The organism is Hymenobacter terricola (assembly GCF_017921975.2).
In the GTDB taxonomy this organism is placed as follows: domain Bacteria; phylum Bacteroidota; class Bacteroidia; order Cytophagales; family Hymenobacteraceae; genus Hymenobacter; species Hymenobacter terricola.
This window is the reverse complement of the sequence record NZ_JAGEMO020000001.1, coordinates 57,672-173,014: the sequence shown is the minus strand read 5'-3', so window position 1 is coordinate 173,014 and position 115,343 is coordinate 57,672. Positions and strand designations below refer to the sequence as shown.

At 63.2% G+C, this 115,343-nt stretch carries 77 protein-coding genes, 1 pseudogene and 1 riboswitch (2 of these 79 cut by a window edge); of the genes and pseudogenes, 37 read left to right on the top strand and 41 right to left on the bottom strand.

The window, feature by feature from the left end:
* A protein-coding gene (locus tag J4G38_RS00560; RefSeq protein WP_226163033.1) for a hypothetical protein crosses the window boundary here: on the top strand, positions 1–74 show its 3' end. It extends 487 nt beyond the left edge of the window; 74 of the gene's 561 nt are visible here — the last part of the coding sequence; its start codon lies beyond the left edge, outside the window; it ends in the stop codon at positions 72–74.
* A 39-nt stretch (positions 75–113) separates the two neighbouring features.
* Positions 114–2,312: an ATP-binding protein gene (locus J4G38_RS00555; protein WP_210514186.1), complete on the top strand. Its 2,199-nt coding sequence runs from the start codon at positions 114–116 to the stop codon at positions 2,310–2,312.
* Positions 2,313–2,350: 38 nt separating this feature from the next.
* Here J4G38_RS00555 and J4G38_RS00550 read toward each other — a convergent pair whose 3' ends face one another.
* Entirely contained in the window at positions 2,351–3,985 is a 1,635-nt protein-coding gene (locus J4G38_RS00550; protein WP_210514184.1) for an NADP-dependent glyceraldehyde-3-phosphate dehydrogenase, read from the bottom strand.
* Positions 3,986–4,148: 163 nt separating this feature from the next.
* Between J4G38_RS00550 and J4G38_RS00545 the strand changes: the two genes are divergently transcribed.
* Positions 4,149–4,577 carry a hypothetical protein gene (locus J4G38_RS00545; RefSeq protein ID WP_210514183.1) on the top strand — a complete coding sequence of 143 codons (429 nt, stop codon included), beginning with the start codon at positions 4,149–4,151 and terminating at the stop codon, positions 4,575–4,577.
* 62 nt (positions 4,578–4,639) lie between these two features.
* Here J4G38_RS00545 and J4G38_RS00540 read toward each other — a convergent pair whose 3' ends face one another.
* From J4G38_RS00540 to J4G38_RS00520, 5 genes are all read right to left on the bottom strand, one after another.
* The gene (locus J4G38_RS00540; RefSeq protein ID WP_210514182.1) at positions 4,640–6,361 is read right to left on the bottom strand and encodes a M28 family metallopeptidase; all 1,722 of its coding nucleotides are present in this window, start codon (positions 6,359–6,361) and stop codon (positions 4,640–4,642) included.
* Between the two features lie 38 nt (positions 6,362–6,399).
* Entirely contained in the window at positions 6,400–7,014 is a 615-nt protein-coding gene (locus J4G38_RS00535) for a TetR/AcrR family transcriptional regulator (protein WP_210514180.1), read from the bottom strand.
* A gap of 99 nt (positions 7,015–7,113) precedes the next feature.
* The gene (locus tag J4G38_RS00530; protein WP_210514179.1) at positions 7,114–7,794 is read right to left on the bottom strand and encodes a carotenoid biosynthesis protein; all 681 of its coding nucleotides are present in this window, start codon (positions 7,792–7,794) and stop codon (positions 7,114–7,116) included.
* Positions 7,795–7,864: 70 nt separating this feature from the next.
* Positions 7,865–9,349, bottom strand: coding sequence for a 1-hydroxycarotenoid 3,4-desaturase CrtD (crtD, locus tag J4G38_RS00525; protein ID WP_226163032.1), 1,485 nt, complete (start codon positions 9,347–9,349; stop codon positions 7,865–7,867).
* A gap of 166 nt (positions 9,350–9,515) precedes the next feature.
* On the bottom strand, positions 9,516–10,715 hold the full coding sequence (locus J4G38_RS00520; protein WP_210514176.1) for a class I SAM-dependent rRNA methyltransferase: 1,200 nt from the start codon (positions 10,713–10,715) through the stop codon (positions 9,516–9,518).
* A gap of 79 nt (positions 10,716–10,794) precedes the next feature.
* Here J4G38_RS00520 and J4G38_RS00515 point away from each other — a divergent pair, with 79 nt between their 5' ends.
* Positions 10,795–11,271 (top strand): GNAT family N-acetyltransferase, encoded by a 477-nt coding sequence (locus J4G38_RS00515; protein ID WP_210514174.1) that lies wholly within the window; start codon positions 10,795–10,797, stop codon positions 11,269–11,271.
* Here the strand turns inward: J4G38_RS00515 and J4G38_RS00510 are convergent, their stop codons facing one another.
* The 7 genes from J4G38_RS00510 to J4G38_RS00480 all read right to left on the bottom strand — a co-directional run bounded on the left by J4G38_RS00510 (position 11,272) and on the right by J4G38_RS00480 (position 20,168).
* Entirely contained in the window at positions 11,272–11,718 is a 447-nt protein-coding gene (locus J4G38_RS00510) for an SRPBCC family protein (protein ID WP_210514173.1), read from the bottom strand.
* 137 nt (positions 11,719–11,855) lie between these two features.
* Positions 11,856–13,835 carry an OmpA family protein gene (locus tag J4G38_RS00505; RefSeq protein WP_210514172.1) on the bottom strand — a complete coding sequence of 660 codons (1,980 nt, stop codon included), beginning with the start codon at positions 13,833–13,835 and terminating at the stop codon, positions 11,856–11,858.
* Between the two features lie 193 nt (positions 13,836–14,028).
* Positions 14,029–17,007, bottom strand: coding sequence for a DEAD/DEAH box helicase (locus J4G38_RS00500; protein ID WP_210514170.1), 2,979 nt, complete (start codon positions 17,005–17,007; stop codon positions 14,029–14,031).
* A gap of 119 nt (positions 17,008–17,126) precedes the next feature.
* On the bottom strand, positions 17,127–18,359 hold the full coding sequence (locus J4G38_RS00495; RefSeq protein ID WP_210514169.1) for an ABC transporter permease: 1,233 nt from the start codon (positions 18,357–18,359) through the stop codon (positions 17,127–17,129).
* Positions 18,360–18,389: 30 nt separating this feature from the next.
* Positions 18,390–18,770 (bottom strand): hypothetical protein, encoded by a 381-nt coding sequence (locus tag J4G38_RS00490; protein WP_210514167.1) that lies wholly within the window; start codon positions 18,768–18,770, stop codon positions 18,390–18,392.
* A gap of 111 nt (positions 18,771–18,881) precedes the next feature.
* Complete coding sequence (locus tag J4G38_RS00485; RefSeq protein ID WP_210514166.1) at positions 18,882–19,691, bottom strand: class I SAM-dependent methyltransferase; 810 nt, start codon at positions 19,689–19,691, stop codon at positions 18,882–18,884.
* Positions 19,692–19,739: 48 nt separating this feature from the next.
* Positions 19,740–20,168 (bottom strand): ribosome-binding factor A, encoded by a 429-nt coding sequence (locus J4G38_RS00480; RefSeq protein ID WP_210514165.1) that lies wholly within the window; start codon positions 20,166–20,168, stop codon positions 19,740–19,742.
* Between the two features lie 156 nt (positions 20,169–20,324).
* On the opposite strand from J4G38_RS00480, the gene J4G38_RS00475 reads away from it, so the two are divergent.
* Positions 20,325–21,734, top strand: coding sequence for a hypothetical protein (locus tag J4G38_RS00475; protein WP_210514164.1), 1,410 nt, complete (start codon positions 20,325–20,327; stop codon positions 21,732–21,734).
* Between the two features lie 23 nt (positions 21,735–21,757).
* Here J4G38_RS00475 and J4G38_RS00470 read toward each other — a convergent pair whose 3' ends face one another.
* From J4G38_RS00470 to J4G38_RS00460, 3 genes are all read right to left on the bottom strand, one after another.
* Positions 21,758–22,351 (bottom strand): hypothetical protein, encoded by a 594-nt coding sequence (locus tag J4G38_RS00470; RefSeq protein WP_210514162.1) that lies wholly within the window; start codon positions 22,349–22,351, stop codon positions 21,758–21,760.
* Between the two features lie 21 nt (positions 22,352–22,372).
* Positions 22,373–23,410 (bottom strand): selenide, water dikinase SelD, encoded by a 1,038-nt coding sequence (gene selD, locus J4G38_RS00465; protein ID WP_210514161.1) that lies wholly within the window; start codon positions 23,408–23,410, stop codon positions 22,373–22,375.
* An 85-nt stretch (positions 23,411–23,495) separates the two neighbouring features.
* Positions 23,496–24,068, bottom strand: coding sequence for a DUF2911 domain-containing protein (locus J4G38_RS00460; protein ID WP_317198162.1), 573 nt, complete (start codon positions 24,066–24,068; stop codon positions 23,496–23,498).
* Between the two features lie 302 nt (positions 24,069–24,370).
* On the opposite strand from J4G38_RS00460, the gene J4G38_RS00455 reads away from it, so the two are divergent.
* From J4G38_RS00455 to infB, 3 genes and pseudogenes are all read left to right on the top strand, one after another.
* Positions 24,371–24,841, top strand: a complete 471-nt coding sequence (locus J4G38_RS00455; RefSeq protein ID WP_226163031.1) for a ribosome maturation factor RimP — start codon at positions 24,371–24,373, stop codon at positions 24,839–24,841.
* Positions 24,842–24,936: 95 nt separating this feature from the next.
* Positions 24,937–26,169, top strand: a pseudogene (gene nusA, locus J4G38_RS00450) (transcription termination factor NusA); the annotation flags it as partial.
* Between the two features lie 358 nt (positions 26,170–26,527).
* Positions 26,528–29,674, top strand: a complete 3,147-nt coding sequence (gene infB, locus J4G38_RS00445) for a translation initiation factor IF-2 (protein WP_210514159.1) — start codon at positions 26,528–26,530, stop codon at positions 29,672–29,674.
* Between the two features lie 217 nt (positions 29,675–29,891).
* Here the strand turns inward: infB and J4G38_RS00440 are convergent, their stop codons facing one another.
* Together J4G38_RS00440 and mscL are read right to left on the bottom strand one after the other, a co-directional pair.
* Entirely contained in the window at positions 29,892–30,338 is a 447-nt protein-coding gene (locus J4G38_RS00440; protein ID WP_210514157.1) for a hypothetical protein, read from the bottom strand.
* Between the two features lie 240 nt (positions 30,339–30,578).
* A complete protein-coding gene (gene mscL, locus J4G38_RS00435; protein ID WP_210514155.1) occupies positions 30,579–31,007 on the bottom strand; it encodes a large conductance mechanosensitive channel protein MscL in 429 nt (142 codons plus the stop codon).
* 237 nt (positions 31,008–31,244) lie between these two features.
* Here mscL and J4G38_RS00430 point away from each other — a divergent pair, with 237 nt between their 5' ends.
* The 3 genes from J4G38_RS00430 to J4G38_RS00420 all read left to right on the top strand — a co-directional run bounded on the left by J4G38_RS00430 (position 31,245) and on the right by J4G38_RS00420 (position 34,723).
* Positions 31,245–32,036, top strand: a complete 792-nt coding sequence (locus J4G38_RS00430) for an enoyl-CoA hydratase/isomerase family protein (protein WP_210514153.1) — start codon at positions 31,245–31,247, stop codon at positions 32,034–32,036.
* A gap of 101 nt (positions 32,037–32,137) precedes the next feature.
* Positions 32,138–33,637: a lipopolysaccharide biosynthesis protein gene (locus J4G38_RS00425; protein WP_210514151.1), complete on the top strand. Its 1,500-nt coding sequence runs from the start codon at positions 32,138–32,140 to the stop codon at positions 33,635–33,637.
* Positions 33,638–33,769: 132 nt separating this feature from the next.
* Positions 33,770–34,723 (top strand): glycosyltransferase family 2 protein, encoded by a 954-nt coding sequence (locus J4G38_RS00420; RefSeq protein WP_226163030.1) that lies wholly within the window; start codon positions 33,770–33,772, stop codon positions 34,721–34,723.
* A gap of 10 nt (positions 34,724–34,733) precedes the next feature.
* Here the strand turns inward: J4G38_RS00420 and J4G38_RS00415 are convergent, their stop codons facing one another.
* Complete coding sequence (locus J4G38_RS00415; protein WP_210514149.1) at positions 34,734–36,251, bottom strand: ArnT family glycosyltransferase; 1,518 nt, start codon at positions 36,249–36,251, stop codon at positions 34,734–34,736.
* 168 nt (positions 36,252–36,419) lie between these two features.
* Here J4G38_RS00415 and dut point away from each other — a divergent pair, with 168 nt between their 5' ends.
* The 5 genes from dut (at position 36,420) to J4G38_RS00390 (ending at position 42,282) form a co-directional block, all read left to right on the top strand.
* Positions 36,420–36,854: a dUTP diphosphatase gene (dut, locus tag J4G38_RS00410; RefSeq protein ID WP_210514147.1), complete on the top strand. Its 435-nt coding sequence runs from the start codon at positions 36,420–36,422 to the stop codon at positions 36,852–36,854.
* Positions 36,855–36,980: 126 nt separating this feature from the next.
* A complete protein-coding gene (locus tag J4G38_RS00405) occupies positions 36,981–37,991 on the top strand; it encodes a sugar phosphate nucleotidyltransferase (protein WP_210514145.1) in 1,011 nt (336 codons plus the stop codon).
* Positions 37,992–38,105: 114 nt separating this feature from the next.
* Entirely contained in the window at positions 38,106–39,926 is a 1,821-nt protein-coding gene (locus tag J4G38_RS00400) for a tetratricopeptide repeat protein (protein WP_210514143.1), read from the top strand.
* Positions 39,919–40,695, top strand: coding sequence for a DUF4292 domain-containing protein (locus J4G38_RS00395; protein WP_210514141.1), 777 nt, complete (start codon positions 39,919–39,921; stop codon positions 40,693–40,695). The genes J4G38_RS00400 and J4G38_RS00395 overlap by 8 nt, the downstream gene beginning before the upstream one ends.
* Positions 40,696–42,282, top strand: coding sequence for a murein hydrolase activator EnvC family protein (locus tag J4G38_RS00390; RefSeq protein WP_226163029.1), 1,587 nt, complete (start codon positions 40,696–40,698; stop codon positions 42,280–42,282).
* A gap of 313 nt (positions 42,283–42,595) precedes the next feature.
* Here the strand turns inward: J4G38_RS00390 and J4G38_RS00385 are convergent, their stop codons facing one another.
* A complete protein-coding gene (locus tag J4G38_RS00385) occupies positions 42,596–43,540 on the bottom strand; it encodes a GAF domain-containing DNA-binding protein (RefSeq protein ID WP_210514139.1) in 945 nt (314 codons plus the stop codon).
* Positions 43,541–43,825: 285 nt separating this feature from the next.
* On the opposite strand from J4G38_RS00385, the gene J4G38_RS28840 reads away from it, so the two are divergent.
* The 9 genes from J4G38_RS28840 (at position 43,826) to J4G38_RS00340 (ending at position 61,685) form a co-directional block, all read left to right on the top strand.
* Positions 43,826–44,203 (top strand): Sec-independent protein translocase subunit TatA/TatB, encoded by a 378-nt coding sequence (locus J4G38_RS28840; RefSeq protein ID WP_210514137.1) that lies wholly within the window; start codon positions 43,826–43,828, stop codon positions 44,201–44,203.
* A 15-nt stretch (positions 44,204–44,218) separates the two neighbouring features.
* Positions 44,219–44,686: a Sec-independent protein translocase subunit TatA/TatB gene (locus tag J4G38_RS28835; RefSeq protein ID WP_210514135.1), complete on the top strand. Its 468-nt coding sequence runs from the start codon at positions 44,219–44,221 to the stop codon at positions 44,684–44,686.
* 29 nt (positions 44,687–44,715) lie between these two features.
* A complete protein-coding gene (gene gatA, locus J4G38_RS00370; protein ID WP_210514133.1) occupies positions 44,716–46,143 on the top strand; it encodes an Asp-tRNA(Asn)/Glu-tRNA(Gln) amidotransferase subunit GatA in 1,428 nt (475 codons plus the stop codon).
* 189 nt (positions 46,144–46,332) lie between these two features.
* Positions 46,333–48,543: a LysM peptidoglycan-binding domain-containing protein gene (locus J4G38_RS00365; protein ID WP_210514131.1), complete on the top strand. Its 2,211-nt coding sequence runs from the start codon at positions 46,333–46,335 to the stop codon at positions 48,541–48,543.
* Positions 48,544–48,660: 117 nt separating this feature from the next.
* Positions 48,661–50,931 carry an NADP-dependent malic enzyme gene (locus tag J4G38_RS00360; protein ID WP_210514129.1) on the top strand — a complete coding sequence of 757 codons (2,271 nt, stop codon included), beginning with the start codon at positions 48,661–48,663 and terminating at the stop codon, positions 50,929–50,931.
* 193 nt (positions 50,932–51,124) lie between these two features.
* On the top strand, positions 51,125–51,730 hold the full coding sequence (gene ruvA / locus J4G38_RS00355) for a Holliday junction branch migration protein RuvA (RefSeq protein ID WP_210514127.1): 606 nt from the start codon (positions 51,125–51,127) through the stop codon (positions 51,728–51,730).
* A gap of 122 nt (positions 51,731–51,852) precedes the next feature.
* Positions 51,853–59,397, top strand: coding sequence for a T9SS outer membrane translocon Sov/SprA (gene sov / locus J4G38_RS00350; protein ID WP_226163028.1), 7,545 nt, complete (start codon positions 51,853–51,855; stop codon positions 59,395–59,397).
* A gap of 46 nt (positions 59,398–59,443) precedes the next feature.
* Positions 59,444–59,824 carry a glycine cleavage system protein GcvH gene (gene gcvH, locus J4G38_RS00345; protein WP_210514125.1) on the top strand — a complete coding sequence of 127 codons (381 nt, stop codon included), beginning with the start codon at positions 59,444–59,446 and terminating at the stop codon, positions 59,822–59,824.
* Positions 59,825–59,888: 64 nt separating this feature from the next.
* Positions 59,889–61,685 carry a VanZ family protein gene (locus J4G38_RS00340; RefSeq protein WP_210514123.1) on the top strand — a complete coding sequence of 599 codons (1,797 nt, stop codon included), beginning with the start codon at positions 59,889–59,891 and terminating at the stop codon, positions 61,683–61,685.
* Positions 61,686–61,702: 17 nt separating this feature from the next.
* On the opposite strand, the gene J4G38_RS00335 is transcribed toward J4G38_RS00340, so the two are convergent.
* From J4G38_RS00335 to J4G38_RS00325, 3 genes are all read right to left on the bottom strand, one after another.
* Complete coding sequence (locus tag J4G38_RS00335) at positions 61,703–62,197, bottom strand: hypothetical protein (protein WP_210514121.1); 495 nt, start codon at positions 62,195–62,197, stop codon at positions 61,703–61,705.
* A gap of 383 nt (positions 62,198–62,580) precedes the next feature.
* On the bottom strand, positions 62,581–63,480 hold the full coding sequence (locus J4G38_RS00330) for a YicC/YloC family endoribonuclease (protein ID WP_210514119.1): 900 nt from the start codon (positions 63,478–63,480) through the stop codon (positions 62,581–62,583).
* 43 nt (positions 63,481–63,523) lie between these two features.
* On the bottom strand, positions 63,524–63,679 hold the full coding sequence (locus tag J4G38_RS00325; protein ID WP_210514117.1) for a hypothetical protein: 156 nt from the start codon (positions 63,677–63,679) through the stop codon (positions 63,524–63,526).
* Between the two features lie 133 nt (positions 63,680–63,812).
* Here J4G38_RS00325 and J4G38_RS00320 point away from each other — a divergent pair, with 133 nt between their 5' ends.
* The 5 genes from J4G38_RS00320 to J4G38_RS00300 all read left to right on the top strand — a co-directional run bounded on the left by J4G38_RS00320 (position 63,813) and on the right by J4G38_RS00300 (position 74,901).
* Positions 63,813–66,638, top strand: a complete 2,826-nt coding sequence (locus tag J4G38_RS00320) for a TonB-dependent receptor (RefSeq protein WP_210514115.1) — start codon at positions 63,813–63,815, stop codon at positions 66,636–66,638.
* Between the two features lie 190 nt (positions 66,639–66,828).
* Positions 66,829–68,514 (top strand): T9SS type A sorting domain-containing protein, encoded by a 1,686-nt coding sequence (locus J4G38_RS00315; protein ID WP_210514114.1) that lies wholly within the window; start codon positions 66,829–66,831, stop codon positions 68,512–68,514.
* Positions 68,515–68,736: 222 nt separating this feature from the next.
* Positions 68,737–72,150, top strand: a complete 3,414-nt coding sequence (locus tag J4G38_RS00310; protein WP_226163027.1) for a TonB-dependent receptor — start codon at positions 68,737–68,739, stop codon at positions 72,148–72,150.
* A gap of 155 nt (positions 72,151–72,305) precedes the next feature.
* Complete coding sequence (locus tag J4G38_RS00305; RefSeq protein WP_210514112.1) at positions 72,306–73,571, top strand: glycosyltransferase; 1,266 nt, start codon at positions 72,306–72,308, stop codon at positions 73,569–73,571.
* Between the two features lie 61 nt (positions 73,572–73,632).
* Positions 73,633–74,901 carry a lipopolysaccharide biosynthesis protein gene (locus J4G38_RS00300; RefSeq protein WP_210514110.1) on the top strand — a complete coding sequence of 423 codons (1,269 nt, stop codon included), beginning with the start codon at positions 73,633–73,635 and terminating at the stop codon, positions 74,899–74,901.
* Positions 74,902–74,980: 79 nt separating this feature from the next.
* On the opposite strand, the gene J4G38_RS00295 is transcribed toward J4G38_RS00300, so the two are convergent.
* Both J4G38_RS00295 and J4G38_RS00290 read right to left on the bottom strand, forming a co-directional pair.
* Positions 74,981–79,042 (bottom strand): DUF7948 domain-containing protein, encoded by a 4,062-nt coding sequence (locus J4G38_RS00295; RefSeq protein ID WP_210514108.1) that lies wholly within the window; start codon positions 79,040–79,042, stop codon positions 74,981–74,983.
* A 264-nt stretch (positions 79,043–79,306) separates the two neighbouring features.
* A complete protein-coding gene (locus tag J4G38_RS00290; RefSeq protein ID WP_210514106.1) occupies positions 79,307–82,843 on the bottom strand; it encodes a DUF7948 domain-containing protein in 3,537 nt (1,178 codons plus the stop codon).
* A 207-nt stretch (positions 82,844–83,050) separates the two neighbouring features.
* On the opposite strand from J4G38_RS00290, the gene J4G38_RS00285 reads away from it, so the two are divergent.
* The 4 genes from J4G38_RS00285 to J4G38_RS00270 all read left to right on the top strand — a co-directional run bounded on the left by J4G38_RS00285 (position 83,051) and on the right by J4G38_RS00270 (position 87,472).
* Positions 83,051–84,244 carry an endonuclease/exonuclease/phosphatase family protein gene (locus J4G38_RS00285; RefSeq protein ID WP_210514104.1) on the top strand — a complete coding sequence of 398 codons (1,194 nt, stop codon included), beginning with the start codon at positions 83,051–83,053 and terminating at the stop codon, positions 84,242–84,244.
* An 80-nt stretch (positions 84,245–84,324) separates the two neighbouring features.
* On the top strand, positions 84,325–84,684 hold the full coding sequence (locus J4G38_RS00280; RefSeq protein WP_210514824.1) for a four helix bundle protein: 360 nt from the start codon (positions 84,325–84,327) through the stop codon (positions 84,682–84,684).
* 103 nt (positions 84,685–84,787) lie between these two features.
* Entirely contained in the window at positions 84,788–86,332 is a 1,545-nt protein-coding gene (gene cysS / locus J4G38_RS00275) for a cysteine--tRNA ligase (RefSeq protein WP_210514103.1), read from the top strand.
* 108 nt (positions 86,333–86,440) lie between these two features.
* Positions 86,441–87,472 carry a M28 family peptidase gene (locus tag J4G38_RS00270; RefSeq protein ID WP_210514101.1) on the top strand — a complete coding sequence of 344 codons (1,032 nt, stop codon included), beginning with the start codon at positions 86,441–86,443 and terminating at the stop codon, positions 87,470–87,472.
* A gap of 42 nt (positions 87,473–87,514) precedes the next feature.
* Here J4G38_RS00270 and J4G38_RS00265 read toward each other — a convergent pair whose 3' ends face one another.
* From J4G38_RS00265 to J4G38_RS00240, 6 genes are all read right to left on the bottom strand, one after another.
* Positions 87,515–88,135 (bottom strand): response regulator, encoded by a 621-nt coding sequence (locus J4G38_RS00265; protein ID WP_210514099.1) that lies wholly within the window; start codon positions 88,133–88,135, stop codon positions 87,515–87,517.
* A 65-nt stretch (positions 88,136–88,200) separates the two neighbouring features.
* A complete protein-coding gene (locus tag J4G38_RS00260; protein ID WP_210514097.1) occupies positions 88,201–90,147 on the bottom strand; it encodes a histidine kinase in 1,947 nt (648 codons plus the stop codon).
* A gap of 216 nt (positions 90,148–90,363) precedes the next feature.
* Positions 90,364–95,775: a beta strand repeat-containing protein gene (locus J4G38_RS00255; RefSeq protein ID WP_262905867.1), complete on the bottom strand. Its 5,412-nt coding sequence runs from the start codon at positions 95,773–95,775 to the stop codon at positions 90,364–90,366.
* Between the two features lie 196 nt (positions 95,776–95,971).
* On the bottom strand, positions 95,972–96,352 hold the full coding sequence (locus tag J4G38_RS00250; RefSeq protein WP_210520072.1) for a hypothetical protein: 381 nt from the start codon (positions 96,350–96,352) through the stop codon (positions 95,972–95,974).
* A gap of 120 nt (positions 96,353–96,472) precedes the next feature.
* Positions 96,473–96,736: a hypothetical protein gene (locus J4G38_RS00245; protein WP_210520070.1), complete on the bottom strand. Its 264-nt coding sequence runs from the start codon at positions 96,734–96,736 to the stop codon at positions 96,473–96,475.
* A gap of 114 nt (positions 96,737–96,850) precedes the next feature.
* Entirely contained in the window at positions 96,851–97,756 is a 906-nt protein-coding gene (locus tag J4G38_RS00240) for a S66 peptidase family protein (protein WP_210520068.1), read from the bottom strand.
* Positions 97,757–97,889: 133 nt separating this feature from the next.
* Between J4G38_RS00240 and J4G38_RS00235 the strand changes: the two genes are divergently transcribed.
* Both J4G38_RS00235 and J4G38_RS00230 read left to right on the top strand, forming a co-directional pair.
* Positions 97,890–100,832 carry a carboxylesterase family protein gene (locus J4G38_RS00235; protein WP_210520067.1) on the top strand — a complete coding sequence of 981 codons (2,943 nt, stop codon included), beginning with the start codon at positions 97,890–97,892 and terminating at the stop codon, positions 100,830–100,832.
* Positions 100,833–100,925: 93 nt separating this feature from the next.
* Positions 100,926–102,167 (top strand): carboxylesterase family protein, encoded by a 1,242-nt coding sequence (locus J4G38_RS00230; RefSeq protein WP_210520065.1) that lies wholly within the window; start codon positions 100,926–100,928, stop codon positions 102,165–102,167.
* Positions 102,168–102,418: 251 nt separating this feature from the next.
* On the opposite strand, the gene J4G38_RS00225 is transcribed toward J4G38_RS00230, so the two are convergent.
* From J4G38_RS00225 to J4G38_RS00190, 8 genes are all read right to left on the bottom strand, one after another.
* A complete protein-coding gene (locus J4G38_RS00225) occupies positions 102,419–103,678 on the bottom strand; it encodes a homoserine dehydrogenase (protein ID WP_210520063.1) in 1,260 nt (419 codons plus the stop codon).
* An 84-nt stretch (positions 103,679–103,762) separates the two neighbouring features.
* Complete coding sequence (locus J4G38_RS00220; protein WP_210520061.1) at positions 103,763–104,503, bottom strand: ABC transporter ATP-binding protein; 741 nt, start codon at positions 104,501–104,503, stop codon at positions 103,763–103,765.
* Positions 104,504–104,648: 145 nt separating this feature from the next.
* Positions 104,649–105,530: an ABC transporter permease gene (locus J4G38_RS00215; RefSeq protein ID WP_210520059.1), complete on the bottom strand. Its 882-nt coding sequence runs from the start codon at positions 105,528–105,530 to the stop codon at positions 104,649–104,651.
* Between the two features lie 42 nt (positions 105,531–105,572).
* The gene (locus J4G38_RS00210) at positions 105,573–106,676 is read right to left on the bottom strand and encodes an aliphatic sulfonate ABC transporter substrate-binding protein (protein WP_210520057.1); all 1,104 of its coding nucleotides are present in this window, start codon (positions 106,674–106,676) and stop codon (positions 105,573–105,575) included.
* Positions 106,677–106,685: 9 nt separating this feature from the next.
* Positions 106,686–107,711: a homoserine O-acetyltransferase family protein gene (locus J4G38_RS00205; RefSeq protein WP_210520055.1), complete on the bottom strand. Its 1,026-nt coding sequence runs from the start codon at positions 107,709–107,711 to the stop codon at positions 106,686–106,688.
* A gap of 80 nt (positions 107,712–107,791) precedes the next feature.
* Positions 107,792–109,171 carry an O-acetylhomoserine aminocarboxypropyltransferase/cysteine synthase family protein gene (locus J4G38_RS00200; RefSeq protein ID WP_210520053.1) on the bottom strand — a complete coding sequence of 460 codons (1,380 nt, stop codon included), beginning with the start codon at positions 109,169–109,171 and terminating at the stop codon, positions 107,792–107,794.
* A 39-nt stretch (positions 109,172–109,210) separates the two neighbouring features.
* Positions 109,211–109,876 carry a peroxiredoxin-like family protein gene (locus J4G38_RS00195; protein ID WP_210520051.1) on the bottom strand — a complete coding sequence of 222 codons (666 nt, stop codon included), beginning with the start codon at positions 109,874–109,876 and terminating at the stop codon, positions 109,211–109,213.
* A 391-nt stretch (positions 109,877–110,267) separates the two neighbouring features.
* Positions 110,268–110,384, bottom strand: a riboswitch (SAM riboswitch).
* 250 nt (positions 110,385–110,634) lie between these two features.
* Entirely contained in the window at positions 110,635–110,925 is a 291-nt protein-coding gene (locus J4G38_RS00190) for a LysM peptidoglycan-binding domain-containing protein (protein ID WP_210520049.1), read from the bottom strand.
* A gap of 188 nt (positions 110,926–111,113) precedes the next feature.
* On the opposite strand from J4G38_RS00190, the gene J4G38_RS00185 reads away from it, so the two are divergent.
* Entirely contained in the window at positions 111,114–111,533 is a 420-nt protein-coding gene (locus tag J4G38_RS00185) for a hypothetical protein (protein ID WP_210520047.1), read from the top strand.
* 88 nt (positions 111,534–111,621) lie between these two features.
* On the opposite strand, the gene J4G38_RS00180 is transcribed toward J4G38_RS00185, so the two are convergent.
* Positions 111,622–112,701, bottom strand: a complete 1,080-nt coding sequence (locus J4G38_RS00180; protein WP_210520045.1) for a lysylphosphatidylglycerol synthase transmembrane domain-containing protein — start codon at positions 112,699–112,701, stop codon at positions 111,622–111,624.
* A gap of 233 nt (positions 112,702–112,934) precedes the next feature.
* Positions 112,935–115,343, bottom strand: the 3' portion of a protein-coding gene (locus J4G38_RS00175) for a TonB-dependent receptor domain-containing protein (RefSeq protein WP_210520042.1). It continues 567 nt past the right edge of the window; 2,409 of the gene's 2,976 nt are visible here — the last part of the coding sequence; its start codon lies beyond the right edge, outside the window; the stop codon is at positions 112,935–112,937.

Genomic DNA, 115,343 nt, shown 5'->3' with positions numbered 1-115,343 from the left:
TGGAAATGCTAGCCGCACTGGCGGTGGGCGCGGCCCTGGCCTCGGTAATCCGTGCACTACGCCGGCGCGATTAGCCAATGGATTTACCAATTGGCAAGGTCACCTGACCGCATATGAAACGCTGGCTTTTTCTGATACTGATGGCAGGGCTCTGGCACGCTGGACCGGCCAAAGCGCAAATACATGTAGCTGATAGCCTACAAGCGCTGCTACAGGCCGAGCCTCGGGCCGATACCACCCGCGTACGGCGGCTGCAAGCCCTCAGCTCGGCCCTGATGCTGGCCGCCCCCTTGCAGTCGGCCACGGTGCTGAAGCAGGCCTTGAAGCTGAGCCGCCGCCTCCATGACGCCGTAGGCGAGGGCCAGGCCTTGGTACGGCTGGGTACGCTCTGCCGGCGCCAAGCCGATTACGAGCAGGCCCGGCGCTACACGCAGCAGGCGCAAAACCTGTTCATGCAGCGGCACGATTCGGTGGGGCTGGCCAAAATATTCTTGCAATGGAGCCTGATTGAGGCGGAGCAGGAAAATCCGGCGGCTTCGCTGCGGGCAGCTTTGCAGGGCTTGCCCTACGCCGAGCGAACGGGCAACCGGGTAGATGCCGCCCGCTTGCAGGTAGCAATAGGCAGCGTGTACGTGCAGCTCGGCAACTACCAAGATGCGGTTAAGGTATTGCTGCCGGCGTTGCGTAGCGCCGAAGCGTCGGGCGATAAGCATGCACTGGCAACGGCCTTAAACCTGCTGGGCAATGCCTACCAGCAATTGCACGACCGGCCACGGGCGGTGGGCTACTTCAACCGGTCGATGCGCCTGAACCGCCAGTTGAACGACGTCATTAGCGCATTAATTGACGAAATCAATCTCTCGATTCTGTACGTGGAAGAAGGCCGCCTGCGCGAGGCGCTATTCCACGCCAGCCGTGCGCGCGCCGAAGCCATTTCCAATAAAGATGCGTACAACCTGCCTCCAGCCGAACTGGCTATGGCGCGCGTGTACCTGCTGCAGGGCCGCACCGACAGCGCAATGGCCTTGGCGCGTCACGCCTTTGCGCTAAGTCAGTCGTCACGCAGCAACGAAAGCTTGCGCAATGGCAGCGACATCCTGGCCCAGGCCTTCGCCCAACGGGGCGATTTTGCCAATGCCTACCACTACCAGCGGCTGTGGGTGGCCTATAAGGATTCGGTGACTGGCGAAGAGACGCAGAAGAAAACCAGCGCCCTCCGCTACGGCTACGAGCTGGATAAAAAGCAGAGCCAGATTATCCTGCTTAAGCAGCGCCAACAGCTGCAAGCCCAGCAGGCGGCCCGGCAGCACCAAAAAATGCTGGGCTTGCTGGCGGGCGTACTGGGCCTGGTGCTGCTGGCGGCGCTGCTGGCCCGCAACGTTTTCCTCAAGCAACGGGCCAACCGGACGCTGAACGTGAAGAATGCCCAGATTGCCCACCACCGCGACCAACTGGACAGCACTCTGACCAAGCTGAAAGCCACCCAGAGTCAGCTGGTGCAGAGCGAGAAGATGGTGGCCCTGGCGGCCCTCACGGCGGGCGTGGCCCACGAGATTCAGAACCCGCTCAATTTTGTTAATAATTTCTCCGAAGTGAGCTTGGAGCTGGTGACTGAGCTGGAGGAGGAGCGCCAGCAACCCGCTCGCGATGAAAAGCTGGAAAATGAGCTGTTTGGCGACTTGAAGAAGAACCTGCACAAAATTCACCAGCACGGCAGCCGGGCCGGCGACATTGTGAAAGGCATGCTGGAGCACGCGCACGCCGATACCGGCCAGCGCCAGCCCGTGGACCTCAATGCCATGGCCCAGGACTACCTGCGCCTGGCTTACCACGGCCTGCAAAGCAAGCACCAGAACGTCAGCGTTGCGCGCACCTTCAAGCTGGACCCCGACCTGGGGCCGCTCCAGCTGGTGCCGCAGGAAATCGGGCGGGTGCTGCTCAACCTGTTCACCAATGCTTTTTATGCCGTCCAGCACAAAATGGCCGCACTGGGCCCTGCTTACGCGCCCGAAGTGCAGGTGAGCACCCGGCGGCAGGGCGGGGACGTGGAGCTGCGCGTGCGCGACAATGGCACCGGCATCCCGGCCATGGTAGTTGACAAAATATTCGAGCCCTTTTTCACCACCAAGCCCACGGGCGAGGGTACCGGACTGGGCCTCTGGCTCAGCTACGACATCATCACCAAAGGCTACGGGGGCAAGCTCAGCGTGCACACCCAAGAGGGCGAATACACCGAATTCGTGGTGCGAATTCCTTGCGATATTAAAGCCAAAGTGCCCGCCGAAGACTACAAAAAAGTGGCGCAGGACTGAGGTCCTGCGCCACTTGCGGGCAACGTTGGAAATGGGTTCTACAGAATAAACCGGGTGCTCAGAAAGCTGCTTTCCTGGCCGTCCACAATCTCGTTGAAGAGGTGCTTGTTGGCCTCCGTTTGCTTGGTGGCCACCACCGTGCGGATGCTGAACGAGCGCAGGGCATCGTAGACCGAAAGCGTGCCCTCGGCCGAGTCTTTGCGGCCGGTGAAGGGGAACGTATCCGGCCCGCGCTGGCACTGGGCATTGATGTTCACGCGGCTCACCTGGTTCACGAGCTGGTCAATCAGGTCGGCCACTTCCTGCGATTCGGAGCCGAAAATGCTCACCTGCTGGCCGTGGTCCGAGTCGATGATGTACTGAATGGCCTCGTCGACTTTCGCGAAAGAAGCCACCGGCACCACCGGCCCAAACTGCTCTTCGCGCCACACTTTCATGCCGTCCTTCACGGGGTAGAGCAGGGCGGGGTACATGAGCGGGCCGGCGCTGGTGCCGCCGCCTTCGTTCACTATGCGGGCGCCTTTGGCCTGGGCATCGGCAATAACTTCTTCGAGGTAGCCGGGCTTTTGGGGCTCGGGCAGGGGCGTGATGTTCACGCCCGCGTCCCAGGGCATGCCGGGTTTCAGCTGGTTGATTTCGAGGGCGAAGCGCTGCACAAAGTCCTCGGCAATGCTCTCGTGCACCATAAACAGCTTGAGCGCGGTGCAGCGCTGGCCGTTGAAGCTCAGCGCGCCCAGCACGGCTTCCCGCACGGCCACGTCCAAATCGGCATCGGGCATGATGATGGCCACGTTCTTGGCATCGAGCCCGAGGATGGCGCGGAGGCGGTTGGATTTGGGGTGCAGCTTCTTGAGCGAGTCGGCCACGCGGCTGCTGCCGATGAGGCCCAGCGCGTCAATCTTGCCCGAGGCCATGAGGGCCGGCACCACGGCGTTGCCGCGCCCGTACACCGTGTTCACCACGCCCTTGGGGAAGGCTTCGGTGAAGGCCTGGAGGAGCGGGAAGTGCAGCAGGGTGCCGTGTTTCGGGGGTTTGAATAGCACGGTGTTGCCCATAATCAGGGCCGGAATCAACATGCAGAACGTCTCGTTCAGCGGGTAGTTGAAGGGACCCATGCAGAGCACCACGCCCAGCGGCGAGCGCCGAATCTGGCCAATAATGCCTTCGGTGATGGTGAAGCGCGACGAGTCGCGGTCCATGTCCTTGAGCGAGTCAATGGTGTTGCGGATGTAGTCGACGGTGCGGTCGAATTCCTTCTCCGAATCGGCGGCCGACTTGCCGATTTCCCACAGCAGCAGCTTCACGATTTCGGCCTTGCGGGCCACGATGAGGCGGGTGAATTTCTCCACCGCCGCAATGCGGTTGGCCACGCTCATGGCGGGCCACTCGCCCCGGCCGTGGTCGTAGGCGCGCACGGCGGCATCGAGGGCTTTGAGGCTTTCGGCCTCATCCAGCAACGGATAGGAGCCGATGACGCGGGGCTTGAGCGAGCCATCGGGCTGGCGCTCGGCCATGGGCGAAATGACTTCCTGCGTGGGGCCGGCCCACTCGCGCAGCTCGCCGTCGAGCAGGTACTGGCGCTGGTGCAGTGGCTCAGTCAGCCGCCATGCTTCGGGAATGCCCGCTTCGTTGGGCGGGAAGAGTTGCGTTAGACTTTCTGTGGTTACAGACATGGGTCAGATGGGGAAACAGTGTGCGGTGCGAACCTACACAAAAGCCAATGGCAATCGGAATTGTTGGTTCCTGGCGGCCCTTAGGCCGGAATTTACGGGAACGTTTGCGGGGCATACCCGAAGAGATAGGCCGTATGTTCGGGCAAAAAATATTTTTCGCCCCATGCCACTCCGACTCCTGCTTCTGCTCAATTTCGCCGCGGCCGCCTACCTCACCGGCCTCATCTGGACAGTGCAGGTCGTGCATTACCCCAGCTTTGGCAAGGTGCCGAAGGAGGCCTGGGCAGCCTTTCACGCGGCCCACACCCGCCGCATGAGCTACGTGGTGCTGGCCCCGATGGTGCTGGAACTTGGCCTGGCCATCTGGCTGGCCTGGGCCGGCCGCGCCGCGCTGCCCGGTGGCGCGGGCTGGTGGAGCCTGGCTTTGGTTCTCCTGATTTGGGCGGCCACGTTTTTTATTTCGGTGCCGTTTCACAATCGCCTTGAACAAGGCTACGATTACATCGCCATCGACGGCCTCACGCGCACCAACTGGCTGCGGACGCTGGCCTGGACGGCACGGGCCCTGCTGCTGGGCTGGCTGCTGGTATAATAAAATAAAAACCCCTCGCCGGACGTGCCAACGAAGGGGTTGATAAAAATCGCAGGGAGACGTTAGTTGCCGAGCAGACTTTTCTCGCGCGTGGCCTTAAACTCCGAGCCTTCCTTCCACTTCGGAAAGGTCGTTTCGCTGGCTAGCTTTTGGCCGATACGGAACAGCAGGCGGGCATCCTGGGCAGCGCCGCGCAGGTCCCATTTGGGGTCGAACTGGTCGGAGGGCTGGTGGTAATTCTTTTCTTCAAAGTCTTTGCGCTCCTTCTCGGCGAAGGCTTTGCCGTGCAGGCGGCTCTCGAACTCGCCGCTGGCGTACAGGGCCGGGATGCCGACTTTGGCGAAGCTGAAATGGTCGGAGCGGTAGAAGCTGCCGGTTTCGGGGTGCTGGTAGGGGATGACGTAGCGGTTCTGCTCCTTGGCAGCGGCGCGGGCGTAGTCGTCCAGCTCCGATTGGCCGTAGCCGGTGATGGTCAGGTCGCGCATCGGCCCGAAGGCCAGCAGCTCGTCCATGTTGATGTCGGCCACGGTGTTGGCCACCGGGAACAACGGGTGCTGGGCGTAGTAGTCGGAGCCCAGCAGGCCCTGCTCCTCGCCGGTCACGGCCAGGAATACGATGCTGCGGCCCGGCGTTGAGTTGGCCTGCACGAAGCCGGTGGCAATGGCCAGCAGGCCGGCGCAGCCGCTGGCGTTGTCGAGGGCGCCGTTATAAATCGAGTCGCCCGCCACGGCCTTGCCCACGCCCAGGTGGTCCCAGTGCGCCGAGTAGATGATGTATTCCTTGGGCCGCGTGGTGCCGGGCAGCACGGCCACCACGTTTTTCGAGGCTTTGAGCGTGATTTTATTGTGCAGCGTGGTACTGATGCTCAGCCCGAAGGCCTTGCCGTGGAAGCCCGGTTTGTTGGCGGCGGTGTAGGCTTCGTCGTAGTTCTGGCCGGCCGCCGTGAAGAGGCGCTTGGCGGCGTCCAGCGTTATCCAGCCTTCCACGGCCAGCTTACTGGCGCCGTGGTCGGGCGTTTGGGGGTGCAGCTTGGCGCCACCGTTGCTGCTTTGCACCACCGTCCAGGGGTAGGAGGCGGGCTTGGTGTCGTGGATGATGAGCAGGCCGGTGGCGCCGTGCCGGATGGCCTCCTCGTACTTGTAGCCCCAGCGGCCGTAATACGTCATGGCCTTGCCCTTGAACAGGATGGTGTCGTTGCCCGCGTTGCCGGGGTCGTTTATCAGCACCACCACGGTCTTGCCTTTCACGTCGAGGCCGGCGTAGTCGTCCCACTTATACTCGGGCGCCGTCACGCCGTAGCCGGCAAACACCAGCGGCGAATTCTTGATTACAACCGTGGGCTGCTCCCGCTCGGTGAGGAACATGTAGTCGGCCCGGTACTTCAGGGTCAGGCTTTTGCCGTTGCCGCCGATGGTCGCGGTCGAGTCGGGCGTGCCGGCTATTTCCACCAGCGGCACCGCCTGGAAGTAGCTGCCGTTGGGGCCGGGTTGCAAGCCCAGCTTTTTAAATTCCGAAGCCAGGTAAGCCGTGGCTTTTTCCTCGCCGGCCGTGAAGGGCCGCCGGCCCTGGTACTCATCCGACGCCAGCACCTTGATGTGCCGGGCGATGAGGGCAGGCGTGATGCCATCGGCCGGCGCGGGCACGCTGGCCGTGTCGGTGGGTTCGGCTTCGGTTGGGGCAGTAGTAGTTGCCGTTTCCGACGACGAGGTTTTGCCCTGGCAGCTCGCCAGCAGCAGGCCCGCCGCCGCCGGCACCAGCCAGCCGCGAAATGTGGATAAATGCATCAGTACAAGTCGTTACGCCCGGACTGAGCCCGGACTGCCTACAACCGGGCAAAATGCTCGGCCGCAATCCGCGCGCCTTCATCGGTGCAGATGCCGCGAATGTAGTACAGGAAGATGCTGCGAAACACTTCGCCCGGGCTGAACCGGTCGGGCGGGAAAATCCGGGGGTTGAGCAGGAGGTTGAGCTGCTCAATCAATATCTTGGTTACCAGCTGAATATTAATGTCGGAACGAAACAGACGGTTGCGGATGCCATCGTTCAGCAGCTGCTGCAGCTGCGGGGCCGAGTAGCTGGCGAAATGCTCCGTTACCACATCCCAGACCCGAGGAAAATCGGTCTGCAAATCGCCGTAGAAATGGCTGGGCACCAAGGCCAAATCGCGCAACCCGAGCTGCAACAGGCCATACAGCCGTTCCACCGCCGACGAATACTGGGCGTAGAGGGCGCTGTGCTCGCGTTTCTGCCGCTCAATATCGGCCAGCAGGGCGTGGTGCACCAACGTGGCGCGGTCGGCAAACTGGGCCGTGAGGTCGGGCACGGTGGTGCGCAGGGCCGTGGCCAGCTGCGCATCGGTAGCGGTGTGCAGGCCGTGTTGGTAAAAGACGGGCATGGCCGCCTCCAAAGAAGCCGCCGAAGGAGTAAAATCGGGCATAAGTGGGAAACAAAGGAATGCGTCTAACGGAGGAGCCGCCCCGCAAGTTGGGCGGCCCGGCAGGCCCCGAAATCAACGGCGGTGGTGGGCCGATAAATCTTACTGGATTGCGCCCAAAAGGAAGAAAAACAGCAGCTGCGTGAGGTAGACCAGCGGCACCAGCGGGTTGAATTTAACGAAGCGCGCCCGATTGAACAGCATCTGCAGAATGCAGGCGATGATGAACCAGTCGCGGAAATTTTGGAGCGGAATGATATTTGCCGTCCAGTGCCAGAAATCGTAGTGGCCGGCCACCGGCTCCAGGCAGGCATCGAAACCCACCATGAGCAGGGCGGCGAGGATGGTGCGGGGCAGCTCGGGCAGGGGCAGGTAGCGGGCCAGGGTGCCGCACACATACGTTAGCACCAGCCAGTTGAGGCCAATGAGGGGCGGCACGCCCACGAACGGCGGCATATCCAGCAGCTTTGGGCCCAGGGTGCTGCCGTAGGTGTAGTGCCCGAACACCTTGCCGGTGTTCACGCCCACAAACTCGGCCAGCACGCCCAGCAGCACCACCGAGAAGCAGAACCCCCAAAAACCGGCCCCGCGCCCCGGCTGAAACGCCACCAGCAGCCCGGCGGTGAGCACCAGCGTGAGGGGCGTGAACTTGAGGTAGAAATCGGGATTCTTCGAAAAAGCCAGCCCCACGAAGCCCGTGATGTGGAACAGCAGCACCAGGCCTTGGGCCACGCGCAGTCGGCCGGTAGTTGCGGCCGGTAGCGGCTCGGTGTAATCAACCATGTTTTAAGGAACGAGGAATAAAGCCGGGGCGTGAAGAATGAACAGCTGACCATTCCTCCCTCCTCCGGCTTCATTCCTCATTGATAAGGGACGAAACGATTTTGGCAGATAGCAGGCACAGCGGAATGCCGCCGCCCGGATGCACGGAGCCGCCGCAAAAGTACAGCCCTTCGAGCCGCCCCGAAAAATTGGGGTGCCGCAAAAACGCCGCCAGCGCGTTGTTGGAGGAGCTGCCGTAGAGCGCGCCGCCAAACGACGACGTGTCGGCCGCGATGCCGGGCGGCGTCCAGGTTTTCTCGACGGCAATCAGCGGCTCGATGTCGGTGCCCAGTGCCCGGCTTAGCTTCCGGAGCACGCTGGCGCGGGTTTTCTGCGTCAGGGCGGCCCAGTCCTGGCCCTGGTCGTGGGGCACGTTCACCATCACAAACCAGTTTTCGTGGCCGGCCGGGGCGTCGGTGGGCGTTTTTTTGGAGGTCACGTTCACGTACACCGTCACGTCATTGGCCACGGTTTTATCCTGAAAAATGGCCTGAAACTCGCGCTGATAATCAGCCGAAAAAAAGATGTTGTGCAACTCCAGCTCAGCAAATTCTTGGGTGATGCCCCAATAAAAAATGAGCGCCGAGGAGGAGCGGGGCTGGGCCAGCGTGCGCTCCGGCGCGGGCTGGCCCGGCAGCAGGCGCCGGTAGGTGGGCACCACGTCCATGTTGCTCACCACCCGGCCGAAGTCGTACACCTCCAGCACGGTGCGCACGCCGGTCACGCGGTTTTCGGCCGTCACGATTTCCTCCACCGGCTCATTGTAGCGGAATTTCACCCCGAACTCCGTGGCCAGTTTCACCAGGCTTTCGGCGATGGCGTAGATGCCGCCTTCGGGATAGAAAGCACCGATTCCGTGCTCCAGGTGCGGAATCATGCTCAGCGTGGCCGGGGCCTGGTAGGGGTCCGAGCCGTTGTAGGTGGCGTAGCGGTCGAAGAGCTGCACGAGGCGCGGGTCGTTGCCAAAGGCTTTTTCGTGGCGCTGGTGCATGGTGCCCAACAGGCCCAGCCGCGGTAGGGCGGCCACCGCTTTCAGGGTTTCGGGGCTGAAATAGGTGCCGGCTTTGTGCAGCGACTTGTGCAAAAAGGTGCCCGCCGTAGCGTCATACGCCTTACCGGCGTGCGTCAGAAACTCGGTAACTGCCGCCGCTGGCGTGCCCAGCTTTTCCTCCACTTCGGCCGCGAATTTCCCCGCTTCAGCCCAGGCCGTGAGCCGCGTACCATCCGCAAAAAAGTAGTTGGTGATGGGGTCCAGCCGTTCATACCGGAAGTAGTCGGCCGGCTCGCGGCCCGCCAGCCGGAAAATATCATCCACCAGCTGCGGCAGCGTGAAGAGCGACGGCCCGGCATCGAACCGATACCCGCCCGGCAGCGCGAACTGCTGCATCTTGCCCCCAAACGTGGGCCCGGCCTCAAACACCGTAACGGCATGCCCCGCCACCGCCAGCCGCACCGCCGCGGCAATGCCCGCGATGCCCGCCCCGATGACGGCGACGGGCTGCCGGGAGGGCGACACTTTTTTTGCTTTTGTAAACACAGAACTGCTAACCAACGCAACCGGGGAAGATGTTTGGCTGATGCCGACGGGCATAGCACATTGTAGCGCAGACTTTGAGCGTCTGCGCGTGCACGACACCCGCTCGACCGACCCACGCGGACTCCCAAAGTCCGCGCTGCATTGCTTACTCCACGGCCAGCACCAGCCCTTTCAAATACGCGCCTTCCGGGTGGAACAGGCTCACGGGGTGGTCGGCGGGCTGGGTGAGGCGGTGCAGGATGCGGGCCGGCCGGCCGGCTTCGATGGCGGCGGCCAGCACCGCGCCTTCGAATAATTCGGGGCTCACGACCTGGGAGCAGCTGAACGTGAACAGCAGCCCGCCCGGCGCGAGGTGGGCGATGCCGGCCGCATTCAGGCGCTTGTAGCCCATGAGGGCGGCGTGGCGGGCGCCCATGTGCTTGGCATAGGCGGGCGGGTCGAGGACCAGCAAATCGTACTGGGCCGAGTGGTTTTTGAGGAAGCCGAGCACGTCGTCGGGGTAGGCGGCGTGGCGGTCGGCGTGGCGGGAAAGCTCGGCGTTGCGCTCGGTGAGGGCAATGGCTTTCTTGCTGGAGTCGACGGAATGCACCAGCTCGGCGCCGGCTTCGAGGGCGTAGACGGAGAAGCCGCCGGTGTAGCAAAACGTGTTGAGCACGCGGCGGCCGGGCGAATAGCGGGCCAGCAGGGCGCGGTTGTCGCGCTGGTCAATAAAGAAACCGGTTTTCTGGCCGGTTTCCCAGTCCACGGCAAACTGGTGGCCATTTTCGGTCACGAGGTGCTCGGTGCCGGTGCTTTCGCCGAAGAGGTAGCCGTTCTGGGCATCGGGCACGGCGTTGCCGGGCACGGTTTCGGCGCTCTTGTCGTAGATGGCGCGCAGCTTATCGCCGAACACTACTTGCAGGGCGGCTGCGATTTCGGGGCGGGCGCGATACATGCCCACGCTGTGGGCCTGCACCACGGCCACGTCGCCGTACACGTCGATGATGAGGCCCGGCAGGCCGTCGCCCTCGGCGTGAATGAGGCGAAAAACGTCGGTATCGGCCGCGCCGGTCAGGCGCAGGCGCTGCCGCAGCTGGTAGGCATTGCCCAGCTTGGCCTGCCAGAATTCGGCGGTGGGCAGCACGGCGTTCTGGCCAAAATCCAGCATGCGCACGGCAATGGAGCCGCCGCCCGAAAAGTGGCCCACGCCCAGCAATTCGCCATCAATGGCTTCGACGAGCACGGCGTCGCCCTCGTGGGTGTCGCCCTTCACGCGGGCAATGGCGCCGGAGAATACCCAGGGGTGGCGGCGGCGTAGGGAGTGGTCTTTTCCGTTTTTGAGGACGATGGTGGCGGGATTTAGCATAGGACGGCAAAGGTACGGCCCGCTATGTGCGAACTTTGCGGTCCCGTTTCCGTCCTTCCCCTTTCTCCAATTCCCACCCATGCCCGCCCGCCTTGCCATTATCGACTTTGAGCCTGCGCATCAGGTCGCTTTTCGGATGCTGAATTACGAAGTGAACTACGAGTGGATTTCCCGCTATTTCAACTCCGAACGCCCCGACGACCAGTCTCTCGATTACCCCCAACGACGCATTCTGGATACCGGCGGCCACATTCTGATGGCCGTGTGCGACGGCGAGATTGCGGGCACCTGCGCCCTCGTCAAAGAACCCGACGGCGTGTATGAGCTCGCCAAAATGGCTGTTGCTGCCCGCATGCAGCGGCACGGCATCGGCTGGGCGCTGGGGCAAAGCATTCTGTGCAAAGCCCGGCAGCTGGGCGCCCGCCGCGTGGAAGTGATGCTGGACGCCGACATGCGGCCGGCCCTGGCGCTCTACGACAAGCTGGGCTTTCGGCCCGTGCCCCTGCGGCCGCTGCCCTACAACCGGGGCGATACGCGCATGGTACTCGATTTTTAATTATTTCCGGCCAAACCAGCGCCGGTAAATGGGGCGCCGCCAGGCAAACTGGGCCCACATGGCGGGGTAAATCAGCACGTCGAGCAGGCGGGAAGCGGTGCGGTATTCCAGGTTATCGACGATGAGGCAGCCGCCGTTGGGGCCGGGTTCCAGCAGGTGGCGGTGCTGCCAGTAGCGCAACGGCGGCGGCAGAATCCGGCCTTCGTCCACGAAAAAGTGGGTGCCGTCAGGCAGCACGCCGTCATCGGTGATGAGCGAAGTCCAGGAGAGCTTTTTGACCAAGGTGTCCAGCTCGATTTCGACCACATCACCAGTGCGGCAGCCGTCGAAGCGGCGCAGCTTCAGCTTTGGAAAAGGCGGGGCCAGGGCCAGAAACAGTTCGCGGGTGAAGCCGGCCATTACCTGGGCGGGCGTTTGGGGCACGGCAGTGCGGAGGAGAACGCGCATAAGGTCAGTTATAGGTCAGTTAACAGTGAACAGTGAGCACAAGAACGTCATGCAGAGCGCAGCGAAGCATCTCGCTCGGGGTACTAACTCAATCGATTGGTTTACTGCTGCACGCGAGATGCTTCACTGCTCGCTGCTCACTGCAATCCGGTTACCCGAAACTCGACGCGGCGGTTGAGGCGGCGGGTGATTTCCTGGGCGTTGCTGGCCACGGGCTGGGCACCGCCGTAGCCGATGCCGCTGATGCGGCCCTCGGCCACGCCGTGGCCCACGAGGTAGGCTTTCACGGCCGCCACGCGCTGCTCGCTGAGGACGACGTTCTTTTCGGGCGGCCCCACGTTGTCGGTGTGGCCGCGCAGCTCAATGGTGAGGCGGGGGTTATCGGTCATAAGGCGCACCAGCTGGTCGAGGGCGGGCGCGGAGGTGGGCAGCAGCACGGCCTGGCCCTGCTCGAACTGCACGTTATCGAGCGGCAGCGTGGTGCCCACGGCGAAGGGGCGGAGCAGAATGTCGCGCCGGACGGTGCCGGGCCCCGCCGTCCACAGGGTGTCAATGGCAAGGTAGCCGGCTAGCTGGGCGTGGGCGGCGTAGGGCTGGCCGGGGACGGCCGCATAAGCAAAATTGCCCTGGGCTGTGATGGGCACACTCATTTCGTCGCCTTCGGGCCCGAAGCGTAGCTGCGCTTCGGGCAGGGGCTGCGAGGTGATGGCATTCAGCACCCGCCCCCGCCAAAGCACAACCGTGGGCAGGGGCGCCGCCGGAGCCGTGCGGGGCACGATGCGAAACACGTTGCAGCCGGCCAAATCGGTGTAGGTGCCCTGGCGGACGCGGGTGGCCTTTTGCCGGGCCAGGTCGACCTTGTACAAGGCCCGGGGGCCGGCCAGGTAGAGGCGGCGGCGCCCGGCTTCGTCGTTCTGCATCAGCAGGTCGCTGTAGCCGCCGCGCTCGGGCAGGCCCTCAAGGGGCATCAGGTCGGGGAAGGGTTTCAGGGTGTTGAGGTCAACTTTCAGCAGGGAGCCGTCGGTGCTGTACACGAGGTACATGGTGTGGGCATCGTCGAGGCAGAAGTTGCCGTGGGTGCCCGCGCCCGGGAAGCCGATGGCGCGGTAGAACGGGGCTTTTTGCAGCGGGTCGGTTTTCCAGACCACGGTCACGGCGCCGGCGGTGGGGTCCACTTTCACGAGTTGGTTGGCGTCGGAAGTCAGGAAATACAGGTCGCCCTTGTCGTCGGTAGCGGCCGAAATCCAGCTGACATCGGGGCCCTGCGCCGGCAGCCGCCAGGTGGTGTAGCGGCCCTGGCGTGCGGCGGGGTCGTAGCGGTACACCAGCTCGGGCGCATCGGTAGGGGCCTTGGTTACCGAGTACAGGCAGTTATCAAACCCCTTGGCTAGCGCGTAGGACTGAAACGGCAACGCCTGCCGGTGAATGATGGGCTGGTTGGTAAGGTCTTCGGTTGCAAACTCGTGGATGGTGCGGCAGTCGTCCAGCAGCTGGCCGTCGACGCGGTGGCTGGCCGCGATGCCGTACATCTTGTTGTCGCACTGCTGGTCGGCGTAGCGGCGGCTGGGCAGCCCCTTGGCCGTGAAGGCGAAGGATTCGACCAGCTGCTGTCCCTGGGCCAGGTAGCGGCCGTCCTGGCTGGTTTCGGCCCGGTACTCGGTGCGCAGCTCGTAGCCGCCGCGCCACACCTGCCGGCCCACCACGTGGGTGCGGGTGAGGGCGGTGGCGGCGTAGGTATAGTCGTAGCGCACCTCGTCGTAGGGGCCGTTGTCGCGCTGCTCAATGCGCAGCACCTGGGCCTGGGGCAACCGCAGCACGCGCCGCCATGTCGAATCCTGCCCGCCGGCCGCCGTTAGCTTAAGCTCTTTTTCCGCATCGGGCAGCTCCCGCACGGTGAGGGTAGCCACGGCCGGGACCGGCCGGCCCGTGGCGGGCGCGTAGAAGGCGGCCTCGGCCCCGGCCACGTCTTTGCGCAGCTGCCAGGTGCCGGGGTAGGCCACCTGGTAGCGCGCCTGGGCATCGGTGTAGGTGGCCAGGGGCGGTGCCGGCTGGGCGCGCAGCGTCCCTGACAGGGCCAGCAGCAGCAATGGAAACAATCCGCGGGGCGTCAGATACATCTAAAAAGTCCAGAGCCGTCCTACTTCGGCAAGCTCAGCAGGTTTTCTGTTATTCGGTTGATAGTTGAAAACAGACCACTGCCAAGGTAGGGTTGAATAAACAAAAGAGCCCGTTTCTCAGCAAGAAACGGGCTCTGCGTTTGATTGATGCACGTTCAGGCCTCGCTTTTCATGGCAATACCCCCCTTATGATTTACCCCAGCAGCTCCTCGATATCGGCCCGCGTAAGGTGCTTGATTACGGCCTCGTCGGTGGCAATCAGCTCGCTCACCAGCGCCAGCTTGCGGCGCTGCAAGGCCAGGATTTTCTCTTCCACCGTGCCCTGGGTGATGAACTTGTAGGTGAACACCGGCCGCAGCTGGCCGATGCGGTGGGCGCGGTCCACGGCCTGGGCTTCCACGGCGGGGTTCCACCACGGGTCGAGGATGAAGACGTAGTCGGCGGCGGTGAGGTTGAGGCCCACGCCGCCGGCTTTCAGGCTGATGAGGAAGATTTTGAGGCTTTCGTCCTCCTGGAAACGGGCCACTTCGGCGGGCCGGTCGCGGGTGGTGCCATCGAGGTAGGCGTAAGCCAGCTGCCGCTCATCGAGCGCGGCGCGCACCAAACTCAGGTGCTGCACAAATTGACTAAACACCAGCACCTTGTGCCCCTCGGCCACCACGTTGCGAATCATGCGCAGCACCTCGCGCAGCTTGCCCGATTCGTGCGCGTAATGCTCGTCGGCCAGGCGCGGGTGGTTGGCAATCTGGCGCAGGCGGGTGAGGCCCTGCAGCAGCAGAAACTGCGTGCTGGCCGGGCCGTGCTCGTCCAGGTTGCGCAGGATTTTGTTGCGGTAGAAGCTCTTGGTTTCCTCGTAGGCGTGGGCCTGCTCCTCCGTCATCTGGCAGTAGCTCAGCTGCTCCGTTTTCTCGGGCAGCTCCTTGGCCACCTGGGCCTTGTGCCGCCGCAGAATGAAGGGCTTGATGAGGGCGTGCAGCCGCCGGGTGCGCCCTTCGTCCTGGTTCTTCTCGATGGGCTTGAGGAATTCCTTGCGGAAAAATGCCTGCGTGCCCAGCAAGCCCGGGTTGATGAACGACATCTGCGACCACAGGTCCATCGTGCTGTTTTCCACCGGCGTGCCGGTCAGAATCAGGCGGTGCTTGGAGCGCAGCTGCCGCACGGCTTGCGAGGTGGTGCTCGACGGATTTTTGATGGCCTGCGACTCGTCCAGAATCACGTAGTCGAACTTGTAGCTGGCCAGCAGCTCCGTGTCGAGGCGCACGATGCCGTAGCTGGTCAGCACCACGTCGTAGTCGGCAAACCGGTCGGGGTTTTTGTCGCGATAAGTGCCCGTGTAGGCCAGAATGCGCAGGTCGGGCGTGAATTTCTGGGCCTCATTCAGCCAGTTGAACACCAGCGAAGTGGGCAGCACCAGCAGCGAGGCCGCGCCCTGCGCCTCCCCGCTTTCGCGGCGGTGCTGCAGCATGGCCAGCGTCTGAATGGTTTTGCCCAAACCCATATCGTCGGCCAGGCAGCCGCCGAAATGATAGTCCTGCACGAAGCGCAGCCAGTTGTAGCCGGCCTTTTGGTAGGGCCGCAGGATGCCCACGAAGCCAGTGGGCAGCGGGTGGTCCTCCACTTCGGCAAAATCGCGCAGCTTGGCCAGCTTGCGGCCCATGCGCACGGTGGCCAGCTCGCTGCTCTGCAGGTCGGCCACCAGGGCCAGGTGGTGGCGGCGCAGGTTCAGACCGTCGGCCGTCTCTTCGCCGAAGGCAAACAGCTCCATATAGTCCGTAAACCACTCTTCGGGGATGATAGCAATCTGGCCGTTGGGCAGTTTAAACTCGCGGCGGCGCTGCAAAATGTGGCCCCGCAGCCGGATAAACGGAATTTCAATGTCGCCAAAATGCACCGTGCCGCGCACGTCAAACCAGTCGCCGGCTTCCTGAATGCCCACCTGAATACGGGTAGGGCCAATGAAGTAGCTTTTGGTGGCCGTGGCGGCGGCCTCCACGGTGTAGCCCAGTTCGGCCAGCGCAGGCGTGTTGTCGTGCAGCCACTTAAAGGCCTCGCTTTTGGGCAGCGTGGCGTGCCCATTCTCTACCGTGAGCCGGCGGGCGTGCAGCTCTTCCACGGTGGCCTGCTCCTGCTCAGGGTTGCGCAGCAGACGGTGGAATACGTAGCTGTCGGGCGTTTTTTCCAGGCGCACGCTCACCGGCTTGTCGGTGCCCAGGGGCATGAGGTGCGGGCCGTAGCGGAAGCTCAGCTCGAAGTGAATCTGCTCGGTTTCGGCCCCGCTTAGCAGGGGCGCAATGGGCTTGGGCATGGGAATGCGGCCCCGGCGCGGCGGCCCGGGCGGGCGCACGGGCGCTTCGGGCGCGGCCGGGGCCGGCAGCGAATCGCTGAACGTGAGCCGGGGCCGGGCCACGTAGCGCTCCGACCGAATGTCGAAGCCGCGGGCGTGCACCTCAAACGCCTCCATGAGCGGAGCCACAAACTTCTGGAAGTAGCTTTCTTCCACCTGCCGGGGCACCACAATAAATTTCTTCTTCAAGAACGGCAGCAGCTTGCGCCCGTCCACATCGGTGCGGAAAGAATACAGCAGGTCGTTCAGCAGCAGCCAGGCCGGTTGCACGCACACCAGTACGGCATCTTTGTGCTGAAAGTCAAGCCGCTGGCCCTGGTACTGGATGGTGGGGAAGTAGTGCGTGCCTTCCTCGTTGCGCCGGAAATGGAACAGGATGGACGCCTTGGCCGGGGCCATGCCGATTTCTTTCCACGTAGGCTCGCCGTCGCGGCCCATGATGAACACGCGCTTGCCCGCCAGCCGGGCCAGCAGGCCGCCCATGCGCGTTTGCACGTGCCGGGCAATGGCCTCCTGCATCGGCTTGTCGCCTTTGTCGGGGTTGTAGGTTTTGAGAAAGAACTCGGCCGTGGCGATTTTGCGGGGCCAGAATTCCTTCACCACCGCTTCCTGCTGAATCTGGTCGCAGAACTCCACCAGCTCGAAGTCGGTGGCGTCGAGGCCGTCGGCGAATTCGTGCGCGTTTTTCCCCGAAACGGTCTGGTGCTGAAGCGTAAGCTGGCCTCGCGGGCCCAACTGCACCACGTAGGCCGCGAACAAATGTCCGAGGAACTCGTGCTCGAAGAGCGAGTAGATAATTTGAAACGGTTCTGCGGTAGATACTTTCATAGCCGGGCACGCGGAAAGCGCAAGGTAGGGCCGAAAGTGGAAATAGGAACAGTGGAGCTTGTTTTTTGGTCGATAAAATTCGGGCCTACCCACCCAAAACCCATCCCCTGAGACCGGCCTTACAGGTTGTCGCGCAAATCCAAATTACTCGCGTTCAACGCCGGGCGAATGCTGACGGCAAGGGTGATGAAAATGATGGACAGGCAGGTAAAGGCTAGGTCCGAAACCTGCATTTTCACCGGGTAGGCGTCCACCACGCTCGTGGCCATGCCCATGCTCACAAAGCCGAAATGCTGTTGCAGCCAGCAAAGCGTGACGCCCACAATCAGGCCCACGGCCGCGCCCACCAGCGCCACAATGGCGCCCACCAGCAGGAAAGTCCGCCGCACGGCTTGCTGGCTGGCTCCCATGGCCAGCAGCACCGAAATGTCCTTTTTCTTGTCGATAACCAGCATCGACAGGGAAAAAAAGATGTTGAGCGAGGCGATGAGCAGAATGAGGGTGAAGGTGATGAACACGAACAGTTTCTCCACCTTAATGGCTTTGAACAGGCTCACGTGCTGCTCGTCCGAATCCTGCACCCGAAAGCCGGGCCCGAGCTGCCTGCGCAGCTGCGCTTTCACCTTCTCAATCTCAAAACTGGCGCCCACTTTCACGTAAAGCGCGGTGCGGCGGGTGCCGTAGCCCAGCAGGCGCTGGGCAAAGGTGAGCGGCACGAAAATGTAGCTGTCGTCGATGTGCTGCTCAATGAGGAACACGCCGCCCGCAATCAAATCCTGCTCGTTGAAGGCCTTGTCGGGGTCCATTTGCAGCAGCTTTTTGCCGGGCGTGTTGCGCGGGTACAGCAGGCGCATGGGCGCCAGGCGGTTGTTGAGCGTGATGCTGAGCTCGTGCTGCACGCCGGCGCCCACCAGGGCCAGCTCCAGGCTATCGCGGCGCAGGCGGTGGTCGCCCTCGCGGATGTTGGCGTCAATCTGGCTCTGGCCGAAGTAGTTGTCCGAGAGGCCGCGCATTTTCACCACCATCTGGCGGTCGTGGTATTGCAGCAGGGCATTGTCTTCGATGACCTGGGTGAGCAGGGCCACGCCGGGCGTGTTTTCCAGCTGCATCAGGAAGGTGCGGTCCACGTCGAAAGCCTTGCCCTTGGTGGCCGAAATGACCAGGTTGGGGTCCGATTTGCCGTAGAGCGTGCGCACCAAATCCTCCAGCCCGTTGAACACCGACAGCACAATAATGAGCGCGGCCGTGCCCACCGCCACCCCAATCATCGAAATGTTGGAAATGATGGTGATGATGTTGCGCTTGTTCTTGGAACGGAAATAGCGCCGGGCAATGAGGAAGGGGACGTTCACAGAGAGGCGTTAGCGAGCAAAAAGCGCAGGTTAGCCGGCTTTACGGAGAAAGCCGTCCATGAAGTCTTCCAGGCGCTTCAGCCGTCCTTCGTGCTGTTTCAGCACCACCTCGGTCAATTCCTTGATGTCTTTTTTCATGCCCCGGATTTCATCCAGGAAAATGATGTTGAACTGGTCTTGGCGGTCATTGAATTTTTCCTGTCGGTCATTGAATTTTTCCTGCCGGTCATTGAATGCTTCCTGGCGGTCAGTCCAATCGAGTAAGCGTTGGTTGAACAAGCTTTGCTGCTGTTGGAATTGCTGGCCATCCTGACGCAAGCTGCGCACTTCACCAACCAAGTCAAGCAGGGCTTGGTTGGCGACGGTTGCCTGGGCTTCCTGCCGCTCCATCCGATTGAGCAGGGCTTCCATGAAAGTCTGAAAATTGTTGGAGTCCATCGGCCGGGGTAAGGCAAAAAAGAGGGGCAGAACGCGGAAACAAGGTACGGGCTTTTGTCCAGCAACAGCGAAAGCAGCTTAGGTCTACTTCCAGGCCTTCACAATCAGGCCCGTGCCCGAGTCGTGTTTCGTGCGGGCATCGAGCCAGTTCAGCAGCAGGCAGAACGGGAACGTGACCAGGTAATAGAACGGCAAAAACAGGAACCACAGCCGGGACTTGCCCAGCATCAGGATGGGGTATTTCATGCTGAGGCGCCACGAAATCTGGCCCGGCTCGCCGTAGGCGTAGCGGGCTTCGATGCGCTCGAAACCGGCCGTGCTGAGCTTCTGCTGGATTTCGCGGATGTTGTAGCCGTCGCGCACGTGCTCTTCGATGAAGCTGGTTTCGCCGTCGTCGTGCACGTCGGAGCCGCCCTGGTCGCTGGGGGTCGAAATAAGCAGCATGCCGCCGTCCTTCAGCGAGGCGTGGATGTTGCGAAACACTTCCACGTCTTCCAGAATGTGCTCCATCACGTCCACCGATAGGGCCAAATCGAAGGAGTTCGGCTCCTGGTACAGCACCAAATCCTGCACGGCAAACTGCACGTTCTTGCGCCCAATCTGCCGGAAAAACCGGTTGGAGTCGGCCACCTGGTCCTCCTTCACGTCCACGGCCAGGATGTTCCACTTGGGGCTCAGGCCGCTCATCCAGTACGAGTACTGGCCGTAGCCGGAGCCGGCGTCAAGGATGTTCAGGGGTTCCTGGGTGCGGCCTTTGGCCCAGCGGCGCAGCTCGCGGTGCACGTGCCAGGTGCGGAGCAGCAGCAGGTCGAGCAGGTGATAAAACAGCCGGCGCAGCCACGGCGTGCGGTTGAATACCTGGCCGAGCGTCTTCTTAATCGGGTCGTAATACAAGGGAAGTTATGAATTCTGAATTATGAGTTATGAATTCAGCGGGCGGACTTATTGGTCGTCTTTGGGGTTGAAAAGGCGCGGCCGGGCTGGTTTTTCGTTCTCATCGGCGTCGTCTTTGGGCGCGGCCGGGATGTCGAGCGCGCCGAGAATCTGGTCCATGTGGGCGGCGTAAGCGGCGCTGTCGTCGTGAAAAAACACCAGTTCGGGCACCACGCGGGCCGTTTGGCGGATGCGCTTGGCCAGGGCGTGGCGAATTTCCTTGGCGTTGTCCTGGATGATGTCGAGGCGGTCGGTGGCGTTGTTGCCCAGCAGCAGGCTAAGGTACACGCGGGCCTGGCCCAGGTCGGGCGTCACCTTCACCATGCTGATGCTCGGGGCCAGCCCGCCGCTGAAGAGGTGCGGCAGGTCGCGCTGCAACACGGCGGCCAGCTCCTGTTGGAGCAGGCTGGCCATTTTTTGTTGTCGTTTGCTTTCCATATGACTGGCAAAGGTACGGGAGGTTTTATAGGGTGAGGAGGGTAGGAGGGAAGAGGGGGGAGGGGACGAGGGTGAAAACGAAAGCTGAGGCTGTGCCCGTGCAATACCTTTACTGCGGACTCTCTCCTTCTTCCTCACTCACCTCCTCCCCTACAGGTGCTTCGCTTTTTCAAAAGCTCCCTGCCGGCTCAGCTCGTGGCCTTGCTGCTGCTGCTGCTGGCCCTGCGCCTGCCGCTGCTGTGGCTGGGCCTGCCCGTGACGGCTGCCGAGCTGCGGGCCCTGCTGGTGGGCGAGCGGCTGCACGGCGGCGCCATGCCCTACCGCGACCTCTACGACGGCACGGCTCCGCTGGCCGCGGCTTTTTTTGCCGGGCTCGATGCCGTGCTCTCGCGGCCGGTGTGGCTCTACCGGGTGGTGGCGCTGCTGCTGCTGCTCATCCAGGCCCTGCGCCTGAACCTGGTGCTGAACCGCTACGACGTGCATCCCGAGCGCGGCTTTGTGGCGGCGCTCACCTACCTGCTGGTGGGCAGCGTGAGTACCGATTTGGATGCCCTCTCGCCGCTGCTGCTGGGCCAAACGTTCATCATATTTTCCCTGAGCGCGCTGCTGCCCACCTCCCGCGAGGGCTACGACAACCGCCGCCTGTTTCGGGCCGGATTTCTGATTGGCCTGGGGGCGCTGTGCTACCTGCCGCTGGCGTTGTTTCTGGTGGTGGGCTTGTTTGCGGTGGTCATTTTTGCGCCTAATTCCTTTCGGAGCTCGCTGCTGCTGCTGTGCGGTTTTTTCTTTCCGTATGCCTTGGTAATCACGCTTTTTCTGTATACGGGGGCTCTGCCCGGATTCGCGCAGTTCCACCTGCAGCCGGGCCTGACGGACCTCATTGCCAGCGGCCTGCCAGCGGGCCTGCAGCTACGCCTGCTGATAGTGCCCGGCGTGGTGCTCACGTTGGCCCTGTTGCGGTCATTGGGCACGTCGCTGGGCCTGGTGTTCCAGGTGAAATTTCGCCAGCTGATGCTGGTGTGGCTGGTGGTGGCCATTGCCACAGCTGCTGTGGAACGCGGCGCCGCGCCCGGCGTATTGGTGCTGCTGTTGCCGCCACTGGCCTATTTCAGCCTGTTCCTCTGGCAGCGCAATAGCCAAGCCTGGCTGCTGGAGCTGCTGTTGCTGCTCCTCCTCAACGCGGCGGTGGTGCTGCGCTACCGGGCCCAGGTGCCGCGCCTCGAAGCCCTGCTGCACATGCCCGCCGAAAGCCGCTTCGGCTTGCAGCCCGACCCCCGCTACGCCACCCTGCAAGGCCAAACGCTGCTCATTCTTGGGCCCGACGACCGGGCGTATTTTAACAACCATCCCGCCACGCCATACCTGGACTGGGCCCTGTCTCAGGCCGATTTTGGGCACCTTAACGAATACGCTGCCGTGGTGCGGGTAGCCCAAAAAATGGGCCCGGTACCGCCCGATTATTTGCTCGACCAAGTGAACGAAGTGGCCCGACTCAAGCTCCTGCTGCCCGGCATTTTCGGCTCGTATGAGGCCACCGGTACCCCCGGCCTGTATCGCCGGAAGTAGGGGCGCGGGCAAGCCCCGCGCCCCTACACCCAGCACCAGGCCCTGGCGCCTCGCTCGGTGGGCACGCTCCGCAGGAAAACGGCCAGCGGCTCCAGCTCCGTGAGCAGCGAAGTGAGGGTGATGACGCGGCCATCCCGGAGGTGCAGGCGCAGGTAATCGTACCGCGCCCAAAAGGTGCGCCGCGCCCGGCACGTCACCCGTTCAACCTTGGCCAAATCGCGCCGCTCAAAGGGCTGTCGCTGGCCGGCCTCGTACACTTCAAATCCGTTCTCGGCCGCCTGAAAAACCAGCGTGGTTTCGCGGTTCAGCGTCCAGTAGCGCAGGTGCAGCAGCAACGCCGGCCCGCTCAACCCCAGGGTAAAGAGGAAAAAGCCCACCGTCAGCCCCCATTCAAACGTGCTGACTTCCGTGCCGCCCATGGCCACGGCCGGCACCACGCTCAGCCCCGCGCCCAGCGCCAGCAGCGGCCAGAACAGCAGCCGCATTTGCCGCGCCGCCGTGGTCTGGTACACGTGGGTGCGCTTCGAAAAAAGCCCCGTTACCCAGCGTGCTGCGCCCAGCACCACAAACAGCACCACGGCTGCTTCGAGCAGCGGGCGAAGAAACGAGGATTTCATCGGCCGGGAAAGAGCGCCGCGCTATGCATTCACCTGCACCCAGGCTTCGTCGGCCGCGTGCGCCCGCAGCTGCCCGAAGCTTTCCAGCGCCAGCCCGTGCTTGGCAAACACGGCCAGCACGGCATCGCGCCCGGCCGGCTCCACGCACACCAGCAGGCCGCCCGAAGTCTGCGGGTCGCACAGCCAGCTCCGCTGCTCATCCGTAATCGGCCCTACTTTATGGCCATAGCTGGCCCAGTTGCGGCTGGTGCCGCCGGGCACGCTGCCCTGCTTCAAATACGCCTCGGCTGCCGCGATGCGCGGAAGTTTGCCGAAGTCAATTTCCGCCGTCAGGCCGCTGCCTTCGCACACTTCGGCCAAGTGGCCCAGCAGGCCGAAGCCCGTCACGTCCGTCAGGGCCGTCACGGCCGGCAGCTTGCTCAACTCGGCTCCAATCTTATTCAGCTGCATCATTTGGGCGGGCGCGATGTTGGCGTCCTCATCCCGCAAAATGCCCTTTTTCTGGGCCGTGGTGAGAATGCCCACGCCCAGCGGCTTGGTCAAATACAGCTCCGAGCCGGCCGTCGCGGTATCGTTCCGTTTCAAATCCACGATGTCGACCATGCCCGTCACGGCCAACCCAAAAATGGGCTCCGGCGAGTCGATGCTGTGGCCGCCGGCCAGCGGAATCCCCGCCTCGGCGCAGATGCTGCGGGCGCCTTCCAGTACGCGGCGCGCCACGTCGGCGGGCAATTTATCCACGGGCCAGCCCAGCACGGCAATGGCCAGCAGCGGCCGCCCGCCCATGGCGTACACATCCGAAATGGCATTGGCCGAGGCAATGCGCCCGAAATCGTAGGCGTCGTCCACGATGGGCATGAAGAAGTCGGTGGTCGAAATCACCGCCTGCCCCCCGCCAATGTCGTACACGGCCGCGTCGTCGCGGCTGGCATTGCCCACCAGCAGCTTGTCGTGCTGCGGTTGCGCAATGCTGGTGTGCAGCATCTGGTCGAGCACGGCCGGCGCAATTTTGCAGCCGCAGCCCGCGCCGTGGCTGTATTGGGTGAGCTTATATTCCATGGTTATTCAAAAATCGGGGAAGGCACAAAAGTAAGCGGGCGACCCACAATGGGCCGCCCGCGTCGGGTTTCGGCAATGGAACGGCCTACTTAATGCTCACCGGAATCTCCAGCTTGTCCCAGCGCATCACCAGGCCCGTTGGCGTCACCACGTACACCAGCCGCTCGTTCATGTCTGCTTTGCGGGGCATCACCGTCACGCGCAGCGCGTCCTGCTTCTCATCGTACTTGAAAGCGCCCCACTGGTTCGGCACCTTGTTGAAAATCACCGTCCATTCCTTCTCCGTCGGAACCAGGAAGAAGCCGTATTTGCCGGCCGGCAGCGCCTTGCCTTCCACTTTTACGTCTTTGCTGAATTCTACCGTGGTGGCTTCGTTGGCGCCGGCGCGCCACACTTTGCCATAGGGCTCCAGCCCACCCCAGATGGTGCGGCCCTTCACGGCCGGGCTGCTGTAATTCACCGTCACATCGACCGCGCCTATTTTGCCGGTAGCCGTGGCAGCCGGGCTGGGCTTGGGCTCCATAAGCGCCCGCGATTGCGGGTTAGGAGGAAGCATACGCTCCTGCGGGGCCGGAGTGGCTTGGGCATATGCGGCGCCAGTGGTGAGCGTGGCCGCCAGCCCGAAGGCCGCGTGGCGAAGCAATTGCAAGGTTTTCATCAGAGGTATGGTGTTAAAAATGAGCGGGAATTTGCTGGCAATGTTACGGCGCCGCGCCCAGAAATCCGGCGCACTTGGTCAGGGTTTTAAAGGGGGCGAACCTGGCGGAAGGTTGCTTGTCGAATTTTGCCCGCGTCGTACGATTTTTCGAAGGCATTCGGCCTCGGCCGCCAGCCGCACCGCTGGGGTCGCCTTGCATTCCGTTGCCTATTGTCGTACCTTTGCCCCCGAAGTTGGTATTCGCTTTAGCAAAGAGGGGACGCGCAGTCCCCTCTTTTTTTTACCCGCTGGTTTCAATAACTATGTCTTTTGACCGTACCCTGCTGCTGGAAATGCTCCGCGACGCCATCGGCGACCAGGAGTTGTTCATCGTGGGCCTCACCGTTTCCGATTCGGTGATGCCGAAGGTGACCGTCACCCTCGACGGCCCCGAGGGCCTGGCCATCCAGGCCTGCGCCACCATCAGCCGCCGCCTGGCCCGCCGCATCGACGAGCACTACGGCGAGGATTCGGCCTATTCCCTGGAAGTCACCAGCCCCGGTGCCGACCAGCCCCTCACCGACCCGCGCCAGTACCCGCGCCACATCGGCCGCTCGCTGGCCCTGAAACTGGCCGACGGCACCGAAAAAACCGGCACCCTCCTCGCCGCCACACCCGAGGGCGTGGAAATCGAAGAAGTCATCAAACAAAAAACCAAGAAAACCACCTTGCCCGCTGCTTTTTATCCTTTTGGGGACATTCAGGAAGCCAAGGTTGTTATCTCTTTCAAGTAAGCTTTCCCGTTGTTCATTATTTGTTGTCAATTGTTAGTCTCGGGGCTAAAAACTGAACAACCCAATAACGGACAACGAACAATTGACCACTAACAATGAACAGTCACGAACTCATTGAATCCTTCGGCGAATTTGCCCGGAGCAAGAACATTGACCGGCCCACGATGATGAGCATCCTGGACGACGTGTTTCGCACCATGATTCGCAAGAAGTTTGACCAGGACGAAAATTTTGACGTTATCATCAACCCCGATAACGGCGATTTGGAAATTTGGCGCAACCGCGAAATCGTGGACGACAACTCCGAAGACATCTGGGACCACGACAAAATTACCCTTACCGACGCGCAAAAAATCGAGCCCGATTTCGAGGTTGGTGAATCCGTAGCCGAAGGCGTAAAGCTGGAGGATTTCGGCCGCCGCGCCGTGCTCATGGCCCGCCAAACGCTGATTCAGCGCGTGAAAGACCTGGAGCGCGACAACCTCTACCAGAAATACAAAGACCAGGTTGGCGAAATCGTGACCGGCGAAGTCTACCAGGTGTGGAGCCGCGAGGCCCTCATCATGGACAAGGACGACAACGAATTGGTGATGCCGAAAGGCGAGCAAATCCCCAAGGACCGGTTCCGCAAGGGCGACACCGTGCGCGCCGTCGTACACCGCGTGGAAGTGATTAACGGCACGCCGAAAATCATCCTCTCCCGCGCCGCGCCGGCTTTCCTCGAGCGGTTGTTTGAGCTGGAAGTACCCGAGATTTACGACGGCCTCATCGTCATCAAGAACGTGGTGCGCGAGCCCGGCGAACGTGCCAAAGTGGCCGTAGAAAGCTACGACGAGCGAATTGACCCCGTGGGCGCCTGCGTCGGCATGAAGGGCAGTCGCATCCATCCGGTAGTGCGGGAGCTCGAAAACGAGAACATCGACATTATTAATTACACGGATAACTTAGAACTCTATATTGCGCGGGCACTATCGCCGGCCAAAGTGGGTTCTATGAAGATAAATCAGGAGAATGGACGGGTTTCGGTATTCATGAAGCCCGACCAGGTGAGCCTGGCCATCGGCCGCGGCGGTGCCAACATTAAATTGGCCAGCCGGTTGGTGGGAATGGAAATCGACGTATTCCGCGAAGCTATTGACTACGAAGAAGATATTTCGCTGGACGAGTTCCAGGACGAAATCGAGCCGTGGGTATTAGCCGAGCTGAAGAAAATCGGTTTGGATACCGGCCGTGCGGTACTGGCCGTGAAAAAGGACGACATCGTGCGCCGCACGGAGTTGGAAGAGGAGATGGTGGATGATGTGTATCGTATTATCCGCCAGGAATTTGCTGACGACGAAGACCTCGACGACAGCACCCTAGACGCAGCCAAAAGCCGCGTAGCTGCCGGCAAAACGGCCGAAGCGAAAGCTGACGCCACCGGCGAAGAAGCAGCGGTTACGCACGCTTCCGCTACCGAAATTGCCCCTGAACACACTGCGTTGGTGGCCACCGCCACCGACGAAAACGAAGCGACGACTGAGGACGCGGGCGCCAGCTCTCCCGCCGAGCCAGCCCAATGACGGCCGCGCGGCCGGTACGGCAAGGGTAATAAATCGGGCCAGTAGGCACGGTTTGCGCCCTGCTGGCAAGATTTAATGTAATACCTTTGCACTTAGAAGCGTATCGTACGCGAGAAAAGATAGAATGGCGGAAGCAACCCCGAAACGGCTACAACAGGCGGCCAAAGACCTGAATATTGGAATGGACAGGGTGGTCGAGGCCCTGGCCAAGAAAGGTATACAAGTAGAAAACAAGCCCACCACGAAGCTCACGGGTGAGCAAGTGGCGTCGCTTGAGAAAGAATTTGCGGCCTCTGCCCACGACCGGCAGGAAGCTCAGAAAGTCATTCAGGCCAAGCGCCAGAGTGACCTCGACGCGGCTCCGAAGCCTGCGGCGCCCGTGCACCGTCCCGTGCAGGCAACTGCTCCGGCGCCCAAGCCCGCAGAGCCTGTGGCCCCCGTGCCCGTGGCGGCTGCTCCGGTGGTGGCTCCCGTAGCGCCAGTTGTTGCGGTGCCAGCCCCAGCCCCGACGCCAGTTTCCGAAGCGCCGAGCGCTCCCGGACTGAAAGTGTTGGGTAAAATTGAGCTGGACAGCCGAGGCCGCGTAGTGCCTCCGCGCCCCGCGCCAACGGCAACGCCGGCTCCGGTTGCGGCAACTCCCGTAGCTGCGCCTGCTCCCACTCCCGTTGCGCCAAAGGTGGAGGCGCCCGCCGTGTCCGCTCCGAAAGTGGAAGCGCCGGCTGCTGCGACTACGGTTGCTGCGCCTACCCCGGCTCCGGTTGTTGCGCCTACCCCGGCTCCAATAGCTCAGCCCGTTGCCAAGGTTGAAGCAGCTCCGGTAGTTACGGCTCCCCCGGTAGCTCTGGCACCTGCTGCAATAGCCCCAGTGGCGGCGCCTGCTGCTCCGGCCGTTGCACCACCGGTAGCTGCCCCTGCGGCTGCTCCAGTAGCAGCGGCGGCGGCTACCCCGGCCGGAGTAACTGCTCCTGAAGACACCAGCACTATCGTAGCCAAGTCGGACACGCTGAAAGGCCTGACCGTATTGGGTAAGATTGATTTGTCGTCTATCAACAATGACCGGCGTGGCCCGGGCGGCCGTGGCCCCCGTCCCATTGCATCGTCAGATGTGAGCAAACGCGGTCTGCCTGCCGGCCCCGGTCAGAAAAAGCGCACGCGCCTGCCTGGCCCTCCCGGCAGCACCACTAGCCCACCCAGCCCCGGCTACCAAGGCAACCGCCCGGCTGGCGGTCCCGGCCAGGGCGGCGGCTACCAGGGCAACCGGCCTAATACCGGGCCTGGCGGCCCGCGCCCCGGTGGTCCTGGCCAGCGGCCCGGCCAAACGGCGGCTCCCAAGCCGAATGCCCCCGCGCTCACTCCCGAGCAGGCTGAAAAGCAGATTCAGGAGCAGATTAAGGCCACGCTGGCCAAACTCGGCGGCAACAAAGGCGGCAACAATCAGAACCGAGCCAAGTATCGCCGCGACAAGCGGAGCATGCTGGCGGAGGACCGCGAGGCCCTGCGCGCCCAGAACGAGCTCGATGCTAAAATCCTCAAGCTCACGGAGTTCATTTCGGCCAATGACCTGGCCTCGCTGATGGACGTGAACGTGAATGAGGTTATCAAGGTCTGCTTAGGCATGGGCATGTTCGTGTCCATCAACCAGCGCCTTGATGCCGAGGCGATTACGGTAATTGCCGACGAATTCGGCTTCGATGTGGAATTCCTGTCGAAAGAAGAGGAAGAAATCAGCATCGACGCCGGCGACGACGAAGCCGACCTGCGTCACCGCGCGCCGATTGTGACCATCATGGGCCACGTTGACCACGGCAAGACGTCGCTGCTTGACTACATCCGCGATGCGAGTGTGGCCAAAGGCGAGGCCGGCGGCATCACGCAGCACATTGGTGCCTACGAGGTGCGGACCAAATCGGGCCAGCCCATTACTTTCCTTGATACGCCGGGTCACGAAGCCTTTACGGCCATGCGTGCCCGTGGTGCCAAGGTGACGGACATTGCCATCATCGTGGTGGCGGCCGACGACTCGGTTATGCCGCAGACGAAGGAAGCCATCAACCACGCGCAGGCCGCAGGGGTGCCGATTATCATCGCCCTTAACAAGATTGACAAGCCCTCGGCCAACCCCGAGAAAATTCGCGAGGAGCTTTCCCAGATTAACATTCTGGTGGAAGAATGGGGCGGCAAATACCAGAGCCAGGAGGTTTCGGCCAAATCGGGCATTGGTATTGAAGACCTGCTGGAAAAGGTGCTGCTGGAAGCCGAATTGCTCGACCTGAAAGCCAACCCCGACCGCAACGCCATCGGCACCGTTATCGAAGCCTCGCTGGATAAAGGCCGCGGCTACGTGACCACCGTGCTGGTGCAAACCGGTACGCTGAACGTGGGTGACATCATCCTCGCCGGCCCGCACTTTGGCCGCGTGAAGGCCATGACGGACCACCGCGGCAAGAAAATGAAAACCGCGCCGCCCGCTACGCCGGTGCAGGTGCTGGGCCTGACCGGCGCCCCGCAGGCTGGCGACCGGATTCAGGTAATGGAAACGGAGCGCGAAGCCCGCGAAATGGCTACCCAGCGCTTGCAGCTGGCCCGCGAACAGACCATCCGGACCAAGAAACACATCACGCTGGACGAAATCGGTCGCCGCCTGGCTATCGGTTCGTTCAAGGAGCTCAACATCCTGGTAAAGGGCGACGTGGACGGCTCGGTAGAAGCACTTTCCGACTCTTTGCTGAAGCTTTCGACGCCGGAAGTGAAGGTGAACATCCTCTCGAAAGCAGTGGGTGCCATCTCAGAAAGCGACGTACTGCTGGCTTCGGCTTCCGATGCCATCATCATCGGCTTCCAGGTGCGGCCCTCGCAGAGTGCCCGTAAGCTGGCCGAGCAGGAGCAGATTGACATCCGCCTCTACAGCATCATTTACAATGCTATCAATGAGGTGAAGGATGCTATGGAAGGCATGCTGGCCCCAACGGTGCAGGAAGTGGTGACGGCCAACGCCGAAGTTCGGATGGTGTTCAACATCACCAAAGTCGGCTCGATTGCTGGCTGTATGGTGACGGAAGGCACGTTCCAGCGCAAGACCCGCGTGCGGGTGGTGCGCAACGGCATCGTGCTGCATACCGGCGAAATCCAGGACCTCAAGCGCTTCAAAGATGACGTGAACGAAGTTCGCCAAGGCTATGAGTGCGGTATTTCCATCAAGAATTTCAATGAGTTGCAGGAAGGCGACAACATTGAGGGCTTCGAAGAAAAGGAAATCAAGCGGACGCTGTAACCGCAAATCGCAACGTTGCGTGTGAAAACAAAAAGGCCCCGACTGCGCAAGCAGTCGGGGCCTTTTTAGTGCGAAGGCGGCCTACGGGCCGGCTAAATATCCTCGTGAAAATGTCCGTTCCGGAAGTCATTCATGTAGCGCTTGGCACCCCGCAAGGATGCAAAAAGCCCCAGCCGCATACACGGCTGGGGCTTTTTGCATCCTTGCGAATGAATTCTTAAAATAACAGAAATTTCTTGCGATTATGCTTGTGAACCAAGGGCTTGCCAGCGGGGTTGGAGCCGCCAATAGGGTGGCTCATGCCGCGCTTATTCTCCCCAAAACCGGCCTTGGCCTTGAACTTGCGCACCATGAAGCCGTTGCCGCTGCGGTTGGAGTCGAACTGGCGGTCAGGCGAGCCGTTGCGGCCGCCGAAGCTGGTGTTGCCGGTGCGAGCCTCCAGCAATTCGAGCTGCTGGTCGCGCTTTACCTCGTCGGGCGTCATGGCGGCGCGGCGCTGGTTGCGGGCAAGCTCCTGCGCGTTGTTGCCGGAGGTGCGGCGGGCACCTTCCTCACTGGTGCCCTGGCCGGGCGTGGGAAAGGCGGGGCCGGTTTGGGCCCGGGCCGCGAAGGAGGTTGCTAAACTCAGGCCGCCCAGAAGCGCGGCAGCAAGTAAAATTTTCATGTCGGCGAAGCGTGGAGTGGGGGAGGGGGATGGCGGCCTAACGACAGTGAGAAGCGGGTGGTTCACTAAAAACGCCGGAAAAGCGCTATTCGTCATTGAGCTGCCCCTAAGTTCGCAACTTATTTTGAATCGAGCAATTACCTAGGGTAAATAAAACGAGGACTTGAAGCTGAAACAGCAAAACCGCTGCCCATCGCTCGACGGACAGCGGTTTTTTCACGCTGAATGAAAATGGGATGATTACACGCGGCCGGCACGCAGGGAGTCGCGGATTTCCATGAGCAACTGCTGGTCGGTGGTGGGCGGCGGCGCCACGGCTACTACTTCCACAGGAGCTTTCTTCATCTTGTTGGCGGCCTTCACAATCATGAAGATGATGACGGCGATGATGAGGAAGTTAATGACGGCATTGAGAAACAAGCCGTAGTTCAGGGTGCCAACGCCGGCTTTTTTAGCTTCTTCAAGGGTGGCGTAGTGCTGGCCATTCATGGCAAAAAAGAGATTAGCGAAGTCAACCTTGCCCAGGGCCAGGCCTACAATGGGCATGATAACATCGTCGGTGAGGGAGGTGACGATTTTGCCGAATGCTGCGCCGATGATAACGCCGACGGCCAAGTCGAGCACATTGCCTTTAGAGATGAACTCCTTGAATTCGGAAACAAAGCCCATTGTAGTAAAACGGTTAGAGAGTGAGAAACGAAGTGTTGTTTGGGATAAAACTAAGTATTTAAAGGCAAATACATTCATTTGCTTGCCGAGTGCAAAGGTGGCTGGTTATGCTAAGAAAGGCAAAAGGTTTCGCCGACGGGGATTTATAGGCGTCGAACCAGGAAATTGGCCCGACCGGCCCCAACGGGCTTGTGTTCTATCTTTGGCCGGCCCAATTTCTTCGGTTCTCTCTTCGTCATGCCCACTTCCTTCGAAAACCTGCTCTATGAGTTGGATGCTGCCAGCGGCATCCTCACGCTCACCATCAACCGCCCCACCAAGCTCAATGCGCTGAATGCGGCCACCATCGCCGACATCGACGCGGCCGTGCAGCAAGCGTTGGCCGAGCCGGCGGTGCGCGGCATTATCGTGACGGGGAGCGGCGAAAAGGCCTTTGTGGCGGGAGCCGACATTGCCGAACTAGCCGCCCTCACCCCCGAAAGGGCCGGCCGGGCGTCAACCGCCGGCCAGGAGGCCTTTGCCCGCATCGAACAAAGCACCAAGCCGGTGATTGCCGCCGTGAACGGCTTTGCCTTGGGCGGCGGCTGCGAGCTGGCCATGGCCTGCCACATGCGCGTGGCTTCGGACAACGCCCGCTTCGGCCAGCCCGAGGTGAACCTGGGCCTGCCGCCCGGCTACGGCGGCACCCAGCGCCTGCCGCAGCTCATCGGCAAGGGCAAGGCCATCGAGCTGCTGCTGACGGCCGATATGGTGAAGGCCGACGAGGCCCTGCGCCTGGGCTTGGTGAACCACGTAGTGCCCCAGCCCGAACTGTTGCCGTTCTGCCAGCAGTTGCTCACCAAAATTTTGGGCAAAGCGCCACTGGCCGTGGGCCTGGTGCTGGACTGCGTGAACGCGCACTACGCCAAGGACGCCGATGGCTACGAGACGGAAGCCCAGGCCTTCGAACGGGCGTTTGAGAGCGACGATTTTAAGGAAGGAACCACGGCTTTTGTGGAAAAGCGGCCGGCCGTGTTTACCGGCAAATAAGCCTTCTGTCAATGAGGAATGAAGAATGAGGAGTGAAGAATGCCCGACGCGGACACATTCAATTCCTCATTCTTCATTCCTCATTCTTCATTACCTAAAGAATGAGTGTAGTCAAAAAATTAGCCTCGCAAACCGCCGTGTATGGCGTCAGCAGCATTGTGGGCCGGGTGCTCACGTACTTGCTGGTGCCGATATACACGGGGGCCTTTTCGGCGGCAGAATACGGTGTGGTAACGGGGCTGTATGCCTACGTGTCGTTTCTGAACGTGGTGTTTACCTACGGCATGGAAACCACGTTTTTCCGCTTCGCCAACCGGCTGGGGACTGACCGCCAGGAGCTGTACGACCGGGTGATGAGCCTGCTGCTGGTGAGTACTGCCGTGCTTACTGCCGGGCTGATGCTGCTGGCGCGCCCGCTGCTGGGGCTGCTGGAAATTCCGCCCGGCCACGAGCAATACGCCATTTGGGTAGCCTTGATTTTGGGGTTGGATGCGCTGACGGCCATTCCGTTTGCCCGGCTGCGGCTGGAGAACCAGGCACGCAAGTTTGCCACCATCAAGCTGGCGGGCATTGTGGCCAACGTGGTCCTGAACCTGTTTTTTATCGTGCTGTGCCCGGCCGTGCTGAGCGGCAAGTGGCTGCCGGTTTTGCAACCGCTGGTGGCGCACGTGTACGACCCCACGGTGGGCGTGGGCTACATTTTCCTGTCCAACCTGTTTGCCAGCGGCCTCACGCTGCTGCTGCTGTGGCGTGAGCTGCTGGACTTCCAATTCCAGCTGAACCTGGCGTTCCTCAAGCCATTGCTGCAATATGCTTATCCGCTGATGCTGATGGGCCTGGCCGGCATGGTGAACGAAACGCTGGACCGCATTTTGCTGCCCAAGTGGCTGCCGGCCAACTTCTATCCCGGCCAGAGCAGCCTCACGGCGGTGGGCATCTACGGCGCCTGCTATAAGCTGAGCATCTTCATGTCGCTGGTCATTCAGGCGTTCCGCTACGCGGCCGAGCCGTTCTTCTTCGCCCAAAGCACCGAGAAAAATTCGCCGGCCACGTTCGCCATGATTATGAAATGGTTCACGCTGTGCTGCGCCGTGATTTTCGTGGGCATCAGCCTGAACGTGGAGGATATCGGGCCGCTGTTTTTGCGGCGGCCGGAGTACCTGCAAGGGCTGATTGTGGTACCGATTCTGCTGCTGGCCAACCTGTTTCTGGGCGTATACTACAACTTATCGGTGTGGTTCAAGCTCACCGATAAGACGTATTACGGCACTTATATCGGCGCGGGCGGGGCGGTGCTCACCATTGCCCTCAACTTCCTGCTGATACCGCTAATGGGCTACCTGGGCAGCGCCATTGCCACGCTGGCCTGCTATTTCCTGATGGCCATTCTGTGCTGGCGGCTGGGCGACCGGCACTTCCCGGTGCCGTACCCGGCGCTGCGGCTGGGGCTGTGGCTGCTGTTTGCCTCGGTGCTGGTGGCGTTGGGCTGGGGGGTGCCGGTGGCCGGCTGGTGGGCCCGCCACGCCTGGCATGCGGGCCTCACGGCTGGGTTTTTAGCCGCTCTTTACTTGGTTGAGCGGCCGCGGCGGACTACGGTTTAGTAATTACGCAAATGCGGCCAGCCTTGCGCTGCGGCTAAAATGGGCGCTTGCGCCAACGGGCGGGTTCGTCCTTACCGGTTACTTTTGACGGACTTTACGGGTCGCGCCACGGCCCTTAGCCCAGCCTTGCCAGTGAATTTATCGGTCGTCATTCCCATCTACAACGAAGAAGCCAACATCGATGCGCTGCACGACCGGCTGACGGGAGTGCTGGCGCAAATGGCCGTAACGTATGAGCTGATTTTTGTCAACGACGGGTCGGCTGACCGGTCGCTGGCGTTGCTGCTGGCCCTGGCCGCGCGCGATGAGCGGGTGCGCTACATCGATTTCAGCCGCAATTTTGGCCACCAGATTGCCGTGACTGCCGGGCTGGACCTGGCCGTGGGCGATGCCGTAATCATCATCGACGCCGACCTGCAGGACCCGCCGGAGCTGATGCCGGAACTGTACCAGAAGCTGCACTCGGGCTACGAGGTGGTGTATGCGCGCCGCCGCTCCCGCGAGGGCGAAAGCGCCGCCAAGAAGTACACGGCCAAGCTGTTCTACCGCATTCTGGCCCGCATCACCAATATCGAAATCCCGGTTGATACGGGCGATTTCCGCATCATTTCGCGCAAGGTGGTGGATGCCCTGCGGCTCATGCCAGAGCAAAACAAGTTTCTGCGCGGCCAGATTTCCTGGGTGGGTTACCGCCAGACTTTCGTGGAATACGACCGGGCCGAGCGGGCCGGCGGCGAAACCGGCTACACCTACGCCAAGATGCTGCGCTTTGCTCTCGACGGCATCACCGCCTTTTCGGATGCGCCGCTGAAAGTGGCCACCGTGAGCGGGTTCGCCGTGTCGGGCGTGGCTTTTCTGGTGATATTGTACACGCTGTATTCGCGCTTCGTGACGCACGACTACCAGCCGGGCTGGGCCTCGCTCATGGTGAGTATTCTGTTTTTGGGAGGCGTGCAGCTCATCGCCGTGGGCATCATTGGCGAGTACGTGGCCCGGCTATCGGCCAACGTGCGCCAGCGGCCGCTGTACCTGATTTCGGACACCAACATCAAGCAACTCCCCGCCCCGCCGAAAGGCGCCAGCTAATGAACCGTAATCAGGGCTGCGTAGGGGCGGCGCGCAGCTCCCACACCCCGAAGTTGCCCACACGCTTCACTTCCCGGCCCAGGAAGGGTTGCAGGCGCGGGTCGTGGATAGTCACGCTGTCATTCGTGTACAAATAGTGGGCGCCCTGGGCCACGCAGTCGGCCACGTACGGGCGGCCGGTGGGGCTGGGTTCCGTCAACTGCCCCGGGTGCTCGAAGCCGAAGCCTTTCTTGTGCAGGAAATAGAAGTCGATGCAGCCGGAGTCGTCGGGACCCACCAGGCACAGGGCGCCGGGGGGCGTGGCGGCTTCGAGCGCCGCCCGGGTGGCGGGCGTGTACAGCTCCGGGGCCACGTCGGGGCCGCCTTTCAGCCAGCGGTTCACGCCAATGCGGGTGAAGGCCCACACCGGCTGCACCAACAGCAGGGCCAGCAGCCACGGCCGGGTGCTGGGCTGCCGGCGCAGCCACGCGGCACCCCAGGCCGCCAGCAGCATCAGCACGGGCAGCAGGGGCAGCATGTAATAGGTGTGGTACTGCATCTGGCGCAGCTCGATAAGGTAGTAGGCCAGCAGGGCCAGGCCCCAGGCCAGTCCCGGCAGAAACCACGGGTGGCGCACCGGCGCGTGGCGTACCAGCCGCCACAGCCCCAGCACCAGCAGCACCAGCGCGCCGTACCCGAGCAGCACTTCGGGCCAGTCGGACAGCAGGTTGCGCTTAATGATGGCCAGGCCGGTGGCCAGGTCCGAGGCCGGCCGAAACTCCAGGCCGAAATCAGTCAGCCCCGACGTTTTGATGAGGTGCAGCGCATAGGCGTACCAGGCCAGTGGCACGCCCACGGCCACCACGGCGTACACCGCCAACTGCGCCAGCTGTGGCCAGGCCAGGCGGCGTTGGAGCAAGTCGCGCACCACAAACACGCCAATGGGAAAGCCCACAATCAGGAACTGCAGCTTGGTGAGCCCGCCCAGCGCCACGGCCAGTACGCTCAAAATCAACAGCCCCACCTGTTTCGTTTCGCGCCACCGCATAAACCAGAACAGGCCCGCGATAGAGGCCGTCAGGGCCAGCACATCGGGCAGCGCGTTGATGCCGTGGTAGTACAGCTCCGGGCTCCAGGTGAGGCACCAGGCCCCCACGCCCCCCACCCAGGCCGACCCGCTCACCAGCCGCACCAGCTGGTAAAAAGCCACGATGCCCGCCATATAAATCAGCCAGTTGATGATGCGCGGCAACGATTCGTGGAAGCCAAACAAGTGGTAGCTACCGGCCACCAGCCATTCGTAGGACGGAAATTGCATGCCCGTGACGCCGTCGGTGGCGTTGCGCCGGTCCACGCGCGGCTTCAGAATATTCATGCCCTCGTCGTAGAAATTGCGGGCCACGGCCATCGTATTGCTCTGCCGCCACACGTGGATGCTGGTGGGCGGCAGCCGGAAAAACGGCGCGTGCAACAGGAAACTCAGCCCCAGCAGCACCGGCCAAAACCAGCGCGGAAGCCGGTCAACGGCCAACATATCAACAATCCTCATGGGCGCAAACTAGTGAATAAGCTGGGCAAAGGTAGGGCATCCATCCACGCCTGCTGAGGACACTGATGGGGAATGGCGGGCAGATTTGCGGGATAAACTATGAATTATCCAGTGCTAGCACCGGCAAGCACCGGCCCCTATCTTTGCCCGCCCTTCGTGCTTCCCGTCATGCAAATTCCCGTTCTCAACCGTTCGCGCCACCCGCTGCCCGAATACCAGACGCCCCACGCCGCCGGCCTCGACCTGCGGGCCAACCTGGAAGCTCCCGTAACCCTGGCGCCGCTGGAACGGGCTCTGATTCCGACGGGCCTGAGCCTGGAAATTCCGGTGGGCTACGAGGCGCAGATTCGGCCCCGCAGCGGGCTGGCGTACAAGCACGGCATTGGGCTGGTGAACAGTCCGGGAACGATTGATGCCGATTATCGGGGCGAAATCAAGGTGCTGCTGGTGAATTTATCCAACGAGCCATTCGTGGTAAACGACGGCGAACGCATTGCCCAACTGATAGTTGCCAAACACGAAACCATTGCCTGGCAGCCCGCCGACGCGCTGAGCGAAACCCAACGCGGCGCGGGCGGGTATGGAAGCACAGGGAAAAGCTAATTGTCAGATGTTGGTTGTCGGTTGCCAGGAATTAGCTTCGGCCGCCTCCCGGCAACCAATCACACTGATGCGGGCACTTCCGAAAGATTGAAAACAGACAACCATTAACCGACAACCAGCTAACACATGAAAATCATCGTCCCGATGGCCGGCATGGGCAAGCGCATGCGCCCCCACACCCTCACCGTTCCCAAACCCCTGATTCCGATTGCCGGCAAACCCATTGTGCAGCGCCTCGTGGAAGACATTGCCAAGGTGTGCGGCGAGCCGGTGGACGAGGTGGCTTTCATCATCGGCCGCTTTGGGGCCGAAGTGGAAAAAAGCCTGGTAAAAATTGCCGAATCGGTGGGCGCCAAGGGCACCATTGTGTATCAGGATGAGCCGCTGGGCACGGCCCATGCCATTTTGTGCGCCAAGGAATCGTTGACCGGGCCGCTGGTAGTAGCCTTCGCCGACACGTTGTTTAAGGCCGATTTTACGCTGGATTCCAGCGTGCCCGGCACCATTTGGGTGCAGCAGGTGGAAGACCCGCGCCCGTTTGGCGTGGTGAAGCTGAACGAGCAGGGCCAGATTACGGAGTTTGTGGAGAAGCCGCAGGAGTTTGTGTCGGACCTGGCCATCATCGGCATTTATTATTTCCAGGACGGCGAGTACCTGCGCACCGAACTGCAGTATTTGCTCGATAACGACATCAAGGACAAAGGCGAGTACCAGCTCACCAACGCCCTGGAAAACATGAAGAACAAAGGCACGGTGTTCGTGCCCGGCCGCGTGACCGAGTGGCTCGACTGCGGCAACAAAGACGCCACCGTGTTTACCAACCAGCGCTACCTCGAATACCTGAAGGAGCGCGGCGAGTCGTTGGTGGCCAAATCAGCCATTATCACCAATTCGGTGCTGCTGGAGCCGGTGTACATCGGCGAGAATGCCATCATTACCGACTCTGTGGTGGGGCCGCACGTGTCGCTGGGTGCCCACGCCAATGTGCGCGACTCGCGCCTGTCAAATTCCATCGTGCAGCAGTCGGCTTCGGTGCTCAACGCCGTCATCACCAACTCCATGATTGGCAACTTTGCCAGCGTAACCGGGGTGCCCTCCGACCTGAGTCTGGGTGATTATAACCAGCTGCGGGTGTGACATTTTAAGACGAAAATACGTTACCAACGACGCGGCCTTCTGACGGGGGCCGCGTCGTTGGCTATTATTACCCGTAATTTCGTAGGCCGGACCCACGGTTCGGCTTTGTTGTGTATGCGTCAAGTTGTTCTTATTCTGTTGTTTTGGGTGAGCCTGCTGGCCGTGGGCTACGCGCAGCCCACGGATGGCGCCCCCGGGCCGCCCGCCAAGCTGAGCCGCAAGGAGCAGCGGGCCCTGGAAAAAGAACAGCGCGAGCTCGACAAGAAGCTGGCCGAAGCCCGCGCCAAGCGTGCCACCGCGCCGCCGCTCTCGGAACGGGAGCAGGAGCAGAGCGAGGCCCTGTTTGTGGACGGCGTGAAATACGTGCTGCTGGAGGACTACACCAAGGCCCTGGAGCGCCTGCTGAAAGCCTACGCCCTGAACCCCGACAACGCGGCCATCAATTATAAGATAGCCGAAGCCAACCTGCTGAGCGGCAACCTGCGCGACGCCACCAACTACGCGGAATCGGCCACCCGCCTCGACCCCAAGAATGCCTACTACTACCTGCTGCTGGCCCAGATTCAGGCCAGCCAGAAGCAGTACGAAGCGGCCACCAAGACGTATGCGTCCCTTATCAAGCAGGTGCCTAATTCCGGCAGCTACCTGTTCAATCTGGCCGACCTGTACCTGGCCCAAAACCGGCTGCCCGAAGCGCTGACCACGCTGGAACAGGCGGAGAAGGAATTTGGCCAGGTGGATGAAATATCCTTCAAAAAGCAGCAGATTTACCTCAAGCAGAACAAACTGGATTTGGCGTTGGCCGAAGGCGACAAGCTCATCAAGGCCAACCCCACCGAGCCGCGCTACGTGCTGGCCCAGGCCGAGATGTACGCCAGCAACAACCGCCTGACCGATGCCGTGCGCGTGGCCCAGCAGGCCCTGCGCCTCGACCCCGACAGCCCCCAGGCCCACATGATTCTGGCCGAAGTGTACCGCCAGCAAAGCCAGCCTGACCAGGCCGCCCAGCAGCTCAAGCTGGCCTTCGCCAGCCCGGCCCTGGACATTGACGAGCGGGTGCGCATCCTGGTGGGCTACATCAAGCAGCTGCCGAACGCCAAGGAATCGGTGAACCAACTGGCGCGGGACCTGGCCACGGCCACCATCAAGACTTATCCCAAGGATGCCAAATCCTACGTCGTGGCCGGCGATATTCAGACCCTGACCGACCACAAAAAAGAAGCGCGCAATACCTACCTGCAAGCCCTGCGCTTCGATAATTCCAAGTTCCAAATCTGGCAGCAGGTCGTGCTCATCGATGCCGAGCTGAACCAGACCGATTCGCTGCTGGCCCACACCGACCGGGCGCTGGAGCTGTTTCCCAACCAGTCCTCGCTGTGGTTTTACAACGGGGTGGCGCATATGCTGAAAAAGCAGCCGGCCAAGGGCGTGAAAGCGCTGGAGCACGGCCGCAAGCTGGTGGTGAACAACGCAGAACTGCTGGGGCAGTTCGACGCGCAATTGGGTGATGCCTACCACGAATTGCACGACACGGAGAAGTCGGACGCGGCCTACGAAGCCGCCTTGGTGAGCGACCCCAACAACGTGCAGGTGCTGAACAATTACAGCTATTTCCTGTCGTTACGAGGCGAAAAGCTGGACAAGGCCAAGCAGATGTCGGGCAAAGTCGTGAAGCAATTTCCCGACAACGACACCTACCTCGACACGTATGCCTGGGTACTATATAAGATGAAGGACTACGCCGGGGCCAAAACCGCGTTGGAAAAAGCCTTGCTCACCACCAAAGACGCTTCCGTAATCGAGCACTACGGCGACGTGCTGTTCCAGCTCGGCGAGAAAGACAAAGCCGTGGCCGAGTGGCAGCGTGCCCGCAAAACCGGCACTACTTCCGACCTGTTGGAGCGCAAACTGAAAGACCACAAACTCTATGAATAAAGTGACTCTGCTGCTGGCCCTGGGGCTGTTACTCGGGAGCTGTGCCCGCAAAGCCGTACCTACCGTTTCTACCAATGGCCCGGGCACTTCGGTTCCGGTGGCCGAGGCTTCGGTTCATGCCATCAATACGTCCTTTCAGTTTTTGAATGCGAAGGGCAAGGCCCAAATCAACATGAAGGGCAATAAGCAGGGCGCCAATCTGTCCTTGCGTATGCGCCGCGACAGCATCATCTGGGTATCGGCCGGGCTGGCCGGGTTTGAGGGCGTGCGTGCCGTGCTCACCCGCGACTCGGTGCGGGTACTGAACAAGCTGGAAAAAACCTACTTCTCGGGCGGCTACGACTACCTCAGCAAGCTGCTGAACGTGCCCGTGACCTTTGCCCAGATGCAGGCCCTGCTGCTGGGCGACTACCTGCCCGCCCCGAGCGGCACCACCCCCAAAATAACCAACGAAGACGCTGGCCGCCAGCGTGTGAGCTACCCCCTGGCCGACGTAATGGTCGAGCGCCTGCTGCAAGCCGGCACCGGCCGCGTGCAGCAACTCAAGGTGAGCGACGATGCAACCAAGCGCAACCTCACCGTCGATTATTCCGATTTTCAGCCTCTGGACCAAGTGGCTTTGCCGTTTGCGCACGCCACGTTCATTCAGGCGCAGCAGCCGGCGGCGGGCGTGGTCACGGCGGCCATCAACTATACCAAAGTGAATGTTGGGCGCGAGCGGCTGGCCTTCCCTTTCAGCATTCCCAAGGGCTACAAGCGGCTGAAATAAGTGACAGGTTTTGAATGGAACACGTTGAATAAGCAGGTGCAAACCGCTGGCGAAACCTTCGGGGCCGTGGAAAATCCCTCGGCGGGGCGGGTGCGTGGGCCGTGGCTGCTGCTCTGCCTGTTGGGCCTGTGGCTGGCTACACCTGTGGCGGCCCAGCATCGGCAAAAAAGGAAGCCCGCTCGAACCAACAGCCCCAAACCAGCGGCCCGCAGCCGCAAAAGCACCGCCGCGCGCCCGGCTCAGGCCAAAAGCAAGGCCCAGCTGGAACGCGAGCGGCTGGCCAACCTGCGGCAGATTCAGCAAACCAGCCAGGCTCTGAACCAGACCCAGGAAAAGAAAAAGGTGAGCCTGGGCCAGCTGCACGTCATCACGGAAAAGCTGACGGAAAAGAAAGAGGTAATTCAGGGGATTTCGACCCAGCTGCACGGCATCGAAACCAACGTGCACCAGACGGCCACCCAGGTGCTGCAAACCCAGCAAACGCTGAGCGAGTTGAAATCGGAGTACGGCCGGCTGCTCTACACGGCCTCCAAAACGGCCAACGGCTTCAACCGGCTGATGTTTTTGTTTGCATCCGACTCGTTCAACCAGTTTGCGCTGCGGCTGCGCTACATCCGGCAGTATACTGAGGAGCGGCAGCGGCAGGCGGCCCGCATCGTGGGCACGCAGGAGCGGCTGCACCAGCAGCTTTCGGGCCTCACGCAGCAGCAAAAGCGCAAAAGCAGTTTGCTCAACAGCCAGCTAAGCGAGAATAAAAGCCTGCTGACGCTGAAAACGAAGGAAGATGAAATGGTGCAACAGCTCAGCCAGCAGGAGCAGGGCCTGCGCCAGGAGCTGGAAGAGCGCCGCCAGGCTGTGGCTCGTCTCGACAACCTGATTGCCGAGCGTGTGCGCGAAGAAATAGCTCGTGCCGCCCGTGCGGCCCGCCTCGCCGCCCGCCGCGAAGCTGCCCTGGCTGCCACCCGCGATGCACGCCGGGCTGCGGCCGCCCGCAATGCGGGCGGTGGAGCCGGCCCCGCCCGCCCGCGCCGCGACCCCGAAGCTACCTCCGCGGAAAGCGACGCCGATAACGCCACCGCCGCTCCCGAAGCCGACGCGCCCGAAACCGCTGCCGAAGCCGCCGCCGACCGCCGTGCCGTGCGCATTGCCCTCACCCCCGAAACGGCCGTGCTTTCGTCGTCCTTTGCCGGCAACCGCGGCCGGCTGCCCTGGCCGGTGGGGCGCGGGTTCATCAGCTCGCGCTTTGGGCGGCACCCGCACCCGGTACTGAAAAACGTGACCGTCGAGAACCGAGGCGTCGACATTCAGACCGGGGCCGGTGAGGCCGTGCGGGCCTGCTTCGACGGCAAGGTGCTCACCATCGCCAACATTGCGGGCATGAACACCATTGTGATGATTCAGCACGGCGATTTCTTCACCGTCTATGCCAAGCTGCGCTCCGTGAGCGTGCACGAAGGCCAGCGGGTGAGCGCCCGCGAGGTCATCGGGACCGTGGCTACCGACGCCGAGGGCACGTCGGCGGTCCAGTTTCAGGTGTGGCACAATTCCGCGAACCTCAACCCCGAAACCTGGTTGGGCCACAAGTAGCAGAGCGGTTTCTTGTAAAGAAAGGCCGGCACGTGGAGCGTACGGAAGCGGCATGGCCTGCTGGTAGGCATCCTGCAAACCACCGGTTGTGCGGGCAAAAAAAAACCCTAGGCAAGGCCAAGGGTCTTTCTGAGCTATGAAAACAAACTTAGCTGTCGGCAGAAGCGGCGATTCGCCTGCTGCAACCGATAACCACATCAAAGTTGGGTTTTCTGAGCAGGGCCGGCGCCGCATTTCGGCGAATCGATACGCTTACCCGGCGAACGTTAGCTTTCTCTTGGTGCAGAGCGGGAAAGGAAATCCGCCGCGAGTCTTACACCAGGTTCAACCGGCCCAGGAGCCCGGCTTTGTACGAACTGCCGATGGGCACGCGCACCGGCGCCCGCGCCGACGTAATGGCCGCGTTGCAGTCGAGCAGGGCCACATCGGCCTCAATGGCTAGAATGCGGTCGAGCCGCACGATGTATTTGCGGTGAATGCGGGCAAAATCCCGGCCCGGCAGCTTGGTTTCCAGGTCTTTCATGGTGCCATACACCGTGAATCGCTCGCGTGTGGTGTGCAGGTTCACGTAGTCGCCAAGGGCCTCAACGTAGTGCAAATCAGCCGTGGCAATGCGCACGAGGCGCTGTTCCTGCTTGACAAAAATCTCGTTGCGGTGATTGGCGTACAGGGCTTCGTTGGTGCTGTTGGCCATGCTTAGCACGCCCACCAGCTTCTGGCGCTCGTCTTCGAGCTGCAGGCGGGTGCGGCGTAGCTCCAGGTGGGCCATTACCTGGCGGGCCAGCACGCGCAAGGCCTCGCGCTGGTCGGTGCTCAGGTGGCGTGGCACGGTGTCGAGGGTGCAGAGAGTGCCCAGGGGTTGGCCTTCGGGTGTGAGCAGCGGCGCCCCGGCGTAGAAGCGGATGTGCGGGTCGCCGGTCACCAGCGGGTTGTTGGCAAAACGCGAGTCAGCAGTAGCATCCGATACTTCGTACACATCGTTGGCCCGCATGGCGTACTGGCAGAACGCGTGTTCGCGGGGCGTTTGCTTGTTATCCAGCCCCACTTTGGCTTTAAACCATTGCCGCTCTTCATCAATCAAAGAAATCAGCGACATAGGGGTGCCGCAGATGAAAGCCGAAAGCTGCGCCAGGTCATTAAATACCTGTTCCGGGTCGGTGTCCAGTATCTGATAGCTGTGGAGGGCTTCCAGGCGCTCCGGCTCGTTGACCTGACGTAGGACAGAATTGGCCGGGGCGGGGTGCTTAGGTGGTTTCACAGCTAATTTTTTGAGACACTCGACAAGTGTGGAAGACTCGACGGTGGGTCGATAAAGTAAAAAAATCCTGAATAGAAGCGCAATCAAAGCTAACCTTTAGGTTACTATAAGTTTTCCCATAACCCGTTCAACTTCGGCTGCTGCCCGACCAATTGACTCAATTTGCCCGTTAATGGGTTCTTCATTTTTAAAGCCTGACAATCGGGTATCTTTGTACTCCAAAAGGCGTTCGGCTGCGTATATCCTCCTTTCTCATCCTAACCGGGCCCAGGCGCCCACTGCTTCATGTCTAATCCCCTGTTTTTGATTGGCAGCTTCGGCACCACCGAAATGCTGCTTATTCTATTTGTCGTTATCCTCTTATTTGGCGCCAAGCGCATTCCCGAGTTGTTCAAAGGAATGGGGCAGGGGGTGCGGGAGTTCAAGGACGCCAGCACCAAGCCCGAAGAGCAGCAGCCGCAGTATCGCGACCAGCCCGCACCGCCCTACCAGCAGCAGTATCCTCAACAGGGCTACCCCCAGCAGGGATATCCGCAACAGCCGCCCCAGAACGGCTATCCTCAGCAAGGCGGCTACGTGCCCCAGCCGGGCCAGCCGGGCTACCAGCAGCCCATTCCTCCCGTATACAACCCCAACGACCCCACCACCCAGCCGCGCCAGTAAGCGCAAATTAGCATCATGCAAACCCCTTTCATCCTGTTCCTAGGCGACATCGGCGGCTCCGAGCTCATGCTGATAATGGTCGTCATTCTCATTTTTTTCGGTGCCAATAAAATCCCCGAGCTTGCCCGGGGGTTGGGCAAAGGCATCCGCGAGTTTAAGGACGCCAGCACCGAAATCCGCCGCGAGTTTGAGCAAGTGGGCCAGCCCACCCAGCCGAACTACTCCCAGCAGCAGCCCAACTATCCGGCTCCAAACCAATACCCCACGCCGCTGCCACCTGCTCCCGTATCGGAGCCCGGCTCGGGGTTTGACCCCTGGGCGGCTCCGGCAGCAGCAGCCCCCGTTGCTACCACTCCCGCCCCCGCCGTTGGTCACCACACCGAGGAGCCGATTCCGCCCTTGGCCTATTCCCTGCCACCCAACCTGGCCCCCGAAGGCACCCAGCCCCGGCAGCCTTATCTGCCCGCATCTCCCGACGCTTAAGCTAATCGGCCACCTAATCTGCAAATAGTTTGAAGCGTTTTCAGTCTTTATCCGAAGTTCGTAACGAGCTGACGGCGGGCACTATGTCCTGCCGCCAGCTCGTTGAGTATTACCTGGGCAACATCGAGCGCCAGCAGCACCTCAACGCTTTCCTGGAAGTGTGGGCCGATGAAGCCCGCGCCCAGGCCGATGCCGTAGATGCCAAGCTGGCGGCCGGCACCGCCGGGCCCCTGGCTGGCATGGTCATCGGCCTCAAAGACGTGCTGGCCTACGCCGGGCACTCGCTGCAAAGCAGCAGCCTGATGCTGGATGGGTTCAAGTCGCTTTTCACTGGCACGGCCGTGCAGCGTTTGCTCGATGCCGATGCCATCCTCATCGGCCGCCAGAATTGCGACGAGTTTGCTATGGGCGGCTCGAACGAAAGCTCGTATTTCGGCCCGGCCCGCAATGCCGCCGACCCCGACCGGGTGCCTGGTGGCTCTTCGGGCGGTTCGGCGGTGGCCGTGCAGGCTGATATGTGCCTGGCTTCGATTGGCTCCGACACGGGTGGCTCGGTGCGCCAGCCGGCCGCGTTTTGCGGGGTCGTGGGTTTCAAGCCGACGTATTCGCGCATTTCGCGCTACGGGCTGGTGGCGTTTGCCTCGTCGTTCGACCAGATTGGCCCGCTCACCCGCTCCGTGGCCGATGCCGCGCTCCTGACCGAAATCATGGCCGGCCCCGATGGCATGGACAGCACCGCCAGCCAGCGCGAAGTGCCCGCTTACAGCCAGCTGCTCACGCCCGCGCCGCACTACCGTATCGGCTACATTGCCGACGCCATCAACAACGAGGGCCTGAACCCCGAAATCAAGGCCGCGCTGGAAACTCAGCTCGACCTGCTGCGGGGCCAGGGCCACGTGGTGGAAGCCGTGGATTTCCCCTACCTCGATTTCATGATTCCGACGTATTACATCCTCACTACTGCCGAAGCCAGCTCCAACCTGGGCCGTTTCGACGGGGTGAAATACGGTTACCGTGCCCCGGATGTCACGGATTTGGAATCGCTCTACAAAAAGAGCCGCGCCCAGGGTTTTGGGGCCGAAGTGCAGCGCCGCATTCTGCTCGGCACCTTCGTGCTGAGCGCCAACTACTACGATGCCTACTATACCAAAGCGCAGCGCGTACGCCGGCTGATTAAGGACAAAACCGACGAGCTGCTGCGCCAGTACGATTTCCTGGTGCTGCCCACCACGCCCACCACCGCCTTCAAAATCGGCGAGAAGCTGGACCCGGTTTCCATGTATCTGGCCGATATTTTCACAGTTCAGGCGTCGCTGGCCGGCGTGCCGGCCATCTCGGTGCCGGTAGGGGAGGATGCGGCCGGCCTGCCCATTGGCCTGCAGGTAATGGCCGGCGCTTTCCGCGAGGCCGAGCTGCTCGCTTTTGCCAGCACGCTGACGGAGGAAGTGCTGGTATAGAGTTGTTTAAGCATTTTTGAACCACGCCCCGGCCCGTTCAAGCCCTGCCGTGCTGCTGATGCAGACTCGCAGAAGCTGAATGGACCGGGGCGCGTTGACATATCCGGTGGTTGTGTTTTTGCGTAGGGCAAAATCAAATACTTTTTATTCATCTCTACAAGTTCTTTACCTCTGGCCTATCTTAGTGCTATGAAGCAAGGGATTAAGCAAGTGAAAACTGACCGGCGCGGCCACGGGTGGCTGGTGCTGGTGCTGCCTTGGCTGCTGTTGCAGACAACAATTTCCAAGGCCCAGCAGGTACCGCAACGGGACTCGGCGGGCCGGGTAATTTCCACTATGCCAGCCCTGTTGGGCGATACCGTGCGGGTGCGGCTCGAACTGCAACCCGACTCGCTGGTAGCGGTGCCCATGGTCCCGATGACCGTGGATTCGGCGCGGCTGGAGTGGCTGCGGACCCCGCCCACCATGCGCGAGCTGGTGTGTGACCGCGTGGGCTGCATCGAAACCGATGTGCCGCACCAGTTCAACAACTCGGTGATGGCTTACGTGACGCTGTTCACGGCCCGCAACCGCAGCTACATGCAGCGCGTGCTGGAGCGCGAGAATTTTTACTTTCCCATTTTCGAGAAATACCTCGCGCAATACAACCTGCCAATTGATTTAAAATACCTGGCCGTGGTGGAATCGGCCCTGATTCCGACGGCCAAATCGCCGGTGGGCGCCACGGGCTTGTGGCAGTTTATGGGCCCCACGGCCGGCGACCTGCGCCTGAAGCGCGACGAGTGGATTGACGAGCGCATGGCTCCTGAAAAGGCCACCGAAGCCGCCTGCAAGCACTTGAAGTACCTCTACGGCATTTTTCATGACTGGGAACTGGTGCTGGCGGCCTACAACTGGGGCGCGGGCAGCGTGCAGCGCGTGATGCGTCGCACCGGCAAAAAGACGTTTTGGGACCTGTACCCCTACATGCCGGCCGAAACGCGCAACTACGTGCCCACCTTCACTGCCATCATGTACAGCATGAAGTACGCCGAGGCCCACGGCCTGCGCACCGATAAGCTGCACTACCAATACGCCGAACCCATGGACACGCTGGGCCTGCGCGGCTACGCGTTTGACCTGCGCCGCCTGAGCCGGGCCTGCGGCTACGATGACTCGCTGTACCTCACGCGCTTTAACCCCGAGCTGCGGCGCGCCGCCTTGCCGGCCGGCTACCGGCCCTACGTGGTGCGGTTTCCGGCGGCGGCGGCGGCGCATCTGGGTGATGTTGACCGGACTACGCTGCTCATGTATTGCCAGCCTACGGCGGCATTGCCTCAGCCCCTGCCCGCGCTGCCGCCCCGCCTCGAGGGCGTGGAGCCTTGGGTGAGCCGGGAGCTGCTGGTAGCCACCGAGGGACCCCGCAACGAGGACGAAGCCGCTGCACCGCGTTCGCGGCGAGTATCGCATAAGGTGCGCCGGGGCGAAACAGTGGCTAGCCTGGCCGAGCGGTTTGACGTGAGCCCGGCGCAAATTCGCCGCTGGAATGACTTGGCCAAAGGCCGGAACCCCAAGCCGGGCAAGCAGCTGGTGATATTTGTGCCGCTGCCCGCCCCCGCGCCGCGCCGCGCTCCCGTGGCGCCGCCCGCCACGGAAGAGCTGCCAATGATTGCCGCCGCGCCACGGCCCGCCCGCCCAACTGTCTCGGCAGAAGAAGCGGCTGCGCGGAAAGAGCAGGCCGAAGCCAATGCCCGCGAAGTGGCCCGCTTGCAGGAAATAACCCGCCAGGAAAAAATGCAGGAAGTGCGGCTGGTGGCCATCCGGCAGCGGCAGGCCATTCAGCAGGCGGCAGCGGAAGTGCAGGCCCGGGCCGCTACGCGCCGCCTTGCCCAGGCGCAAAACCAAGCGGCCCAACTGCAGGCCGCCGAGGCGAAGCGCGAAGAAACCAAAGCCGCCGTGGCTGCTGCGGCCGAGGTGGCCGCCGAACCCGTTGCCGAGGCCAGCCCGGTTTCAACCAGAGGAACCGACGGGCGCTACACCGTGCGCAAAGGCGACTACCTCACCAGGCTGGCCCGCGAGCGCAACCTCAGCGTGGCCCAATTGGTGGCGTGGAACCAGCTGGAGTCGGAAACGGTGGTGCCCGGCCAGCGGCTGGTTTTTCAGGCTCCCGCCGAAGCGCAGGTACTGCCCGAGACTGCCCGCAAGCAGCCAAAAGCAGCGGCCAAAACAGTGGCCCTCGCGCCGCGCTCTAATGTTGAGAAACGGCTCGAAACTTCTAAGGTGCACCTCGTGCAGCCGGGCGATACGCTGTTCAATATCTCGCGGCGCTTTGGGGTGAGCGTGCAAACGTTGCGCGAGCTCAACCACCTCACCTCCGACGAAGTGAAGTTGGGCCAGAAGCTGCTGGTGCCGCAAGGGTAAACGCGTTTGAACAAGGGAATTGCAAACTAAACACGGCCTTGCCGCGCTTTTCGCGCTAATTTCGCCTTACACGGCCGCGCTGCCTGCGCGGCCGTTTCCATTTCTGAAGAATTCCCGATGCTGAAAATAAACAAGCAGGACGCCCTCAACTACCACTCCCAGGAGCCTGCGGGCAAGCTCGAAGTGGTGCCGACCAAACCCATGAGCACGCAGCTCGACCTGGCCCTGGCTTACTCGCCGGGCGTGGCCGAGCCCTGCAAGGAAATTGCCGCCAACCCCGACGACGTGTACAAATACACCGCCAAGGGCAACCTGGTGGCTGTTATCAGCAACGGCACGGCGGTGCTGGGCCTGGGCAATATTGGCCCGGCCGCCTCCAAGCCGGTGATGGAGGGCAAGGGGGTGCTGTTTAAGAAATTTGCGGGCATCGACTGCTTCGATATTGAGATTGATGCCACCGACCCGGACGAGTTTATCCGCATTGTGAAGGCGCTGGAACCCACGTTTGGCGGCATCAACCTGGAGGACATCAAGGCGCCGGAGTGCTTTCGCATCGAAACCGAGCTGCGGGAGAAGATGAACATCCCGCTGATGCACGACGACCAGCACGGCACGGCCATCATCACATCGGCTGCCCTGCTGAACGGGCTGGAAATCGTGGGCAAAAAAATTGAGGAAATCAAGCTGGTGGTAAGCGGGGCGGGCGCCGCGGCGGTTTCCTGCCTGCGGCTCTACCTGGAGCTGGGCCTGAATAAAGACAACGTGGTGGTGTTCGACAAGGATGGCATCATCAACGCGGCCCGCACCAACCTGGACCCCATTCAGATGCAGTTTGCCACGACGCGTGGCCTCACCACCATGGAAGAGGCCATGACCGGGGCCGACGTGTTCCTGGGCCTCTCGGCGGCCAACGTGCTGCCCGCCGGGCTGCTCCTGCTCATGGCCGCTAACCCCATCGTCTTCGCCCTGGCCAACCCCGACCCCGAGGTGAGCTACCAGCTGGCCATGGCCACCCGCGACGACCTGATTATGGCCACCGGCCGCTCCGACCACCCCAACCAGGTGAACAACGTGCTGGGCTTTCCCTACATTTTCCGGGGCGCGCTCGACGTGCGTGCCACCGAAATCAACGAGGCCATGAAGCTGGCGGCCGTGCACGCCCTGGCCCACCTGAGCAAGGAGCCTGTGCCCGAAATCGTGAATAAAGCCTATGGCGACAACACGCTCGGATTTGGCCGTACCTACCTCATTCCCAAGCCGCTCGACCCGCGCCTGATTACCAGTGTCAGCCCGGCGGTGGCCAGGGCGGCCATGGAAAGCGGCGTGGCCCGCCTGCCCATCCAGGACTGGGCGGCCTACGAAGACCAGCTCCGCGCCCGCCTCGGCGTGAACCAGAAGCTGATGAACCGCATGACCTCGGCTGCCCGCGCCAACCCCAAGCGCGTGGTATTTGCGGAGGCCGACAACTACAAGATTCTCAAATCGGCCCAGATTCTGCTCGATGAAGGCATTTGCACGCCCATCCTGCTGGGGCCGCTGGAGAAAATTGAAGCCATTGCCCGCGAAAACAGCCTCGACCTTGAAGGTTGTGAAATTATTAACATTCTGCAGCAGGACGCCAAGCGCGACGAGTACGCCAACCTGCTGTACCAGAAGCGCCAGCGTCGCGGCATGACCCTCTACGAAGGCCGCCGGCTGATGCGTGAGCGCAACTACTACGCCGCCATGATGGTGGAAACCGGCGAGGCCGATGCCTGCATCACCGGCCTCACCAAAGACTACGGCAAGAGCATCATCCCCTCGCTGCAGGTGATTGGCACCGAAGAAGGCGTGCGGCGCGTGTCGTCGATGTACATCATCCAGCACAAAAAGGGCCCGTACTTCTTCGCTGATACCACGGTGAACATCAACCCGACGGCCGAGGAAATGGTCGAGATTATCGGTCTTACGGCCCGCGCGGTGCGCTTTTTTGATGCCGAGCCGCGCATTGCCGTCATCAGCTATTCCAACTTTGGCTCGAACGCGGGGCCGCTGCCCGAAAAAACCCGCCGCGCCACCGAGCTGGCCAAAGCCCGCTTCCCCAACCTGCTGATTGACGGGGAAATGCAGGCCAACGTGGCCCTGAGCCCGAAGCTGCTACAGGAACATTACGGCTTCAGTCCGCTGGCTGAAAAGGGCGCTAACACGTTGATTTTTCCCAACGTAGAGTCGGGGAACATTGCCTACAAAGTGCTGCAGGAAATCAGCGGGGCCGAGGTCATCGGGCCGGTGCTGATGGGCATGCGCAAGCCGGTGCACATTCTGCAGCTGGGCGCCACCGTGCGCGACATCCTGAACATGGCCGCCATTGCGGTGGTGGATGCGCAAACCGGCAGCAAGGCGCTATAAATAGAGAAATAGGAACATTTCGGAACGTTCTGTGGAGTTCAGCTCCGCAGGACGTTTTTTTTATTCCTTCACATCTTCCTCATTTCACCCAATATTTTTGGCCGAAAAGCCAGTAAATTTGGGAGATAAAAAACCCGCGGCTGGTGTAGCCTGAATACTGCCGCGCATTCTGTTCTTCTCCTTTCTTCAGCCTATGATTGCCTACCTCGACGGTAAACTTGCTTACAAAGACGCCACGCTGGCCATCATGGATATGCTGGGCGTGGGTTACGAAGTTCGGATTTCGCTGGCCACCTACTCCAAGCTGCCGCCGGAGGGTTCGGCCACCAAAATCTATACCTATCAGCACATTAAGGAGGACGGGCAGACGCTGTATGGCTTCCTGGACCCCAGCGAGAAGGCCTTGTTCATGCTGCTGATTTCGGTGTCGGGCATCGGGCCGGGCACGGGCATTGTGATGGTGAGCAGCATGAGCGTGGGCGAAATCCGCGAGGCCATCGTGAACGAGAACGTGCGGGCCATTCAGAGCATCAAGGGCGTGGGGCCGAAAACGGCCCAGCGCGTGATTCTGGAGTTGAAAGACAAATTGCGCAAGGACGAGCTGCTGGCCAAGGCCGGCGTCGATACGGTGCCGCTAGCCCGGCAGCACAATACGCGGCGTTCGGAAGCGTTGCAGGCCCTGGTGACCCTCGGCTTTGCGCGGGCCGCCGCCGAAAAGCTGCTGGACCAGATTCAGCACAAGCACGGTGGGGAGCTGAGCGTGGAGGAATTGATTAAATTTGCTTTGAAGTCGCATTGAGTTATCGTGCGAATTTTCGGATTTGGGCGGTTGCACGGGTTGTCTCGGTCGACTTGCTACCTTACTGAAGTGCCGTGCCTGACGCGGGCCGCCTGGGCCGCGCCATTATCCACCTATCCTGCTTGAAATCCGGACAGAAATTACTCCCCGCGTCGGTTGTTGTGGTTGCGTCGTTGCTGGCGTGGTGGGCCCAGGCCGCACCCAGTGCCGGCGCACGCCTGACCACGGCGTGGCTACGCGCCAGCCGGGCATTGGCGGCTGATACGCCGCGGCCAACCCGGCCTTTTGCCGATACCACCGGCCCGTATAAGCCGAGCCGGCGGCCACGGGTGCGTGCCCACGACCGGCCCGGTAGCCCCTTCGGGCCGCACCGCCGCGAGTCGCCGCTGGTGCTGCCGTTGCCCAAGAACGTAAAACTGGACGTGCAGGTTGACGACAGTCTCAAGCAATTTGACGTGCAGGAGAAAGTTGGGAAGGAGATTGACTACCGCGACCCCAGTGTGCTCACTTATAAGGAGTACGAGGAGTTTCAGCGGCGCCAGGCCATCGCCAACTACTACCGCGAGAAGGCCAAGGGCGGCATTACGGGACCGCCGGCCGCGGCCGGCACGCCGCAGGCCCAGCGCCTGATTCCCAAAATCTACCTGGGGCCGGTGGCCGACCGCATTTTTGGGGGCAGCTACGTGGATATCCGGCCGGCCGGCTCGGTCACGCTCAAGTTTGGAGCGCGCTTCAATCGCAACGAAAACCCCGCCCTGACCCTGCGCCAGCAGAGCGTGGGTGACTTTTTGTTCGAGCAGAATATCAACGTGAACCTGACCGGGCAGATTGGCACCAAGCTCAAACTGGTGTTCAACTACGACACCAAGGCCTCGTTCGACTTCGACAACCAGATGAAGTTCGACTACGCCGGCTCGGAAACGGACATCATCAAAAAGGTGGACCTGGGCAACGTGAGCCTGCCGCTCACCAACTCGCTGGTGCAGGGCGGGCAGAACCTGTTCGGCATCAAAACCCAGATGCAGTTTGGGCGGCTGGGCGTGACGGCCGTGGCCGCTACCGTGCGCGGCACCGCCGACGAGGTGCGCGTGCAGAACGGCGCCCAGAGCCGGCAATACGAAATCAAGGCCAGCCAGTACGAGAAGGACCGGCACTTTTTCCTGTCGCAGTTCTTCCGCGACCGGTACGACCAGGCCCTGCGCAACCTGCCCACCATCCAGAGCGGGGTGACCATCAACCGCGTGGAGGTGTACGTGACCAACGACAACCGCACCACCGAAAACCTGCGCAACGTGGTGACGCTGATGGACCTGGGCGAACCCTCGCGGCTGTACCAAACCCAGAAGTACCGCATCGGCAACCCCAGCCCCCAGGTGCCGGCCAGCAACGATGGCAACCGGGAATTCAGTACCATCATTGGCGGCGGGACCACGGCCCGCGACAACCTCGGCGTTGATGCTTTTTTGCAGATTGGCCAGGGCCTGACCAAGAACGTGGACTTCGAGCGGGTGCGGGCCCGCAAGCTGGACACCCGCGAATACACCTACAACGCACAGCTCGGCTACCTGTCGCTGAACACGGCCCTGCTGCCCGACCAGGTGCTGGGCGTGAGCTACGAATACATCTACAACGGCAAAACCTACAAGGTGGGCGAGCTGAGCGGCGACTACAACGGCGTGAGCGCCGACCAGGTTATCTTTCTCAAGATGCTGAAAGCCAGCAACCCCGGCGTGGGCACGCTGCCCACCGACCGGCCGGACTCGCAGAACCCCAACGTGCTCACCCGCAACACGCCGACCTGGGATTTGATGATGAAAAACATCTATCCCCTGAACGCCTCGCAGCTGCAGCGCGACAACTTCCAGCTGCAAATTATTTACAAGGACGACGCGACCGGCGTGGACTTAATTTCGCTGAAAGAAGGGGCTAAAATTGCCAACCGGCCGCTGATTGAGGTGCTCAACCTCGACCACGTGAACTCCAACAACGACAAGCTGCCCGACGGCAACTTCGACTACTTCCCCGGCGTCACCATCGACCCGGAGCTGGGTAAAATTATTTTCCCGAACGTGCAGCCGTTCGGGGCATTTCTGCAAAACCAATTTGTGGGCGAGCCCGACCTGGTGACCAAATACGTGTACTCGGAGTTGTACAACATGACCCAGAGCGACGCGCAGCAGGTGCAGGAAAAGGACAAGTTCTTCCTGCGCGGGCGCTTCCAGGGCGGGGCCAGCTCCGACGAAATCAGCCTGCCGGGCATTGGCATTGCGCAGGGCTCGGTGCGGGTGTTTTCGGGCTCTACGCTGCTCACCGAGGGCACCGACTACCAGGTGTTTTACGACCAAGCTAAGGTGAAAGTTCTGAACCCCGCCTATCTCAACTCGGCGAATGAGCTGCGGGTGGAATTCGAAAAAAATGCCCTGGTGCAGGTGCAGCCGCGCAAATTGCTGGGCGTGCGCCTCGACTACAAGCTGAACAAGGATGTGAACATTGGCGGCACGGCCCTGCACCTGCTGGAGAATCAGGCCCCAGGCATCAACCGCGTGAACATTGGCGACGAGCCGGGCAACAACACCATCGTGGGAGTGGATGGCAGCATCCGGAAAGACAGCCGGGTGCTGACCAAGTACCTCGACATGCTGCCGTTTATCTCGACCAAGGAAATATCGACCATTGCCTTCAGCGGGGAGTTTGCCAAGCTGCTGCCGGGCCGCTCGCAGCTGGGCAACGGCGAAAACGGCGTGTCGTACATCGACGATTTCGAGAATGCCCGCACGCCCTACACCCTGGGCGGGCTGGCCAGCATTCCGGCCTGGCGCCTGGCCTCGACGCCGCTGCCCGTGGGCGGCAGCACGGCCGTGGGCCTGCCCTACAACTACCAGCGCGCCAAGCTGGCCTGGTACACCGTGGACCAGAGCTACTACACCGGCGGCCCCAGTGTGCCCGGCAACATCGGGGCCACGGACCTGCTGAACCACTACACCCGCGGCGTGAAGCGCGACGAGGTGTTCCCGAATAAGGACCTGGGCTCGACCGGCAACGGCTACGAGTACACGTTCGACATGGCCTACTACCCCAACGAGCGCGGGCCCTACAACTACAACCCCAACGTTGACGCGGCCGGCAAAGCCTTCACCACGGCCGAGCGGCCCCAGGACAAGTTCGGCGGCATCAGCCGGGCCATCACCTTCGATACCGACTTCGACAACGCCAACATCGAGTACCTGGAGTTCTGGATGATGGACCCGTTCCTGAAGAGCACCAACCCCGGCGCGCCCGCGTCCCGTGTGAACATCACCGACCAGGACGGCAACGACGTGGCCAACACCTCCGGCGGCGACCTCGTCATCAACTTGGGCAACGTGAGCGAGGACGTGCTGAAGGACCAGGACCAGCACGAGTTTGAAAACGGCCTGCCCGTGCCCGGTGCCGACAGCACGGGCCAAACCCGTGGAACGGCCTACGGCATCGTGACGCGCCAGCAGTTTCTCACCGATGCCTTCAATGCCGCGCCCGGTGCCCGCACGGCGCAGGATGTGGGCCTCGATGGACTGAACGACGCCGATGAACGTACCAAAGCAGCTACCAGCTACGGCGGGTCGTATGCCAGCCTGCCCGACCCCTCGGGCGACGACTTCAAGCACCACCTCGACCCGAGCTACGACCAGAACAACACCAAAATCCTGGGCCGCTACAAAAACTACGACGGCTACGACGGCAACTCGCCCGAAAACAGCCAGCTTACCTCCACGGCCTTCCCCGACAAGGAGGACCTGAACCGCGACAACGTGGTGCAGGACGTGGAGCGCTACTACGAGTACAAGATGCACCTCACGCCCGGCGGCCTCGACATCGGCTCGCCGGACGCGAAATATATTATCGACAAAGTGGTGGCGCCGGCCACGTATACCAACGGCGACGTGGTGACGTGGTACCAGTTCCGGATTCCCATCCGGGAGGGGTACGCGCTGAAGGGTGCCACCCAGGAGTTCGGGTTTAAGTCCATCCGGTTTTTGCGGATGTACATGACCGGCTGGCGCGAGCCGGTGGTGCTGCGCCTGGTGCAGCCGCAGTTCGTGGCCAACCAGTGGCGCCGGTTCAACTACCGCATTCTGGACCCGAGGCAGGCCATTTGCGTGAACTGCCTGACTGATGCCGACGCCTTCAATATTTCGACGGTGAGCGTGGAGGAAAACGGCGTGTCCGGCACCGCGAATGCCATTCCGTACGTGTCGCCGCCCGGCATTCAGCGCGACAAGGAGTACGGCAGCAGCAGCACCTCGCGCCTGCAAAACGAGCAGAGCCTGCGCCTGGCCGTGGTGAACCTGCGCGACGGCTATGCCAAAGCAGCGTATAAAAATATAACCATCAACATGCTGCGCTACAAGCGCCTGCGTATGTTCCTGCATGGCGATTCGCAAGACCCTTCGACGCTTGATGGCGATGTGCGGGCGTTCCTCCGCATTGGCACCGACTACACCCAGAACTACTACGAGTATTCGTTGCCCCTGGCCCTGACCAGAGTTGGCGCCACTTCTCCAGACGAAGTATGGCCCGAGGCCAACAAGATTGACGTGGCGTTCCAGGACTTCATCGATGCCAAGGCCAAGCGCAACCAGGACGGCAGCCCGCTGCTGGTGCCCTACACCGTGACCCTGCCCAACGGGGCCAGCATTACGGTGGTGGGCAACCCCGATTTTTCGGCAGTGCAGGGCGTGATGATTGGCATCCTGAATCCCACCACCACGGGGGCTGACCCCAGCACGGCTTCGAAAACCGTGAACCTGTGGGCCGATGAGATGCGCGTGTTTGACTTTGAGCAGCAGGCCGGCTACGCGGCCACGGCCCGCCTGAACGTGAAGCTGGCCGACCTGGCCAACATCACGGCCACGGGCAACTACACCAGCGTGGGCTTCGGCGGCTTGCAGGACAAGGCGCAGTCGCGCTCAACCGATAACGTGTTCCGGGGTGACCTGCAGGCCACCGTAGCGGCCGAAAAATTCCTGCCGCCCCAGCTGCACCTGCGCCTGCCCGTGCTGCTGCAACTTGGCCACGAAAGCCGTTCGCCGCTCTACGACCCGCTGGACCCCGACACCAAGCTGGAGCAGAGCCTGCAGAAGTTTAACAAAGGCAGCGCGGCGGAAAATGCGTCGGCCCAGGCCGAATACCGCAACAAAGTCATCGACCAAACTACCAGCCGCAGCATCTCGATACTGAACGTGCGCAAGGAGCGCGGCCCCGGCAAGCCCGGCGCCCCCGCGGCCAAGCCCAAGCCCTGGGACATTGAGAACGTGGCTTTGAGCTATTCGCTCACCGACCGCCTGCACACCGACATCCGCACCGACCGCGACTACACCAAGTCCTACACCGCGGCCATTGCCTACGTGTACCAGACCACGCCCAAAAACTACACGCCGCTGGCCAAGATTAAGCTGCTGGATAACCCGTACCTGAAGATTTTCCAGAACATCAACTTCACGCCGCTGCCTTCGCGCTTCTCCTTCCGCACCGATATTGACCGGCGCTACAACGAGCGGTTCCTGCAGCGCATCCTGAACCCCGGCGAGGTGCCCACCACCAACGGCATCCCCGCCGTCATTCAGAAGTCGTTCTACATCAGCCGGATTTATGACCTGAAGTGGGACCTGACCAAGAGCCTGATTTTCGACTACACCGCCACCAACCGGGGCGTGGTAGACGAAGGCCCCGGCCGCGACATCGGCAACAGCCTGGAAGCCATCAACAACCGTACCCAGGCCCAGAACAACCTGCTGCGCGGCGGCCGCACCACCAATTTCAACCAGACTGCCGCCCTCACCTACCGACTGCCGCTCGACAAGTTTCCGCTCACCGACTGGCTGAGCGCCGACACCCGCTACTCGGCCAACTACAGCTGGCAGGCCGCGTCCACGGGCCAGCGCGTGGCCAAGTTTCCCACCCGGGCCGACACGGCCACGGAGGTAGTGAACCTGGGCAACACCATCCAGAACAACGCCGAAATGAGCGCCAACGGCAAGATTGACCTGGTGAAGCTCTACAACAAGGTCAAGTTCCTGAACGTCATCAACAACGCGCCCCCGCCCACGGCCAAGGCCAAAAGCCCGCGCACCGATTTGCTGCGGCAAAACATTGCGCGCCCCGGCGACGACGCGGCCCGCAAACCCGCCGCGGCCGCCGATACGACGAAGGAGAAATACCGGTTTGTAAAAGCCGTGCTCCGCTCGCTGATGACGGCCCGGTCCATCAATTTCACCTTCACCCGCTCCAACGGCACGCTGCTGCCCGGCTACCTGCCCAAAACCAAGGCCTTTGGCTTCGATGATACCTTCACGGCCCCCGGCCTGCCCTTCATCGTGGGCAAGCAGTACAGCCTGGACCACTTGTACAGCATCGCGGCCCTCGACCACAACTGGTACACCGACCGCAGCGAATACCTCAACACGCCGCTCAGCTCGCTGCTCACCCAAACCATCACCCTGCGCACGACGCTGGAGCCGTTCCGCGACTTCAACATTCAGGTGGATGCCCGGCAGCAAAAGGCCCAAAATCTGGATGCCTACTACCGCCACGCCCTCGACCCGGATTCGCTGACGGTCATCAAGGACGCCGCGGGGAACTTCCCGGTGATTGTGCCGCAGTCGCTGGGCACGGGCACGTTCAGCACCACCACCATCACTATCCGAACCCTGTTTGGGGACCTGGGCGCCAACGGCGAAACGTCGAAAGCCTTCACCCGGTTTGTGGACAACCGGGCCATCGTGCGTCAGCGCCTGACGGACGCCAACCCCAATAAAGCGGGTAGCTATGGCTTCAACTCGCAGGAAGTGCTGGTGCAAAGCTTCATCGATGCCTACCAGGGCCGGTCGTCGGACGGCTACAAAGCGTCGAAATTCGACCCCTTCGCCCTGCTGCCGCTGCCCAACTGGACCATTCAGTACAACGGGTTCGCCCAGCTGCCGCTCATCAAGCAGTATTTCAGCTCGTTCACCCTCAACCACGCGTATTCTTCCATCTACACCAACGCCTACACCACGGCCACCAGCTACCCTTCTGACCCCGGCAGTTTTCCCACGCAGGTAAACACGGCGGGCCAGTTCATTCCCTACTACATTGTGGGGCAGGTGAGCATTGCGGAACGCCTCTCGCCGCTGATTGGCGTGAATTTTCAGACCGTGAGCAAAATCACTGGCCGCCTCGAATACCGCACCGACCGCACTGTGGCCCTGAACACCACCAACTCCCAGGTAACCGAGCTGAACACCACCGAAATGATTATTGGCTTCGGCTACGCCACCAACAGTCTCAAGCTGCCGTTCCGGGTGGGAGGCGAGCAGCGCGTATTAAAAAATAACCTCACCGCCCGCCTCGACCTTAGCATCCGCGACAACATCACGATACAGCGCAGCATCCTCGATTCGGCTGACCCCACTGGCCCCAACGACCCCGCCAATCCGAATAACCCCGGATTCATCGGCCGCCCTCAGGGCCAGATTACCAACGGCTCGAAAACCTTCCAGCTGCGTCCCACCATCGACTATTTGCTGAACACCCGGCTCAATCTGCAGTTATATTACAGCCAGACCATCACCACCCCCCGCATCAGCAATGCCTTCCGCAACTCAACCACCGAAGGCGGCGTGCAGCTGCGTTACAGCCTGACGCAGTAGCTTTACGGCTCGGCAACCACCATTCCCCTCATTACCGCCTTACCTTATGAACCTGCCCGCCACCCTACATTACACCAAAGACCACGAATGGATTCGCGTTGAAGGCGATGTCGCTTACGTGGGCATCACCGACCACGCCCAGAAAGAATTGGGCGATATCGTGTACGTTGATATTGATACGCTGGACAAAGAAGTGGCCCGGCACGACGTCTTCGGCACCGTGGAGGCCGTTAAAACGGTTTCAGACTTGTTCAGCCCCATCACCGGCACCGTGCTCGAAATAAACGCCAAGCTGGCCGATGCGCCCGAAACCGTGAACTCGGACCCCTACGGCGACGGCTGGATGGTGAAAATATCCATCGCCAAGCCCGAAGAGCTGAGCGAGCTGCTGACTGCCGAAACCTACGGCGAACTGGTTGGCGCGTAGTTGCAGCCGTGTGGCATAAGCCCAGGCTTTTGCGTCATTTGCCCCGCACAAGCTAAAGCTGCTTATGCCCCGCCCGCTCATGCCCCGTCGGCCCTACGCCGCCCTGCCCATTGGCTGGGCCGTGGTGGTGCTGGTGCTCACCCTCACCCCGGCCAGGGAAATGCCGCGCACGCCCGTCTGGGAGCTGTTGTCGTTCGACACGGCGGCCCATGCGGGCGTGTTCGTCGTGCTGGCCGGGCTAAGTTGGTTCTCGCTGCACCGGCAGCGCCGCTGGCCCCGGCTGGCCCGCCACGCCGGGCTGGCCGTGCTCAGTGGCAGCGTCCTGTTCGGGGCCCTCATCGAGGTGCTGCAAATGAGCATGCACCTGGGCCGCCACGGCGAATGGTCCGATTTGCTGAGCGACAGCATCGGGGCTTTTCTGGCAGTGGGAGTGGCCGCTGCCTGGGCGGCCCGGCAGGCGCGGCGCTCGCAGGCGCTGGCGTCCATCTTTTGGTTTGGGTTGATGCTGGCTGCCTCCGTAGCTCATGCGCAGGACCTGCCCCGCGCCCGTCGCACCATCGAAAAGCTGGCTTCGCCGGCCCTGCACGGGCGCGGTTACGTGCAGCAGGGTGAGCACAAAGCCGCCGCCTACCTGCGCAGCCGCCTGCGCGAGATGAAACTGCAGCCCCTGGCGCCCGACTACACCCAGCCATTTGGGCTGGACGTAAATACTTTCCCGGGTGAATTAGCTGCCTCCATCCGGGCTGATGGGGCCAGCTCGGCCTGGGGATGGGAGCCCGGCACCGCCTTCATCGCGGCGCCCAATTCCGGGGCCGGCCGCGTGCAGGACCGCATCCTGCTGCTCGACACCCTGGTTTTTACCAAGGCTACGGTGCAGGCCCGCTACCTGCTGGTGCCGTGGAGCAAGCGTGTGCTGCTGCTGCGCGCTGCCGATGCCGCCCGGCTACCCCACCTGCCCACTATTCTGCAACAACGCTTCAACGCAGCCGCCGCCCGGATAACCGTCGTCCCCAAGCTGACGGCTTCCCTGGCCGCCGAGCAGGCAACTCAGCCCCGTGTGGAGGTACTGGCCAGCAAAGTGCCTTTGTGGCTGGATAAGGCATTTTTTGGCGATACGGCCACCGGCGCAATCAAAGGCCGCACGGTGTGGGGCACAGTACACGTAGGGGCCAAACTGGAGCATAACTACCAAACCCAGAACCTTGCGGCCGTCATTCGCGGCACCGCGCAGCCTGATTCTTTCCTCGTGGTCACCGCGCATTACGACCACCTGGGCACGATGGGCAGCAAAACGTACTTCCCCGGCGCCAACGACAACGCCAGCGGCGTGGCTCTGCTTCTGGAACTGGCTGCCCACTACACCCGCCCCGAAAACCGGCCCGCATACTCCGTCGTGTTCCTCCTTTTCGGAGCCGAGGAGGCCGGCTTGGTGGGTTCCAGCTACTTCGTGGCGCACCCGCTGATACCGCTCAAAAACATCAAATTCCTGGTAAACCTCGACTTGCTGGGTACCGGCGAGTTGGGCGCTACCGTTGTCAACGGCCGCGTGTTCGAAGCGCCTTACCACCGCCTCGTGGGCCTCAACGATGCCCACCACTACCTGCCGGCCCTGGGCGCCCGCGGCCGGGCCGCCAACTCCGACCATTTTCCTTTCTCCGAGGCGGGCGTGCCGGCGTTCTTTATCTACACCCGCGGCGGCAGCGCGGCTTACCACGATGTCAACGACCGGCCCGCGGCGCTGTCGCTGGCGGGGTTCGCCGGGGCTTTCGGGCTGGTGCGCGATTTTATCAATGCAGAAGGAGCAGCCCCGGTCCACAAAAAAAAGTCGGTGGCCGAACCTGCGTTCAACCACCGACCGTAATACTAACTGCTAACTGCCTAGCCTTTGGCTTTCAGCGAAAGCATGATTTGCTTGGCGATGGGCTCCCACTCGGGCTTCTGGCGGTCGGCGCAGTTGAAGGTGCAAATCATCAGCTTGCCTTCCACGTCGGTGAAGAACACGAGGGTGTACACCTCGTGGCCCATCTCGGGCTTCATGTATTCGAGGTAGCCCACCTTGCGGTTGTTGATATTCTTCACGCCGTCGCCAAACCACGTCGCGTCCTTGTACTGCTTGTGATAGGTCTTGCCAAACGAAGCGGCGTAAATGTCGACCATGTCCTGGTCGGCGTCATTATCGCTGTAGTTGAAGGCGAGGCTGATGAGGTTGTTGTTCGTGAAAATAACGCTCGGCCGGCTCTGGGCTTTAGCGTAAGCAAAGTCCATCTGCTGTTCGGTCATCACCTCGAATCCTTTGGGAATCAGGATTTCCACTCGCTCGCTCAGGACGCGTTTCTTTACCAGCTCGATTTCAGATGCGGGACGCGCAGCCACAAGGAAGAGTCCCAGGATACAGAGTAAAAATGTAGATTTCATACTAACAGGGGGATAAAATGTGAGTAACTAAGCGCTATTGATGCACCCAAGTTAGATACAATAATTAGATATCCAACTTTCGGGTCACAAATATTGCGATTATTTTTGAAAAGTAAAAAGCTGGCCGACGATTTTAGCCAATAACAGCTTAACATTCGGAAGGTTGTGCTACACGGAAATGGCAAGGCCATCCCAAACTAAATCTTCGGCCAGGAGCCGGTTTATCGAAATGAAGTTGAATAAAATATAATTAAAGTGCAATTTAATGTTGATTCCTGCTAGGAATTATGGGATGAATTGGTGAGGCTTTTGGCCGTTTCTACAGACGAGAAAGCCGCGCCCTAGAGGATGTTATTTAATTGTTCTTTGATTTTTTCCAGCTCTTCTTTCATGCCCACCACCAGGTGTTGCACGGTGGCATCGTTGGCCTTCGAACCGATGGTGTTGATTTCGCGACCAATTTCCTGGGCGAGGAAACCGAGCTTTTTGCCCACGGCTTCATCGGGCTGGTGCACGGATTGCTCAAAGTAGGCCAGGTGGGCGGCGAGGCGTACTTTTTCCTCGGCAATATCCAGTTTTTCAATATAGTACAGTACTTCCTGCTCGAAGCGGGTGGCGTTGAACTGCTCATGGCTGGTGAGCTCGGACAGGTGCGCGGCCAGGCGCTGGCGCACGTGCTCGATGCGGGCGGGGTCGTGCTGCTCGACGGCGGCCAGCTGCTGCCGGATGGTGGCTACGTAGCCCAGAATTTCGGTGCTGAGGGTGTGGCCTTCGTCTTGCCGGAACTGCTGCATGGCGGCCAGCGCCTCGGCCAGCAGCGGCTGCAGCTCGGGCCAGGCCACTTCTTCGGCCGCAGGCTCGGCATCACGCGCCTCCGAAGTGCTGGGGATGACGCCGGGCAGGCGCAAGGCGGCCAGCAGCGTGGCTTCGCTGGTGGGCAGGCCCAGGCTGCTGGCCACGGCCTGCAGCTCGTGGAAGGTGGCAATGAGGGCTTCTTTGTTGAGCGTGGCGGACGCCCGAACTGCGGCGGGCCGCGCGAAGTCGATGGTGAGGTTGACTTTGCCGCGCAGCAGTGCCTTGGCAATGGTATTGCGGATTTCCAACTCGTGGGCCTGCAGAAAGCGGGGCAGGCGCAGGGTGAAGTCGAGGGTTTTGGAGTTGAGGGACTTTAGCTCCACGGTGGCCGTGTAAGAATCGGTTTCGCGGTGGGCCTGGCCGTAGCCGGTCATGGAGAGGAGCATAGTGGAGAGCAGTTGTTCTGGTTGCGGAGGTCGGGTTAAGTTCTCAAAGAACGGCACGCGGGAAGTAGCACAGCACTTCGCCCGCACCAGAGAATGAAGGAAATCCTGATTGTGCGCCCGGAAATTTGGCCGGCATTTGCCGGGCGGGGCAGCCATTCGGCTCTTTCCAGGTCAGGCAGAAACCTTTGAGTTCAAGCAAAAAGGGCGCAAAATTAGTAGAATGATATTATCGTAAAATGAAGAAATGGGTGCGTCGCAATATGGTAACGCAGCGGCTATGTTGCCGTAATAGGCCCCTGATAGTTTTGTGGCGTTGAACCAACCATTGTTGTATGCGCCTTGCCTTACTTGGATTTTTGTTGCTGTGGATGAATGGGCTGGCTTTTGGTCAGCAAGGGACGCTGGCGGGAAAAGTAACGGATAAAAAGACCAGCGAGGGGGTTATCGGAGCCACCGTGCTGGTGACGGGTACCACCCAGGCCGCCCCCGTGAACGTGGACGGTAGCTACTCGCTGCCCCTCGACGCCGGTACTTACAACATCACGATGACGTATGTGGGCTATAAGCCGCTCACGTTCCCGGGCATCGTGATAAAAAGCGGCGAGACGACTACCCTGAACGGCACGATGGAGGAAAGCGCCACCAGCCTGACCGAAGTAACCGTGACCGGCGTGAAGCAGACCGGCACTGAAGTGGCGATGATTCAGGACCTCAAAAAAAGCGAGGTGGTGGTAAACGGCATGAGCAGCGACCAGATTGTGAAAACCCTGGACCGCGACGCGGCCGAGGTGGTGAAGCGCATTCCGGGCGTGACTATTCAGAACAATAATTTTATTGTGATTCGCGGCCTGGCTGAGCGGTATAACACCGTGCTGCTGAACGATGCCCTCACGCCCTCGGCGGAGGTAGATACCCGCTCGTTCTCGTTCGATATTCTGCCGAGCTCGGTGATTGACCGGATTCTGATATTTAAATCGGGTGCTCCGGAGCTGCCGGGCGAGTTTGGCGGCGGCGTGGTGAAGGTGTACACCAAAAACTCGGTGCTCGAAAACACCACCAACTTCTCGGTCTCGGCCTGGGGCCGCACGGGTACCACTTTCGGCAGCGGTTACCAGCAGAGCGCGCACAGCAGCACCGACTGGCTGGGCTTCGACGGGGGCCTGCGCAAAGTGCCCGGCGTGATTGGTAATGAGGCGTATGACGCCAACGCCGCGCTTACCAAAGGCCAGCTGCAACAGGCAGGCACTGAGCTGCGCAACGAGTGGAAGCCTACGCTGAGCACCGCGCTGCCCGACCTGCGCGCCTCGCTGGGCATCACCCGCAAGTACGAAATTGGCCGGGTGTACCTGAGCAATGTTACCTCGGTGTCGTACTCCAACACCCACGAGCAGTATAGTGTGCTGCGCCAGCGTCTGCAAACCGGCAACCTCTCGTACTCTTACAATTACAACGACCTACGCTCGCAGACGGCCAACCGCCTGGGCGTGATTCATAACTGGCAGGCCCGCCTGAACGACCACAACCGCCTGGAGTTCCGCAATTTCCTGAACCAGTACGGCACCGACGAGGTGATTCACCGCACGGGTATCGACTATATTCAGGGGGGCGACGGCAAAAACCGCGACAACTACGCCCTGCACTACCAAAGCCGGACTATCTACTCGGGGCAGCTGGGCGGCACGCACGACCTGGGGGCCGAAAAAAGTACGACCCTGACCTGGAACACGGGCTACAACTACGTGTTCCGCGACGAGCCCGACTACCGCCGCTTTCGCACAGGCAGCGACGTGCCCCGGCCCGGCCAGCCCGCCACCCCTTATCTGGTAGAAATCAGCCAGCGCGGCTCGCAGGAAGACAATTCGAGCTATTTCTCGCAACTGAAGGAAAATACCTACATGGCCAGCGGCCAGCTGGAAAAGCGCCTACAAGGCCGCGACTCGACCCGCGCCAACCAGTACAAGCTGCGCGCCGGCTTCTACACCGAATACAAGGAGCGGACTTACGCCAGCCGATACTTCTCCTTTACGCCGGGAAGCGAGGATTTTTTCAACAACGACTTGCGGCTGCTGCCAATCGAGACAATTTTCGCACCTCAGAACCTAGACCCGAAAACGGGCTTCATTCTGAGTGAAGGCACGAGCGCCGAAGACAGCTACCACGCCGACAACACGCTGGTGGCGGGCTACCTCAGCGCCGTGGCCCCGATTTCGGACAAGTTCAACGTTTCGGGCGGCGTGCGGATGGAGTACAACCGCAAGTTCCTGCGCTCGGGCAACGACGCAGTGCCAGCCTACGAGGAAAAGAAGTATTTCTTCCTGCCTTCGCTGAACGCCACTTACAACTTCAACGACCGCAGCCTGCTGCGCCTGGCCGGCAGCGAAACCCTGAACCGGCCGGAGTTCCGCGAAATTGCCGAGTACTCGTACTTCGACTTCGCCAACAATGCCCTCATCAATGGTAACCGCAACCTGCGCACGGCCAAAATATACAACGCCGACCTGCGCTACGAGTTCTACCCCTCGCGCTCGGAGCTGCTGTCAGTGGGGGTGTTCTACAAGAAATTCATTGATGCCATCGAGCAGGTAACCAACTCGACCACCGGCTCGGTGTTGCAGCTAACGTACCAGAACGCGGCCAGCGCCTACGACGTGGGCGTGGAAGTGGAAGCCCGCAAAGGCCTGGTCGACATCACCGAAAATCCTTTCCTGCGCCACATTTCCTTTGTGCTGAATGCCTCGCTCATCAAAAGCCGCGTGACGCTCAACGACACCGCGGCCAGCTCGGTGGATAACAACCGCTCGCTGCAGGGCCAGTCGCCCTACGTGGTGAACACCGGCATTTTCTACCAGGACGATGAGCGGCACTGGCAGATTTCGGCCCAGTACAACATTATTGGGCCGCGCCTCCAGTTTGCCAGTAGCAACGGCCAGAACTTTTCCGTGTACGACCTGCCGCGCCACGTCATCGACCTGGCCGCTACCAAGGGCTTCGGCCCCCACCTGGATGTGCGCATTGGCATTCAGGATTTGCTGAACCAGTACACCCGCCTGTACTACGATTCGAACCGGAGTGGCGGAATCAGTAGTGCCGACACCGGCTCCTTCGCCCGCTACCGCAAGGGCCAGTATTCCACGGTCGGCATCACCTATAAGTTTTAAAGTGAATGACAAAGAAGCCCGATTCGTCGGGCTTTTTTGGCGCTGCCCCAAATATGGCTACACGATATGGTAACACGGGGCAAACCGAATAGTAACGTTCAAAAGGACCACCTGCATAAGCCACTGCCGGACCTTTGCATCAGCAACCACCGCTTGATTTTACCCAGTCCACTTACCTGACCATTTCCTTATGAAAAAGCTTGTACTCACTGCATTGATGGCCGTTGCAACTGTTGCGGCCGCCTCCTCTGCCCAGGCCCAGACCGTGTGCCCAACTGCTCCCACCCCCATCACGGTGGACGGCGTACGCATCACCACCAACACCACCTGGACCAGCAACAACATTTACCTGCTGAAGAACTTCGTGTTCGTTGAAAGCGGTGCTACGCTCACCATTCAGCCCGGCACCATCATCAAGGGCGACCTCGCTACCAAGGGTACCCTCACCATCAAACAGGGTGGCCGCATTGATGCCCGTGGCACGGCTACGCAACCCATCGTCTTCACTTCGAACCAGCCCGCCGGCTCGCGGGCCCGGGGCGACTGGGGTGGGGTGATTCTGCTAGGCCGCGCTACCCAGAACATTCCCGCTACGCCCACCGCGCCGCTGCCCAGCATTGAGGGCGGCCTGCCCGTGGCCGATGGCGTGTTTGGTGGCACCGACGACGCCGACAACTCCGGCATCATGCAGTATGTGCGCATCGAATTCCCCGGCGTGGCATACAGCACCGACAACGAAATCAATGGCCTGACGCTGGGTGGCGTGGGCAACGGCACCACGCTCGACCACATCCAGGTATCGTACTCCGGCGACGACTCCTTCGAGTGGTTTGGGGGCTCAGTGAACGCCAAGTATCTCATCACCTACCGCGGCATCGACGATGAATGGGACACCGACAACGGCTTCCACGGCAAAGTTCAGTTTGGCGTGGCCCTGCGCGACCCGAACGTAGCCGACCAGTCGGGCTCGAACGGCTTCGAGAGCGACAACGATGCCCTCGGCTCTAACAACTCGCCCCAGACCTCGGCCGTGTTCTCGAATATGAGCAACTTCATCGCCCCTGGCACGCTGAACAGCAATTACAAGCGCGGCATGCACATTCGCCGCAACTCGGCCCTGAGCGTGTTCAACTCGGTGCTGACCAGCTACCCGGTGGGCCTGCTGCTCGACGAAGGCACTGCGCCCTTCTCGGCCACCAACTCGGCCGTGAACGCCGCCAACGGCTCGCTGAAGCTGCAAAACAATGTATTAGCCAGCTTCGCCCGTGGCTCGGTGGCTACCCGCGTAAACGGTAGCACCTACAACGTGAAGCAGTTCCTGGGCGCTACCAACGACACCACTTCCACGGTGGCCAGTCTGTTGCTCAATGCCAACAACTTCACCCTCGGCAGCCCTAATTTCGTGCCCCAGGCTGCCACGCCGCTGGCCACTGGCGCCGCCTTCACCGATGCCAAGCTGGCCGGTACCTTCTTCACGCCGGTAACCTACCGCGGCGCTTTCGCCCCGGCCGGCACCCCCAACGCCGACTGGACGGCCGGCTGGACCACCTTCGACCCCCAGAACTTCTGCTACAACCGCGCTGGTGTGGTAACCGCCGCCCGCGTGAAAGCCGAGCAGAGCCTGCAGATGGGCGTGTACCCCAACCCTTCGGCCGGCACGGCGAGCCTGTCGTTTGCCCTGCCCCACGCCTCGGCTACGACGGTACGGGTGTTCGACGCTACCGGCCGCCTGGTGGCCACCGTGGCTGATGCCCGCAAGCTGACGGCTGGTACCCAGCTGCTTGCCCTGCCCGCTGGCCTGCAGGCCGGTATCTACATCGTTACCATTACCACTACTGAAACCGCCGAATCGGTGCGCTTTGTGGTAGCCAAATAGTCGTCCTTACGTACCACAGCACCCTTACAAGAATAACAAAGCCTGCTCCGATTTCGGGGCAGGCTTTGTTATTGGGGAAAGGGGAAAGACCCGGCGCCGGCAAGACTGGTGTTACGAAAGTGTTACCAGGGCGGGGAATGCATAACAATTTGATGAATCAATCTTCATGTTAGACCCTTGGATACCGGGGGAACTTTGTGGCTCAAATATCCCACTTACATTATGAAGCACGTTTTTGGAATGCGAGCCACCTGTTTCAGCTTGCTATTTCTGCTGATTCAGCACCTGGCTTCGGCCCAGGTAACTACCTCCGCCCTTAGTGGCAAAGTGACCTCCGACAAGGGCGAAGAGCTAATTGGCGTGACCGTGGTGGCCACCAACCTGCCCACCGGCACCAAGCGCGGCACCGGCACCGAGCCCGACGGCCGCTTCACCATCCCGAACCTGGCCCCCGGCGGCCCCTACGAAGTAACCGTAACCTATGTAGGCTTTAAAGAACAGAAAGTTAGCAACGTATTCCTGACCCTGGGCAACACCACCCGCCTCAACTTTGTGCTGGCGGCTGAGGCCCAGGCCCTGAACGAAGTAGTGGTGGTGGGCAACACCCAGGCCACCAAAACCGGCGCCGGCACCAACGTGGGCAGCGCCGCCATTCAGCAGCTGCCCACCATCTCGCGCAGCATTACGGACTTTACGCGCCTCGACCCGCGAAACTCGAACAACTCCTTCGCCGGCAGCTCGTTCCGCTACAACAACATTACCCTGGATGGCGCCGTGAACAACGACGCCATTGGTTTTTCGCCCTCATTGGGCGGCCAGAGCGGCAGCAGCGGCCTGCCCGGCGGCTCGGCCCGCGCCAACCCGATTTCACTCGATGCCATTCAGGAAATCCAGGCGTCGGTGGCGCCCTACGATGTGAAGCTGGGCAACTTCACCGGCGGCTCGATTAACGCCGTGACGCGTTCCGGCACCAACGAGTTTACGGGCTCGGTGTACGGCTTCGGCCGCAACCAGAACGTGACCGGCAAGAGCATCGACGGCAGCCAATCGAAGATTGGCACGGCCTACCACGACTACCAGACCGGCTTCCGGCTGGGCGGCCCCCTCATCAAGAACAAGCTGTTCTTCTTCACCAACGCCGAAATTGCCCGCCGCACCGAGCCGCAGTTCTACGGCGCCGGCTCGCCCGGCTCGCCCGTGACCACGGACCTGGCCCAGCAGATTACCGGCAAGCTGAATAACTACACGGTGCGCAACGCCGACGGCTCGCTGGGCACCGCCAACTACAACGTGGGCGAGTACGGCGACTACAACATCCACGCGAACAGCAACAAGATTTTTGGCCGTATCGACTTCAACCTGAACGACAAGACCAGCATTGCGCTGCGCCACAACTTCATCACCTCGGAAGCCACCAACCTGGAGCGCTCGGGCAGCTTGTTCAAGTTTGGCTCGCAGGACTTCACCCAGCACAACGTGCAGAACTCGACGGTGCTGGAAGTGAAAAGCAACTTCAGCAGCAAGTTTGCCAACAACCTGATTCTGGGCTACACCAACATTCACGACTACCGCGACCTGCTGGGCGGCCAGGCCAACCTGTTCCCGTCGGTGCAGATTAACAACGTGGGCACGACGATGGGCACGCCCGGCACGTCGAACTACTACTCGGGCTCGAACCAGATTCTGCTGGGCTCGGACCGCGAAGCCAGCATCTTCAACCAGCGCCAGAAGACGTTTGAGCTCACCGACAACTTCACGTACTACGTGGGGGCGCACGCCCTCACGCTGGGCACGCACAACGAGTTCTACAACATCGACTACGGCTTCATCAACTCCTGGAACGGCCGCATCGAGTACAACAACGTGAACGACTTCCTGAACGACCGGCCCAACCGCATCCGCGGCACCTACAACAACGGCACGGTGGGCGACAACTCCTACGCCTACAACTACAACAACCCCTCGGCCCAGTTCAACATCAACTTCTACAGCGCCTACCTGCAGGACGAGTGGAACGTGACCGACCGGCTGAAAATCACGCCCGGCATTCGCTTCGACATTGCCTCGCTGCCCACCAAGCCGGCCCTGAATTCGGTCCTGGTGAACAACCCGCAGAACGACGTGAAAACCCTGAACCAGACCTACTCGCACACGCCGTGGTCGGAGCTGAACAACAACTACCTGGGCCAGGTGCAGTTCTCGCCCCGTTTGGGCTTCAACTACGACGTGAAGGGCGACCAGTCGTTCGTGATTCGCGGCGGCTCGGGCATCTTCACCGGCCGCGTGCCGTTTGCCTGGTTCGGCTACGCTTATTATAACAACGGCGTGAATTTCAACTCGGTAGACCAGAACAACATCCAGAGCGGCGCAGGTGCGGGCACCAAATACTACCTCAACACCAACCCGAACCTGATTTATTCGCAGCTGCCCACCACCACCTACAACCCCGCCAACCTGAAGGGCAGCCCCACCGAAGTGAACCTGGTGGACAACAACTTCAAGATGCCGCAGGTGTGGCGCTCGTCGCTGGCCTTCGATTTCAAGCTGCCCACCGGCACCCGCTTCTCGGTGGAAGGCCTCTATACCAAGACCTTGCAGGACGTGCGGTTTGAGAACATCAACCTGACCGACAACGTGACTTACCTTGCCAACGGCCCCACCCAGAGCCCCGTGTACTCGGCCCCGGCCGGCGGCAGCACCAAGGTGAACTCCAGTTTCTCGAACGCCTTCTTCCTGACCAACACCCAGAAGGGCTACCGCTACCAGCTCACCGGCTCGGTGGGCCAAACGATTAACAACCTGGTGGACGCTTCGGTGGCCTACACCTACGGCCAGAGCAAAGACATCAGCAACGGCATCCGCAACTCGCCCCAGAGCAACTGGGAGCTGAACCCGGCCCTGAACGTGAACGACCCCGCCCTGGCCTATTCCAACTTCGACCTGCGCCACCGCGTGGTGGCCTCGCTGAACGTGCACAAGGCCTTCGCCCAGCGCTTCACCGGCTACCTCACTTCGGTGCTCACCTACGCCAGCGGCTCGCCCTACACCTGGGTGTACAACAACAACTTCTTCGGCAATGGCCAGCAGAACGTGCAGCTGGCCTACATCCCGAAAACCGCCGGTGACATTGCCATCGTGAGCCGCCCAACTTCGGCGGCTGCCTACTCGCTGGACGCCGGCCAGAACGCCGCCTTCAACAGCTTCGTGGACAACGACAGCTACCTGAAAACCCGCCGCGGCCAGTACGCCGAGCGCAACGCCGGCCGCACCCCCTGGAACAACCAGGCCGACGTGCGCCTGATGATGGACGTGAAGCTCGGCAACCTGGAGGCTAACGCCGCCGGCATCGCGCCCAAAGGCCACACCATCCAGATTTCGCTGGACATCATCAACTTCGGCAACTTCCTGAACAGCAGCTGGGGCCGCCAGTACTTCGTGCCCAATACCTTCAACTCGACGCTGGGCACCGGCCTCTCGCAGGTGGGCTACATCAACGACGCGGGCACGGTGTCGGGCACCTACAACGCCAACACGTTCAACCGCCCGGCCTTCACCTACGGCACGCCGGCCACCTACTCCATCGACCAGCTGGCCTCGCGCTGGCAGGGCCAGTTGGGCCTGCGCTACTCGTTTTAGTGGTGAATGCTTAACGGTTAGCGGTTAATTCCGGCTGACTGCGAATGCCAACAAGCCGGCCCTGAAAATCAGGGCCGGCTTTGTTTTTGGGGCCGCTGGTTGTCGAAAGCCTAGCTTTACACCCCAATTAACCACTCCTCATTAACCGCTAACCGTTGAAAACGCTCCGCGTTTTGCATCTGCCCAAGTGGTACCCCAACCGCTACGACGACCAGGACGGCGATTTTGTGGGCCGGCACGTGGCCGCCATTGCGGCGCACGGCGGCGCGGAAGTGGCGGTGCTGTTTGCGGCCGTGGCGCGCGGCCCGCTGCCGGCCCTGACGGATGCGGAGGAGGATTTTGCCGGCCCCGTGCCCACGCTGCGCTACTACTACCGCGCCGCGCCCACCGGCCTGGCCCTGCTCGACAAGCCGCTGAAGCTGCTGCTGTATTTCTGGTGCCTGCTGCGCGGCTACCGGCGGCTGCGGCAGTACTGGGCCGGCCAGCGACCCGATGTAGTGCACGTCCATGTATTGCTGCGCACGGGCTTGTTTGCGTGGGCGCTGCGGGCGGTGCGCGGCATCCCGTTCATCATCACCGAGCACTGGACGCTGTATTTGCCCCTGCGGTCGGCGGGGATTTCGGGGCTGCGGCGGGTGCTCACGCGGGCCGTGGTGCGGCGGGCGGCGGCTCTGCACACGGTATCGGGCGGGCTGCGCGATGCCATGGCGGCGCTGGGCTTTGTCAATAAAAATTCCGTCGTCATCGCCAACGTGGTCGATACCGACTTGTTTCGGCCACAGCATAGCCCGGAAAATACTTCGGAAAACCGGCCGGTCAGGGGAGCGTTAGCCAGGGCAACTGGTGCCGGTGACCTACCGGGCCCGCCCACGCTGCTGCACGTTTCGGCGTATCAGGATGGGGTGAAAAACATTTCGGGCGTGCTGCGCGTGGTGGCGCGGCTGCGCACCGCCTGGCCTGGCCTGCGGCTGCGCATCGCCGGCTACGGGCCCGACGAAGCTTTCCTCCACGAATACGCGGCCTCGCTGGGCCTGCTGGCCGATGGCACCGTGGCCTTCCTCGGCAAGCTGCCGCACGAGGCCGTGGCGGCCGAAATGGCCCGCGCCACGGCCCTGGTATCCTTCAGCCGCGCCGAAACCTTCGGCTGCGTGCTGCTGGAGGCGCGGGCCTGCGGCTGCCCGGTGGTGGCCACCCGCACCGGCGGCGTGCCCGAGCTATTCCAACCCGAAAACACCTTCGGCCTGCTGGTGCCCCCCGACGATGAACCCGCACTGGAAGCCGCCCTAACGGCCGTGCTGGCCGGCACCGCGCATTTCGACCCCGCCCGGCTGCGGGCCGATGTGGCCGCCCGGTGCGCGCCCGCGGCGGTAGGGGAGGCGTTTGGGGCCGTGTACCGGCAGGTGCTGGGCAGGTTGGAATAGGAACGTCATGTCTCGGCTGCGCTCGGCATGACGTTCTTTTGCTGATGAATCTTGTTCCCTCATGTTAAAGCGCATCTTCCAGCATTTCGCGGCGCGGGTCCTCACGGCGGGGCTGAGCTTTGCGGTGGTGTGGCTCACGGCGCGGTACCTGGGGGCGGCGGGGCGCGGGCAGGTGAGCTTGTTTTTTACCGATATGTCGGGGCTGGTGCTGCTGGCGGGGCTGGTGGGCGGCTCATCGCTGATATACCTGGTGCCCCGGCGTAACGTGTGGCACTTGCTGCCGCCAGCCTACGGCTGGGCCGTGATGGTGAGCGTGGCTGGCGCGGGCGCAGTGTATCTGCTGCGGCCCGTGACGCCGGAATACGGGCTGCACCTGGGGGCCATCACGCTGGTGCAGGTGCTGCTGTCCATCAACCTGTTTCTGCTGCTGGGCCGCAAGCGCGAGTGGGATTATAATGCCCTGACCACTGCCCAGGCGGCCCTGCTGGCCGGGGCCCTGGCGCTGGCTTTTGGCGCGATGCACTGGCTCAATATTCGGGCCTATTACTACGCCAATTACGTGGCCTACGGCCTGCCCTGGCTTATCAGCACCGGGCTGCTGCTGCGCCTGCCCGATGCCTGGACCAGCCACCGCGCCCGGCGCCGGGTAGCGGCCCGCGAGCTGGCCCGCCACAGCCGCGGCGCGCATTTGTCCAACCTGCTGTCCTTCGCCAACTACCGCTTCGGCTATTACGCGGTGGCGTACCTGGCCGATGCGCGCGCGCTGGGCATCCTCTCGGTAGGCGTGGCCCTGGCCGAAGCCATCTGGCTGATTCCGCGCAGCACGGCGCTTATTCAGTACGTAGCCCTGGTAAATGCCGCCGACAAGCGCGGCCAGACCTACGCGGCCCTGCGCGGCAGCCGGCTCACGCTCCTGGCCACGGCTGCCGCGGTGGGCCTGCTGGCCGCTGTGCCGGCCGCGTGGCTGGCGGCCGTGTTTGGGCCGGAGTTTGGGGCGGCGCACGGCGTTATTCTGGCCCTGGCGCCGGGCATTCTCATCAATGGCGCGGGCATGCAGGCCAGCACGTATTTCAGCGGCACGGCCCGCTACCGCGTGAACAACCGTGCCGCCCTGCTGGGCCTCGTTGTAACCGTGCCGGTGAGCCTGCTGCTGGTGCCGCGCCTAGGCATGGTGGGTGCCGCGTTGGGCATGACGGCCTCCTACACGGCCAGCGTGGCCTACCTCTTCTGGCACTACCGCCGTGCCATGAGCGCCGAATGGCCCGACCTGCTGCCCGGCTGGGGCGACGTACGCTGGCTGGCGCTGCGCTTAATGAGGAATGAGGAATGAGGAATGAGGAATTGGCCAGATGGATTCCTCATTCCTCATTAAGCCGAAGGCGTTTCATTCCTCATTAAGCGCAGCGTCCCTACCGCACCACTTCCACCCAGCCTTTTACGCGGTGGCCGTCGGGGTAAATGAGCAAGTAGTAGTACACGCCATCGGGCTGGCCGTCGGCGTTCCATTCGTCGTGGTAAACGGCTGATTCGAATACTTTCTGGCCCCAGCGAGAGAACACCTGCATACGCGGCTGGCAGTCGGGGCCCAGCTTAAAGGTTTGGTTCTGCGCGTCGCCGTTGGGCGTGATGATGTTGGGCACGTTCCGCTCCTTTACGTCCACGAGCGGCAGCGAAGCCTGGGTTTCGCAGCGGTTCGAGTTGTAGCGCACCCGCACCAACGGCTGGTAGGCGCCGGGCGTGGTGTAAACGTGCGTCGGGCTGAGTTCAGTAGACTGGCTGCCATCGCCAAACTCCCATACCACCGTTGGCGTGGCCGGAAGGCCGGAGCCCGCCAGCGTAAAGCGCAGCGAGAGGGGCGCCAGCCGGGTTTCGGGGCAGGCTACGGGGGCCCAGGTGGGCGCCAGCTGTGGCACAGTGGCCACGGATATGCGCCGCGTGGCAGTGCCCGTGCAGGGGCCTGCGGTGAGGCTATACGTGAGCGTGAGCGGGGCCGGGAAGCTGGCCGGGGGCGTAAACGTGAAGCCCGTGGCGGCGTTGCCGCTCACCCCCGGCCCGCTGAACGTGCCGCCCGCCGGGCTGCCGCGCAACGCAAACGGCCGGGAACTGCCGGGGCACAGCACGGTGTCGGGGGCCAGGGTAGGCGTGGGGGTGCTGAGCAGCGTAACGGCTTGCGTGGCCTGCGCGGTGCAGCCATTCAAAGTCACCGTGTACGCGAGCTGCACGACGCCGGCCGCCAGATTCGGCGAAAAAAAGTAGCCCGTCCCGCTGCTGCCGCTGATGCCCGGCCCGCTGAATATGCCGCCCGCCGGACTGCCCGACAGCGCCACCACCGGCAAAGTCCCCGATGCCGGCAGGCAGAAAATGGTCTGCGCTATCGTGAGGCTGACCGTGGGCGGAACCGCCACCGTCACGCGGCGGGTGCCCGAGCAGTTGTTGGCCACCGTGTAGGTGAGGGTTTGCACGCCCACCAGCGCCGCCGTGGGCGTAAAGAAATACCCGGCGGCCACGCTGCCCGTCACGCCCGGCCCCGACCATACGCCGCCCGTCGGGCTGCCCACCAAGGCCTGCGGCCCGGCTGTGGCGCACACCGTTTGGGCCGTCCCGGCATTGGCCACGGTAGTGACCGTGACGGACTGCGTGGCCGTTGCCAGGCAGCCGCTCACGTTCAGCGTATAGGTCAGCACATAAGTACCAGCAGCAATATTGGGCGAGAAAAAGAAGCCCTGGGCCACGCTGCCACTCACACCTGGTCCGCTAAACGTGCCCCCGACCGGGCTGCCCGCCAGCGGCACCAGGGGCAGGGCCGGCGTGCCAGGGGCCGGCAGGCAGTAGTTCGATTGGGGCAGGGTGAAGCTAACCGTGGGCGGCACCGATACCGTGATGCGGCGGCTGCCGGTGGTGGTGCACAGGCCGGTGCTGGCCACGGTGTAGGTGAGGGTTTGCACGCCCACCAGCCCCACCGTGGGCGTGAAGAAATAGCCGGTGGCCACGCTGCCCGTCACGCCCGGCCCGGTCCAGACGCCCCCCGCCGGGCTACCCGTCAGGGCCTGCGGGCCCGCCGTGGCGCACACTCCCTGGTCGGCGCCCGCGTTGGCAATGCTGGGCTGGAAATTGAGCACGAAGGCCGCGTTGTTGCAGTTGCTGCTGAGGTTGGTGGTGGAATACGTGTTGGCGCCCGGCGGAATGGGAAAGCCCGTGAACGACAAGCAGGAGCAAACTGCCTGGTACACAATGCCCCGTGGGTCGAAGCGCGAGGTGCCGCCGTCCACGTGCTCGCCTTCGCTGCCGGAGGCGGTGTTGCCGTAGAACGTGCCGTAGGTGAGGCCCGTGAGGCCCGCCGAAAATTGCGCCAGATAAAAATCGCTGCCGTCGGTGGTGGTTTGGGCGGCGCCGGGCGTGGTGGGCAGGCCCGTGGTGTAGCCGTTGGCATCGAGGTACGGGTCGCCCAGCTTGTTCACCTGGCCGCCCCAGCCGCACACGTACACGCGGTCGCAGCGGTCGACCAGAAAGGCCGTGGGATTCAGGCTGATGAAACCAATGTTAGAGGGTGACGTGCTGCCAAATACCATTGAGAGCTGGCTCAGGCCCAGGTTCGCATCGAGTTTCTGAATGAATTGGGTGCCGTTGGGCGTGTTGTAGAGGCCGGGCGTGACCGGGAAATTTCCCAGCGTCTGGCCCAGCAAATACACGCCGCCATCGGTGCCCAATTGCAGGAAATACGCTTGGTCGTAGTCGGTGGTGCCCACGTAGGTGGCCCGCAGCAGGCTGGTGCCGCCGGCCGCGATGCGGGCCGCGAAGCCATCTACATCGCCAAGCCGGGCGGGCCGGTAGGCCCCCGCCGTCACCGGGAAGTTGGGGCTGAGGGTGCCGCCGGCCACATACACGTCGCCGGTAATGGGCTCCAGCTGAATGGAATAGGCTGCGTCGGCCCCGGAACCGCCCAGGTAGCTGCCCCAGGTGAGGGCCGAGAGATTGGGCGTGAGCTTACACACCACGCCGTCGGAAGTACCGCCGTGGTAGACGCTGCTGAAGCCCCGCGCCATGGGAAAATTGCTGGAGGTGGTGTGCGAGGCGATGTACACGTTGTCGGCCGCGTCCACGATGATGTCGCCCCGGAACGGGTCGCCGTAGTTGTGAGCCAGCTGCGGCGTGGCGCTGAAGGGACTATTGCTGACGTTGAGCGGCAGCAGCCCGTCGTTGCCGGAGCCGCCCAGGTAAGTGGAGCCCAGCAGCGCCGTGCCGTTGGCATTGAGGCGGGTGATGATGAGGTCCGAGCCGTTGGGCGAGTTGTAGGGCGAGTAGCTGTAGCCGAACGGTGCCGTGGAAGTGCCCCCCGCGAAAGTGCGTTGCAGCGCCCCGGTGGTAGTGGGGTAGCTGGTGGCCGAGCCCGCCACTCCCGTCGACCCCGACGAGCCCAGTATCAACAGCTCGCCCTGGTTATTCACCACCAGACTGTGCGGGTAATCGGCGCTGTTGCCGCCCAGGTAGGTGGCCCACAGCCGCGCCGCCGGCCCCGTAGCCGCCGTGTTGTACTTGATAATGGCAATGTCGATGAGCGCCGAAAACAAGGTCTGGAACGCCCCGGCCGTCGTCGGGTAGCCCGTGCCGAAGGCAATGCCGCCCGAGTACAGGTTGCCCTGCGCGTCATAAGTGGCCGTGAAGCCCCAGTTGTCGGCCGTCGAGCCGGAGTAGGTCGAAAACACTACCACCGGGTCGATGGTCAGCGGGCGGGCGGGGTCGTATTTTCCCAGGGCGAAGTGCGTTACCTGGCCGGCCAGCACGTAGCGGCACGGCACGGCGCGGCGCTGGCCGGTGGCATCGGTTTGCCAGGCCTGGGGGGCGCGCTCGGTGATGGTGCCCACGCTGGTTTTCACCAGCAGGTTGCCGGCGGCGTCCAGCTTCAGGCCGTCGGCGCCGTCGTGGCGCAGGGCAATGACGGCCGGCCGGGCCCCCGGCGCCAGCTCAAAATCGTACTCCAGGTGCTGGTCGGCGCTTTCGTACACCCGCGCCGCCACGCCGGGCCATAGCCCGGCGTAGTGCAGCTCGCGAAAGCTGCGCACGTCGCTGGCCCAGTGCCGGGCATCGGCGCCCAGGAAATAGCTGCGGTGCTCGGCCGTGGGCGTTTCGGCGGTGACGGTGGCCGGGCCGGCGCCCTCAAAGTGCAGCTTCAGCGCGTGGCCGTGCACCACGCTGTCGGCTGCCGGCTTGGTGCCCTGAGCCGACTTCTGGAGCCCGGGGTGGACCGGGCCGCCGCTGGCCAGCAGCGCAAACGTCAGCCCATCGGCTTCGGCAAAGAGGCGGCCGCCGGGCAGGGGGGCCATGTAGCGGGCGTGCTCGTCCCACTGGCCCTTGTTCTCAATGAATTCGAGGGTGTGGCTGGCCGGCCCGGCATGCTCGCCCGCCTGGCCAAAAGCCTGGGAAGCGAGGGAAATCAGGAATGCGGCAGCGGCAAAAGGTAGCGGTAGTTTCATGTAAGAATAATGGGAAAGGATGGGCGGGTTCCAGTAAAGATAAAGACGTTGTATTGGCGGTTAGCAGTGAGCAGTGAGCAAAAGAAACGTCATGCTGAGCGGAGCGCAGCGCAGCCGAAGCATCTCGCGTGTGGTACTAACTCAATCGATTGGTTTACTTGAGCACGCGAGATGCTTCGCTGCGCTCTGCATGACGTTCTTATGCTCACTGCTCACTGCTCACTGCTCACTGCTCACTGCTCACTGCTCACTGCTCACTGCCCTTTATCGTCGCACCTCCACCCAGCCCTTGGCGCGGCGGCCATCGGCGTCGCGCAGCAGGTAGTAGTACACGCCGCTGGCCAGGCCGTTGGCGTCCCAGTTGTTGTGGTAGTCGTCGGTCTGGTACACCCGCTGGCCCCAGCGCGAAAACACTTCCAGTGACGCCGGCCGGCAGCTGAAGCGGGGCCGGAACGTCTGGTTCTGGTTGTCGTCGTTGGGGGTGATGATGTTCGGCACAAACACGTCGCCCACCACCACGGGCGCAAACCCGGTGAGCACCTCGCAGTTGCCGTAGCGGGCCGTGAGGTGGATGTTGTAGGTGCCGGCTTCGAGGTAGCGGTGGGTGGGCGTGGCCTCGGTGCTGAGGGGGCTGCCATCGCCAAAATCCCAGCTGTAGGTGGCGTGCGGGGCCAGCAGCACGGGCGTCAGCGGGCAGTCGAAGGGCGCAAGGCCGGCGTACTCCGGGGCCGCTTCGCACACGGGCAGGTTCAGGTCCACGTTTTGGGTGGAGGTGGGGGCCAGCACCACCGTGCGGGTGGCCGTGGCCTGGCAGGGGCCCTGCGTCACGGTGTAGGCGAGCGGGAACACGCCGCCCCGGTTGTTGGTGTTCGGGGGCGTGAAAAAGCCGCCGGTCGATACACCCGTGCCGCTCCAGATGCCACCGGCCGGTGCGTACCCGAGTAGCTGAAACGGCTGCCGCAGGTCGGCGCACAGGGTGGTGTCGCGGCCGGGCGTGACGGTGGGCGGCCGGGTCACCAGCACCTGCTGAGTAGTGACGCCGCAGCCCAGCGAGTCGGCCACGGAATAAGTGAGGGTGTGGGTGCCCGCGCCCGCCGTGGCCGGGTCGAAGCGGCTGCCCGACACGCCCGGCCCGCTGAACGTGCCGCCCGCCGGCGTGGCCGTGAGCGCCACGCTGGGCATGGTGGTGCACTGCGGCGGCACCGGCGCCAGCACCGGCACAATTGGCGGCGCCACCACGTAGCGCACGGGCCGCGTGCTCTGGCAAATGCCGGTGGTAGTCACCGTGTAATTGATGATGTACTGCCCCGGCCCCACCAGCGAGGGCACAAAGCGGTAGCCGCCGCCCGCCACGGCCTGCACGCCCGGCCCGGCCCACACGCCGCCCGTTGGGGTCCCGCCCAGGCTCACGGTGCCCCCGTCTGCGCACACGAAGCGGCGCGGGCCGGGGTCGGCCGTTATCACGTCGAAGGTCATTTTGAACGCGCCGTTGTTGCAGTTCGAGCTGCCGTTGTGCACGGTGTAGCTGCCCGCGCCGGGCGGCAGCGGGAAGCCCTGCGTGCCCCGGCAGCTGGCGCACACCGCCTGGTACACCACCCCGCGCTTGTCGAAGCGCGAGGTGCCGCCGTCGACGTGCTCGCCGCCGCCGCCCTGCTCTCCGAAGTACGTGGCGTATTCCAGCCCCGTCATGCCGGCCGCAAACTCAGCCAGGTAGAAATCCGAGCCGTCGGTGGTGCGCTGCACGGCATTGGGGGTGGTGGGCAGGCCGGTGGTGCTGCCCCCGAGGTAGCCGTCGTTGTCGGTTCCGCCCCAGCCGCTGATGTACACCCGCTCGCAGTCATCGACCAGAAAGGCTGTGGGCACAATGTTGGGGCCGCTCTGGCTCACGCTGCTGCCAAACGTGGTGCTGTAAATGCTGGCGGTCAGGTCCGGGTTCAGCTTTTGAATGAACTGCTTGCCGCTGGCCACGCTGTACAGGCCGGCCGTGACGGGGAACTGCCCCAGCGTTTGCCCGAACAGGTACACATTGCCCCCCGCGTCGAGCTGCAGGAACTGGGCCTGGTCGTAGTTATTGGTGCCGATGAAAGTGGAGCGCTCCAGCGTCCGGCCATCGGCGCTGATGCGGGCCGCGAACCCATCAATTCCCCCGCCCTGGAAGCTGGTGTGGTAGGCCCCGGCGGTGGTCGGGAAGTTATTGGGCTGGTTTAAAGCAAGCTGAATCGAAGCGCCGCACACGTACACCCGGCCCTGGGCATCGCGTTGCAGCGAGTACGCCGCGTCGGCGTCGGTGCCGCCCAGCAGGCCGGCCCACGTCACCGCGCTCAGCGCCGGGGGCAGCTTGCACACCAGCGCGTCGGAGACGCCCCCGCGGTAGCTGGCGTTGAAGCCCTGGGCCAGGCCCGGGAAATTGGTCGAGCTGGTGTTCGAGGCCACGTACACGTTGCCGGCGCCGTCGAGCAGCACATCGCTGCGGAAGGCATCGCCGTAGTTGCCAACAATGGTTGCCGAGGACAGCACGCCGTCGTTGCGCGCCCCGCCCAGGTAGGTGCTGGCCAGCAGGGCGCTGCCGTCGGCGCTGAGGCGGGTTACCACCAGGTCGGAGCCGTTGGGCATGTCGTAGGGCGCGCGCCCGGCCCGAAAGGGGTCGAGCGGGGTGCCGCCCCCAAAGCTGCGCTGCAAAGCCGTGGCCGAGGTCGGGTAATTTGTTGACGACGTGCTGCCGAGAATCACCAGCTCGTTCTGGTTATTCACCACCAGGCTGTGCGGGAAGTCGGCGCTGTTGCCGCCCAGGTAGGTGGCCCACACCCGCGCCGCCGGCCCGCTCACGCTGGTGTTGTACTTGATAAACGCCATGTCCTCCACGCTGCTGAAGCTGGTGCGGAAAGCCCCCGTGGTGGCCGGGTACGAGCCCCCGGTGTCGAACACGATGCCGCCCGAATACATATTGCCCGCGTTGTCATAAGTGGCCGTGAAGCCCCAGTTGTCGGCCGTCGAGCCGGTTAGGGTGGAAAACTGCACGGTGGGGTCGATGGTCAGGGCCCGGGTCTTGTCGTAGGCCCCGAGGGCGAAGGTGACGGTGCTGCCCGTGAGCACGTAGCGGCAGGCCACGGCTTTGCGCTGGCCACTGGCATTGGTTTGCCAGGCCTGCGGGGCCAGCTCAGTGGTGGTGCCCACCGTAGTGGTGATGATGAGGCTGCCGGCCGCGCTCAGGGCCAGGGTGGTGGCGCCGTCGTAGCGCAGGGCCACGCGGGCGGGGTTGGCGCGGGGCGCCAGCAGCACGTCGTATTCGAGGTGCTGGCCCGCGTTTTCGTACAGCGTGAGGGCGATGCCGGGCCACAGCTCCTCGTAGCGCAGCCGCCGGAAGCCGCCCACGTGGCTGGCCCAGCGCTTGGCATCGTTGCCAATGAAATAGTTGTACTCGCCGGCCGTGGGCGTCTCGGCCGTGAGACGAACGCGGGCGCTGGCTTTCTCAAAATGCACGGTGTAGGCGTGGGCCGCGATGCCGGCCGCCGCGGCCGGGGCGGGCTGGCCGGTAACCGCGCCGTGGTGGTGGCTTTGCAAAAAAGCCGGGTCCAGAAAGGAGTAGGTGAGGGCGTTGGGCAGCACGAAGAGCCGGCCGGCCGGCAGCGCGGCCTCGTAGCGCACGCGGCTATCCCACTGGCCCTTGTTCTGGATGAACTCCAGGCTGGGCGTGTTGGGCTCGCCGCCGGCGGCGCACGCCGGCCGGGCCGGAGCCAGCAGGGCAAGCAAAGGAAGCAGGGCCAGAAACCGACGGCCGACAGTGCGGAAAAGTAGAGGCATACAAGCGCCAGAGGCAGAAACGGGTGGGAATGGGAACCAGGAAAAGCCGCGCCGCAACCAGCCGCGGCGGCGTGGTTTTGCCGAAACGGCGGAACTGCAAATTTCGTGCAAGGCTTGGCGGGGATTGCGCCGGGGCGGCCGGCCATTTTATAAAAGCGCCGGGCTATTTCTGCCGCCGCTACCTTTGTGGCCTCCGTTGCTTGTGCCGTGCGCCGCTCTTTCGCCTTCAAACTTACCCTGCTCACCCTGGTCTGGCTCCTGCTGGCCATTGCCTGCGAGCAGGTGCCGGTGCGGGCGTTCTGGCCCGTGCAGTTTGGGGCCCTCACCACGCCGGTAGCGCTGCTGTGCACGGTGCTGCTGGCGCTGTACTGGCTGCGGCGCAACTGGCGGGTGGCGGCGCTGCCCATCGTGGCCCTGGGCCTGACGTGGCCGCACGTGCAGCGCGGCCTGGCCCTGCACGCTTCGCTGACTGAGAAATCAAGCAGGAAGGAGGAGAAGCTGGCGAACGGAGAAATGCTGCATTCCACCTTCTTCATCCCTCCTGCCAAAAGCGTCCTGCTGCTCTCGGCCAACGTGCGCATCTTCAACGTGTACGCCGCGTTGCGCGACCCGAATTTTGCCTCGTCCAAAGCCTTCATCCATTGGCTGGCCGCCAGCCCGGCCGACGTGCTCTGCCTGCAGGAATACTACAACGTGCCCACGGGCTTGGACCGGGAAAGCAAGGTGTTCCGGACCGACGAGTACCTGGGGCGGGCCAGTGGCCGGCACAGCTTCGTTTCCACCAGCCTCACCAACGTTATCGGGGCGGAGTTTGGGATGGCCATTTTCTCGCGGTTTCCCATCGTACGCCAGCAAACCATTCCCTTCGGCAAGCTCTCGCAGAACCACGCCATGTGGGCCGACCTGGCCCGGCCCGCCGCCCGCACCGGCACGGGCCGCCCCGACACCATTCGGGTGTTCAACGTGCACTTTCAAAGCATGGCCATGGATGCCGGCGACATTGCCACCGCCACCGAAAGCCGCGCCGGCCTCCGCGACAAGGCCCCCAACCTGCTGCGCCGTTTCCGCAGCGGGGCCGTGGCGCGGGGCACCCAGGTCGACACCGTGCTGGCCTGCGTGGCCCGCTCGCCCTACCCCGTGCTGCTGGCCGGCGACACCAACGACCTGCCCTATTCCTACACCTACGACCAGCTCGCCGACCATCTCCAGAATGCCTGGGCCACCGTGGGCCTCGGCCTCGGGGCTACCTACAACGGCAAGCTGCCCGGCCTGCGCATCGACCAGCAGTTTGCCGGCCCGCAGTGGCAGGTGCTGGGCTGCCGCGTGCACCGCGAAATCAAATGGAGCGACCATTTTCCCGTCGAAGGGCTGTATCAGTTATCAGTTAATGGTGAGCAGTGAGCAGTTAACAGAGAGCAATGGTTAATCGGCATTGAAGTTTTGAACTGCTCACTGCTCACTGAGTAATTTTGGCTATGGAAATGTCTAAGCAGGAAGCTGGCCCACTGTTGCAAAAGTCATTCGCTTTTGCGGTGCGGATGATGAAATTTCACCGACACCTGCAAACCAATGAACGCGAATACATTGTTTCCAAGCAATTGGTCCGTAGCGCAACTTCAATAGGTGCGAACGCAGAAGAAGCTACCGGTGCCATTTCCACTGCGGATTTTACCAGCAAGATTTCCATCGCTTACAAAGAAGCCCGCGAGACAGGCTACTGGCTTCGGCTATTGCAGGCCACCGGGTACATTGAAGAGAAATTGTTCTTATCACTTCACGACGATTGTCAGCAACTTTGTCGTATCCTTTATTCCATTCTCCGGTCAAGTGGCCGCGCCTAATATCAGTTAATAGTTGTCAGTGAGCAGTTATCAGTGCTGTTTATTTTGCATCCGAACAACTACGAACTGATAACTGCTCACTGATAACTGTTAACTGATTTTCATGTCGCTCTCGCTCTACAACACGCTTACCCGTAAGAAAGAAGAATTCCAGCCCCTGCACGCGCCCCAGGTGGGCGTGTACCTGTGCGGCCCCACCGTGTACAGCGAGGCCCACCTCGGCAATGCCCGCGGCCCGGTGGTGTTCGACGTGCTCACGCGCTACCTGCGCCACCTCGGCTACCAGGTGCGCTACGTGCGCAACATCACCGACGTGGGCCACCTCGAAAGCGACGCCGATACCGGCGAGGACAAGATGGAGAAAGCCGCCCGCGCCGCCCGCATCGAGCCCATGCAGGTGGCCCAGCACTTCACCAACCGCTACCGCCAGCACATGCTGGCCCTCGGCTGCCTGCCGCCCGACATCGAGCCCCAGGCCAGCGGCCACATCATCGAGCAGGTGCAGGTGATTGAAGAAATTATTGCCAACGGGCTGGCCTACGAGGTGAACGGCTCGGTGTATTTCGACGTGCCCGGCTACAACGAGCAGCACGATAAAGAGGGCCGCTACGGCAAGCTCGCCAACCGCAGCATTGAGGACCAGCTGGCCGGCACCCGCGTGGGCCTGGAAGGCCAGAGCGAAAAGCGCAGTCCGCTGGATTTCGCGCTCTGGAAAAAAGCCTCGCCCGAGCACATCATGCGCTGGCCCTCGCCCTGGGGCGAAGGCTTCCCCGGCTGGCACCTGGAGTGCTCGGCCATGAGCCGCAAGTACCTCGGCGAGCTGTCCGACATCCACGGCGGCGGGCTCGATTTGATGTTTCCGCACCACGAATGCGAAATCGCCCAGAGCCAGGGCAGCCACGCCCACACCGACGAGGCCCGCTTCTGGGTGCACAACAACATGATAACCGTGAACGGCACCAAGATGAGCAAGAGCCTGGGCAACTTCGTGCTGCTCGGCGACCTGTTCACGGGGCCCACCGGGCCGCTGGCCTTCGGCTACTCGCCCATGGTGGTGCGCTTCTTTTTGATGCAGGCCCACTACCGCAGCCCGGTTGATGTGAGCGACGACGCCCTGCAAGCCGCCCGCAAAGGCTACCGCAAGCTGATGAATGGCCTGCGCCTGCTGGACAAGCTGGATGTTAGTGGTTCGTTGTCAGTGGGTAGTGAGGAAAATAAGAACGGCCCGGCAACCGATAGCCAACAGCTGACAGCCGAAGCCACGCAGCTGCTGCAACTGGCCGCCAAGCCCGCCGAATTCCTCAACGACGACCTGAACACGCCCCGCGCAATGGCCGCGCTGTTCGACCTGCTGAAACGCTTCAACACGCTGGCGGCCAACCCTGCCGCGCTGGCCGAAGTGGGCCCCGAAGCCCTGGCCGCCGCCGCCGGCACCTACCGCACCTTCGTGCAGGACGTGCTGGGCCTGCGCGACGAGCCCCGCGCCAACGCCGAGCAGCTGCTGGACCTCACCCTGAGCTTCTATTCCGAAGCCAAAGCCGACAAAGCCTACGACAAAGTCGACGTTATCCGGGCCGCCCTCAAAAGCCAGGGCATCGTGATAAAAGACACCAAGGCCGGCGTGGAGTGGGCCTACAGCGAGGAGTAGCCGCCGCGTAACTGCATTAAAATTAACCGACATAATCGTCAGGCTCCCCTCTTTGGGGGAGAGGGGCCGGGGGTGAGGTTTCACCGTCTGCGCCACATCACCCGCCGCATGAATTTCCGCCTTCTCCGCAACCTCCGCCTTCCGCTCGCCGCCCTGGCTGGCCTCCTGTTCCTCACCGGCTGCCCCAGCAAGCCCGCCGAAACCAGCGCCCCCACCGCCGAGGCCAAGCTGCCCAAGGCCCCGGTGTTCAACGCCGATTCGGCCTACGCCTTCACGGCCCGGCAGGTGGCGTTCGGGCCGCGCGTGCCCAACTCGAAGGCCCACATCGCCACCGGCGACTGGCTGGTGGCCAAGCTCAAAAGCTACGGCCTGAAGGTGATGCAGCAGCCCTTCGACGCCATGACGTTTGACGGCACCAACATCCACGCCCGCAACATCATCGCGCAGTACCAGCCGCAGGCGGCCCGCCGGGTGGCCATTTTCGGCCACTGGGACACCCGCCCCTTTGCCGACAACGACAAGACCCACAAAAATGCCCCCATGGACGGGGCTTCCGACGGCGCCAGCGCCGTGGCCGTGGCCCTGGAAATAGCCCGCGTGCTCAGCCAGCAGCCCGACTCGCTAGCCCCCAACGTGGGCGTCGATTTCATCTTTTTCGACGCCGAGGACTGGGGCCACGACGACACCACGCAGGCAAAGCTCAAGGACCAGCTGGCCGGCAGCGGCACCGATTCCTGGTGCCTGGGCTCGCAATACTGGACCGCCCACCTGCTGCCCGCCAGCTACAAGGCCGAATACGGCGTGCTGCTCGATATGGTGGGCGCCAAGGGCGGCAGCTTCACCCGCGAAGAAACCTCGCGCACCAACGCCCGCGGCCCACTCGATAAAATCTGGAGCACCGCCGCCCAGCTCGGCTACTCCGATTTCTTCCGCTACGAAGACACCGGCGGCATCACCGACGACCACGTCTACACCAACAAAGCCGGCATTCCTACGCTGGATATCTACGACCACCCCACCTACGGCACCGACTACTTCCCCAGCTACCACCACGCCACCACCGACAACATGAGCATCATCGACCGCAAGACGCTGAAGGCCGTGGGCCAGACCATGGTGCAGTCGCTGTACGTGGACTAAGCGGCGGGGCACCGGGCCGGCCCCGGCTTGTGGCCCTCCCGCTCAGGCGTGGCGCTTGCGGCCCGGCAGCTCGGCTTTGGAGTTGATTTGGAGCTTGTCGTACACCGTGCGGATGTAGGCGCGCACGGTATTCAGGCTGATGCCGAGGCGGTCGGCCACCAGCTTGTAGCTCAGGCCCTGCTCCAGGGCTTCCACTATTTGCTGCTCGCGCGGGGTGAGGACGGCGCTGGGCGCGGCGGGCCGGAAGTAGCGCATGACGTGGCGGGCAATGGCCGGCGACATGGGCGCCCCGCCCGCCAGCACGTCCAGCAGCGCCTGCTTGATGGCCGGCAGCGGCGTGCTCTTCACCAGGTAGCCCACCGCCCCGGCGCACAGGGCCTGAAAGGTGCGGTCGGCGTCCTGATACACGGTGATGAGCACCACTTCGGCCTGCGGGGCCACCTCCCGAATCAGCCCAATGCCCTCGATGCCGGTGGCGCCGGGCAGGCCGATGTCGGAGAGCACCAGCCGGGGCAGCAGGCCACCCGCGGCCAGCAGCTCGAGCAGCTCCTCTACCGAGCCGGCCACGGCCACGCACTCGAACTCCGGCTGCGCGCACAGGTACGTGTGCAGCGCCTCGCGGATGACAAGCTGGTCTTCGACGATGGCCAGGCGGATTTTCATGCTGCAAATTTACCCGGCGCTCACATACGGCGGCATCGCATGTTGATGCGGTGTCGCCCGCAGCCTCAGGCGTCCGGATTGCTCCGGCCAAATGCTTTCCAGCCCGAGGGCAGCGGCACCACCACGCACACGCGGAAGCCGCCGGCCCCGCCGCCGCTGGTGGCGGCACCGCCCAGGGCCTGCGCCCGGGCCCCGATGTTGCGCAGCCCGTGGCCCGTGCGCCGGACCGGGGCCGCGTCGCCGCTGACGCCGTTATCCACTATTTCCAGCACCAGCTGGGCCTGGCTGCCGGGTTCCAGCCGCACGCTCACGGCCACGCCGGTGGCGCCGGTGGCGTGCTTCACCACGTTGTGCAGGCTTTCCTTGTAGATGAGGTAGAGGTTGCGGCGCAGCAGCACGGGCAGGCGCTGGGCCGGCACCGCGGCCGGAAACGCAAACTCGACCTCCAGCCCGGCCGGGCCCAGCACGTCGTAGGCGTAGTCGCGCATGCGGTCGAGCAGGTCGGGCAGGTGGTCGTTGTGGGCGTCGAGGCTCCACACCACGTCGTTGAGCTGGCGCACGGCCGAGCGGCTGGCCTCCGAAATCTGGCCCAGCTGCCGGCGCTGGCCGGGCCCGTCGGCCAGGCCTTCCTGGAGCAGGCTGCTTTGCAGCGAAATCTGGCTGAGCAGGCTGCCCACGTCGTCGTGCAGGTCGGCGGCCAGGCGGGTGCGAATGGCGGTTTCGCGGCGCTGCTGGCGGCGGCGGTAGCGCCAGAACAGCCCGCCGCCGCTCAGCCCCAGCAGCAGGCCCAGGCCGGCCAGCAGGGTGAGGCGCTGCTGCTGGCGCAGGCGTTCCAGCTCCTGCTGCTGGCCCAGCAGCTTCAGCTGGGCGTGCTGCTGGCGACGCTCGTAGTTCAGCTCCAGGGCCGTGGTGCGGCGCGCCAGGGCGGCCCCGCCGAGGCTGTCGTCGTAGGCCGCGAAGCGCTGTTGCGTCTGGTAGGCGTGGGCAAAGTCCTGCTGCCGGGCGTAGGCCACGGCCAGCACGGCGCTGGCGGTCCGGGCGCCCTCCAGCGAGCGGCTTTGCTGGCTCAGGCGCAGGCTTTGGGTGCCGTACCAGGTGGCGCTGTCGGGGTGGCCGGCGTGCAGGCTGGCGCGGGCCAGCAGCGCCTGGGCGCGGGCTTGCAGCAGCGGCTGGTGGGCGGCGGCGGCCCGGTGCAGCAGGCCGTAGCCGGCCGCCTGGGCGGCGGCCGAGTCGCCCAGCTGCTCGCTCATTTCGGCCAGGTTCAGGTCCATGCGCAGCTCGTCGGGCGCATCGCCCAGGCGCTGGCTCACGGCCCGGCTCTGGGCGTAGTAGCCGCGGGCTTCGTCCCAAAAGCGCTGGCGCCGGCTGAGCTCGCCCAGCTCGCCGTAAATCAGGTTGAGGCGGTCGGGGTAGTCGTAGTGGCGGGCAACTTGCAGCGCGGCCAGCAGATGGGCGCGGGCCAGCAGGTACTCGCCCAGGCGCGAGTAGATGCTGGCCACCTCAATTTGCAGGCTGGTGTGGAAGCGGCGCTGGTCGCCGGTCGAGCTGATGGCCATGGCCCGAAAGAAGTAGCTCAGGGCCCCGGCGTAGCGGCCCTGCTGGTCGGCCATGCGGCCGCGCCGTTCCAGGCAGCGCATCTGCCCGCCCAGGTCGTGCAGGCGGGTAAACTCGGCCTGGGAGCGGCTCAGCCACGGCTGGGCCGGGCCGTATTCGGCCAGGGCAATGTGGTAGTCGGCCAGGTCGAGCAGGGTTTCGGCCAGCAGGTCGCCGTGCGAAACCTGCTGGGCCAGGCGCACGGCCAGGCGGCGGGTGGGGCCGGCCGCCCGGGCGTCCTGCACCACAATGGCGTCGCCCAGCTTGGTGAGCAGGACGATGTGCAGGCTGTCGATTTGGGGCCGGGCCGCCACCAGTGCCCGCAAGCTGTCGATGCGCCGCTGCGTGGCGGCCGGGTGCGGCGCCGCCCCAACGGGCCGCCCGGCCAGCAAAGCCAGCGCCAGCACAACCCCACGCATCGGGCGCCCCAACGGAAAACGCCAACAAAGCAGCACGGCCACAAGCAAAGTAAGAAAGCCCATTAACTGCCTCACGGCTCGCCGGGGAACACGGCACAACAAAACACCTCCCTTCACTACCGGGGCTGGCATAAGCCCGGCTATTGAAGGGAGGTGGCAAAGGTAGAATCTATATCATGGCCAGACCACTCAGTCCGGCCACGGCAGGGCCATTTTTTACTCCACCACGAGGCGGGCCGAGGCGGCGCCGGCGCGCACCACGTACACGCCGCCGGCCAGCCCGGTGGGCAGGGCCAGGGCAGCGGTGCCGGCCGCGTCGGCCGTGGCCGTGAGCACGAGCCGGCCCAGGGCGTCATACACCTGCACGGGTGCTCCGGCTTCGGCCCCGGCCAGGGTGGTGGCGCGGGCCGGGTTGGGGGCCAGCGTGAGGCCGCCGGGCTTGCCCGCCAGCGTCACGCTGCGCACGGGGGAGTAGTGGGCCGTACCGTCGAGGTCGACCTGGCGCAGGCGGTAGTAGAGGAGGGCTTGAGGACTCAGGGACTTGGGGACCTGGTTGTCCAGAAAGCCGTAGCTGCGCGGGGTGCTGCTGCTGCTGCCGGCGGCGGCCACTGCGCCCAGGCGCGTGAAGGCCTTGCCGTCGGCGCTGCGCTCTACTTCAAACGCCTGGCTGTTCTTCTCGGAGGCGGTGGCCCAGGCCAGGCGCACGGCGGCCGGGCCTTCGGGCGTGGCCGTGAAGGTGGCCAGCTCCACGGGCAGCGGGGTGGCGCTGTTGGTGCTCTGGCCCAGCTGCTGGGCCGTGATGTAGGTCCAGGGGCCGTAGCGGGGCACGCCGCCCACGCCGCTGGCGGCGTATTCGAGGCGGGCGCGCACGCGGGTGGCGCGGCCCGCCTTGCTCACCAGGGCCTTGAGCTCGGTGCCGGCCCCGGCCGCGGGGATGGTGGTGAAGGCGCCGCGCCCGGTGTAGGCCGTGGAGTTGGTGATGGGGGAGTTGTGCGAGAAGCTCGCGCCGTTGGCCACGGCCTCCCACACCAGCCGGGCCTGCACCCGCCCGAAGGCCGAGCGCGCCACCAGCCCGATGCCGAACTGCGGGAGCGGCCGGTTGGCGATGCTGAGCGGGGTGGTCAGGTCGGTGTTGTAGAGGCGCAGCTGGCCGGCGCGGGCGGCTCCCAGGTTGCCCAGGTAGAGGTAGGCCGTGCCTCGATAGTAACTCGTGCCATAGGCCCCGACGAGGATGTCGGCGTAGCCGTCGCCGTTCACGTCGCCCACCCCGGCCCCGCTGCCGAAATAGGTGCCAGTGGCGGCGGTTGGGTCGCTGAGGACGATGGCCGGGCCGAGCCCGGCGCTGGAGCCCAGGTAGCAGTAGGCCTTGCCCAGGCCATTGTTCTGGCCCAAAGACCCGTAGGCCCCGATGAGGACGTCGGCGTAGCCGTCGCCGTTCACGTCGCCGGCCCCGGCCACGCTGACGCCAAATTGGGCATCACTGGTGTTGGCCGGGTCACTGAGGGTGGCGGCCAGCGCGCCGAGTCCGGTGCTGCTGCCCAGGTAGAGGTAGGCCCGGCCCCGAAAGAAGTTCGTGCTGTTGGCTCCCACAAGCACGTCGGCGTAGCCGTCGCCGTTCACGTCGCCGGCCCCGGCCACGCTGACGCCAAATTGGGCATCACTGGTGTTGGCCGGGTCACTGAGGGTGGCGGCCAGCGCGCCGAGTCCGGTGCTGCTGCCCAGGTAGAGGTAGGCCCGGCCCCGAAAGAAGTTCGTGCTGTTGGCTCCCACAAGCACGTCGGCGTAGCCGTCGCCGTTCACGTCGCCGGCTCCCGCCACACTGGCGCCGAATTGGTCATAACTGTTGCCGGGCGGGTCGTTGAGGGTGGCAGCCGGTGCCGGGCCAAGCCCGACGCCGGACCCCAGGTAGAGGTAGGCCTTGCCTCGGGTAGAACTCGTGCCATCAGCCCCGATGAGGGCATCGGCGTAGCCGTCGCCGTTCACGTCGCCCGCCCCCGCCACGCTCCCGCCAAAGAAGTCGTCGTTGGTGGCAGCCGGGTCGGAAAGGGTGGCAGCAGGGGCGGTGTTGAGTCCGGTGCTGCTGCCCAGGTAGAGGTAGGCCGTGCCTCGGTTGGAACTCGTGCCATCGGCCCCGATGAGGGCATCGGCGTAGCCGTCGCCGTTCACGTCGCCCGCCCCCGCCACGCTCCCGCCAAAGAAGTCGTCGTTGGTGGCAGCCGGGTCGGAAAGGGTGGCAGCAGGGGCGGTGTTGAGTCCGGCGCTGCTGCCCAGGTAGAGGTAGGCCGTGCCTCGGTTGGAACTCGTGCCATCGGCCCCGACGAGGACGTCGGCGTAGCCGTCGCCGTTCACGTCGCCCGCCCCCGCCACGCTCTGGCCAAAGTTATTAGCGGTGGCGGTCGGGTCGCTGAGGGTGGCGGCAGCAGTCGGGGCGAGCCCGGTGCTGCTGCCCAGGTAGAGGTAGACCGTGCCTCGGTAGGAGTTCGTGCCATCGGCATTGATGAGGACGTCGGCGTAGCCGTCGCCGTTCACGTCGCCCGCCCCTATCACGTTCCGACCAAAGTAGTCATTCGCGGTGGAGGGCGGGTCGACGCGCGTGGCGGTGGGCGTGGGCAGCAGCGCGTCGGTGCCACCGTAGTACACGTAGGCGTTGCCTTGGTAGCCGCTCCCGCGGGGAGCGCCGACTATGAGGTCAGCGTAGCCGTCGCCGTTCACGTCGCCCGCCCCTATCACGTTCCGACCAAAGTAGTCATTCGCGGTGGAGGGCGGGTCGACGCGCGTGGCGGTGGGCGTGGGCAGCAGCGCGTCGGTGCCACCGTAGTACACGTAGGCGTTGCCTTGGTAGCCGCTCCCGCGGGGAGCGCCGACTATGAGGTCAGCGTAGCCGTCGCCGTTCACGTCGCCGGCCCCCGCCACGCTGTTGCCGAAGGCGTCATTGGCGGTGGCGGTCGGGTCGGAGAGGGTAGTGGCCGCCGTGGTGCCGACGCCGGTGCTGCTGCCCAGGTACACGTAGGCGTTGCCTTGGTAGCCGCTCCCGCGGGGAGCACCGACTATGAGGTCGGCGTAGCCGTCGCCGTTTACGTCGCCTGCCCCCGCCACGCTGGCGCCGAAGGCGTCGTTGGCGGTGGCGGCCGGGTCGGAGAGGGTAGTGGCTACCGTAGTGCCGACGCCGGTGCTGCTGCCCAGGTACACGTAGGCGTTGCCTTGGCTGCCGCTCGTACCGCTGGCTCCCACAATGACGTCGCTGTAGCCGTCGCCGTTCACGTCGCCGGCCCCCGCCACGCTGGCGCCGAAGGCGTCGTTGGCGGTGGCGGCCGGGTCGGAGAGGGTAGTGGCTACCGTCGTGCCGACGCCGGTGCTGCTGCCCAGGTACACGTAGGCGTTGCCTTGGCTGCCGCTCGTACCGCTGGCTCCCACAATGACGTCGCTGTAGCCGTCGCCGTTCACATCGCCGGCCCCCGCCACGCTGTTGCCGAAGGTGTCATTGGCGGTGGCGGCCGGGTCGGAGAGGGTAGTGGCCGTCGTGGTGCCGACGCCGGTGCTGCTGCCCAAATACACGTAGGCTTTGCCTTGAAAGGTGCTCGTGCCATAGGCTCCCACCATCACGTCGGCGTAGCCGTCGCCGTTCACGTCGCCTACCCCGGCCGCACTTCGGCCAAAGTAATCAAAATTGGCGGCGGCCGGCTCGGAGAGGGTCGTGGAAGGCGTGGTGACGAGGCCAGCGCTGCTGCCCAAATACACGTAGGCTTTGCCTTGAAAGGTGCTCGTGCCTTGCGCCCCCACAATGATGTCGCTGTAGCCGTCGCCGTTCACGTCGCCCGCTCCGGCTCCGGCTACGTTGTAGGCAAAGTAGTCATTGGCGGTAGCGGCCGGGTCGTTGAGAACGGCGGGCGTGGTGGCCAGGCCGGTGCTGGTACCCAGGTACAGATAGGCCTTGCCTGCGTTGCTGCTCGTGCCGAAGGCGCCAATAACGACGTCGCCATAGCCGTCGCCGTTCACGTCGCCCACCCCCGCTACAGTGAAGCCAAAGTTGTCGTTCGCCGTAGCGGCCGGGTCGTTGAGAACGGCGGGCGTGGTGGCCAGGCCGGTGCTGGTACCCAGGTACAGATAGGCCTTGCCTGCGTTGCTGCTCGTGCCGAAGGCGCCAATAACGACGTCGCCATAGCCGTCGCCGTTCACGTCGCCCACCCCCGCTACAGTGAAGCCAAAGTTGTCGTTCGCCGTAGCGGCCGGGTCGTTGAGAACGGCGGGCGTGGTGGCCAGGCCGGTGCTGGTACCCAGGTACAGATAGGCCTTGCCTGCGTTGCTGCTCGTGCCGAAGGCGCCAATAACGACGTCGCCATAGCCGTCGCCGTTCACGTCGCCCACCCCCGCTACAGTGAAGCCAAAGTTGTCGTTCGCCGTGGCGGCCGGGTCGTTGAGAACGGCGGGCGTGGTGGCCAGGCCGGTGCTGGTACCCAGGTACAGATAGGCCTTGCCTGCGTTGCTGCTCGTGCCGAAGGCGCCAAGAACGCCGTCGCCATAGCCGTCGCCGTTCACGTCGCCCACCCCCGCTACAGTGAAGCCAAAGTAGTCATTGGCGGTAGCGGCCGGGTCGTTGAGAACGGCGGGCGTGGTGGCCAGGCCGGTGCTGGTACCCAGGTACAGATAGGCCTTGCCTGCGCTGCTGCTCGTGCCGAAGGCGCCAACAACGACGTCGCCATAGCCATCGCCGTTCACGTCGCCCACCCCAGCCGTGCCGTAGCCAAAGTCGTCATACGCCGTAGCAGCCGGGTCGCCGAGGGTGGTGCCGGGGGCGCTGGCCAGCGGGTCGACGGTAATGGGGTAGGTGGCCTGCGCATCGTTCACAACCAGGGCCAGGGCGTGGCCGGCCCCCAGCGCCATGTGGGCGGGCAGGGCGCGGCCGGTGGCGTCCCAGGCGCGCAGGTCGGCGTAGCGCAACACGGGGGGGCCTCCGCTGGCGGGGGCGAAACTCAGGGCCGCACCATCGGCGGCGGCGGTTACGCGCAGGGCGGTGGCCAGGTGCAGGCGCACCCGCACGGGGCCAGTGCCGGCCGGGCGATTGGACAGGTGAAACGTCTGACGCAAACCATTCACGGAATTTTCATACTCAACGACCACGGCCTGCCCGGTGCCGAAGGTGGCTTTGGCATTCTCGACCACCGGAGCCGCGTGGGCCGCCGCGTGCAGCACCGGGCCACCCGCCCGGCCAATGCCACGCAGCTGCCAGCCCACCTGCCAGGCCGAACGGTGGTGCTCCTGGTCGGGCACGGCGGCCACGGTGTAGCGGTCGGGGGCGAGGGTGGCCACCAGGTGCTGGGCGGCGTTATCGGCCACGCGGGTGGTGGCCGGCTGGTCGGCAGTGGCGGCCAGGAAGTAGGAGCGGCGGTGCACGTCGGCCCACACGGCCGCCATGCCGGTGGCCGAAGTATCGGCCGGAACGGCCGCGGCGAAGCGGGCCGGCACTGGCCGGGGCAGCCCGGGGGTAGCAAGGCTGGCGCGCAGCGCGGCGGGTTGGTAGGGGCCGGCCGCGCGCGGCCGCGCCACGGCCGGTACCAGCGAAGACGAAGGCGTGCCGCAGCCGGCCAGCAGCCCGGCCAGGGCTGCCACTACAGGGAACATGTGTTTCATGGAGGAAGGGGGGCTTGATTGCAGAAGAGGTAGTGCCGCGGTAATCGGGGCCGGCCAGCCAACTGGAAAGGCCGTTCTTTAAAAATGCCATAGCCTCGTGCCGCCCACAACCTCAGCCAGGTAGAATGCCAAAAGGCCCTGCTCCGCCAGCGGTAGAACAGGGCCTTGCCACAGCCGCAGCCGGGGGCCGCTGCCCTTATTGCACGATGCGGAACACGGCCGTGCTCCACTGCAAGGGGCCGGTGTTGTTCCAGGCGGCGCACTCCACGCCGTAGGCCGCCCCGCTGTCGAGGGTGTCGATGACGGCCTTGGGCTCGCGGGTGAGGCAGGGGGCGGTAGCAGTAGCCGGCGGCCAGCTCGTCGCGCGCTGCTGGGTGGCGGCCTTCAGGCCCGTCTTCATCATCCGCACGGCCTCGGCCAGCAGGGCCAGCAAGTCGGTCAGGTCCTTGATGGCCTGGGGTGGGGTGGGGTAGTCCTTATTGCCGGCCACGCCGGTAAGGATGTTTTCGCCCAGGTCAATAAAGTCCTGGTCAACGTAGCCAACATAGTTGGTTGCGATGGTTTGGGGGCGCGTCATACAAGTAGCTACTTAATAGGAGAGAACCACTGACACCTTGCTAGCAAAAGCGCGACGGGCTGGGGCCCGCCACGCAGAGCGAAAGGTAGTGAGAATGGCTGGACAATAAACCGCGTATATCTACCTGTTTTTCTGCGCATTTTGCCGGTGCACATTGCCTCTTCCAACCCGGCTTTTTGCGCTCGGCCGCCGCCCGCTCGTGTTCCCGGGGGGCTCGCCTTCCTTCGCCTTGTTCCCGCAGTCGTTGGCGCAGGGCTCGTATTCGTTCCCGGCGTTCTCGCATTCGAGTTCGGTGTTCTCGCATTCGTTCCCGGCGTTCTCGTGGTCGAGTTCGGCGTCCTCGCATTCGAGTTCGGTGTTCTCGTGTTCGAGTTCGGCGTTCACACGGTCGTACTTGCCGGGCGCGCCTCCTCCTTCGCCTCTCGTTTCAGGAAGGAGAGGGGGCCAAAGGATTCCGAAACGAGCAAGCCGGGGGTGCCCTCTCTGATAGAGGGGAAGTCAGGAAGTGAGGGTGCTGCCGCTGGCGTCCACGCGCAGCGTGGCAACCTGCCCCACTACCAGTGCCACGTTTTCGGCCTCGTGCCCCACGGGGAAGCCGTAGGCCACCGGAAAATCATAGCGCCGGGCGTAGGAATCGATGATTTCCAGGGCCGTGCTGCCGAAGGGGATGGCGTTGTCGCGCATGGCCGAGAAGTGGCCCACCACCAGCCCGGCCAGGCCGGCCAGCTGCCCGCTGCGGTGCAGGTGCAGCATCATCCTATCGATGTGGTAGAGGTACTCGTCTAGGTCTTCGAGGAACAGAATGCGGCCCGCGAAGCTCACCTGCGAGGCCGTGCCCGTGATGGTGTGCAGCAGGCTCAGGTTGCCGCCCACCAGCTGGCCGGTGGCGGTGCCGGGCCGGTTGAGGACGTGCGGGGGCACCACAATCGGCTGCATGGCTTCGCCGAACAGCGCCCGGCGCAGGCTTTCCAGGGCCTCTTCGCCGCTGGCCTGGTGAAACAGCACCGGCATCACGCCGTGGATACTGGCGTGGTGCCGGGCCAGCAGGTGGGCGTTGAGCACGGTGACGTCGGAGAAGCCGGCGACCCACTTCGGGTGCCGCGCGAAGGTGGTGAAGTCGAGGCCGTCCACGATGCGGGCGGTGCCGTAGCCGCCCCGGGCGCAGAGAATGGCGTGGATGCCGGGGTCGTCGAGCTGCTGCTGAAAGTCGCGCCGGCGCAGGTCGTCGTCGCCCGCAAACTGGTGGTGCTCGCCGGCAATGCTGTCGCCCAGCACCACGTCCAGGCCCCAGGCTTGCAGGGTGGCAATGGCGGGCGCCAGCTCGGCGGCGCTGATTTTGCGGGCGGGGCTGACGAGGGCCACGCGCTGGCCGCGCCGTAGGGCCGAAGGAAACTGAACGGACATAAAGAGGAGGGAAAAGCTACCGCAAATAACGCACGCCGCCGCCGTAGGGGCGGGGTGGTGCCCAACGCCGGCGGGTGGTTCTGCAGCAAGTCAGTAGCTTTGATATATTCCATTACCCTCTTTCCCGGTTCCTATGAAACGTCTGCTACTCTTCGTGTTACTGCTGGTGCTCGGTGCCGGGCAGCGGGCGGCGGCCCAAACCCCGATTGACACCACCGGCGGGCGCTACTACCGGCCCATCTTCCCCGGCGTGACCGTGAGCGCGGGCGTGACCTTCGGCTCGGCCACCACGTTCTTCGGCGGCACCCAAACGCTGCTCATGGACATCTACCAGCCCACCGGCGACGTGGCCCCCGAGCGGCCGGTCATCATCTTCGCCCACCAGGGCGGCTTCGTGACGGGCACCCGCAACGAGCAGTATATGGTGGACGTGTGCACCCGCCTGGCCCGGCTGGGCTACGTCACGGCCAGCATCGACTACCGGCTGGGGTTCTTTCCCTTCGACACCACCAACGTGTCCGTGGCCGCCATTCGCGGTATGCAGGACCTGCGGGCCGCCGTGCGCTTCTTCCGCAACGACGCCGCCACTGCCAATACCTACCGCGCCAGCCCCGGCCGCATTGTGGTGGGCGGGGCCTCGGCCGGGGCGTTTTCGGCCCTCGAAGTCGGCTACCTCGACAAGGTGAGCGAAGTGCCCGGCGACGTGAACATCGCGGCCCTGGGCGGCATCGAGGGCAACAGCGGCAACCCCGGCTACCCCAGCACCGTGCTGGCCGTGCTCAGCCTGAGCGGGGCCACCAGCCCGCCCGGCATCATCGAGGCCGGCAACCCCCCGCTCTACAGCATCCACGGCACCGCCGATGCCGTGGTGCCCTACTTCAAGGGCCGGGTGGGGGCGGGCCTGCCGCCCAAGTACGTGTTCGGCAGCGGCCGGCTGAACCCCTACGCCACCAGCGTGGGCGTGCCCAACGTGCTGCGCCGCCTCAGCCAGGCGCCCCACATTCCGCAGTACACCACCAGCGGCAGCACCAACCCCGCCGCCTACGCCGACACCACGTTCCGCGACATCCGCGACTTCCTGCGGCCTTTGCTTGTACCCGTCACGGCCGCGTATCCCAGCCTGGTAATTAACGCGCCCACCAGCGTGCCCGGCGGCTCGTACCAGGATATCACCATCAACAGCAGCCAGGCCCTGCTCACCGGCAGCATCACCGTGTACGGCACGCTGGTCATCAAAAGCCTGCCCGGCCAGGTGCCCGGCTCGCTGAAAACCAACTGCTTCATGGTGGACGGGCCGGGTAATTTCGACCTCCAGGACGGGGCCACGCTGCGCATCTGCGACCCGGCCGGCATCGCGGCCAACGGCGCCACCGGGGCCATTCGCAACACCGGCAGCCGTAGCTTCAGCACCGATGCCGGCTACGCCTACGAGGGCCTGGCCAATCAGGCCACCGGCTCCGGCCTGCCCGCCACGGTGCGCGAGCTGGAAGTGGCCGTGCCCGCCGCCAATACCTTAGTATTGACCAGCAGCCTGCGCATCAGCCAGATATACCGGCCTACCAGCGGGGTCCTGAACAATGGCAGCCAGCCCCTGACGCTGCTTTCCGGCCCAAGCGGCACAGCCCTAGTCACGCCTGGCTCTGGTATCCTGACGGGTAGCATCGCTTTGCAGCGCTACCTCGACCCCAGCGTGAACCCCGGCTTGGGCTACCGTCATGTGGCCTCGCCGATGGACAACAGCGAAGCGACTGGCCTGGCCACGCCCAGCTTCACGCCGGTGCTCAACTATGCCTACAACACCAGCGCCCGCCCCGATTTGGTGCAGCCTTTTCCCACTGTTTTCACCTACTACCAAGGCCGGGCCACTACCTCGCCCGCTACCAGCTACTCGGAGTTTGATAAAGGGTGGCTAGTGCCCACCGTCAGCCCGGCCAACCCTTTGGTGACCGGCCAGCGCGGCCGGGGCTTCGCCGCTAACTTGACGGCCGGCCAGACCATGACCTTCACCGGCAGCCTGAGCAGTAACAATACGGACATTGCCGTGACCCTGCCCGCCGCCGCCACGCCCACCGCCGGGTGGCACCTGGTCGGCAATCCCTTCGCCTCGGCCCTGAGCTGGGACAATGTGCCCGTGCCCACCGGCATGAGCGGGGCCATGTACATCTTCGTGAGCAGCAGCCAGTACGCCGGCCAGTACCGCGCCTACGTGAACGGCGTGGGCGGCACCGGCGGCACCATTCCGCTGGGGCAGGGCTTCTTCGTGCGCTCCTTGGCCAATGCGCCGGTTACGCTCACCTTCCCCGTCGGTGCCCGCCTCACCGACTTCGCGGCTTCCAACACTGCCACCGTGCAGCGCCCCGCCGCCGATGCCCGGCCCCGCCTGCGCCTCACCCTGGCCGCTGCCGCCACCCCCACCGTTTCGGACGAAGCCTACCTGTATATAGAGCCCGGCGCCACCGCCGGCCCCGACCTCCGCTTCGACGCCGCCAAGCTGCCCAACCCCAGCGGCCTGAACCTGGCCACCCTGGCCGCTGGCGAGGCCCTGGCCATCAACGGCCTGCCCGTACTCAGCGCCCCCGTCGTGGTGCCCCTGGCGGTGGCCACGCCCCAGGCCGGCCGCTACGTGCTGGCCGCCGAGGACTTGCTGAACTTCGCCCCCGGCACCACCATCTACCTGGTTGACGCCGGGGCGAACACCCGCACGCTGCTCGCGGCCGGCACCCGCTACGCCTTCACGCTGGCCAGCCCGGTGGCCACGGGCCGCTTCGCCCTGGAGCTGCGCCCGGCCAACGTGACGGCCACCGCCGCGCAGGCCCTGGCCGCCCAGCTCCAGGTATTTCCCAACCCGGCTTCGGGCAGCTTCCAGGTGGTGTTGCCGGCCGGCAGCCCGGTGGCCGCCGTGCCCGCCTGGCTCACCAACACCCTGGGCCAAACCGTGCGGCGGCAGCTGCTTAGCGCCCCCGCCGGCCAGCCCCTGCGGGCCGAGGTGGATGCGCGCGGCCTGGCGCCGGGCGTGTACCAGCTGCACCTCGGCGTGGCCGGCACTCCGCTGGTGCGGCGCGTGGTGCTGCAATAAGCGCAAACCTGCGGGGCGCAACGGCTGTAGTATAACCGGGCCGCTGGCGGCTTCGCGTTCGGTTTACTCCTTCACTTGCAGTATCTTTTAGCTATGAAAACGACTGTACTCTTCGCCTTGCTGCTCGTGCTGGGCCTGCAGGCTGCCACGGCCCAGATTGATACCACCGGGGGCCGCTACTATCGGCCCATCTTCCCGAACGTGACCGTGACGTCCAACGTCACCTACGGCTCGGCCGTTACCTACCTCGGCACCACCCAAACGCTGCTGATGGACATCTACCAGCCCACCGGCGATGCGGCGGTGCGCCGGCCGGTCATCATCTTCGCCCACCAGGGCGGCTTCCTCGCCGGCTCGCGCACCGATGCGTACATGGTGAACGTCTGCACCCAGTTTGCCAGGCTGGGCTACGTCACGGCCAGCATCGAGTACCGCCTGGGCTTCAACCTCACCGGCCTGGCTGCCCCCGCCGACACGCCGCAAGTGGCCAGAGCCGCCATTCGGGGCATGCAGGACCTGCGGGCCGCCGTGCGCTTCTTCCGCAAAGACGCCACCACCACCAACACCTACCGCGCCCACGCCAGCTACATCACCGTGGGTGGGTCGTCGGCCGGGGCCTTCGCCGCGCTCGAAGTCGGCTACCTCGATAAAGCCAGCGAAGTGCCCGCCTACGTCGACCTCACCGGCCTGGGCGGCATCGATGGCGCCAGCGGCAACCCCAACTACAGCAGCGCCGTGCTGGCCGTGCTCAGCCTGAGCGGGGCCACCGAAAACCCCAGCATCATTGAGGCCGGCAATGCGCCCCTGTGCAGCGTGCACGGGACTGCCGATGCCACCGTGCCCTACTTCCAGGGCCGCATCGGCTCGCTGCTGCCGCCCAAGTACGTGTACGGCAGCGGCCGGCTGAACCCCCGCGCCACCAGCCTGGGCATCCGCAACACGCTGCGCACCCTGCGCGGTGCCGGCCACATTCCCTTCGAAAACAACACCATTGCGGGCTCCGCTTATGCCGATACCGTGTTCCGCACCATCCGCGACTTCCTGCGTCCCGTCCTCGGCCAGCCCGGCACGGTGGTTACGGCCACGCAGGCCGCCCGCCTCGCCGCCCCTCTCGCCCAGGCCTACCCCAACCCCGCCGACGCCGCCGTGCGCCTGCTTCTACCCGAGTCCTGGAAAATGCCCCTCCAGGCCCAGTTGCTGGACGTGACCGGCCGCGTGGTCCGCACCCTCAGCCCCACCACCCGCGACCTCAGCCTGCCGCGCAACACCCTGCCCGCCGGCATCTACTCCCTCAGGTTCGCCGGCCAGCCCCCCGTCCGCATCGAGTTCCGGTAGCAGCTGACCGGGCATGCCTTGCCCTTACCCAGCTTTGTCCGACTGCCGCTCAAGGGTGGTTGGCCGGTCTGGTGTGACCGCCCCAGGCGGTCCGACCGGTTGAAGAACCCCCGATGTTGTCCCCCACGACAACCGTTCAGACCGCCTAGGGCGGTCAGACCGGAGCAACGACCGCAGACGTGGAGGAGCTCCGGCAGGGCCGGACAGGAGTCGGGGGATGGGCTTGCTTCTGCCCCAACTCCTGTCCGGTCTTACGCCAACACTGCGGCTTTGGTCACTCCGGGCGCAAGTACAGCCACCGGCCGCACCTCGCCCACGCGGGCCACGAATATGCCGGCGGTGCGCAACTCCTTACGCCAGGCCCACAGCTGCTGCACCGCCACGGGACCGGTGGCAAACGCGCCGTGCGCATCGGTTTGCAGGGCCTTGGCGGGCAGCTCCAACCAAGTCAGCGCCTCGCGCAGCACGCCGGCATCGGCATGGCGCACGTAGGCGTCCACTTCCAGGTCGGCAGTTAGTTGGGCTTCGGGAGCCGCCGCCTGCTTGGCATACCCGTAGCGGAACCCGCGCTGAATGGCCAGCACATCGGCCAGCACCGCCGAGCCGGTGGGGTGCCCGCCCGCCCCGCGCCCCCGCAGGAACTGCGTGTCGGCATACTTCGCCTCAATCACGACGCCGTTGAACTCCTGCTCCACGGCGTACAGCGGCGACTCGGGCCCCACGAATTGCGGGGTCACCAGCGCCGTCACGCGGCCGTTGGCCAGCCGGTACAGCCCGGCCACCACCTTCACCTTCCGGCCCTGCACCGCCGCGTGGGCAATGTCCACCGCGCCGATGCCTTCGATGCCCAGGTTCAGCACCTCGTCGGGATTCAGGAACACCCCGTAGGCGTGCGCGGCCAGAATCACGGCCTTCGAGCGCGGGTCAAACGCGCCCATGTCCAGCGAGGGGTCGGTTTCGGCGAAGCCCTTGGCCTGAGCCTCCGCCAGCGCGGGGCCGTAGTCGGAGCCTTCTTCCGTCATGCGCGTCAGTACGTAGTTCGACGAGCCGTTGAAGATGCCGCTTACCGCGTGCAGCGGCTCGTGGCTGAAGTAGCCATCCAGCGTCCGGATGATGGGAATGCTGCCGCACACCGCCGCCTCATACAGCAGCGTGCCGCCGAACTCGGCCTGCAGCTGCACCAGCTCCGGCAGGTGGCGGGCCAGCATGGCCTTGTTGGCCGTCACCACCCGGCGGCCCTGGCGCAGGGCCGCGCTCACCAGCCGGAAGGCCTCGGCGGGGTCGTCAATCACCTCAATCAGCAGGTCCAGCGCCGGGTCGTCCAGCAGCTCATCGGCGTGAAAGCTGAACCGCTCGGCGGGCAGCGTCCGGGGCTTGCTGGGGCTCTTCACCGCAATGCGCGTGACGGCCAGCCCCAATTCGGGCTGCTGTTGGATAATGTCGTAAAAGCCCTGCCCTACGCAGCCAAAGCCAATCAGGCCAATGCGCAGGGGCTGTTTGTCAACGTCCATTTGAACGGAATTTAATTGAAAGGAAAAACCAGAACGTCATGCTGAGCGTAGCCGAAGCATGACGTTCTTAAATATTTAAAATGTTTAAACAGCCACTGCCGCCCGCACATCCAGCGCGTCCAGCAGTCGTTGTTTATAAGCTTGAAACACCGCGTCGGTGCGGCGGCGGGGCCGGGGCAGCTCCACCCGCACCATCTCGTGAATGTGGCCGGGGTGCCCGCGCAGCACCACAATCCGGTCGGCCAGCACGAGGGCTTCCTCCAAATCGTGGGTCACGAGCAGCAGCGTGGGCCGGTCATACGCCCAGATGTGCAGCAGGTGCTCCTGCAAGTCCATCTTCGTAAACGGGTCGAGGGCGCTGAACGGCTCATCGAGCAGCAGCAGCGCCGGCTGGGCCACCAGCGCCCGCGCAATGGCCACCCGCTGCGCCATGCCACCCGAAAGCTGGCGCGGCACCGCCTGGGCAAAATTGGTAAGCCCCACGCGCTCCAGCACGGCATCGGTGCGGGCATTCTGTTCGGCCTGTGCAAGGTCGGCCAGCCCGAAGCGCACGTTCTCGCGCACCGTGAGCCAGGGCATCAGCCGCGGCTCCTGAAACACCACGCCCACGGCCGCATTGGGCCCGGCCAGCGGCTCATCGTTGATGAAAACGCGCCCGGCCGAAGGAGCATCCAGCCCCGCCACGATGCGCAGCAGCGTGCTCTTGCCACAGCCGCTGGCCCCCACCAGCGCCACTATTTCGGCGGGCTGCACGCGCAGGCTCACGTCGGCCAGCGCCGTCGTGCCGGAGTCAAACTGCTTGCTGATGTGTTCGATGCGGAGCATGAAGCTGAGAGAAGGTGTTTAAATTGGCTGTCATGCTGAGCGTAGTCGAAGCATCTCTACCGCCTCGTCTGCTTTCGTTCAACGAAGCGGTAGAGATGCTTCGACTACGCTCAGCATGACGTTCTATTTCATTGATGAAGCTCTTTCACCCATTACTTTCCTGTCCGTGCGTGTCCTGCCAGCGCAGGAGGTAGCGGCTGAGCGCGGCCAGGCCGGCATCCGTGAGCTGGCCCAGCACGGCAAAGAGCAGGATGCTGGCCAGAATGGTCTGGGGCCGGCCGGTCATCTGCCCGTCCACCAATAGAAAGCCGAGGCCTTTGTTGGCGCCCATAATCTCGGCCGCCACCACAAACATCCAGCCCAGGCCCAGCCCGCTGCGCAGGCCCACGAGGTAAGCCGGCAGCGTGGCCGGCAGAAACACCCGCCGCACCAGCTGCCAGCCCGAGAGCCGGTGCACGCGCCCCACTTCCACCAGCTTACGGTCGACGCCCTGCACGCCGTTCATCAGGTTCAGGTACACCGGGAAAAACACGCCCACGGCAATGAGCACCACTTTCGACGTCTCGTAAATGCCCATCCACAGAATGAACAGCGGCACCCACGCCAGCGACGGAATGTTGCGCACGCCCTGCAGCAGCGGGTCGAGCAAGTGGAACAGCCGCCGCGAATACCCCGTGGCCGCCCCCAGCACCGTGGCCAGCGCCCCGCCCAGCACGAAGCCCAGCGCCACCCGCACCAGCGTGATGCCAATGTGGCCCCACAGCTCGCCGGTGCGCGCCAGCTCCACGATAGTGGCCAGTACTTTCGAAGGCGCCGGCAGCAGATTGGCGCGGAGCACGCCCAGGCGGGCCAGCACTTCCCACAGCACCAGCAGCGCCACGGGCAATATTGCACCCGTCAGCCAGCCCCAGCGGCGCGGGCTGCGCGGCTGGGCCGTGGGCCGTTGCGTGGGCACCTGACGCACCGGTGCCGCAACGGGTGCGGGCCGGGTCGCGGGCGCAAACAAGGAGGTGGTGACTTCAGCCATTGGGCAGATGGATGGTTTGTTCAGGTGGGGCCGGATGCCGGCTCATTTCGCGGCGGTGGTGCCTTTTTGCGTGGGGAGCTTGCTGGCGAATGATTTGTCGATGAGCTCATTGACGGTTTTAGTCACGTCGATGTTCTGGTCAATCACGCCGCTCTTCTTCAGCACGTCGCCAGCGGCGGTGATGGTGGCCACCTGCGGCGCACCAAAGTAGATATTGGCAAAGCTGGTGCGCTCTAACTGCCTGGCCGCCACGGATTCGCTCAGCTTGGCCTCGGTGGCAAGGGTCTTTTTCAGGTCGTCCGGATGCGCCAGGGCCCACTGCCGGGCCTGCTCGTAGGCGGCCAGCACGCGGTCCACCAGCTCGGGGTGCTGCTGGGCAAACACGGCCCGCACGTTGAGCACGCCGTAGCTGTTGAAATCGGGGTTGCGGTAGAACAGCTTCGCGCCCGACTCCAGCTCGGCCTTGGCCATGTGCGGGTCGAGGCCGGCCCAGGCATCCACGTCGCCTTTTTCGAGGGCGGCGCGGCCGTCAGCGTGTTGCAGCGGAATCAGCTCAATGTCCTTCTCGCTCAAACCGGCCTGGTCCAGGGCGCGGAGCAGGAAAATGTACGGGTCGGTGCCCTTAGTAGCCGCCACCCGCTTGCCCTTCAGGTCCGCCACCGATTTGATGGTGGAATTGGCGCCCGTGACCAGCGCTGTCCACTCCGGCTTCGAGAAGATGTAGATGGCCTTCAGCGGATTGCCGTTTGCCCGGCCAATGAGCGCCGCAGCCCCGGCCGTCGAGCCGAAGTCGATGCTGCTGCCGTTCAGAAATTCCAGCGCCTTGTTGCTGCCCTGGCTCAGCACCCATTCCACTTTGATGTTCTGTTTGGCCAAATCCTTTTCCAGCCAGCCTTGCTGTTTCAGCACCAGGCTGAGCGGGTTGTAGTAGGCATAGTCCAGGCGCACCGTTTCCGGGTTGGTCGTCGCGGCTCCGTTGCCGGTTCCGCCGCTACAGCTAGCCATCACTAACATTGCCAGCAGCAACAGGCTGTGCAGGGCGAAAGTGAGGGCAAAAGAAGGGCGAAAATTGAGGGTCGATTTCATCAGAATCAGGCAAAGAATCACCAGCTTGGTCCGATAGCGGGCCAGGAATAAATCATTCAAAAAGAGGCGTTAGTGCACGAACGTGGGCGCGTAAAACAGCTCCAGAAAGTGCGTGATGGCGGCCGTTTCCAACAGGAAGCCGTCGTGCCCGTAGCGCGAATCCAGCTCGGCGTACATCGCGCCGGGAATGTGGTTGGCCAACTCCCGCTGCTCGCTGAGCGGAAACAGCACGTCGGACGTAATGCCCAGCACCAGCGTGCGCGCCCCAATGCGGCCCAGCGCTGCTGGCACCCCACCCCGGCCGCGGCCCAGGTTGTGGGTGTCCATGCTGCGGCTCAGCGAAACGTAGCTATAAGCGTCGAAGCGCGACACCAGTTTGTCGCCCTGGTAGCGCTGGTAGGTGCTGGCGCGGTGCTCGCGCAGCAGGGTGTCGTCGGGGTCGGTCTGGGTTTCGGCGTAGGCCGAATAGCTGCGGTAGCTGAGCAGGGCAATGGCGCGCGCGGCGCGCAGGCCGTCGTCGCCCCCGCCGGGCTGGCCGGCGGCGTAGGTCGGGTCGGCCTCGATGGCCAGCCGCTGGGCTTCGTTGAAGGCAATGCCCCAGGCCGAATGCCGTGCGTTGGTGGCAATCACCACCAGATGGTCGAACAAATCGGGCCGCAGCACCGCCCATTCCAGCGCCTGCTGCCCGCCCAGCGAGCCGCCAATCAGCGTGTGAATATCCGTCAGTTCCAACTCCTCCCGCAGCGCCTCGTGCGCCGCCACCAAATCGCGGATGGTGAGCAGCGGAAAATGCTGAAAGCGCGCCGCGCCGGTGGCCGGGTCGGCATCGAGCGGGCCCGTGCTGCCGTAGCACGAGCCCAACACGTTGGCGCACACGATAAAATAGTCGGCCGGGTCGAAGTAGCAGCCCGCGCCCACCAGGCCCGGCCACCAGGCCGGGGCGTCGGCGTTGGCCGTGAGGGCGTGGCACACCCAGACCACGTTGTTGCGGTCGTCGTTCAGCTGGCCCCAGGTCTGGTAGGCGACGTGGGCTCCGGCCAAAATTTCTCCGCTTTCCAGTTGCAGGTCGGGGAGCTCAAAAATACGGTCTGACATAAATATCTTAAAAATAAAGCCCTGGCCGCCAGCGAGATTGGCTCCGCCCCGCCAAGGGTGGCCCGCTGGCGGCAGTGGAGTTAGACCTCCAAAGGCTGGGCGTGCTGCAGCTCGGGCTCGCCGACTGCGTCACCGTCTGTAGGTTGGCTGGCAGTATTGCCGATGGCGTCGAAGGCTGCTTGCAAATCGGCTTTGATGTCTTCGAAATGCTCGATGCCCACCGAGAGGCGCAGCGAGGTGGGCGTGACGCCGGCGGCCAGCTGCTCGGCTTCGCTCAGCTGCTGGTGCGTGGTGGCCGAGGGCTGGATGATGAGCGTTTTGGCGTCGCCCACGTTGGCCAGGTGGCTGATAAGCTTCAGGTTGTCGATGAATTGGGTGGCCGTCTCTTTGGTTCCCTTCACGCGGAAGCTCAGCACGCCACCGAAGCCGCGCTTCAGGTATTTGCTGGCGATGGCGTGGTAGGGGCTGCTGGCCAGGCCGGGGTAGTTCACGCTTTCCACCTGCGGATGCTGCTCCAGCCAGGTGGCAATTTTCAGGGTGTTTTCCACGGTGCGCTCCACGCGCAGGCTCAGGGTTTCGAGGCCGATGAGCAGCTGGAACGAGTTGAACGGGCTCTGCGAAGGACCGAAGTCGCGCAGGCCTTCCACCCGCGCCCGGATGATGAAGGCAATGTTGCCAAACGGCCCGCCCTTGCCAAATACATCGTTGAACACCAGGCCATGATAGCCTTCGCTGGGCTCGGTGAACTGCGGGAATTTGCCGTTGCCGAAGTCGTAGGTGCCGCCGTCCACAATCACGCCGCCGATGCTGGTGCCGTGGCCGCCAATCCACTTCGTAGCCGACTCTACCACGATGTGCGCGCCGTGCTCCAGGGGCCGGAACAGGTAGCCGCCCGCCCCGAAGGTGTTGTCCACAATCAGCGGCAGGTCGTGCTTGTTGGCAATGGCCGCGATGGCCTCAAAATCCGGCACGCTGAAGCTGGGGTTGCCAATGGTTTCCAGGTAAATGGCCTTGGTCTTGTCATCAATCAGCGCCTCGAAGCTGGCCGGGTTGTCGCCGTCGGCAAAGCGGGCTTCAATGCCCAACCGCTTGAACGCCACCTTGAACTGGTTGTAGGTGCCGCCGTAGAGATAGGCCGTGCTCACGAAGTTGTCGCCGGCTTGCAGAATGTTGTTCAGGGCAATGAACTGGGCGGCCTGGCCCGAGGCGGTGGCCAGCGCCGCCACGCCGCCTTCCAGCGCCGCCACGCGCTGCTCGAACACGTCGGTGGTGGGGTTCATCAGGCGGGTGTAGATGTTGCCAAACTCCTTCAGGGCAAACAGGTTGGCGCCGTGCTCAGCGCTCTTGAACACGTAGCTGGTGGTTTGGTGAATGGGCACGGCCCGCGAGCCGGTGGTGGGGTCGGGCTGCTGGCCGGCGTGGAGTTGCAGCGTTTCGAAGTGCAGGGGTTGAGCAGACATGATGCTAAACGTTAAGAAGGTATGAGGTGAATTGGTTTTTTAGAGTTGGGCCAGGGCCGCCAGAATCAGGGTAGGGTCGGGCCGTTGCTTGAAATTGGCTTCGGTGGCAGCCCAGGTAATGGTGCCATTCCGGGCGATGACGAAGGTGCCCGTCAGGGGCAGTTCGCCGCTGTCGTCGCCGTTGAATACCGCCAGGTCGATGCCCACGCCGTGCAGCGTGTGGTACACGGCATCGCCCACCCGGTAGGCCAGCCCGTATTGCCGGGCCACGGCATTGCCGGTATCGCTGAGCACCGGGAAGTGCAGGTCTTTTTCTTCGGCCGTGAGGCTGGTGAGGTCCGGCGTTTGAGGCGAAACGGCCACCAGCGTGGCTCCCAGGGCCTTGAAGCTGGCCAGCGCCTGGTTGTAGGCACGTAGCTGCACGTTGCAGTACGGGCACCAGTTGCCCCGGTAGAACACGAGCACAACCGGCCCGGCGGCCAGCAGCGTCGCTAGCGAAACAGGATGGCCCGTGGCATCAGGCAAGGTGAAATCCGGCGCGGGCTGGCCGGCGCGGAGACTGTGCTGAACGAGACCGGCGGCGTGCACGGCGGCAATGCCAGCATCAATGGTCTGGCTCGCGGTGGCGGGCAGCACCGTGGCCAGGTGCTGGGCCGTAGCGGCCAGTTCAGCTTGAATGGAAGGAGAAGCAGTGAGCGTGGACATGCGATTGCGGAGAAAATCGGGAGGAGAAAACCAAATTGAAAAAGGGGAGGGGGTTTCTCCGCGGGACTGCTGGGCGGGGCTAACGGCCTGAAATAGTGCTGGAACGAGCCGGCAGTGGCCGGATTTATCGTATTCGGTAAGCCAATGCGGCCAAAGCTGGCATGCACGGGCACAACGGTATTCCCACGAAGAAAAAAAGGCGAAGGCGCCTAAGCCGGAATCAGCTTAGCAACAACACGGGCGACAACAGCACATTCGCATGCGGGCCGGGGCCGATGCAATGTTCCGGCCGACAAGGTCCGAAAACAAAAATCCCGACACCGCAGCGCGCAAAGCAGCCGGAGTGGTCGGGTCGGAGAAGACGGAAACAGAAGATTTTTCCATGGCACTTGAGTCATATGCCCCACTTTGGCCAAAGCCGGGAGTGGGTAGGAATTGGCACCTTTCGCAGTATCGAAGGTTGCCAGCGGGTCACGGAGCCTAGTCTCTCGCCGCTTCTGTATAAAACTTAAAACTGTCTCGCCGTTAACGAGGAGTACCGGGTGGTGGGGCAAATGTACGGAAGGAATTTTTTTATGGCCAAATATGCGTGTAAATTATTTGGTGAAGTCGGGAATTTTGAGTAGAAAACGGGGTGAGTAGGACCGCCGAGAGGCCGCATGACGTGCGGTTTTTGCCCAATCGCCAGCCCATCCAAACGCAAAAAAGCCACCCCGAAACGGAGTGGCTTTTCTCACCTTTTTTCTGCAAAAAAGTACCTAGAGACTAGGTATGGTCAACACCTGTCCCACTTCAATGTGGTCAGGGTTGTCGCCGATGAGCGCCTTGTTGGCGTCGTATATCTGGTGCCACTTAGCGGCGTCGCCGTAGTGGTGCTTGGCAATTTTAGAGAGGGAGTCACCACTCACTACCGTGTACGAATCTCCGGCTGTGCTCGGATTGGCAGCTGCGGCGTTGTTGCCAAAAAAATCGGTGCCACCGGCGGGCTTAGCTGCCGGCTCGACGGGCTTCTGCTCGCCTTTGTCGCTAAGAAAATCAAGGAGTCCCATGAGTTCGGTCGGATTAGATGAAGGATAGACACGGTCAGAAATTACGGGTGGGTAAACTAACCGGGGCCATATACGCACCCGTGTTGAGGAGGTTTCGTTCTAAACTCTTTTGCGTCTGTGCCGTAAGCCGACGAGCCCGCAATGCTGGGCTTTAGTGTCTTCATTCTTTCACCAATACCCTTTTGCTCATGAAACCTCAGTCACTTTTCTCGCTTCGTTATTTCGCCAGCCTGTTGCTACTGGTGTCGCTGTTTGCCGCCTCGTGCAGCAACGATAAAGGCAAAGTTGAAGGCGTGAACATGCTGTACGGCACCGATAGCAAGGTGTGGAAAACCGCCAAGGAAACGGACACGGCCGGCGACAAAGTGAAGCAGACCGATGCCCAGAAGCAGGAGGAGCTGCGCATTTTCGCCAACGGTACTTACAACATGACCGGGGCCAGCGGCGCCGTATCGGGCAAGTACACGTTCGACCAGGCCGGCAAAACCATCACCATGACCCCCGACGGCTCGGCCACGAGCAACACCTTCGCCGTGGAAACCCTGACCGACGACAAGCTCACGCTGAAGTCGGCCGACGGTGCCGCGCTGATGCTGGAAAAAGAGTAGCGCAGCTTCGCGCTTAATCCTAAAAAAGGGCCCGAACCACATGGTTCGGGCCCTTTTTGTGTAGTAGAACCGAGCAATTGAGGCCAGCCTAAGCTGCTACTGGCCGCTTCACGAATACCCGCGCCACCCAGCGCGGCAGGAAAATGCTGCCCAGCACCAGGTACAGGTAATACGTGACCACCCGGTAGAGCAGCACCATGAAGCTGGTGAGCGTGGCCGTGCCAATGAACTTGCCGAAGAACGTGGGAAACGCGCCCTCCACGATGCCCGCGCCGCCGGGCGTGATGGCCAGCAGCAGCAGCACTTTGTAGGTGAGGTTGCGGGCGAAAATGAACAGGAACGTGTCCACGTCCATCGGTACGAAGGCGGCGATGAGGCAGCCGATAACCAGGTAGCGGGCCGTCCAGACGAAGAATGTGCTGAGGGCGGCGCGCCACCAATAGCCGGGCGGGTTGCCGCGCAGCTGCACCGAAGCATCCATCATTTCCTGGCCGTGCTGGTAGGCTTTGCGCTGCCAGCGCCGCAGCAGCCGCCACGAAAACAGCCGCACCAGCACCCGTCGCACCGACTTCGGATTGACGAAAATGGCGTACAGCATCAACGCCGCGTAGGCCGTAACGGCCACGTAGCTGAACACAAATACCACCCGCAGCGTGGCGATAAACGCGCCCTGCATGGCCTCGTGCGGATAGAGCCCGGCCCCCGCGATAAGCACGACCAACGGCACCATGATGACGTAGTAGAGGTTGTCCATCAGGGCCGTAACCATCACGTAGGCCAGGGATTTGCCCAGCGTGATGCCTTCCTTGTTCAGGATGAAGGAGGCCACCGCCGTGCCGCCCACCGCCGAGGGCAGCACGCAGGACGAAAACTCCCAAATCATAATCACGTCGAGGCTCTGGCGGTAGGTCAGCTCGCGCTCGGCGATGTGCCGGATGCGGTAGATGTAGCCGAAATCGCGGGCCAGCAGCACCAGCAGCGTGACGAGCAGCCACTCCCATTTGGCGTGGGCCAGCGGGGCCAAATCGCCCGGCTTGTAGCTTCGCCAGAACATGAACCCCACTACCCCCAAGCCGATGACGATGGGCAGAATGAGCCGTGAGGGCTGCAGCCGCTGCAGAAAATGCGCGTCGTCTGCGGGGAGGGAAGCGGTGAGTTTATCGGTCATTGAGCGGGGGTGTGGCAGCCGGGCAAAAGTAGGGGTTGGCCGGGTGGTTCCCGATTAAGAATCAATTAAAACGTCGGATTGAAAAACGGCGGGCGAAACGCAAAAACGTCATGCTGAGCGGAGCCGAAGCCTCTCCGCCGCGCAGCTAATCCAATCGAATGAGTTGGTGCTGCGGGAGAGATGCTTCGGCTGCGCTCAGCATGACGTGCCTGTTTTCTCAAGCCATCCGGCCGTTACGGCCGGCCGCCCGGGCTGCCCGCCGGCGTGATGCCGCCCGGCGTAGTGGTGCCCGGCGAGGGCGTATTGGCCGGCGAGTTGATGGGGTTGCCGTTGATGGGCGTGGCAGGTTTGCGGCCGGTCGAGTCGGCCGGTTGGGCCGTGGGCCGGGGCCGGCCGGGTACTGCACCGGGCAGCGTGGTCGGCTGGGTTCTGGTCGAGTCGGTCGCTGCTTTGGTGCTGTCAGTCGGAGCGGAGCGCTGCGCCCCGGGCACAGTACCCGGTGCTCCACCGGGGCGCGCCCCAGGGTAGCCGCCCGCAGCGCCACCTGCTCCGGCTGGCCGCTGGCCACCTGCTCCGGCAGGGCGCCCGCCGCCACCGGCCGGGGCACCGCCGCCGCCGCCGGGAGCACCGCCGCCGAGGTCCATGCCCCCGCCCCCGCCTTCGCCGCCGCCTTTCAGGTCGTCGTTATTTATGCTTTTGCCGTTGCGGGTAGGGGCCACCGTGAGCTTGCCAATGCGGTAGCTGAGGTTGATTTTGAAGCTCATGTTGTGCAGCACGTTGGAGCTGCTCTGGTCCAGGAGCGGGGTGTTGACTTGGTTGCGGATGGTGATGGAGTTGGTGAAGAAGTTCTCCGCGCCAAAGCCGATGCTGCCCTTTTTCTCGGCAAAATCGCGCCGGATGCTCAGGCTGTAGATGCCGAAGCCGCTCTGGTAGCCCTGCAATTGCACCTGCTGGCCGCGGTAGAACCCGAAGGCCTGCAGGCCCCAGAATTCAGTCAGCTTATAGTTGCCAAACAGGCGGCCACTGGCCACAAAGCCCTTGTTGCTGGCGTTGTAGAGCACATCGGATACTTTGTTATTCAGCACTGCATAGTAGGCGTCCACGCCGCCGTTCAGGCTGAATTTGCCGCTGTTGATGCTGGCGAACACGCTGCCGCCGTAGGCGTCTTCCTGGCCGATGTTGTCGTAGGTAACCCGCTGCACGCCGGTGCCGACACCGTTGGCGTCAAGCTCTGGCCGGCGCACCGATTGGATGGAGCCGGTCGTGTTGCGCGCAAATACCGAGAAATTCAGGTTGGCCTTTTTGTAGAGTGTGCTGTAGCCCAACTCATAGTTGTTCGTGTATTCGGGTTTTAGGTTCGGGTTGCCCTGCGTGATGATGAGCGGGTTGGAGGCCTGAATGTTGGGGTTCAGAAATTGCAGCGAAGGGCGCTGAATGCGGCGGTTATAGGCCAGTTTCAGCACGTTGCCGTTGGCCAGCTTGCGCGAGAAGTTCACGCTGGGCACCAGCACGCCGTAGCTGGGAATGGAGACGGACCCGAGGCCGGTGTTGTAGTCGGCCGTGATGGTGGTGTACTCGTAGCGCACACCCGGCTTCAGGGTGAAGCCTTTGGGCAGGCCCAGGGTGTAGGCCGCGTAGCCGGCCGTCACGTTCTGGCGGTAGTTGAAGCCGTTGTTCAGGCCCACGCCCGCTCTGGGCACAAATTCGCCGTTGGCGCCCGTGGCCTCAAAGTAGCTGTAGTCGCTGTTCACACGACGCAGAATGTCCTTGGCTCCAAACTCCAGAATCTGCGTTTTGGCGATGGGCGACTGGTAGTCGGCCTGCACCGTGAATTCCTCGTTGGAGCTGGGGTTTTCGTTGCGCAGGCTCGGCGAGTTTGAGTCGGAGCTCAGCAGGGTGTTCGTGAAATTGTTCGTGCGGTCGTTGCGGCTGTATAGCGTCAGCAGGCTGAATTCCTGCTGCGGCTTCTCGAAGGTGTGGGTGTAGTTCAGGCTGGCGTCCACGGTGCCGGAGTTGTCCACCGTATTCACGTCGCGCAGCGAATTGCCCTGCGGTGAGTTCGAAATCGTGCGCAGGCCGTCCTGGTAGTTGTGCGAGTTGCGGGCGCCGTACGAGAGCGAAGCCGTGAGTGAATTGTGTTTGTTGATGTCGTAGTCCCAGCCCAGCACCGAGCGGCCAAAGGCTTGCTGCTGGCGCGTATCGGCCGTTTGCAGCGTGGTGTACGTGCTGGCCCCAACGGTCACGGGCAGTCCCGTGGTGGGGTCAGTGTACGTGAAGGCCGCGTTTCGGGCCGTCTGCTGGTTCGTAAAGCTGCCCGGAATGTTGTAGCCCGCCCGGCCAAAGCCGCCCAGCGAAAAGCCCATTTTGCCCGTCCGGTAGCTGCCCTGCAGGCTCAGGTTGCTGCTGCGGGTGCCCACGCTGGCATCGATGCCCAGGGTGCCGCCGCTCAGGTTGTTCTGCTTGGTAATGATGTTGATGATGCCGCCCGAACCTTCCGCGTCGTATTTGGCCGAAGGCGAGGTAATGACTTCCACGGTCTTAATCTGGTCGGCCGGAATCTGCTTCAGGGCATCCGAAATGCTGCTGGCCGCAATGGCCGAGGGCTTGTTGTTGATAAGCACCCGGATGTTGGAGCTGCCGCG

What these genes read in the sequence shown, in the direction of transcription:
- infB (WP_210514159.1), top strand. Translation starts at nt 26,528, where the DNA reads ATGGCGGAAGCAACCCCGAAACGGCTACAACAGGCGGCCAAAGACCTG.
- J4G38_RS00520 (WP_210514176.1), bottom strand. Translation starts at nt 10,715, where the DNA reads ATGCTAAATCCCGCCACCATCGTCCTCAAAAACGGAAAAGACCACTCC.
- J4G38_RS00470 (WP_210514162.1), bottom strand. Translation starts at nt 22,351, where the DNA reads ATGAAATCCTCGTTTCTTCGCCCGCTGCTCGAAGCAGCCGTGGTGCTG.
- J4G38_RS00490 (WP_210514167.1), bottom strand. Translation starts at nt 18,770, where the DNA reads ATGGAAGCCCTGCTCAATCGGATGGAGCGGCAGGAAGCCCAGGCAACC.
- J4G38_RS00440 (WP_210514157.1), bottom strand. Translation starts at nt 30,338, where the DNA reads ATGAAAATTTTACTTGCTGCCGCGCTTCTGGGCGGCCTGAGTTTAGCA.
- selD (WP_210514161.1), bottom strand. Translation starts at nt 23,410, where the DNA reads ATGGAATATAAGCTCACCCAATACAGCCACGGCGCGGGCTGCGGCTGC.
- J4G38_RS00235 (WP_210520067.1), top strand. Translation starts at nt 97,890, where the DNA reads ATGAAACGTCTGCTACTCTTCGTGTTACTGCTGGTGCTCGGTGCCGGG.
- J4G38_RS00180 (WP_210520045.1), bottom strand. Translation starts at nt 112,701, where the DNA reads ATGACCGATAAACTCACCGCTTCCCTCCCCGCAGACGACGCGCATTTT.
- cysS (WP_210514103.1), top strand. Translation starts at nt 84,788, where the DNA reads ATGTCGCTCTCGCTCTACAACACGCTTACCCGTAAGAAAGAAGAATTC.
- J4G38_RS00220 (WP_210520061.1), bottom strand. Translation starts at nt 104,503, where the DNA reads ATGCTCCGCATCGAACACATCAGCAAGCAGTTTGACTCCGGCACGACG.
- J4G38_RS00360 (WP_210514129.1), top strand. Translation starts at nt 48,661, where the DNA reads ATGCTGAAAATAAACAAGCAGGACGCCCTCAACTACCACTCCCAGGAG.
- J4G38_RS00200 (WP_210520053.1), bottom strand. Translation starts at nt 109,171, where the DNA reads ATGTCTGCTCAACCCCTGCACTTCGAAACGCTGCAACTCCACGCCGGC.
- J4G38_RS00205 (WP_210520055.1), bottom strand. Translation starts at nt 107,711, where the DNA reads ATGTCAGACCGTATTTTTGAGCTCCCCGACCTGCAACTGGAAAGCGGA.
- J4G38_RS00395 (WP_210514141.1), top strand. Translation starts at nt 39,919, where the DNA reads ATGAATAAAGTGACTCTGCTGCTGGCCCTGGGGCTGTTACTCGGGAGC.
- J4G38_RS00430 (WP_210514153.1), top strand. Translation starts at nt 31,245, where the DNA reads ATGCCCACTTCCTTCGAAAACCTGCTCTATGAGTTGGATGCTGCCAGC.
- J4G38_RS00215 (WP_210520059.1), bottom strand. Translation starts at nt 105,530, where the DNA reads ATGGCTGAAGTCACCACCTCCTTGTTTGCGCCCGCGACCCGGCCCGCA.
- J4G38_RS00315 (WP_210514114.1), top strand. Translation starts at nt 66,829, where the DNA reads ATGAAAAAGCTTGTACTCACTGCATTGATGGCCGTTGCAACTGTTGCG.
- J4G38_RS00225 (WP_210520063.1), bottom strand. Translation starts at nt 103,678, where the DNA reads ATGGACGTTGACAAACAGCCCCTGCGCATTGGCCTGATTGGCTTTGGC.
- J4G38_RS00240 (WP_210520068.1), bottom strand. Translation starts at nt 97,756, where the DNA reads ATGTCCGTTCAGTTTCCTTCGGCCCTACGGCGCGGCCAGCGCGTGGCC.
- J4G38_RS00340 (WP_210514123.1), top strand. Translation starts at nt 59,889, where the DNA reads ATGCCCCGCCCGCTCATGCCCCGTCGGCCCTACGCCGCCCTGCCCATT.
- J4G38_RS00230 (WP_210520065.1), top strand. Translation starts at nt 100,926, where the DNA reads ATGAAAACGACTGTACTCTTCGCCTTGCTGCTCGTGCTGGGCCTGCAG.
- J4G38_RS00535 (WP_210514180.1), bottom strand. Translation starts at nt 7,014, where the DNA reads ATGCCCGATTTTACTCCTTCGGCGGCTTCTTTGGAGGCGGCCATGCCC.
- J4G38_RS00415 (WP_210514149.1), bottom strand. Translation starts at nt 36,251, where the DNA reads ATGAGGATTGTTGATATGTTGGCCGTTGACCGGCTTCCGCGCTGGTTT.
- J4G38_RS00510 (WP_210514173.1), bottom strand. Translation starts at nt 11,718, where the DNA reads ATGCGCGTTCTCCTCCGCACTGCCGTGCCCCAAACGCCCGCCCAGGTA.
- J4G38_RS00480 (WP_210514165.1), bottom strand. Translation starts at nt 20,168, where the DNA reads ATGGAAAGCAAACGACAACAAAAAATGGCCAGCCTGCTCCAACAGGAG.
- J4G38_RS00185 (WP_210520047.1), top strand. Translation starts at nt 111,114, where the DNA reads ATGAAACCTCAGTCACTTTTCTCGCTTCGTTATTTCGCCAGCCTGTTG.
- J4G38_RS00195 (WP_210520051.1), bottom strand. Translation starts at nt 109,876, where the DNA reads ATGTCCACGCTCACTGCTTCTCCTTCCATTCAAGCTGAACTGGCCGCT.
- J4G38_RS00330 (WP_210514119.1), bottom strand. Translation starts at nt 63,480, where the DNA reads ATGCTCCTCTCCATGACCGGCTACGGCCAGGCCCACCGCGAAACCGAT.
- gcvH (WP_210514125.1), top strand. Translation starts at nt 59,444, where the DNA reads ATGAACCTGCCCGCCACCCTACATTACACCAAAGACCACGAATGGATT.
- J4G38_RS00540 (WP_210514182.1), bottom strand. Translation starts at nt 6,361, where the DNA reads ATGCATTTATCCACATTTCGCGGCTGGCTGGTGCCGGCGGCGGCGGGC.
- J4G38_RS00260 (WP_210514097.1), bottom strand. Translation starts at nt 90,147, where the DNA reads ATGCGTGGGGTTGTGCTGGCGCTGGCTTTGCTGGCCGGGCGGCCCGTT.
- J4G38_RS00405 (WP_210514145.1), top strand. Translation starts at nt 36,981, where the DNA reads ATGAAAATCATCGTCCCGATGGCCGGCATGGGCAAGCGCATGCGCCCC.
- J4G38_RS28835 (WP_210514135.1), top strand. Translation starts at nt 44,219, where the DNA reads ATGCAAACCCCTTTCATCCTGTTCCTAGGCGACATCGGCGGCTCCGAG.
- J4G38_RS00280 (WP_210514824.1), top strand. Translation starts at nt 84,325, where the DNA reads ATGTCTAAGCAGGAAGCTGGCCCACTGTTGCAAAAGTCATTCGCTTTT.
- J4G38_RS00455 (WP_226163031.1), top strand. Translation starts at nt 24,371, where the DNA reads ATGTCTTTTGACCGTACCCTGCTGCTGGAAATGCTCCGCGACGCCATC.
- J4G38_RS00425 (WP_210514151.1), top strand. Translation starts at nt 32,138, where the DNA reads ATGAGTGTAGTCAAAAAATTAGCCTCGCAAACCGCCGTGTATGGCGTC.
- J4G38_RS00400 (WP_210514143.1), top strand. Translation starts at nt 38,106, where the DNA reads ATGCGTCAAGTTGTTCTTATTCTGTTGTTTTGGGTGAGCCTGCTGGCC.
- J4G38_RS00555 (WP_210514186.1), top strand. Translation starts at nt 114, where the DNA reads ATGAAACGCTGGCTTTTTCTGATACTGATGGCAGGGCTCTGGCACGCT.
- J4G38_RS00545 (WP_210514183.1), top strand. Translation starts at nt 4,149, where the DNA reads ATGCCACTCCGACTCCTGCTTCTGCTCAATTTCGCCGCGGCCGCCTAC.
- J4G38_RS28840 (WP_210514137.1), top strand. Translation starts at nt 43,826, where the DNA reads ATGTCTAATCCCCTGTTTTTGATTGGCAGCTTCGGCACCACCGAAATG.
- J4G38_RS00250 (WP_210520072.1), bottom strand. Translation starts at nt 96,352, where the DNA reads ATGACGCGCCCCCAAACCATCGCAACCAACTATGTTGGCTACGTTGAC.
- mscL (WP_210514155.1), bottom strand. Translation starts at nt 31,007, where the DNA reads ATGGGCTTTGTTTCCGAATTCAAGGAGTTCATCTCTAAAGGCAATGTG.
- J4G38_RS00190 (WP_210520049.1), bottom strand. Translation starts at nt 110,925, where the DNA reads ATGGGACTCCTTGATTTTCTTAGCGACAAAGGCGAGCAGAAGCCCGTC.
- J4G38_RS00265 (WP_210514099.1), bottom strand. Translation starts at nt 88,135, where the DNA reads ATGAAAATCCGCCTGGCCATCGTCGAAGACCAGCTTGTCATCCGCGAG.
- J4G38_RS00290 (WP_210514106.1), bottom strand. Translation starts at nt 82,843, where the DNA reads ATGCCTCTACTTTTCCGCACTGTCGGCCGTCGGTTTCTGGCCCTGCTT.
- J4G38_RS00320 (WP_210514115.1), top strand. Translation starts at nt 63,813, where the DNA reads ATGCGCCTTGCCTTACTTGGATTTTTGTTGCTGTGGATGAATGGGCTG.
- dut (WP_210514147.1), top strand. Translation starts at nt 36,420, where the DNA reads ATGCAAATTCCCGTTCTCAACCGTTCGCGCCACCCGCTGCCCGAATAC.
- J4G38_RS00500 (WP_210514170.1), bottom strand. Translation starts at nt 17,007, where the DNA reads ATGAAAGTATCTACCGCAGAACCGTTTCAAATTATCTACTCGCTCTTC.
- J4G38_RS00270 (WP_210514101.1), top strand. Translation starts at nt 86,441, where the DNA reads ATGAATTTCCGCCTTCTCCGCAACCTCCGCCTTCCGCTCGCCGCCCTG.
- J4G38_RS00530 (WP_210514179.1), bottom strand. Translation starts at nt 7,794, where the DNA reads ATGGTTGATTACACCGAGCCGCTACCGGCCGCAACTACCGGCCGACTG.
- ruvA (WP_210514127.1), top strand. Translation starts at nt 51,125, where the DNA reads ATGATTGCCTACCTCGACGGTAAACTTGCTTACAAAGACGCCACGCTG.
- J4G38_RS00550 (WP_210514184.1), bottom strand. Translation starts at nt 3,985, where the DNA reads ATGTCTGTAACCACAGAAAGTCTAACGCAACTCTTCCCGCCCAACGAA.
- J4G38_RS00365 (WP_210514131.1), top strand. Translation starts at nt 46,333, where the DNA reads ATGAAGCAAGGGATTAAGCAAGTGAAAACTGACCGGCGCGGCCACGGG.
- J4G38_RS00460 (WP_317198162.1), bottom strand. Translation starts at nt 24,068, where the DNA reads ATGAAAACCTTGCAATTGCTTCGCCACGCGGCCTTCGGGCTGGCGGCC.
- J4G38_RS00310 (WP_226163027.1), top strand. Translation starts at nt 68,737, where the DNA reads ATGAAGCACGTTTTTGGAATGCGAGCCACCTGTTTCAGCTTGCTATTT.
- J4G38_RS00295 (WP_210514108.1), bottom strand. Translation starts at nt 79,042, where the DNA reads ATGAAACTACCGCTACCTTTTGCCGCTGCCGCATTCCTGATTTCCCTC.
- J4G38_RS00515 (WP_210514174.1), top strand. Translation starts at nt 10,795, where the DNA reads ATGCCCGCCCGCCTTGCCATTATCGACTTTGAGCCTGCGCATCAGGTC.
- J4G38_RS00505 (WP_210514172.1), bottom strand. Translation starts at nt 13,835, where the DNA reads ATGTATCTGACGCCCCGCGGATTGTTTCCATTGCTGCTGCTGGCCCTG.
- J4G38_RS00300 (WP_210514110.1), top strand. Translation starts at nt 73,633, where the DNA reads ATGTTAAAGCGCATCTTCCAGCATTTCGCGGCGCGGGTCCTCACGGCG.
- J4G38_RS00255 (WP_262905867.1), bottom strand. Translation starts at nt 95,775, where the DNA reads ATGAAACACATGTTCCCTGTAGTGGCAGCCCTGGCCGGGCTGCTGGCC.